Genomic DNA, 115343 nt, shown 5'->3' on the forward strand with positions numbered 1-115343 from the left:
GTGGTGCAAGTAAGACTCCTGGAAGACCACCAGGTTGATAGGTTAGAGGTGTAAGCATGGTAACATGTTCAGCTGACTAATACTAATAAGTCGAGGGCTTGACCAAGATAAAAGAAGTAACAATTAATATTAATATTGCGATAATAATTCGTTCGTAAGAACGAAAAGAGGCTTCGAGCATAGCGAGAAGACTAAAACACTGTGCAATTTTCAGAGAATATTTATATTCTCATCTGGTGATTATGGCCTGAAGGTAACACCCGTTCCCATACCGAACACGAAGGTTAAGCTTCAATGCGCCGATGGTACTGCAGGGGTGACCTTGTGGAAGAGTAGGTTGTCGCCAGGTTATAAAAGAACACTAAGTAAAACTTAGTGTTCTTTTTTGCGTTAATATTAAAAGTAATATTAAACCATGTATGTATTTTCCAACTGTGATAAACCTTATTATAAGGCATAATATTTTTTATGACATTAGAATTTAGTTATGTAAAAATAGAAACAATTTATTTACTTTATTCTCAGCAAACTCTCAGTAAATTCTCAAGTTATTCTAAGTTTAGCTTTGTATAATAGATAGTGTAGAAAAAATATTATAAAAACTAATATTATTTAGAATAGGAGATACGTTATGAGAAAGAAAATATCAGAGATACAAATATTTAGGCATATTATACAGATTGTTTTTTTTATTTTACTTCCAGGTTTGTTTGCGTTAGCATTTGGTCAAGTAAAGTTGATTTATACTATGATTCTTAAAGGAGATTTTAATTTTATTCAAGCTTTCCCACGATTAATTGCTACTGTTGCAATTATACCTATTACGATATTCTTTGGAAGGTTTTTTTGCGGTTGGTTTTGTGCTTTTGGATCATTTAATGATTTTGTATATATGATTTCTAGCAAGGTATTCAAAACAAAATTTAAAGTCGATAGAGAATTGGATTCAATTTTAAAATTATTGAAGTATTTTATTTTAGTGTTTATAGTGTTTGTTATTTGGACAAAAGGTAATACTTTATTTGATAACAGTAGCCCTTGGGATGCTTTTGCTCTAATAACCAATTTCCCCAAAGCTATAACAAGTTATTTTATTGGATTTGTACTTTTAGCATTCATAACAGTAGGAGCAATATATATAGAAAGATTTTTTTGTAGATATTTATGCCCTCTTGGAGCAATGTTTGTAATAATATCAAAATTTAGAAAAATCAAAATAGATAAACCTACTGAAAAATGTGGAAAATGTAGAGTATGTACAAATAATTGTGCCATGGGAATAAATCTTTATAAAATGGAGCAAGTAAGCAGTGGTGAATGTATAAATTGTTTGAAATGTGTAGATGTGTGTCCAAGAAGTAACCCAAAAATAAGTTATATGGGTGAAAATCTTAATCCAGCATTCGCTAGTTCGATTGCAATTGTAGCCTTTGCGACATTATATGGTGGGAGCACTGTACTTGGTAGTATAATAAGTGCTAATACTAAGGTATCAACTTCAGTTGCAAGTAATGACATTACTAAGCAAGGTGATAATATAAATTCTAATAGTGATAAAACAAGTCAAAATAACGATGATACTCAAACTAAAACAACTCAAAATAGTGATGATGCTGGAGCAAATTCTAATAGTAATAGCACTAAAACAGCACCCAAAACTAAAGCACCATCGAGTACAACTAATTCAAAATATAAAGATGGAACATATGCAGGTACTGGATATGGGTATATGTCTGATATAAATGTGTCGGTTATTATAAAGAATGATAAGATTACAAATGTGAAAGTTGATTCCATAAATGATAGTTATAAGGAACCAGTTAATGTTATTCCACAAGAAATTGTACAAACACAATCATCGAATGTTGATGTTGTATCAGGTGCTACACATACCAGCAATGGCATCATGAGTGCTACTTCGGATGCATTAAGTAAGGCGAAAAATTAGTAAAAAACATTGTTATTTTTAAATCTTTACTAATACAGCATACTTTTGATATACTTATATTAAAATAACTAAATAATATAACACAAAAGGAGAATTGTTAGAATGAAGACAATACGTTGGGGAATCATTGGATGTGGAGATGTTACTGAGGTTAAAAGTGGCCCAGGATTTCAACTGGCAAAAAATTCTTTATTAGTAGCTGTTATGAGGCGTAATGGGGAACTTGCCAAAGATTATGCTGTTCGTCATAATGTACCAAAGTGGTATGATAATGCAGAAGAATTAATAAATGATCCTGATGTTGATGCAGTTTATATAGCGACTCCTCCTGCATTTCATAAAGAATACACATTACAATGTGCAAGGGCTGGAAAGCCAGTTTATGTTGAAAAACCTATGGCTCGTAATTTTGAAGAATGCACTGCTATGGTACAGGCGTGTGAGAATGCTGGAGTCCCATTATTTGTTGCATACTACAGAAGGGCTTTAGATCGTTTTAATAAGGTTAAAGAATTAATTGAAGCAGGTGAAATTGGAGAAATACGTTTTGTTACAGTTGTATTATACAAAAAAGCAGTAAAAATAGATTTAAAGTCTGGTGAATTTCCGTGGAGAGTTATTCCAGAGATTTCAGGAGGAGGAGAATTTATGGACCTTGCTTCTCATACATTAGATGTTTTAGATTATATCTTGGGACCAATTGAGGAAGCCTGCGGTTATGCTGATAATCAAGCTAAATTATATGAGGCGGAAGATGTTGTGACAGCTTCACTAGCATTTGAGTCTGGTGTCAAGGGAACAGGGACTTGGTGTTTCTCAAGTTTTTCTAATTATGATATGAATGAGATTGTTGGAAGTTTAGGGAAGATATCTTTTTCAACTTTTAAAGAGGAACCAGTTTTATTGACAACAATTAAGGGTATCACTCCATTTAATATTAAAAAACCCATACATATTCAGACGCAATTAATTCAAAGCATCGTAAACGAACTTAATGGTCTGGATGTATGTCAAAGTTCAGGGATTAGTGGCGCACGAACAAACAAAATTATGGATATGATTTTAAAAAATTATAGATTAAGTAAAAAGTAGAATATTAACAATATGTATTTGTTATACTAGAGGATGTTTACATAAGGGAGTTAATATTATGAACATACAGGCAAAAGAAGAAATAAATATTTTAATAGTAGATGATGAGGAAAGTATAGTTGAATTTATAAAAATGGGGCTTGAGGCTGAAGGATACATTATTCACACTGCATATGACGGTATTGAAGCAATTAGAAAAGCAAAAGAGATAAAACCACAAATTATAATACTTGATATAATGTTGCCAGGAATTAATGGTCTTGACGTTTGCTTAGAGATAAAAAAACATTTAAAAGCATCTATAATTATGCTTACAGCAAAGGATGATATTGATGATCGTGTACTAGGACTTGACATAGGGGCAGATGACTATATGGTTAAACCTTTTAGCTTTAAAGAATTATTAGCTCGGATTAATGCACGACTTAGAAATATGTTTCCGGAATTAGCAGACATTGTGCGAGTGGGTGATTTCTCTATAAATGATGGGGCACATGAGATTATTTATGGAGATAGGATTTTGATTTTATCTCCAACTGAATATAATTTGCTTAAGTACCTATTAGTTAATAATGGTTTAGTTTTAAGTAAAAGGATAATTTTAGAAAAAGTTTGGGGTTATGATTTCATTGGTCAAGAAAATATTGTCGAAGTATATGTAGGATACTTGAGAGATAAACTTCAAGATAAGGAACATAACGTTATTTGTACGGTTCGTGGAGTTGGATATAAGGTTTCGATATTATGAGAAAAATTAGAGTGAAATTTAAAACAAAAAGTTTAAAATGGCAATTATTATTTAGATGGTCTTTAATATTAACGCTTTTATTAATTATTATGGGGATATCTCAATATTTTATAACAAGAAGTTATTTGCTTTCAGGAAAAAATCAGGTTCTTGAGGCTAGATTACATGACTTGGATAAGGATGATTTGCAAGATTCGAAATCTTTAAATAACCCAAAATCAAAAGCAGAGTTTCTTGTTAAATTAATTTCTGATCGTAATACCAGCGTAGTTATAATTGATAAAAAAGGTGAAATTATATCTGAAAGTAAAGGAATAAATGATGATACAGCCCCACCTCATCTATCAAAAGAAGAATATAGAAAGCTAATTTTCGAAAGTGCCAAAGGAGAAAACTATAAAATAGTTAGGAATCTAAGTGACGATACTGATATGATTAAATTCAAAAAAATTAATTTATTATCGCAAACACTTGGTTTGGTTCAGATAAGTACTACATTAGATCCAATAAATACAATGTTACTTAATCAAATATATTTTTATATTGTAGCGTCAATTATAATAATAATTTTAGGTATATTAATAGGAAAATCAGTCCTAAAATATACTTTGAAGCCTTTGTATAATTTGACAAATTCTTTGGAGAGAGTAACAGTAGGGGAATTAAACATGCGGTTACCTGTTGATAACGGTCAGATTGAGATAGATGGATTGTCTTGCGCTTTTAACGGAATGTTTAACAGGATAGAAACCTCTTTTGAAAATGAACAATATATAAAGGAAAAAATGCAAAGATTTATTTCTGATGCTTCTCATGAAATTAGGACCCCACTTACATCAATACATGGATTTGTTGAAGTCTTGCTTCGCGGGGCAGCTAAAAATGAAAAACAGCTGGATTTAGCTTTGAATAGCATTTTGACAGAGAGTGAACGTCTTACTAAGTTAGTGAATGAGCTTTTAATGTTGACTAAGCTGGATCAACAGATAAAATATGATATGAAAAATGAAAATATTAAAGATATTATAGAAGAGATACATCCTCAACTGAAGATTTTAGCAGGTGAGCGAAGGATTGATTTGGAATTAAAAGATAACTTGTTAGTTAAATCAAATAGAAATCAGATTAAGCAGATAATTTATAACTTAGTACAAAATGCAATTCAACAAACAGATGAAAAGGATGGAATTATTAGTATTAGTTTAAACTCAATAGATAAGCCTTCAGGGTCTTTTATTGTTCTTAAGATTAAAGATAATGGATCAGGTATACCAGAAAAAGATCTAAATGAGATATTTGACAGATTTTTTAGGAGTGATAACCATAGGTCAAGAAAGAGTGGGGGGTATGGGTTAGGATTATCTATAGTTAAATCTATTGTTGATGCCCATCAGGGAGAAATTAGTGTATATAGTAAATTAAATAAAGGAACTAGCTTCTCTATATTTATTAAAAAAGTAGAATAATATATATTTTTATTGAACTTTTCTTTTTCATACAAAATGTGATAAAATAAATCAAGCCATGTAATCGTTATATTTGGAGTTTATTGTGAAAGGATGATGTTAATGAAAAAATTTAGCTGTAGAACGCAAGTATTTTTTGGAGAAGGTTCATTAAAAAGATTAAGCCAACTCGATTGTCGTAAGGCATTTATAGTAACTGACCCTTTTATGGTAAAGTCAGGGGTTATAAATAAAATTACTGATGAGATTTCAAAGGGTAATGTTGAGTATATTGTTTTTTCAGATATAATACCCGATCCATCAATTGAAATTGTGGCAAAAGGTATTGAAGTTATGATGAAATTTAATCCGGATGTAGTTATAGCTTTAGGTGGAGGGTCTGCAATAGATGCAGCAAAGGCGATATGCGATTTTAATTCAAAGCTGAAAGCTAATAGGAATTCAAATATGGAAAGTAATAAAAAAATTAAGCTTATAGCGATACCTACAACAAGTGGTACCGGCTCTGAGGTTACAAGCATTTCTGTAATTACAGATAAAAATAAGAATATAAAATATCCATTAATATCAGAGGAATTACAACCTGACGAAGCTATATTAGTTGCAGAGCTTGTTTGCACAGTACCAGATTTTATAACAGCAGATACAGGAATGGATGTACTAACTCATGATATAGAAGCATTTGTGTCAACAAGGGCAACAGATTATACAGATGCATTAGCTGAAAAATCTATAAAATTAGTTTTTCAGAACTTAATAAATGCATATAAGGACGGTAACAATTTAGAAGCAAGAACGAAAATGCACAATGCTTCTTGCATTGCCGGGATAGCATTTAACAATGCATCTTTAGGATTAAATCATGGAATGGCACATATCATTGGTGCAAAATTCCATGTGTCGCATGGAAGAGCTAATGCTATATTACTTCCATATGTAATAGAATTTAATTCAGACATAAAAGATTTTAATTCAAGTGAATATACATATGCTGCCAAAAGATATTCAGAAATAGCTAAAATATTAGGATTGCCATCATCAAATGTTTACCAAGGAGTAAAAAGTTTAATAATAGCTATAAATATGATTCTAAAGGAATTAAATATTACTACCTCATTAAAAGAAACAGGAATAAGGGAAGAGGATTTTAAAAGGGAAGTAAGCGAAATGGCGAGTATTGCCATAGAGGATAGATGTACGCAAACTAATCCTAGGGTGCCAAGGCTAGAAGAAATAATAACTCTATTTAATAAAGTTTATCATAATAATTAATAAGGAGTTGCTAAAATATTATGGAAGATAAGCAAAGGGTAATACAGGAATATGTACCGGGAAAGCAAGTTACATTAGCACATTTAATTGCAAATCCGAACAAAGATTTATACAAAAAGCTAGGACTTATATCAGAGAATATGGGCGCCCTTGGGATACTTACAATAACACCTGGAGAGGCTGCTATTATAGCCGCAGATGTTGCGACAAAGGCAGCTGATGTAACAATTGGTTTTGTAGATAGGTTTAGTGGTACAGTGGTTATAATTGGAGATGTAGGTAGTGTAGAGTCAGCACTTACACAGGTTTTAAAACTTCTTACGAGTGTTCTTAAGTTTGCTGAGTGTAGCATAACTAAATCTTAGGAGGGGTATATGAAAAAGTTAATGTTAATTGGAAAAACAAGTTGTGGCAAGACTACACTTACTCAAGCAGTGAACAAAAAAAATCTTTTTTATAAAAAGACCCAGACAGTTGAAATTATTGATAGCATTATAGATACTCCTGGTGAGTATATTGAAAGTAGATTTTTTTATAATGCACTTATAATTACATCTGTAGACAGCGATGTAATTGCTATGGTTCAGGATTGTACGGAGGAAAACAGTGTTTTTCCACCCAGTTTTGCTAGTAGATTTGCAAAACCGGTTATTGGAATTATTACTAAAATTGATTTATGTCGTGATGAGAATAATATAAAAATAGCAGAAGAATTTTTATTAAATGCAGGTGTAGAAAGAATTTTCAAAGTGAGTGCATTTGACAGACAAGGTATAGAGAACTTAAAAGAGTACCTTATAAAAACATAATAAAGGGAGTTTGAGTGTAATACTCAAGCTCCCTTTATTATGTTAGCTTTTTCTATTAATAGCACTAAATAAAGCATTTAGTGAAGCCGTATCAATATTTGCAGAAACACCAACTCCAAAATACCTTTTGTCATTGTATTCTATTTGTATATAAGTGGCAGCTTTTGAGTTTGAGCCACTACCTAGAGCATGTTCATCATAAGATATAAAGTTATAACCATTAATATTTGATTTGTGTAGCGCATTAAAGAATGCATCTACTGGCCCATTACCTACACCGGAAATATTCATTTCTTTCCCGTTTACTGAAATTAGAGCATTGATATTTACTATATTTTCATCTGTTTCAACATTTTGTACTGATTGAATGGTATAGTTCTTCAATAAATTTGGAGATTTTAAGTTTAAGTATTCCTTTTCAAATAAATCATAAATTTGATTTCCCAATAATTCTGTGCCAAGTAGGTCAGTCTTATTTTTTACTATATTGCCAAAGTCAGCCTGCATAGCCTTAGGTAATATAAAACCAAATTCATTTTCCATTATAAATGCAGCACCACCTTTACCGGATTGACTGTTAATACGAATAACTTCCTCGTAATCTCGTCCGACATCATGTGGGTCAATTGGAAGATATGGAACATCCCAATAATTATTATTCTCATCTTTAAGGGCTTTAAGTCCTTTTTTGATTGCGTCTTGGTGCGATCCAGAAAATGCTGTGTATACAAGTTTACCAGCATATGGATGACGCTCATGTACCTTCATCCTTGTGCATAATTCATATATATCTACAATCTCATAAAGATTTGAAAAATCTAATTTGGAATCTATTCCTTGAACATGCATATTTAAAGCCATAGTCATAAGATCAAGATTTCCAGTTCGTTCACCATTTCCAAATAGTGTACCCTCAATCCTGTCAGCCCCAGCAAGAATTCCAAGCTCGGAAGCCGCAGTACAAGTACCCCTATCGTTATGAGTATGAAGACTTATAATTATGTTTTCTCTACTTTTAACATTCCTGCAGAACCATTCAATTTGATCTGCATAAATATTAGGAGTGGCCATTTCTACTGTTGATGGTAAGTTTAAAATAACTTTTTTTGATGGCGTTGGCTTCCAGACATCCAATATAGCTTCACAAATTTGAAGCGAGTATTCAAGCTCCGTTCCAGTAAAGCTTTCAGGAGAATATTCAAAAGAAAAATCTGTTTCTGGGTATTTATCTTTGTATTTCATTAGAAGTTTTGCACCAGTTACTCCAATATCAATAATTTCTTGTTTGCTTTTATGAAAAACGACTCTTCGTTGTAAAACTGAAGTTGAATTATAAAGATGCACAATTGCTTTTTTTGCTCCTTTGAGAGCTTCAAAGGTCTTCTTGATTAAATGTTCTCTTGATTGAGTTAAAACCTGAATAGTTACATCTTCCGGAATAAGATCATCTTCTATAAGTGTTCTTAAAAATTGATATTCAGTATTTGAGGCGGAAGGGAAACCTACTTCTATTTCTTTAAAACCAATATCCACAAGAAGTTTAAATAATTTAACTTTTTCATCAACGTTCATTGGAACAGGAAGAGATTGATTGCCATCTCTTAAATCAACGCTACACCAAATGGGTGATTTTTCAATTAAATTATTAGGCCACTGACGGTCCTTAATATTTATACCACCATAAGGTTTATATTTTTTATATGACAATTTAAACATCTCCCTTTAGAATATTAAAATAAATATATCTATTTTATTTCATTTGCAATAAGTTCAGACATTTCTATAGTTCCAACACATTTCATGCCTGCGCCCATAATGTCAACTGTTCTATATTTAGCATCTAAAACTTTAGATACTGCATCTTCAATATCTTTTGCAGCACTTTCCATATTAAAACTATATCTAAGCATCATTGCAGCACTCATTATAGTTGCAATTGGATTAGCGATATCTTTACCTGCAATATCTGGTGCTGAGCCATGTATTGGTTCATATATACCAAGAGTGCCATTACCTAAACTTGCAGAAGGTAACATTCCAAGCGATCCAGTAAGCATTGAAGCTTCATCACTTAGGATATCACCGAACATGTTTTCAGTTAGAATAGTATCAAATTGTCCCGGATTTTTTATAAGTTGCATTGCACAACTATCAACTAATTGTACTTCAAGAGTTACGTCTGGGTAATCAGCAGACATTTTTAGAACAATTTCTCTCCACAATCTTGAGGTCTCAAGCACATTTGCTTTATCAACTAATGTAAGCTTTTTAGTCCTTTTTCTTGCAGTTTCAAAGCCAACACGGGCTATTCTTTCTATTTCATAAGTTGAGTAAGCCATTGTATCCCATGCCTTTTGGCCACCTGAGGGTAGGTCTATTCTAGATTTTTCACCAAAATATATACCACCTGTTAATTCACGTATAACCATAATATCAATGTTACCTTTAAGAACTTCTGGTTTAAGAGCTGAGGCTTCCTTTAATTGCGGAAAAAGAATAGCAGGTCTTAGGTTTGCAAAAACCTCAAGGGCTTTTCTAATTCCAAGCAGTCCGGCCTCAGGCCTTTTATCACCAGGAAGTTTATCCCACTTAGGGCCACCAACAGAGCCAAGTAAAACTGCATCACTCCGTTTACATGTATCTAAGGTTTCCTTTGGAAGAGGAACTCCGGTCTCGTCTATAGCTGCCCCACCCATTAAAAGATTTGTATAAACAAAGGTCGTATTATATTTTTTAGATATTACATCTAATACCTTAATTGCACCATTAACAATCTCTGGTCCAATTCCATCTCCACGAATTACTGCTATTTTTTTCATTAATCCTCAGTCCTCTCTTTAAGATAATTAATAAGTCCCTGTGAAGCTATGATATCTTGCATAAATGCTGGAAATGGTATTGCCATATAAGTTTTTCCTTTTGTGGTATTTGTGATAACTCCAGAAATAACATCAACGGATATTTCATTTCCTTCTTCAATATCTTGAGCAGCCTCGGTGCATTCGAGTATTGGTAAACCTATATTAATTGAATTTCTGTAGAATATTCTTGCAAAGTTTTCAGCAATTATACAACTAATTCCTGAAGTTTTTATAGCAAGAGGGGCATGCTCCCTTGAAGATCCACAACCGAAGTTTTTACCAGCAACCATTATGTCACCATATTTAACTTTGCTAGTAAAATTTTTATCTATATCCTCCATGCAATGAGATGCAAGTTCATTTGCATCCGAGGTATTAAGATATCTTGCAGGAATTATAACATCAGTATCTACATTATTACCATATTTTATAGCTTTTCCTTTAAACATTACATTACCTCCTCTGGAGACGAAATTTTTCCGGTTATTGCTGATGCTGCGGCTATTGCTGGACTGCAAAGATATACTTCACTTCCGGGATGGCCCATTCTGCCAACAAAGTTTCTGTTTGTAGTAGACAGAGCCCGCTCACCATTTGCAAGTACCCCCATGTATCCACCAAGGCAAGGTCCACAAGTTGGAGTACTTACTGCGACTCCAGCTTCTATAAATATTTCAATTAAACCTTCCCTAAGGGCCTGAAGGTAAATTTTTTGAGTAGCAGGAAAGATTAGTGTTCTTATTTTAGGAGCGACTTTTTTACCTTTGAAGATACTTGCTGCCATTCTAAGGTCTTCTATTCTTCCGTTAGTACAAGAACCAATAACTACTTGATCAATTTTAACTTCGCCAACCTCATCAATAGTTCTGGTGTTATCTGGAAGGTGGGGGAAGGCTATTGTTGGTCTTATAGTACTTAAATCAATCTTTATTATCCTTGAATATGTTGCATCAGCGTCAGCCTTAAATGTTACAGGGACTTTCGTTGAATGTTCTTTTACATATTCTAAAGTTTTATCATCAACTTCAAATATTCCATTTTTGGCACCTGCTTCAATGGCCATATTAGATATTGTAAATCTGTCATCCATAGAAAGGCTTGCAACTCCAGGTCCTGTATATTCCATTGATTGATACAGTGCCCCATCCACTCCAATCATTCCGATAATATGGAGAATTACATCCTTACCACAAACCCATTTTTGCATTTTGCCAGTTAAAATAAATTGTATTGCTTCCGGAATCTTAAACCAACATTTTCCACTAGCCATTCCAGCTGCCATATCAGTTGAGCCAACTCCAGTTGAAAAAGCGCCTAAAGCACCATAAGTACAAGTGTGAGAATCAGCACCTATTACAACATCTCCAGATACTACAAGTCCTTTTTCTGGTAATAATGCATGCTCTATCCCCATTTGTCCTACCTCAAAGTAATTTTCAATCCCTTTTTCATATACAAATTCACGGGTACACTTACATTGCTCAGCAGATTTTATGTCTTTATTTGGAGCAAAATGATCTGGAACTATAGCAATTTTCTTTTTATCGAAAACTTCATTAACACCCATTTTGTTAAATTCATTTATTGCAACAGGTGTTGTTATATCATTACCTAAAACTAAATCAAGATTTGCCATAACTAATTGGCCGGCCTTTACCTCTTGCATTGCAGCGTGTGATGCTAGTATTTTTTGCGTCATCGTCATTCCCATATAATTGAACCTCCTTTATAAAATTTAAAAGCTTTTTCTAAGTTGTTATTTATCTTGAAGAATATTCTAAAATAAAATTAACAGAATGTTTTGATAAATTTGGACTAAAAAAAGGGTACAAAAAAACAGACATCTTCACTGGGGCGAAGAGTCCGTCGCGGTACCACCCATATTTATAACTTATTTTAAGATAACGGATTACACCGGTAAAACCTACTAATAAGTACACTTTTAAGTGTAACTTAGTTTAAGTTCACAACTCGAGGGTAAGTTTCAACATCTGATTATTTAGGGTTCACAGCTTTATCCCTTCTCTGTAAAACATCCTGATGCCTATTTGTCCCTGTCAAAGTTTTTATTATATTAGCGATAATTTTATCAAACAAATGACTGCTTGTCAATATATTCAGCTCTTATAAAACATATAAATGACTATTTATATATTAATAAGATTTAAAAAAACAGTATCTTTCTAAAAATACGCTTGAAACATAATATACTACGAATAATAAAATATGTCAACAAGTCAATAAAAAAAGTATTCTGAATTTGGTTGACAATTCAAATTATAGATGTTACGATACATAAAATGTTTGGTGCGTTTTACAAGTCAACTTGGAATTATTTACTTGTGGAAAGGGAGGCGATATTTTGATTTCACATGTATTGTCAATTTTAGTTGACAACAACCCAGGAGTATTAACAAGAGTATGTTCATTATTTAATAGACGAGGTTTTAATCTTGATACTGTTTCCTCTGGTCACACAGAAGATGAAAAATTAGCCAGAATAACTTTATTAACTAAAGTTCGGGATGATGAAGGCATTGACCAAATAATTAAACAAATAAGGAAATTAGAGGATGTTCATAAAGTTGAGCAATTAGATAATGAAAACTCTATTTGTAAGCAAATGTTGTTTGTAAAAGTTAAAGCTGAAGGCAATAATAGGCAAGAAATTATTAATATAGGAAAAATATTTGGAGTTTCTGTTATAGATGTAACTCCGACAACATTAATTATTCAAATCTTAGGTGATAACGGCAAGTTATGTGCTTTTGAAAATTTAATTAAACCGTTTGGTATTTTAGAAATAGTCGGTAGTGGATTTATTGCAATGCAAAGAGGTTCAGATGCAGTAATCTAATAATATAGATAAAAATTAGGGGGAATTAATAATGGCTAAGATGTATTATGAAAGTGATTGTAATTTAGATAATTTAAAAGGAAAAAAGGTTGCAGTAATAGGATATGGTAGTCAAGGACATGCACATGCACTAAATTTAAAAGAAAATGGTGTAGATGTTGTAGTTGGTCTTTATGTAGGAAGTAAATCTTGGGAAAAGGCAGAAAAAGCAGGATTAACTGTTTTGACTGCAGCAGAAGCAGCTAAAGCTGCAGATATTATAATGATCCTAGTTAATGATGAAAAGCAGGGACAAGTGTATAAAGAAAGTATCGCGCCAAATCTTACAAAAAATAAGGCTTTAGTATTTGCTCATGGTTTTGCAATTCATTTTGGTCAAATAGTTCCACCAGCAGATATTGATGTATTCCTTATAGCTCCAAAGGGACCAGGACATACAGTTAGAAGTCAATTTTTAGAGGGCAAGGGAGTACCATGTCTTATAGCTATACATCAAGATGCTTCAGGACATGCAAAAGAAGTAGCTTTAGGTTACGCTTTAGGAATAGGCGGCGCAAGAGCTGGTGTTATGGAGACTTCTTTCAAGGAAGAAACTGAAACAGATTTGTTTGGAGAACAAGCAGTTCTCTGTGGTGGTGTTACAGCACTTATAAAAGCAGGTTTTGAAACTCTTGTAGAAGCTGGATACCAACCAGAAATGGCGTACTTTGAATGTTGTCATGAAATGAAACTTATCGTAGATTTAATAAATCAAGGTGGTTTAAATATGATGAGATATTCAATAAGTGATACTGCAGAATATGGTGACTACATTACAGGAAACAAAATAATAACTGCGGATACAAAGAAAGCTATGAAAGGCGTATTAACTGATATTCAAAAGGGAGTTTTTGCTAGAGATTGGCTTTTAGAGAACCAAATTGGAAAACCATTCTTTAATGCAACAAAGAGAATAGAAAGCGAACATCAAATAGAAAAAGTTGGTGCTGAGCTTAGAAAAATGATGTCTTGGAATAAAAAATAAGATAGATTTAATATTTAAAATGGAACAATGAAAATAAAATTTACTAATATTATATTTGAGAACCAAGTTCTGAAAATTCAATATGAACTTGGTTCTCTTTATTATATAAATTAAGGGGGAATTAATATGAAGTGCAGCGGTGCAAAAATTTTGCTAGAGTGTCTTAAAGAGCAAGGTACTGATACTATATTTGGGTATCCAGGTGGAGCAGTACTAAATATATATGATGAAATTTATTCTTTTGAGGAGATAACTCACATATTGGTTTCTCATGAACAAGGGGCAGCGCATGCTGCTGATGGATACGCTAGAGCAACTGGGAAAGTAGGCGTATGCCTTGCAACATCAGGCCCAGGGGCCACAAATCTTGTTACAGGTATTGCAACTGCTTACATGGATTCTGTACCTATGATTGCAATTACTGGGCAGGTAGCAACGACATTAATAGGTAAAGACTCTTTTCAGGAAGTTGACATTGTTGGTATAACAATGCCTATTACAAAACATAATTTTTTAGTGAAAGATATTAAGGAATTAGCACCTACAATAAGAAAAGCTTTTAGAATTGCAACTAGTGGAAGGCCAGGACCTGTGCTTATAGATATACCTAAGGATATAACTGGTATGGAGTGCGAATACTTTCCTGAAATTCCAAAGATAATTGAGCATAAAGTCGTAAAAGAAAGCCAACTTAAGGATGCTATTTATGCTATTCAAAGCTCGAAAAAACCAATAATTGTAGTTGGTGGTGGGTGTAATATATCAGTGGTTGAGGAGCTATTATTATCATTTCAAGATAAATTAAAGTGCCCAGTCTGTAGTACTATGATGGGGTTAGGTGCATTTAGTGGATTACACCCTATGTACACGGGGATGCTAGGCATGCATGGAACTTTTGCTTCTAATAGGTGCATAACCTCAAGTGATTTAATAATTGCAATCGGGGCAAGATTTAGTGACAGAGTTATTAGTGATCCGGTTACTTTTGCAGCAAACACTAAAGTAATACATATTGATATAGATGAAGCAGAAGTTTCAAAAAATATTAAAGCAGATTGCTTTGTAATTGGAAATGTAGCTGATGTATTAATAAAATTACTACAAAATCTAAAAAGTCGGGAATTAAATGAATGGACAACCGCTGCAAAGGAACTAATTCAAAAGGACAAGGAAAAAGTCATAAAAATAAACGAATTTGAAAGTGTAAATCCTCTTTATGTAATTAAAAAACTTTATGAAATTACAAAAGGTAATGCTATAATAACTACAGAGGTAGGTCAAAATCAAATTTGGGCAACTCAAGCATTCACCTATACGAAACCAAGAACTTTTATAAGCTCTGGAGGACTAGGTACTATGGGATATGGTTTTGGAGCTGCAATAGGAGCAAGTATAGGAAAGAAAGAAATGGTTTTTGATATTGCAGGGGATGGTAGCTTTAGAATGAATCTTAATGAGCTAGGAACTGCTGCAAGATATAACATACCTGTTAAAATAATATTATTAAATAATGGTGTTTTAGGTATGGTAAGGCAATGGCAGAATGTGTTTTACTCAAAAAGATTTTCTAGTACAACACTTGAGAGAGATACTGATTTTGTAAAAATAGCAGAGGGCTTTGGAGTTAAAGGTATAAGAGTTGATCATAATGGGCAGGTCGTAGATGCATTAAAAGAAGCAATAGCATGGGATGGTCCTGTTGTGATTGATTTTAGGGTTGCACCAGATGAAATGGCATCTCCAATGGTTCCGCCAGGTGCAAGTATTGAAATGATGTTTGAGGTATAGTGTTTATCGCTATACCTTGTTTTAATTTAATTAATGAAAAATATGTTTATAGGAGGAATACATGAAAATAGTAGTATTAGATGGGTTCACTTTAAATCCAGGAGATTTATCTTGGGAAGAGTTTGAAAAATTAGGTGAGTTAAAAGTTTATGATAGAACAAGTTTAGATGAAATTGTAGATAGAGCTTATGATTGCGAAATAATTCTTACAAATAAAACACCATTAAGTATGGATATTTTAAAAAAGTTACCTAAAATAAAATACATTGGGGTTCTTGCAACAGGATATAATGTGGTTGATGTAAAAGCTGCAAAGGAGATGGGTATTATAGTTACCAATACTCCAGCTTATGGTACTAATTCAGTTGCGCAATTTGTTTTTGCTCTGTTACTCGAAATATGTCATCATGTAGGGGAACATAATGAAGTCGTTCGAAAAGGTGCTTGGACAAATAGTAAGGATTTTTGTTTTTGGAATTATCCTATGATGGAACTTGCGGGCAAAACAATGGGTATTATAGGTATGGGGCGAATTGGTATTGTTACGTCAACAATTGCTTTAGCTTTTGGTATGAATGTCTTAGCATATAATCCATCTAAGAATGAGTCATTAATATCAGATACATTTAAATATGTTGAACTAGACCAGTTATATGAAGGGGCTGATGTTATAAGTTTACACTGTCCTTTGTTTGAGGAAACTAAGGGAATAATAAATAAGGAATCTATTAAGAAAATGAAAGATGGCGTTATTATAATAAATACTTCTAGAGGCCCTTTAATTGTTGAAGAGGACCTAGCGCACGCTCTTAATTGTGGTAAGGTAGCTGGGGCAGGATTAGATGTTATGTCAGTGGAGCCGGTTCAAATGGATAATCCACTTATAAGTGCTAAAAATTGTTTGATTACACCCCATATAGCATGGGCACCAAAAGAATCTAGGGAGCGTCTTATGAATATAGCAGTAGATAATTTGGCCCAATTTATAAAAGGTAGACCTATAAATATAGTGAAATAACTATTACTTTTTTTTTGGTATATTCACGTAAAAAATGTGCAAAATAGTAAAAGGTTATTTCAACTAATTAGGAGGCGTACATATGCAAGGAAAAATGTTTTGTTTTCAATGTGAGCAAACTTTCGGTGGAAAAGGTTGTACAAAAGTAGGGGTATGTGGTAAAACACCAGAGATTGCGGCAATGCAAGATCTGCTAATATATCAGTTAAAAGGAATAAGCTGTTACGCTAGCAAACTTTTAGCTAAAGGTGAAAAAATTGATAAATCATTGGTCTCATTTGTTGAGAATTCATTATTCATGACATTAACGAATGTAAATTTTGACCCTGAGTCTCATATGGATATGCTCAGAAGATCACAAAAAAATAAAGAAGAGATTAGAAAAAAAACATTAGGAGAAGAGGTAAAGAGCGAAGAGGCTCTATATAATTTAAGTGATACAAAAGAACAAATTCTTGAGGATGCCAAAAAAGCGGGAGTTATGTATGATGAGAATTTAGATGCTGATATTCGCTCCGTTCGTGAAACTATAAAATACGGATTAAAAGGGATCGCGGCATATGCACATCAAGCTAGATTTATTAAATATCAAAGTGATGAGGTGGATAATTTTTATTTTATAGCTTTAGCGGTACTTACTGATGATAGTTTAAATTTAAAAGATCTTATTGCTTACTTAGTTAAAACTGGCGAGATGAGTGTTAAGGTTATGGAGGTATTAGATAAGGCTAATAATGAGAAATACAATTCTCCAACACCTACAAGAGTAAATGTAAATATAAAGAAAGGACCATTTATAATAGTTTCTGGCCATGACTTAAGAGACCTTGAAATGTTACTTGAACAAACAGAAGGCAAGGGGATAAATGTTTATACTCATGGTGAAATGTTACCTTCTCATGGATATCCAAAGCTTAATAAATTTAAACATTTAGTAGGTAACTTTGGAGGAGCATGGCAAAATCAACAAAAGGAGTTTGATGGTATACCAGGTTGTATTTTAATGACAACAAACTGCTTAATGAAACCAAGAGATTCTTATAAAGATAGAATTTATTCTACAAGTGTTGTAGGATGGGAAGGATTAAAACATATATCTAATGATGAGAAGGGATATAAGGATTTTTCAGAAATAATAAATAAAGCTTTGGAACTTGGTGGTTTTGAAAAAGATGAGGAAGTTAAGGAAATTACAGTAGGATTTGGACATAAAGCAACTTTGAGTCATGCAGGAGAGATTGTAAGTGCAGTTAAAGAAGGGAAGATTAGACGCTTCTTCTTAATCGGTGGATGTGATGGTGCAAGACCAGGAAGAAATTATTATACTGAATTTGCAAAGCAAGTCCCAAAAGACTGTATCATTCTTACTTTAGCCTGTGGAAAATATCGTTTTAATAAATTAGAGTTCGGTGAAGTAGCAGGACTTCCAAGATTGCTTGATGTTGGTCAATGTAACGATGCATATTCTGCAGTTATAATAGCTAACGCGCTAGCCGATGCATTTGAGTGCACCATTAATGATTTACCACTTTCATTCATTATAACTTGGTATGAACAGAAAGCTGTAGCTGATTTACTAGCATTATTGTCGCTTGGAGTAAAAGGAATATACCTTGGACCAACACTTCCAGCGTTCTTAAGCCCAAATGTATTACAATTTTTAATTGATACATTTGACCTTAGAGCAATAAGTACGCCAGAGGACGATTTAGCAAAAATACTTGGATAAAATCCTAAGATATAAAAAATTAATAATAAATTTAGAAAGTATGTGATATTAGTCACATACTTTCATTTTTTATAATGATATAGTATGGCTATATTTTATTAAGGAGATGATTTATTATGTTTAGTGAAGAAATTAACAAAGTATCAGCATCGGCGATAAAAAAGTCTGAATTATTAAAGAGGAGCAAAATGAGGTACCTCACTTCTTCGGTCTTGGCTGGTATATATGTGGGATTTGGAATTTTATTAATATTTACTATTGGTGGATTATTATCACAAGCAACGTCTCCAGCAACAAAAATTATGATGGGAGCTTCATTTGGGATTGCATTAAGTCTTGTAATAATGGCTGGCTCTGAACTTTTTACAGGAAATAATATGACTATGACAATAGGATCTTTAGAAAAGAAAGTTTCGTGGTTTGACTCAACAAATGTTTGGATATACAGTTTTATAGGAAACTTTGCGGGGTCAGTAGCACTAGCGGCAATGTTTGTAGGTGCGGGACTTGCAAAAGGAAGTACAGCAGCATTTATTCTAAAAACATCACAAATGAAAATGGCAGCACCAAGTATAGAATTATTTTTAAAAGGATTACTTTGTAATATGCTAGTCTGTTTAGCAGTTTGGTGTTCTATTAAATTAAAGGAAGAAACAGCTAAACTTATAATGATTTTTTGGTGCTTATTTGCATTTATAACTACAGGGTTTGAACATAGTATTGCAAATATGACATTACTTACAACGGCCCTAATGATTCCTCACACTGCGGCAATTTCAATAGGGGGACTAGCACACAACTTAATTTGGGTTACGTTAGGTAATTTTGTAGGTGGAGCAGTGTTTATTGGAGCAGCCTATTGGTTTATATCAAAAGAGAAATAATATATTACAAAATTCAAGGCATCCTAATAGGGTGCTTTTATTTTGTTTATATCCAATTTGCAGTAATCATAGTATAATGGAGAGCGATTAGTAAAATGATATATATATATTTATAAATATACTGAGATCATAAGGAGAAATTAAAATGCCACAAGTAACTATTAGGCAATTAAGAGACCTTCCTTTGCTAGAATGTATTGAGGATAAAACTTTAGATTTAATAAGAGAAAAAGTTGTACTAAAAAATTTTAAGAAATCACAAATGTTGTTTGGAGAAAGAGAACGTTTAAATAACATATATATAGTGCTAGAAGGAAAGGTATCAATGTACAGATTATCAGAAAAAGGCCAAAAGAGGGTTATTTATATCCTGAATAAAGGTGAGATTGTAAATGAAGTGAATTTTGATAATTATACAAGTTCGATTAGCTGTGAAGCGTTTGAAGACAGTGAGATTATAAGCATATCAAAAGGAGATCTATTAAATATTATGCAGCAAGATTTTAAGCTTACAGAGGTTATATTATACTCTATGAGCAAGAAAATAAGAAGATTGTATAGGCAGATTAAAAACACTGTTCCTACCAAAATGGATAAAAGGGTAGCTGCAAAGCTTTGGAAATTGTCTAAAGATTATGGCTTAGAAACTCCCAAAGGTGTTTTAATAGATATTAAAATAAGTATAACCTACTTGGCAGATATGTTAGGGAGCTCCAGGGAAACTATTTCAAGGGCCGTAAAAGAGCTAGAAAACATGGGAATGGTTAAGATAGAACATAGAAAATTCATAGTTGATAGAGAAAAGTTAAGTGGTTACTTTAAAAGTGTGTGATGAAAATCACATACTTTTTTTAATGTTTAAAATATAATGAGTGTAGAAGTTATGAATTTTATTTTATAGTGAGCTAATTAGCAAAGTTAATTAATTAACAATAATTAATAAAAAATAAAATTTATTATAATGGAGGGATTACATTTATGGGTTTTAAGTTAAATATAAAGAAATTTGATGAGCAGCTTGAAACATTGAGGCAGGAATATAAAGTATATGCACCGGTAAAACTTACGGGAAAAGGAACTTTTGCAGATACAGATACTATTAGGTATGAAGAAATAAAGAGCATAAGGGAAATAGAGTTCGATGCAAAATCTAGTTTTTCTCCTAAGGAAATAGTAATTCCTATTACTCAAACATTATTTTATTTTACGGAAGATAATTGCATAGAGCCAAAATGTGATGAAAAGAAAATATTAATCTTCTTAAGAAGTTGTGATATTCATGCCATGAAGCGGCTCGATGAAGTTTTTTTAAGAAATGGAAATGAGGACTATTATTATAAAAATTTAAAGGACAAAGTTAAATTTGTTCTTATGGGTTGTAGTGAAAGTTTTGAAAACTGTTTTTGTGTTAGCATGGGATCAAATAGCACAGAAGAGTATGATATGTATACTAAAATTAACGATGATGAAGTCTTTATAGATTGTAAATCTGAAGAATTAATGAATTATTTTAAAATAGATGAACTTGAATCTGTAGAGGTAGAACCTGAATTTGTTTTGTTTAATGAAATAAAGGTTACTATACCTAAAAATTTAGATCAAAGGATTTTCAAATCAAAAATGTGGGATGAGTACTCAAATAGATGTATTGCATGTGGAAGGTGTAATTTTGTCTGTGGTACTTGTACGTGTTTTACTATGCAAGATGTTTTTTCAAAAGACAATAAGAATGTAGGAGAAAGAAGGCGAATATGGTCATCTTGTCATGTAGACGGATTTAGTGATATGGCAGGTGGGCATGGTTTCAGAAAAGATAAAAAAGATAGGATGAGATTTAAAGTTATGCATAAGGTATATGATTTTAAAAAGAGAGCCGGATATCATATGTGTATAGGCTGTGGAAGATGTGATGATATATGTCCTGAGTATATATCTTTCGCGTGTTGCGTTAATAAACTAAATGAAGCTATGAATGAGGTGGAGTAAATGGAAAACATATATATGCCTTTTAAATCTAAGATACTTAACATAAAGAAGCATACAGAAACAGATTATACTTTTAGAATGGAGTTCCAAGGCGACGTAAAACCAGGTCAATTCTTCGAAGTGTCCATACCAAAGTTTGGTGAGTCACCTATATCTGTTAGTGAAATCGGTGATGGTTATGTAGACCTTACAATAAGACGTGTAGGTGTGGTTACAGATGTAATTCATAGTTTTTTTGTAGGTGGAACATTGTATCTTAGAGGCCCGTACGGGAATGGTTTTGATGTGGATATATATAAAGGTAAAGAAATTATTGTAGCTGCAGGTGGAACTGGACTGGCACCTGTAAAAGGAATAGTGGATTATTTTGCAAAACATCCAAAAGAGTGTAAGGACTTTAATGTAATGGCAGGATTTAAGTCTCCAGATGACATTTTATTTAAAGATAATTTTAAAAAGTGGGAGGAGACTATTAGTGTAACTTTAACTGTGGACAGTGCAGAGGATGATTACACTGGAGATGTGGGACTTATAACTAAGTATATAAAAGATATCCCAGTTGACAATATGAATGAAGTACAAGTCATTGTAGTAGGACCCCCAATGATGCTTAAATTTACGGTTGCTGGATTTATAAAGAAAGGGGTAAAAGAAAAAAATATATGGGTATCTTATGAACGCAAGATGTGTTGTGGAGTTGGAAAATGTGGTCATTGCAAAATTGATGATACGTATATATGTTTAGAGGGGCCTGTTTTTAATTATTTGGATGCAGTACATCTAGTAGATTAGGGGAGGAAAAATAATGGATATAAATACTAAATTACTTAAAAAGAATGCATTTAGAATAACTAAAACAAGAGGTAAAACTGCTATAAGAATTAGGGTTCCAGGAGGGCAGATTGAAGCAAAACATTTAGAAATTTTGCAAAAGGTAGCGCAGATTTACGGAGATGGAACTCTTCATATAACTACAAGGCAAGGTTTTGAATTGCCAGGTATTGATATGGATAAGCTATCAGAGGTTAACAAAATGGTTCAACCTGTAATTGAAGGTCTTGAAATAAATCAGATATCACCTAATACTGGATACCAAGCTTCAGGTACTAGAAATGTTTCAGCATGCGTTGGAGCAAATGTCTGTCCTTTTGCAAATTATAATACTACGGAATTTGCGAAAAGGATTGAAAAAGAAATATTTCCTAATGATTATCATGTAAAGGTAGCATTAACAGGATGTCCTAATGATTGTATAAAGGCAAGAATGCAAGATTTTGGAATTATAGGAATGACGGAGCCTCAGTATGAATTTTATAGGTGCATAAGCTGCAAATCTTGCGTTAATAACTGCAAAAGAAGAGTTACTGGAGCACTTAAAATGGAGAATTTTAAAGTAGTTCGTGATCATGATAAATGTATTGGATGTGGGGAATGTATAGGAAAATGTCCAACATCAGCATGGAGTAGAAGTATAAAAAAATATTACAAACTTGTTATAATGGGTAGAACAGGAAAGAAAAAACCTAGACTTGCTCAGGATTTTATAACTTGGGTAGACGCGGAAAGTATTATTAAAATTATAAAAAATACTTATTCATATATTGAAAAATATATGGATATAGATGCCCCTGGAGGAAAAGAGCATATAGGGTACATTGTTGATAGAACAGGATATCCAGTGTTTAAGGAATGGGTTTTAAAAGGTGTTAATCTGGAAGAAAAAGCTAAGGTTGAAGAGTTTATCAATTGGTAATAAAAAGAGTATGCAGAAAAGCTTTCTGCATACTCTTTATTCTATTTAACATAAAGTTATAAAAATTTATGAATCGTCTCTTAATATATTAAGATCTTTACCTTGCATTATCTTATTCATAGTTCTTGCAGAACACATTTTACCACACATTGTGCAACTGTCAGCATTCTCTGGCATTGATTCTTTTCTATATCTTATGGCTTTTTCTGGATCTATTGCAAGTTCAAACATTCTCGTCCAATTAAGAGCTTGCCTAGCTGTACTCATTTCATTGTCCCAGTCGCGGCTACCTGGAATTTTTTTGCCTATATCACCAGCATGAGCCGCAATTTTACATGCAATAATTCCTTCACGTACATCATCGACATTCGGAAGTCTTAGATGCTCTGCTGGAGTTACATAACAAAGGAAATCAGCTCCACAGCTTGCAGCTAAAGCACCTCCTATGGCACTTGTAATATGGTCATATCCTGGTGCAATATCTGTAACTAGGGGTCCTAAAATATAAAAAGGTGCACCATGACATAATTTTTTAGCAAGTAATACATTTGCCTCGATTTCATTTATTGCCATATGACCTGGTCCTTCTATTATAACTTGTACATTTTTTTCCCAAGCTCTCAGGGTTAATTCGCCAAGTACCATTAATTCATGAATCTGACAAGCATCAGTTGCATCATTAATGCAGCCGGGTCTACATGCATCACCAAGGCTTAAAGTTAAATCATATTTTTGACATATTTCTAATATTTCATCAAAATGTTCATAAAAAGGATTTTCTTTATGGTTTAATTCCATCCAAGCATATAGGAGTGATCCTCCACGAGACACAATATGAGTTATTCTCTTGTTTCTTTTAAATACATTTGCAGTAGCTGTGTTTAAACCAGCGTGTATTGTTACAAAGTCAACTCCATCTTTTGCATGTTTTTCTACAACATCTATTAATTCTTTTGAAGTAATATCCTGTAATTCTTTATCGTAAAAACCTAAGGCATCATAAATTGGAACAGTCCCTATCATAGCAGTTGAATCTGAAATAAGTCTTTTTCTAAATTCTTCAGTTTTACCAAAGGAGCTTAAATCCATAACAGCTTCAGCTTTCATATCTATTGATAACTGTACCTTTTTCATTTCTTCATCAATATCACAGCAATCTTTTGAGATACCTAGGTTTACATTGATTTTTGTTTTTAAACCTTCCCCAACTCCCTCAGGGCTTAGTATTTTATGATTTCTATTAGAGGGAATTGCGACTACGCCTCTTGATATTTTTTCTCTTAAAACCTCTTCTGGCATATTTTCTTTTCTTGCAACTATCTTCATCTCTTTAGTTATAATACCTTTTTTTGCAGCATCCATTTGAGTTGTATACATCATTTTATAGTCTCCCTTACAGTTGTATTATTTTTGAAATAAAAAAAAGCAAGCTCATAAAGAGCTTGCAACAAAAAACATTGTAATAAACTCCCTACGTTGGAATTACCCAAATCAGGTTATGAGGGTCAGCGATAATATCTCTTTCTCAGCTCTTGGTGCGAGCTCCCCTTGTTTAATTTATTTAGTTATTATTTGCCTTAAGTATATTAGTAAAAGAACCATTTGTAAAGTCCTTTTTATTTTTCATTCAACTTAAAAATTGTATGGATACACTATTCAAACCATGTAAACATATGATATACTCGCCCTAATAAATAATTTACGTGGAGGTTTATTATGGAAAGATATGAAATAAATAAGAACTTGGCTCAGATGTTAAAGGGCGGAGTAATCATGGATGTAGTGAATGTTGAGCAGGCAATAATAGCAGAGAATGCAGGGGCCTGCGCGGTAATGGCATTAGAAAGAGTGCCTTCAGATATTAGAAAAGAAGGTGGAGTAGCTAGAATGTCTGACCCTAAAATGATTAAAGAAATAAAGGCTGCGGTAACCATTCCAGTAATGGCTAAGGGCAGAATAGGCCATTTTGTTGAAGCGCAAATTCTTCAAGAAATAGGGGTGGATTTTATAGATGAGAGCGAAGTTTTGACTCCAGCAGATGAGCAGTATCATATAAATAAGTGGGATTTCAAGGTTCCTTATGTTTGTGGAGCAAGGAATTTAGGTGAGGCACTAAGAAGAATTGGAGAAGGTGCCGCAATGATAAGGACAAAAGGTGAAGCCGGCACAGGAAATGTGGTAGAAGCTGTTAGACACATGAGATGTATAATGGATGAAATTCGCAAAGTTAAAAATGCACCCAAAGAAGAACTAATGACAATTGCTAAAGAGTTTGGGGCACCTATTAATTTAATAGAATATGTATGGAAAAATGGTAAACTTCCAGTAGTAAATTTTGCAGCAGGCGGAATAGCAACCCCAGCTGATGCAGCACTCATGATGCAACTTGGAGCAGAAGGTGTTTTTGTAGGTTCAGGAATTTTTAAAGCAGAAAATCCGGAAGCTAGGGCAAAAGCAATAGTACTTGCAACTACATATTATAATGATCCAAAAGTTGTTGCAAAAGTTTCAGAAAATCTTGGGGAAGCAATGAGTGGCCTAGAGATAAGTGAAATTAAAGAGAAGTTTGCACGAAGAGGTTGGTAAAGTTGAAAATAGGTGTTTTATCACTTCAAGGAGGTGTTATCGAGCATATAAATCATATTACGAAACTTGGTCACGTTGGGGTGGAGATTAAGAAACTTGAAGATATGGAAGGGATAAATGGAATAATACTTCCTGGTGGTGAGAGTACAACAATTGGAAAACTTTTAAGAGAGACAAAAATGTTTATACCTCTAAGGAATAAAATACTTTCAGGATTACCGGTATGGGGAACTTGTGCTGGTATGATTTTACTTGCTAAAGTTATTGAGGGTGAAATAGATGGACATCTTAAAGTTATGGATATAAAAGTAAAAAGAAATGCCTATGGAAGCCAAGTTAATAGTTTTAAAAGGGATGTGATAGTAAGTGAGATTTCAAGTGGGCCTTTGCCACTAGTTTTTATTCGTGGACCAGTAATTACAGAGGTGACAAGTAACGTTAAAATAGTATGCACAGTTGATGATAAAATTGTAGCAGCGAAACAAAATAATATGTTTGTTACAGCTTTCCATCCGGAACTTACAAATAATTTAGAGGTTCATAAATATTTCATAAATATGTGTAGATAAAATTATATATTAAGGTTTTGGATAAATAATATTCTTAAAAGTTGCAGTCGATTTCAAGTATGTTAAAATAGGTGCATTTAAATGTGACATTAATCCCATACATCTTTATTTTCAAACTTGTTTGAAAATGGTTATGTATGGGATGGTTATTTTTTGTTATTGATTATAAAGAAGGAAGTTTATGTTTTGTATAGAATATATTATAATAAGAGGAATTTAAGCAGTATGCAAAATCAGGAGGATTTTATTTATATGAAAACGAAATCATTTTACTCGAGTTTGGACAAAAAGAATCGATATATTTTAAATTGCTGTTTTTTTGTTTTTGCAGTTAACGGTCTATATAGTATGATATTAGGCTCGTTCTTACCAATAATCAGTACGGAATATGGACTAAATAATACAATGAGTGGGGTATTACTCTCTGCGCATCAAGTAGGTAACTTGATATCTGGGTTTATTGCAGGTATATTGCCACTTTATTTAGGCAGAAAAAAATCAATAATGTTTTTGTGTTGTTTTGTTATTATGGGATTTCTAATTATGATTTTAACTGGTAACCCAGTTTTATTGGTGTTAGGTTTTTTATTTACAGGGTTAAGTCGTGGGAGTATTTCTAATTTTAATAACACTGTTGTAAATGAAGTGTCAAACAGTAGTTCAGCAGCTCTAAATTTTTTACATAGTGTATTTGCTGTTGGGGCGCTAATTGCTCCATTCTTGGTTATAGTATGTACAAATATGGCTGGTGACATTGGCTGGAAAATAGCTGCGATAGTTATTATTGTTCTCGCAATTATTTCTATCTTACTTTTTTCAAGGATGGAAATAGATGATGCTGCAAAGAAAAAAGAAAAAGTAATAATATCATATGAATTTTTGAAAAGTAAGTTTTTTTGGATTAGTGCTGGAATTTTATTTTTTTATTTGTGTGCAGAAGCGACTATTAATGGTTGGTTAGTTAAATATTTTATTGATTCAAGTATAATGACTATAAAATATGCACAAATGCTTGCTTCGTTATTATGGGTAGTTATTCTTGCAGGTAGACTAACTTGTGCATATATAGGAGATAAGGTTTCTAAGAAAAAATTGCTTTTAACAACAAGTATCGGAACAGTTGCTTTTTATTTGTTATTGCTGTCTTCCCGAGACTTAACTATTATTACCATAGCGATAATGGGACTCGGGTTTTCTATGGCAGGAATATATCCAACAACAGTTTCGAGTATTGGTAACACCATTAAAGCTTATCCCATGTCAATGGGGGTGCTTCTTATGATTGGTGGTATTGGAGCTATTATAATGCCAATTATAACTGGTGCGTTATCTGATTCCTTTGGAATTTTTGCAGGAATGAGCGCCATAGTATTTGCTATTGTTTTAATGATAATTTGTGTGGTTTTAAGTGTGGTAAATAAAAATGATATTGTATAAAGTAATATAATATGTGAATAATTATGGCCTCTAAGTTGCATCATAGCAGCCTAGAGGTCATAATATTTTAAACTATTTAAATTTAAATCCTTTAACGAGAGTAGATAAATAAATTTACACTGGCAAAATTTAGTAGTATATTATATGTAAGAAACCTTATAAAATTACTGGAGTGTGAAGGTTATGTATAAACTTTTAATTGCTGATGATGAACCAAGGATTCGGAAGGGGTTAAGAAATGCCTTAAATTGGAATGAATTTAATATTGAAGTGGTTGGTGAGGCTGAAGATGGTGAAATAGCATTAATTCAAACAGAAAGATTAAAACCTGATATAATCTTTTTAGACATATGTATGCCATTTTTAAATGGTTTGGAACTTATTAGAAAATTGAATGAAAAGGACCAAAATTGTATTATTATAATAATAACAGGATATGATGAATTTGAGTATATGCATGAGGCACTGAAGCTTAAAACATTTGATTATCTTTTAAAACCAGTTCCAAAAGAAGTGCTTATAGATACAGTAAATAAAGCAATACAAGAAATAAGAAAGAATGAAGAGAAAAAAGTATATTTAGATTGGGCGGACAGAAGATTAGACGAAAATTTTGATATGTTAAAAGAAGCTTTTTTAAATAATTGGTTAAATGGAAGTTATGAATATGTGGAAATATTAAATGAGTTAAAATTTTTCAAATATAATTTCGATGTTGACATAGAAGTTGTAGTAATTAAAGTAATAGAGAGGTTAAACCATGAGGTATATTCAAAAAACTGGGATAGAGAACTATTAAATTTTGCGTTAACTAATGTTACAATTGAGTTAATGAGGAAAGTTAATCCAGAAATAACATATACTGATGAAGATAATAACATTGTTATAATTAGTAATGTTATGAATACTTACGAGTGGTTAAACATAGCAAATGAAATTGAAAACAAAATATATTATTATTTGCACTTTACTGTAATTATAGAACAAAAAAGGAGTCAAAGTGGTATCTCTGGGGTGAAAAATACGTATAATGAGATTATTGCTAGTATAAGTAAAATAGCTGCTTATAAACCTATAGTACTTTTAGCTACTAGATATATAGATACTAATTACAATGTAAACGATCTAAGCTTAGGCGATGTAGCAGAGAAATTTAATTTAAGTTCTTCTTATTTAAGCAAATTATTAAAAAAAGAAGCGGGACTTTCTTTTATTGATTATCTTACAAAGTATAGAATTAATAAATCTATTTGTATGATGGATGATCCTAAATATAAGATTTATGAAATTGCTGAAGCTGTAGGATATAGTAACCAACATTACTTTTGCAAGGCATTTAAGAAGGTTATGGGGTTTGCCCCAACAGAATACAGGGGGAGGAGTATGTGATTGATTAAACAAATTAAAGAAAAAAGTATATATTTATTTGTGTTAGTCCTTATTATTGTTAGTTCGGTAATTATTGTCAAATCAATTTGCATAAAAAAATCTGGAGGCGTGGAGTTTGTTATTGGGATGTCTCAAGCAAATTTGACAGAGCCTTGGAGAATTTCTATGAATGAGGAAATAATAGAGGCAGCAAAAAAATATAAAAATATAAAAATTGTGTATAAAGATGCTGGAGGAGATACAGATAAACAAAAAAAAGATATAAATGAACTTGTAGATGATGGTGTGGATTTATTAATTGTATCTATAAATGATTCAAATAAGTTAACACCATTAGTGAGACAAGTATATAAATCAATTCCAGTAATAGTTCTTGATAGAGCTGTTGAAGGCTATGATTATTCATTATATATTGGACCAGATAATGAAAAAATAGGTACCCAAGCAGGGGATTTTGTTATAAATTTAATTGGACAAGGTAAAGGTAAAGTTATCGAGGTTCAGGGTGTATTAGATTCTTCACCTGTTATATCGAGGAGTAATGGCTTTAGATCGGTTCTCAAAGATCATAAAAATATTGAAATATCTAACACCATAGTTTGTAATTGGCAAAGAGATGAAGCGGAAGATAAAGTTACGCAGGCTTTACAAGCAGATAAAGACGTAAATGTTATTTTTGCACATAATGACTATATGGCATTAGGGGCTTATAAAGCTGTTTACAAATTAGGGCTTAAAAACATAAAAATTATTGGGGTAGATGGTCTTACTGGGGAAAATAGTGGATTAGATTTGGTTTCTAAAGGAATTCTAAGTGGTACTTTTACTTGTAAAACTGGTGGAAGCGAAGCTGTAAATTACGCAATGGATATTTTAAATAAAAGGAGTGATATACCAAAAAAAATAATATTAAGGAGTGATAAAATTACTGTTGGAAACGTAAATCAATATTTAAATAATAAATCAAAAAATCTAGTGGATAATAAAAACATAGTGCTTGGGTATGCTCAATTGATGTCAGAGAGTAGATGGAGAGATGCAAATGCAAAATCAATTAAAAATGCAGCAAATGATGCCAGTATTAATTTAGATTTTAGAGAAGAAGGTTATACCCAAAAGGATCAGAAACAATTAATTAGAGAACTAATAAAAAAGAGAGTGGATATAATTGCATTTTCACCTTTTGTGAAGACTGGGTGGGATGATGTTTTATTTGAGGCAAAAAATGCAGGTATTCCGGTGATTTTATGTGATAGAAGTGTTGACTCAGATGATTCGCTCTGGACTTGTAATATTGGTTCAGATTTTCAGGAGGAGGGACGACGTGCTGCAAGACTATTAATAGAACACTTTAAGGATAAAGAAGCAAATATCTTCGAACTTAAAGGAAATATAGGTTCAGCTCCTGAAATTGAAAGAGAATTGGGGTTTAATGAAGTAATTAAAGACCACCATAATTATAAAATAGTAGCAGAAGGTACTGGAAACTTTAATTTTGATGAGGGAAAGGAAGTAATGAAAAAATTCCTTAACTCAAATAATCAAAAAATAAATATGGTATTCGCTCTTAATGATGATATGGCGCTTGGTGCTATTGAGGCTATAAAAGATGCTGGACTTGTTCCAGGAAAAGACATTATTGTTATTGGAATAGATGCTACTAAGCAAGCATTACTTTCTATAAAAAAAGGAGAAATGTACAGTACTGTAGAGTGCAACCCACTACTCGGCCCTCAATTAATGAAAACTGCTCAGAAAATAATGAGCGGCGAGGAAGTTCCATTGAAAATAGTAAATGCTGAGGATGTCTTTACAAAAATAAATTCAGCAAAAGAATTTAAGAATAGAAAATATTAAAATAGCTCTGCAAATGCAGAGTTATATTTTTTTTGTTCCAAATAGTGTAAAAAATAGCTGATTAGTACAAATACAGTAATATAAGATAGATATATAATGATTGTAAACGATACAATGTATTATTAGAGGGGGGTTTATTAATGAAAAACAAAAAAATTATTGCATTTTTATCTGCAGCTATTCTAGTGACTACAATGTTTGCTGGATGTGGTACGAAGGCTAAAACTGATGGGGCGAAAGCGACGCCAACTGCAACTGATACCTCGAAGAAAAAAGTTATTGGATTTGCTCAGGTTGGTGCGGAAAGTGGCTGGAGAACAGCAGAAACTGCTTCAATAAAAACGATTCCAACTTTAGATCCAACATTTGAATTAAAATTCTCAGATGGGCAACAAAAACAAGAAAATCAAATAAAAGCTATTAGATCTTTTATAGCACAAAAAGTTGATATTATTGCTTTAGATCCAGTTGTTGAAAATGGTTGGGACACAGTATTAAAAGAAGCAAAAGATGCAAAGATACCAGTAATTATAGTAGATAGAGGTGTAAAGGTTTCAGATCAATCTCTATATGCTGGATTCTTAGGATCAGACATGGAAGCAGAAGGAAAAAAAGTGGCAAAAATATTAGTAGACAAGTTTGGGAAAGCAGCAAAATTAAATATAGCTGAAATCCAAGGAACTGTTGGATCAAGTGCTATGGTTGGACGTCAAAAAGGGTTTAAGGAAGGTATTGCAGATTGCCCGAATTATAAGATCGTAAAATCACAAACTGGTGATTTCACACGTGCAAAGGGTAAAGAAGTCATGGAAGCTTTCATGAAATCAGATGGAAATAATATCAATGTTTTATTTTCACATAATGATGATATGGCTATAGGAGCAATTCAGGCCATTGAAGAAGCTGGAAAGAAACCTGGAAAAGATATATTTGTAGTAGCAGTAGATGGTATTAAAGAATACTTTCAATTTATGGTAGATGGAAAAGCAAATGCAACTGTTGAGTGTAATCCGCTACTTGGACCACAATTGTTAGATACTGCAAAATTAATTTTAGCAGGTAAACCAATAGATAGATGGGTTAAATCAAAAGAAGGTGTATTCACCGCAGCTCAAGCTACCGCAGAGTTACCAAACAGAAAATATTAATTTGTAAATTTTAATATAAGAGCAGGAATGTTATACAGTATCCTGCTCTTATATTATAAATAGATCTTTCTATATCCATTTTAAAAGGAGGGAAAAAAAGGATGGAAGATAACAATGTAGTTTTGAAAATGGAAAATATATGTAAGACATTTCCTGGTGTAAACGCTTTATCATCTGTAAATTTTCAACTTGCAAAAGGTGAAATCCATACTCTTATGGGAGAAAATGGAGCAGGAAAGTCAACACTAATAAAAGTACTTACTGGTGTGTATAAAATAGATAAAGGGAAAATAACATTAAATGGAGAAGAAATTTTTATTTCTTCTACTAGGGATGCACAAGAACATGGCATAAGTACAGTGTATCAAGAAGTTAATTTGTGTTTCAATCTTACTGTAGCTGAAAATATTTATATTGGCCGTGAACCTATGAAGAATAAGAGTATTAATTGGAATGAGATGAATAAAAATGCTACAAAACTATTAGAGGAAAGATTGAATTTAAAAATTGATGTCAAAAAAACATTATCTACTTATTCTGTTGCTATACAACAAATGGTTGCAATTGCACGTGCGGTGGATATTTCAAGGGGTATATTGATATTAGATGAACCAACATCAAGTTTAGATGCAAATGAAGCAAAACAATTGTTTGTTGTAATGAAAAAATTGAAATCAGAAGGAATGTCAATCTTATTTGTAACTCATTTCCTAGATCAAGTTTATGAAATCTCAGATAGAATTACAGTACTTCGAAATGGAGAATTTGTTGGAACTTATGAGGCTAAAAATCTTACTCGTATTGATTTGATTTCTAAGATGATTGGAAAAGATATTGGTGAAGTAGAAAAGTTAAATAGCACTTTTAAAAACACTACTAGAAAACTTAGTGGAGAGAAATTAATCGAAACACATCAATTTGGGAAAAAGGGTACAATTGAACCCTTTGATATAGATATTAGAAAAGGAGAAGTGCTTGGACTAGCTGGCCTTCTAGGATCAGGGAGAAGCGAAATTGCAAGGCTGATTTTTGGTATAGATAAATCAGATCATGGTACCATTGAGATTAAAAAAAAGAAATACTCTTATATTTATCCTAAAAAAGCAATTTTAGATGGTTTTGGTTTCTGCCCTGAAGATAGAAAGGTAGAAGGTATTGTTGGACAATTAACTATTAGGGAAAACATAATACTAGCTATTCAGTCTAGACGTGGGATAATTAAATATTTGTCAATTAAAAAGCAGCAGGAAATAGCTAAAAAGTATATAGATTTATTATCTATTAAAACACCTAGTATGGAACAAAGAATTGATAATTTAAGTGGTGGAAATCAGCAAAAAGTAATATTAGCAAGGTGGCTTGCTACAGATCCCCAGCTTTTGATTTTGGATGAACCTACAAGAGGCATAGATGTAGGTGCAAAATATGAAATTGAAAAACTTATTGCGAGACTTGCGAGTGAGGGGGTAACTATTTTATTTATTTCCTCAGAACTTCAGGAAATAGTAAGAAGTTGTGATAGAGTGCTTGTGCTCAGAGATAGAAAAATCATTAAAGAATTAATTGGAGAAGATATACAAGAAGAGAATATTATGCAAGCAATTGCAGGGAGAGGGTAAAAACAATGCACAAAATTAAAGATATATTTAAAAAGTTTTATGCAATGCAGATCTTTTGGCCAGTAGCATCTTTAATTGTATTAATATTTTTAAATTTTGTAATTAGACCTGGCTTCGTAAGCATTAATATTAGGGATGGTCATTTATATGGAAATCTAATTGACATAATTAACCATGCAGCTCCACTTATTCTTATATCCATTGGAATGACCATTGTTATTGCCACGCAAGGGATAGATATTTCTGTGGGATCTATCATCGCTATTAGTGCTTCTATTTCAGCATCTGTTATTGTTATGAGTGGTAATGTACCTCTTGCTATACTTGCGGGTATATTTGTTGGACTTATTTGCGGTATGTGGAATGGAATGCTAGTAGCGTACATAGGAGTACAACCCATGGTCGCTACTTTGATTTTGTATATAGTTGGTAGAGGTATCGCACAGTTAGTAACAGGTGGACAAATATTAACATTTACAAATAAAACTTTTATTTTTATAGGTACTGGTTATTGGGTTATACCTTTTGCAGTATATATAACAGTTTTAGTTGTAGGGATTGTATTTTATTTAATGCGAAAGACTGCTCTTGGATTATTTGTTGAATCTATAGGAGTGAATAACAGTGCCAGCAAATTTGCAGGTATTAATTCTAAAAGAGTCATCTTTTCTCTATATGTAATTTGCGGTATTTTGTCTGGAATTGCTGGAATTATTATATGTTCAAATATAAAATGTGCAGATGCAAACAATGCAGGGTTGTGGCTTGAATTGGATGCTATTCTTGCAACAGTTATTGGAGGAACCTCGATGGCAGGGGGAAGGTTTTATATAGGTGGAACTGTTATAGGTGCATTATTTATCCAAACATTAACAACTACAATTTATAGTATGGGAGTACCACCAGAAGTTACCTTAGTTGTAAAGGCTGTTGTCGTAATTGTGGTGTGCTTAATTCAAACTACAGAGTTTAGGAAAATGTTTAACGGAAGATTGTTTCATAGTAAAAATAATCTGAAAGCAAAGAAGGTGGAAAGAATATGAAACAAGTTAAGATTAGAAAAGAAAACTTTAAGTTAAACCCTGCGTATATTTCTATTTATGCTACTATAACTCTATTCATAATTATGTTTTTAACTGGTTCTGTGTTATATGATGGTTTTTTCTCAGCACAGGTATTATCAAATCTATTTATTGATAATGCGTATTTAATTGTTATATCCATTGGAGAAACATTCGCAATACTCACAGGTGGAATTGATCTTTCTGTGGGTGCTATGATCGCTTTCACAAGTATGATCTGTGCAGACCTACTAAGAAAAGGTGTGAATCCATTTATTGTTATGATTTTTGTTCTGGTAATAGGTGCTGTTTTTGGTACAGTTCAAGGATATTTAATTCAAAAATTCAAACTTCATCCTTGGATTGTAACACTAGCAGGTATGTTTTTTGCTAGAGGTTCAAGCTACCTTATTAGTATAGATACGATAACTATAACTAATCCAGTTTTTACTAAGATTGCTGCTTTTAGAATACCTGTTTTACCAGGAGCGTTTATCTCTATTAATGTAATAATAGGTTTACTTACAGTAGCAGTAGCAGCATATATACTTAAATATACAAAATTTGGTAGGACTGTTTATGCAATTGGTGGAAGTGAAAATTCTGCAATGCTTATGGGACTTCCAGTTGCAAAAACTAAAATTTTGGTATACACCCTATCTGGATTTTGCTCTTCATTAGGAGGATTGTTATTCACAATATATACGCTTTCAGGTTATGGGCTACATTGTAATGGGACTGAAATGGATGCCATAGCAGCTTGTGTAATAGGGGGCATACTATTAACAGGAGGATCTGGATACCCAATAGGGCCAATGTTTGGTGTGCTAACTACTGGAATTATTCAAAGTTTAATCATGTTCGATGGAACCTTGAACTCATGGTGGACAAAAATTGTAGTTGGATTACTGTTATTTATCTTTATTGTTCTTCAAAGGGTAATTGTAATAAGTAACGAAAAGAAAAAGACAGTAGCAATAGCATTAAAAGTTTAGATGTGATTAATACCAAAAGAAGTATTTAAAATTTATTTTTAGATACTTCTTTTTCATGTCGCGTCTTAAGAGTAAGGTAGGGTTAACACAGAATGATTTTAATTCAAAAATTGCTATCTATGTAATTATTGTATAAACTGTAATTTTTGGTTATGATGGTAATGAAACTAATAGGAGGAGAGAAAATGAATAAATTTATGAAAAATTTCCTTGATAGAAGTATAAAATATAAATTGTCTTTTTATTTCTCCCTAGTAATTTTAATACCGATAGTTACGATTTCGATTTTGGGGAATTTGTTATATAAAAATTCAATTACTAATCAACAAAATGAAAATATAAGGCAAATGGTAAGTCAAATAAGTAATAATATTGATTTTTATATAAAAGATACAGAAAATATAATTAATTATTTATCTGAGGATCCAAGAATTCTAAGCTTTCTGGGCAACAATACTAACAGTAGTATAATCAAAAAAGATATTGAGAGTATTCGGGTGGAGGAAACATCTAAGGCTATAAATAGTTTCACTACATTTCATTCAGAGATAGCAGGGATAATGATAGTTAAACAAGATGATACATTTGTAAGTGATGTTATGGGCAGGATTTCAAGAGATGCACTTACAAAAGAAAAATGGTACGTGGATGCATCGAAAAACCCCATTACTATGCATCTTTTTAGTAAACCTGTAGGTAGAAATATTAATAATGTTTTTCAATACAGTGCTGATGATGTGGTATCGATGTCAAAGGCCGTAGTTGATAAGAAAACAGGTAAATGTATTGGAGTAATTCTCATAGACATGAAACTAGATATTATAAAAAGTGTAATAGAACATGCTAAACCTGCAAAAAATGGATTTGTATACATTGTAGATAATAATGGTGAAATAGTATATTCACCAGTTAATAAAATAGTATATAGAATAAAAAGTGAGTGGACTGATAACTCAAGCGGTGAAATCTTAATTAAGAGAATTAAGGAAAATGATTATAAAATAATTCATGGGAACTCAACCTATACAGGGTGGAAAACTGTTGAAGTATTTCCTCTAAATGAAAGTCTAAGGGTCATAGATTCTTTAGTATATTACTCTATAATAATTGCTATAATTACTTTGATCATTGCGGAAATATTGGCAACATTTTTTACAAAGTCTATAGTAAGGCCTATTTCAAAACTTAAGAGGCTTATGAAAAAGACTGAAGAAGGAAATTTCAATGTGTTTTTTAATAGTAAATACGATGATGAGATCGGTGAACTTGGAAATGCATTTAATAATATGGTTAGAGAAATCAAAAATTTAATTATGTTAGTAGAAACGGAAGGTAAAAAGAAGAGAAAAGCTGAAATAAGTATATTACATGCTCAAATAAAACCACACTTTATATATAACACGTTAGATACAATTCAATGGATGGCGCAAGAACATGATGCACAAGATATAGTTGATATAACTTATAATTTAACTAATCTTTTAAGAATTGGATTAAGTGCTGGGGAGGAGAACATTAAAATATCTCAAGAAATTAAACATGTGGAAAGTTATTTATTAATTCAAAAAATTAGGTATGAGGATAAGCTTAATTACGAAATTAACATGCAGAAGGAAATATTAAATTTAAGTGTAATAAAATTAATATTACAGCCAATTGTAGAAAATGCAATTTATCATGGTATTAAGGAAAAAAGAGGTAGCGGTCATATTAAAATAAGTGGCATGATTAAAAATGAAAAAATTTGTTTTATAATTCAGGATAATGGTATAGGCATAGCGGATGAAAAATTAATGAAGATAAATGAAATGTTAAAAGGTAAAACAACCTCAAACGATGTAATTGGATATGGTATTTTCAATGTAAATGAAAAAATAAAATTGACATATGGTGAAGAGTTTGGATTGGAATATCATAGTACTTATGGAGAAAGTACTACAGTTGTATTGTGGCATCCAATTATAAAGAATTAATTGATATATGACAATACAATTTTTATATTTGAGTCTATATTCCATTTTTATTTTCTGAAATCTTTTTAAAACCACTTGAAAAAGTTTAGTAAAACGATTACAATAGAGATATAAAATAGAGATATAAATTAAACTCTTGGGGGGATAAATATGTATTTTTTAGGGATTGACTTAGGTACTTCTTCAGTAAAAATTATAATTATGGATGAGAGTGGCAAGGTAGTGAATACTACTACTAAAAATTTTGAAATAAGTTACCCACATATAGGGTGGGCAGAGCAAAATCCAGATGATTGGTGGGAAGGTACAAAAGAAGGTATTAAGGAGATTATTAAGCTAAGTGGTTTAAAATCAGATGAAATAAAAGGAATAGGATTTAGCGGACAAATGCATGGTTTAGTGCTTTTAGATAAAGAGAATAAGGTATTAATGCCTGCAATTTTATGGTGTGATCAAAGAACACAAGAAGAATGTGATTATTTAAATAATGTTATAGGTCAGGATAAACTTTCTAAATATACAGCTAATATGGCATTAACCGGTTTTACTGCACCTAAGGTATTATGGGTTAAAAAACATAAACCAGATATATATAATAAAATATATAAGATGATGTTGCCAAAAGACTACATAAGATTTAAACTTACAGGGTTGTTTGCAACAGATGTGTCTGATGCATCAGGAACTTTAATGTTTGATGTTAAGAATAGAAAATGGTCTAAGGAAATGTTGAATATTTTAGAAATAGATGAAGAAGTTTTACCTAAAGTATTTGAATCCTATAAGGTTACTGGAAGAGTATGTATTGAGGCTGCAAATGTTACTGGCCTTTCTACGGAAACACTAGTGGTTGCAGGTGCTGGAGATCAAGCAGCAGGTGCTGTTGGAACAGGGACCGTTGATAGTGGTGTAGTTTCTGTAGCTCTTGGTACTTCTGGTGTGGTATTTGCTTGTGACAAAAAGTTTTCAGTAGATAGTAAGAATAGATTGCATTCATTTTGTCATGCAAATGGTAGATATCATCAAATGGGAGTTATGCTTTCAGCAGCATCATGTTTGCAGTGGTGGAATGATAATATAAATTTAGATACAATGGAGAATTCTTTTGAAGTCTTACTTGCAGAAGCTGAAAATTCAGTTGCAGGTTCTAAAGGCTTAATTTATCTACCATATCTTATGGGAGAGAGGACGCCTTATAGTGATCCTGATGCAAAAGGGGCATTCATAGGTTTAAATATAACTCATACCAGAGGTGATATGACACGTTCTATTCTTGAAGGAGTATGTTTTGGTCTTCGGGATTCTTTAGAAATTTTAAAGAGTATGGGCGTAGAAGTAAAAGAAGTAAGAGTAAGCGGTGGTGGTTCAAAAAGTACGCTTTGGAAGCAAATATTAGCAAGTGTATTTAATTTAAAAGTTAGTTCAATAAATTCTAAGGAAGGGCCTGCATATGGAGCAGCAATTTTGGCTGCAGTAGGTTGTGGACTTTATGATAACGTTGATGATGCTTGTAATTCATTAATCAAGATAACAGATACTATAATGCCAATAGAAAAAGATGTTGATAAATATGATAAGACATATAAGGTTTATGCTTCACTTTATGGCTGCTTAAAAGATAAATTTAAAGAACTAAGCGAGTTAGATTCTAAGGAAGACTAGTTAGGATGGGTGATTTTTTGAAAAAGTTTAAGATTTTAGATCAAGAAACTATTAAACAAATAAACAAGAAAAATATAATACATCTTTTATATAAAAAAAGTCAGATTACAAAACAAGAAATAGCAAAAGAACTTCATATAAGCATCCCAACAGTAATTAGTAATGTAAATGAACTTATAGAAGAAGGATACTTGGATGAGGCAGGAGTAGCTGAATCTACAGGGGGAAGAAAGCCGATTATTGTAAGATTTTTACCGAATGCTAGATACTCATTTGGAGTTTGTATAACTCCTAGTAAAATAAGAATCGCATTAATTAACCTTAATCTCCAGATAATTAAAGAAGAAGAATTTAAATTATCAGAAGACATTGAAAGTATAGATATAATAATGGATAAAATTAAAGAATGTGTGGATGAATTAGTTAATAGTTTTAATATACCGAAGGATAAGATAATTGGTGTAGGTTTTTCGCTTCCGGGTACTGTGAATGAAGAGGAACTACTTTTGGTAAATGCACCAAATCTAAAATTAAATAATATAGATTTTAAAAAATATGAAAAACTATATGATTATAAATTTTTTATAGAGAATGAAGCAAATGCAGCAGCTTATGCTGAAACATTTTTGAATCCTGATAAAGTTATAAAAAATTTAGTTTTTGTATCTATAACAGAGGGAATAGGTGCAGGAGTAATGATAAATGATAATCTTTACAAGGGAAATAATAAGCGTGCTGGTGAGTTTGGTCATATGACTATAGTAAAAGATGGAAAACAATGTAATTGTGGCAAAAAAGGATGCTTTGAACTATATGCTTCTGAAAAAGTATTAATAAACAAGTATAACGAGGAATTTAATGTAGAGGATAAAAATTTAAAAGAATTTTTTAGACTCACTAAAACGGATGAAAAAGCAAAAGAAATTCTTTATAGTTATATCGATTATCTTGCAGAGGGAATTAAAAATATCATTTTAATAACGGACCCTGAGGAAATTATAATAGGAGGGAAAATTGCCTACTATGAAGAGTATTTTAAAGAACTTTTAATGGAAAAGGTTTTTGAAGAAAACAGTTTTTACACTAAAGGAGAATGCCGATTATCATTTTCAAAATTAAAAGAAAACGCATCTATATTGGGTGCTTCGTTAATGACTATGCAAGAAATATTTTTTACGAGTAAAAAAATAATATAAATACTACACTTATGTAACTTTATATTCTGTATAACAATTATATGGTATATAATAAAATAAATTGTTTTATACAAACAAATATGAAAAGTTATTTGATGGACATATAATATCTAAGAAGGGAAGAGTGGGTTATGAGTATAAAAAGAAATTTTGGAATAATAGATGGAAAGGAAGTATATCTTTTCACTATAAAAAACTCCAAGGGTATGGTTGCGCAGGTTAGTAATTATGGAGGAACATTGGTATCATTAAATGTTAAAGGAAGTAATGGCAAGTTTGATGATGTAGTTTTAGGCTACGATACATTAGAAGAGTATAGAAAGTACAACTATTTCTTTGGAGCAACAATTGGGAGAGTTGCTAATAGAATAGGAACTGCAAGTTTTGAAATCAATGGAACTAAGTATAATGTAGCTAAAAATGAAGGCGAAAATCATATACATGGTGGAATAGTTGGCTTTGATAAAAAAGTGTGGGAAGAAAAACTCGGATCAAAAGATACGAGTGATAGTATAGAATTATCTTACCTTAGCGTTGACGGCGAGGAAGGATATCCAGGAAATCTTAATGTATCTGTTAAGTTTACGGTTTCTGAAGATAATGAATTAAAAATAGAGTATAATGCTATCTCTGATAAAGATACGATAGTAAATCTTACTAATCATTCTTATTTTAATCTATCAGGTCAGGGCTCAGGCGATATTTTAAAACATAAGGTTATGATTAATGCTGATAAATTTACAAAAAATAATAAAAATGCTATACCTACGGGCGAAATAGCCGATGTAAAGGATACTCCAATGGATTTTAGAGAGTTAACATATGTGGGGGAGAATATATCAAGCAGTTATGAACAAATTGTGTTTGGTAATGGTTATGATCATAACTATATAATTAATACTACTGGTAAAAAACTTGAAAAGGCAGCCGAAGTTTATGATGAAAAAAGTGGGCGTGTTATGGAAGTTTATACAACTAAACCAGGAGTACAGTTTTATACAGCAAACTTTCTTACAGGAGTAGAGCTAGGAAAAGGTGGCGCAACATATAATAAAAGAGATGCTTTATGCCTTGAAACACAATATTTTCCTAATGCTATTAATACTAAGAATTTTGATTCACCAATACTTAAAGCAAAACAAAATTATAATCATAAAACAATATACAAATTTTCAGTAAGGTAAGAGTATTTTTTATTGAAAGTGAATTTCACCCTATATGAAAGGGTGAAATTCACTTTTTACTTTTTTGTATAAATTCCAATGTAATGTAGCATTTCTATAATTTGTATGATATGCTTTACATGTAAAATTCAAGATAAATTAAATAAATATCTATTATAAATGAAAGCTTTAACATGATATATACGGAATATAGAAAGGAAGTGAGTATTTAGTGTGTTTGTATACTTATAATACAATGCTCACTAAATCTAAAAAATGGATAATGAATTTCCAAATGCTGAGAAGATATTGGGCTGTTTATTAGAAAATTTGGAGGAAGGAATTCATGTAATAGATTGTGAAGGCAGAACTATATATTACAATAGTGTTATGGGAAAAGTAGAAGGTGTAGAACCTATAGAGGTAATAGGTAAAAAGGTTAATGAGTATCTAGAGGATGTAAAAGAGGATGAGTCTACACTTATGAACGTATTAAAGTCTGGTGAAAAAATAGTAGATTTAATACAACATTATGGTAATGGATATAAGAAAAAAGTGACTACCATAAATACTACTATTCCAGTAACTTTAGAAAATAAGGTTATAGCAGTGATTGAAATAGCTAAAGATATGACTCAGTTAAAAGAGTTAACGGAAAACATTTGTAAATTACAAAATTTAGATAAAAATATGGATAGACATTATACTTTTAGTGATATTTATAGTGATAATTCTGTTATGAAAAGTATTATAGAAAAGGCTAAAAAGGCTAGTATGTCAAGTTCATCTGTACTATTATATGCTGAAACTGGTTCAGGAAAAGAAGTTTTTTCTCAAAGTATTCATTATTGTGGTTTAAGGAAAGATAAGCCGTTTATTCCTATAAATTGTGCAGCTATTCCTGCCCTATTGTTAGAAGGAATGCTTTTTGGTACGGAAAAGGGAAGTTTTACAGGAGCTGAGAATAAAAAAGGATTGTTTGAAGAAGCAAATCATGGAACCATTTTGTTAGATGAAGTTAATTCGCTAGAACCGTATCTTCAATCTAAACTTCTAAGAGTACTTCAAGACGGTTATATAAGGCCTATTGGAAGCACTAAAAGTATATACATTGATGTAAGAATAATAGCCACGTTAAATGAAGAACCACAAAAACTTATAGAAAGTGGTAAATTAAGAAAGGATTTTTATTATAGGTTAAGTGTGCTGAGAATAGATATTCCTCCGTTAAGAGAAAGAAAAGATGATATTATTTTATTTGTAGAAAAATTAATTGAAAAATATAATAAAATCTTAGGTAAAAATATAAAAGGTATAGATGATAATATGCTGAGAAAACTTAAAGAATATAGTTGGCCAGGAAATATTCGTGAATTAACAAATGTTATTGAAGCTGCAATGAATATGGCAGACAATAATTCGATTTTAACAGAAAATTATTTTGATTCTAGAGTTGTATATGAAAGTAACCAAAATCCTTGCGATGTTTTATCAAATTTAGATGGAAAATTTAATTTAGAATGTTATATGAGTAACATTGAAAAAGAAATAATAGAAAAAATATTAAAAAGGAATAATTATAATGTTAGTAAAGCAGCTAGAGAACTTAGTATTTCAAGACAAAATCTTCAATATAAAATAAAGATACATAAAATAATATAAGCTTATTAAAATAAGCAAGATTATTTGCTATACATGCAAAACATTTTGCATGTATAGTTAACTTTAGAAGACACTGAATCTACTGGGAATTATTAGTTGAAACTTTTTATTATAATAAAACATGCAGAATATTTTGCAAATAAAAAACACACGTATTTAAGCAATGGCTTAAATACGTGTGTTTCTATTTGGCATGATAATTGCTACTATTAAAATAAGTATATTAATAAAATACTTTAATAATAATTTTGATTTTGGGAGGTAAAATTATGATTAAGAAAGGCACCTGGGTTGAAGTAGAAGAGATCGTTTTAACACCAAAAGATAGAGCTAATAACATTCCAGATGAGACAAAGAAAACTCCTCTTAAATGCTGGATACGGGGAAAGTGTCTCAGTGATTGTGAATTAGGAAATGAGGTAGATGTTGAAAGTAATGTAGGTAGAATCGCTAGAGGAATAGTCGTTCAAATAGAACCAGGATATTACCACACATATGGTAAGTATGTTGAAGAAATAAGTAATATAGGAAAACAAGCCAGAGCGATGATATCTCAGTAAAATAATGAATTTAAATCTATTTTAATAGGAGGTTATACATTGTGAATAAATATGAAAAGCTTATGTCTAGAAAGAATGATATAATTCTAAAATCTATAGGGATAGATTATAGTAAATATGAAACTGGCAAGATTTCATTTGATTATGAAGCTTTGATGAGTGATGTTGAATATTCGTTTGAAGAAGTTAAAAGAATTCAAAACGAGGTGGGAGTAGGAAATACTCCACTTCTAGAATTAAGAAATATAACAAAACTTGCAAGAAAGGTATCAACGACTGGACATGCGGCTAGAATATTTGTAAAAGATGAAAGTGCTAACCCATCCGGAAGTTTTAAAGATAGAAGAGCGTGTGTATCTGTATTTGATGCAATGAAGAGAGGATACACTGGCGTTGGAGCAGCTACTTCAGGTAATTATGGAGCTGCAGTTGCATCACAAGCAAATATAAGAGGTCTTAAATGCATAATAGCAAACGAATGTTATGATTCAAGAAAAGTAGGGCAACCGGAGATATTAGAAAAAGGAAGAAAATGTGAAGGATTTGGAGCAGAAGTTGTTAGACTTTCTGTAGGTCCTGAATTATTTTATACTTACCTAAAAATACTTGAAGATACAGGTTATTATAATGCTTCATTATATTCATCTTATGGAGTAGCCGGAATTGAAACATTAGGATATGAGATAGCTGAGCAGTGCAGAGAAAAATTAGGGAAAGAGCCGGATGCTGTTATTATAACTCATGCAGGTGGTGGCAATGTTACTGGTACGGCAAGAGGGCTTATTAGAGCTGGTTCTACAAAGACAAAGATAATAGGAGCATCAGTTGATCTTTCAGGTCTTCATATGGCATCTGATATAGACTTCAACAAGAAATCGTTTACTACAGGGCATACAGGATTTGGGATTCCATTTATGACGAATCCTGATAGGTCAGATGTACCTAGAAGTGCGGCTAGACCTTTAAGATATTTAGATAGATATGTAACAACTACTCAAGGCGATGTATTTTGGATGACTGAAATATTAGCACAGCTAGAAGGACTCGAGCGAGGACCAGCAGGAAATGTATCTTTAGTAGCGGCATTTGCAATTGCTCAGGAATATGATGATGATGCTATCATAGTTGTTCAAGAAACTGAATATACGGGAGCTGGGAAACATTTATTACCTCAACTTAATTTTGCTAAAGAAAATGGAATTAAAGTTTATGTTGGTGATCCAAAGGAGCAAATACCAGGTGAGAATATAGTAATTCCGTCTCATCCATCAAAGGTGAAAGTCACCGATATCGATATGGAAGGGTTAAAAAATTCATATATGAAAAATGTAATTAAGAAATTAGGTGAGAATAAAGCACAGCAGGTTGATATTGAATATTTATCATTGGAAACAAAGTTGCCCAAAGAAAAAATTGTAGAAATATTAAAACAATATAACGTTGAAATATGTTAGGAAGGGGGTATTTAATTTATGAAAAGAGAAGATGATTTTGAAATAAGAAGAGAACATTTAAAAAATTTAACAAATGATCAATTGTATGACAGATTTTGGAGGCTTACGAATCAAGTAGTAAAACCTATGGTTGATTTAGCATATACTCATACGTCGCCAGCTATTGAACGTTCTGTAGTACTTAGAATGGGTTTTTCTAGTTTACAAGCTCAGCCCATAATATCTTATGGAATTAAATGGAATTTACTTGGTAAGGGTATAGGTAACGTGATTTTAACCTATGCAAAGCTTAAAAATATAGATTATATTAAAGCAGGAGTGGAACTTTCTAAAGGAATAGGCTGGGACGTCGTATCTGAAAAAATGAAAGGAAGTGACAACTAATGCAAGAAAAGCTAGAGGAAAATACAAAACTTAATGTTGAAGAAATATTAAAGGATCTAGATAAGTATGAGCCCAAATGGAGAGGATGGCATTGGAGAGAAAAAAATGAAACTGGAAAAGTTGGTGAATTCACATATCATGAAATATCAGCACCTTTAAAGAAGAGTCAACCTCTTCCAGCAGCAAGGAGTTTTGGAAATATAGATCCACAACCAAGAGCAACTATTACCACAGAAATTGCTTCAGGTAGATTTGAAGATGATATAAGAAGAATGAGAATGGCTGCATGGCACGGTGCGGATCATTTAATGGTTATTAGGACGATGGGACAAAGTCATTTTGATGGGTTACTCGAAGGAAGCCCTGAAGGATTTGGTGGGGTACCGATAACTAGAAAAGAAATTAGGGCAACAAGAAAAGCTATAGATTTAATAGAAGAAGAAGTGGGTAGAAAGATTAATTTTCATTCCTATGTATCTGGCGTTGCAGGTCCAGATGTAGCAGTTATGTTTGCAGAAGAAGGCGTTAATGGAGCTCATCAAGATCCACAATACAATGTTCTTTATAGAAATATTAATATGGTTAGATCTTTTGTTGATGCTGCAGTTGCAAAAGGCATCATGGCACATGCTGGAATGCTTCAAATAGATGGTGCGCATAATGCAAATGCAACAGCTATGAAGGGTTATAAGGTAATGCCAGAACTTATGGTACAACATGCAATAAATTCTTGTTTTTCGCAGCTTGTTGGAATGAAACCAGAAAATATTTCTTTATCAACAGTACCTCCAACATCAGCACCAGCACCTTGTATGAGATATGATTTACCATATGCAGTTGCACTAAGGGAGTTTTTCAAAAAATATAAAATGAGAGCTCAAATGAATACTAAATATATAGAATCTTGTGAAAGAGAAGCTACAGTAGGACATACTTTGAATCTTTTAATATCTGAGTTAACATCAGCAGATATTCAAAGTACAATAACTCCTGATGAAGGACGTAATGTTCCTTGGCATTATAATAATATTCATGCTATTAACACAGCTAAACAAGCATTTATAGGTATGGATGGATTAATGGACATGATAGAGCTTAAGAAAACAGGATATTTACCAGAAAAGGCAAGAGAAATTCAAGAAAGAGCTGTTTTATTCTTTGAGGAAATATTAGAGGTTGGTGGATACTTTAAAGCTGTAGATTCTGGATTTTTTATTGACTCAGGTCAATACCCAGAAAGAAATGATGATGGTATTGCAAGAAAGATTTTAGGTGGAGATGCAGTTGGGACAATAGTTAAGAGAGAATCAGATTATTTTGCACCAGTTTGTGGTCATTTTGGATACAATAATGTTCCAAAAGAGTATAAAAAACCTTGTGATGCTATTGATGAATGTACATTGTGTAATCATTCCAAAATTATATATATTGATGAACTAGATGATAATGATAATGTATTTAAGAGAATGGAAAAAGTTAAAGAAGATGGTACTATAATTCCTGAAGTTCAATGGGCAAAAGATGGGTATGTAAAGATCACTTTATGTATACCGGAAAATGAACAGATTAGTGAGGCGGCAGCCCTTGAAATGGGCAAGAGAATGAACTTGAAAAATGTAGAAATTGTTCATAAACAAGTATTACAAAAGGCTGAAGGAACTCTAGTTGAAATAAAAGGAGTATGTGATTTTACACCTATAAAACGTGATGAGTTAGTTCTTCCAAAGAGAAGAAAATCACTATCAGATCAACAAATGAAAGATTATGTAAAGCAGCATCCAATAAAGGTTGTTGCAGCAACTGTTGGGGAAGATGAACATTCAGTTGGAGTTCGTGAAGTTATTGATATTAAACATGGTGGAGTTGAAAAATTTGGTATAGAAGCAATTTTCCTTGGAACTTCATGCCCAATAGAAAAACTTGTAGATGCAGCTATAGAGTCAAAAGCTCAGGCAATACTCTGTAGTACAATAATTAGTCATAATGATGTTCATACAAAGAACATGAAAAAACTTAGTGATCTTTGTATAGAAAAGGGAGTAAGAGATAAGATTATACTTGTTTCAGGTGGCACACAAGTAACAGATGAAATAGCTAAAGCAAACGGAATGGATGTTGGTTTTGGACGTGGATCAAACGGCACCTCTGTTGCATCATTCATAATTAAAAGGTTAATGGGTCTTCCTGATAATGAAGAAGAGGAAGAATAAAAGGAGTGTGATTGCTTGTGAAGGTAGATTATCTTGTTGCTGAAATAGGTAGTACCACGACTTTGGTTACAGCATTTAACGTATGTTATGATGAGGCAGGACAGGTTTTTGTAGATATACCTTTTCAAGGTAACAGCTGTACTACAGTAACAGACGGTGATGTAACTATAGGATTAAAGAATGCAGTTAAAGATATTGAAAATCAAATACATGAACCAATCACGTGGGAAAAGATGCTAGCAACATCTAGTGCGGCAGGTGGGCTTAGGATAACTGTTCATGGTCTTATGGAGCACATGACTGTTAAGGCTGCAAGGGAAGCAGCTCTTGGCGCTGGTGGCATAATAAAAATGGTTACTGCTGGGAAAATGAGAAGGAGTGATTTAAAGAGGATACATGATATAAATCCTAATATGATAATGATTGCTGGAGGCACGGATTATGGTGAGAGGGAAACAGCTCTTTATAATGCAGAACTTATAAGTGCCGAAAAATTTAGTATTCCTATTGTTTACTGTGGAAACAGCGAAAATAGAGAAGAAATAAAAGAAATATTTGAAGGACAAGAAATTTATCTAATAGATAATGTTTACCCAAGTGTAGATATTTTAAATGTGGAGCCTGCAAGAAAAATAATACAAGAAGCCTTTGAAAAAAACATTGTAAAAGCACCTGGAATGAGTAAAATAAAAGAAATGGTAAATGGAAGCATAATGCCAACACCAGGAGCAGTTATGGAAAGTTCAAAACTTTTGTATGACATAATAGGAGACTTAGTAGTTCTTGATGTAGGGGGTGCTACTACCGATGTGCATTCTGTTACAGAGGGAAGTAGCGTAGTTTTAGATATGTTAATAAATCCTGAACCAAAGGCTAAAAGAACTGTAGAAGGAGATCTTGGAGTTTTTATTAACAGTAAAAATGTAATCGATTTACTTGATGATAGGGACTTAGGTGAATTTAGCACTGAATATATAAAAGAGCATATAAAACCTATACCAAAAGATAAGGAGGATGTATTTGCAAGTAGATTGCTAACAAAGAAAGCTATAGCTGTTGCAATAGATAGGCATGTAGGATTTATAAAAAGAAAATATGATGGTGACAGTGGGTTTGTAGCCTATGGTAAGGATTTATCTGAGGTTAAATATATAATAGGTACCGGTGGTGCACTTACAAGGCTTCCAAAGGGAGAAGATTTGCTTTTGAAAATAAGGTACTTAAAGGATGAAGTTACAATGTTACCTAAAAAAGGTGCTGAAGTACTAATTGACAAAAACTATATTATGGCCTGCGCAGGAGTTTTAAGTAGAGAAAACAAAGAAGTAGCGAAAGCCCTATTAATTCAAAGTCTAGGGATAACAAAGGATATGGAAATTAATGAAGAGAGATTTGAGTCAAATTTAAACAAATAATATATCTTTGGATTGTTAGTTATTATTATTTGTAAAAGTTTAAAATAAGGAGAGTATCTATATGGGAAAAAAATATCCTTGTATGGAAGTGGATCTTAAAAAATTGACTCACAATGTAAAAACAATACTAGCGATGTGTAATAAAAAGCATATAGAGGTTGCCGCGGTTACTAAGGTATATTGTGCTAAAAAGCCTATTGTAGAAGCTATACTTGAAGCTGGAGTAGCTATGGTTGGAGATTCTAGAATATTAAATTTAAAAAAATTAAAGGATTTGAATTGTAAAAAAATGCTACTTAGAATTCCAATGATAAGCGAAGTTTATGATGTTGTGAGGTATAGTGATTGTAGCTTGAATTCGGAAATAGACACAATAGAGCAGTTAGCAAAAGCTGCAAAGAAATTAAATAAGATCCATAATATTATATTAATGGTGGATTTGGGAGACTTAAGAGAAGGGGTATTAATTAACGATGTAGTTTCCAGTGTCAGTAAAATAGTAAAATTAGATAATATTAAGCTAATAGGCATTGGAACCAATGTTACTTGTTACGGTGGAGTAATTCCGGATAGTGAAAACTTAGGCAAGCTTACAAAGTTAAAAATTGAGATAGAAAAAACATTTGATTTAAAATTACCTGTAATCTCAGGAGGAAATTCTAGTAGTTTATATATGGTGATTAATGATACAATGCCAAAAGAAATTAATCAGCTTCGAATTGGAGAAGCAATAGTTCTTGGTCGAGAAACTTCTTTTGGAAAACCAGTGCCTAATTGCTATGATGATGCTTTTATACTCAGCGGTGAAATAGTTGAAATAAAGAGCAAACCAACGTTGCCAACAGGTACTATAGGAATGGATGCGTTTGGACATATTCCTTCTTTTGAAGATAAAGGAATAAGAAAAAGAGCCATTATAGCATTAGGAAGACAAGATATAAGGGTAGAGGGGATAACTCCTTTGGACAATGACATAAGTATTTTTGGTGCAAGTAGTGATCATCTGATTTTAGATGTTACTGATAGTAAAAAACAATTAATAGTGGGAAGTATAGTGGAGTTTAAAATAGATTATGGATGTTTACTTAAGGCAATGACATCCCCTTATGTCGAAAAGTATTATAATAATTAAAAATTAGTTTGCATTATATGAAATTAAATATTAAAATTTTAAGGAGGAACATATTATGAAAAATAAAATAAGAGTTGTTGTTTGGGGATTAGGTTCAATGGGAAGCGGTATTGCTAAAATGGTACTCAGCAAAAAAGGATTTACTATCGTTGGAGCTATTGATATGGATCCCAATAAGGTTGGCAAAAAACTTTATGAAGTGTTAGGTGTAAAAGCAAATGAAGATAATTCTTGCACTGTTACTAGAAATTCTATGGATGTTATAAAGAAGAGTTTTGCAGATGTTTGTCTTATTGCAACAGCTTCCTTTACAAAAGTTGTATTTCCATTAATAAAAATGGCAGCAGAAGCTGGCATGGATATCGTAACAACAGCTGAAGAGATGTCATACCCAAGAGCAATGGATCCAAAATTATCAGATGATATGGATAGAATAGCTAAAGAAAATAAGATCTCAATATTAGGAACTGGAGTAAATCCTGGATTTATAATGGATTTAGTTGCTATAATGCTTACAGGAGTTTCTGATACGGTTGATAGCATAAAGGCTACTAGAGTAAATGATTTAGCTTGTTTTGGTAAAGCAGTTATGGTTGAGCAAGGTATAGGATTAAAACCAGAAGAATTTATACAAGGAGTTAAAGACAATACAGTAGATGGACACGTTGGATTCTTGCAATCTTTTGGAATGTTTGAAGAAGCGTTTAATATCAAGTTCAATAATATTAGACAAGAAAAATCACCAATTGTTACAACTGTACCACGCAGCACGGATATTGTTTCGGTGGAAGCTGGAGAAGTTGCTGGATGTAGCCAATTGGGATATGCAAGTTTAGGAGATAAAGTATTTGCTACAATGGAGCATCCTCAACAGATAAGACCAGAACTTGAGAACGTTGATACTGGAGATTATATTACAATTAAGGGAGTTCCAAACTTGAATCTCCAAATAAAACCAGAGATACCAGGAGGCATTGCTACAATTGCTATATGTGTTAATATGATTCCACTTGTAATGAATTCAGAGCCAGGACTAAAAACAATGCTTGATTTACCAGTTCCAAGAGCTATAATAGGTGATGTAAGAGATTTAGTAAAATAAAGTAGAATAAACGAACATTAAGGGGGAGTTTTTTATAATGGAAGAAGATAATAAAAAATTAGGTCTTGGGCTACTTGTAGCTTTAGGCATTGGTACTATGATTGCATCAGGTATTTTCAATAGCCCAACGGACCTAATATCAACAACAAATCCAATGGCAGTCCTTATTTCATGGGGTATTGGAGTTTTCGGCGTAGTTATGCTAGGGTTGGTATTTTACTTGCTTTCAAATAAAAAACCGGAATTAAAGGGAGGAATTTATTCATATGCAAAAGAAGGATATGGTGACTTTGTAGGGTTTAATTCAGCTTGGGGTTACTTTACAAGTTCTTTCCTTGGGAATATTGCATTTGTTATTTTAATTTTTAAGACTATCAATAGTTTAATAGGAGAAGGATATTCAATGCCTCCTATTTTATCATTCATATTTGCATCTATCCTTTTGTGGTCATACTATTTTGTAATAAGGAGGGGTATAAGGCAAGCTGGTATCCTGAATTTAGTAGTTACAATTGGAAAAGTAATACCACTAATCTTAGTAATTATATTTGGTTTTTCAGCTTTTAAGCTAGGTATATTTAATGTTGATAATTGGCAGACTGTTTTAGCATCAAGTGGAGACAGTGTTAATTTAGGAAAACAGATAAGTGGAGCAATGGGGACAATTTTATGGTGTTTTGTGGGTGTTGAAGGTCTAGTAGTCTTATCACAAAGAGCAGAATCACAAATACTAGTTGGTAAAGGAACAATAATTTCACTTGCTATAACGGCAACACTTTATGTATCAATATCTATATTATCAATGGGTATTCTGCCAGCTAAAGCTTTAGTTGCAGCACAAACGCCATTAGCAGCTGTTTTAGCACAAACAGCTTTAGGAAGCGCGGGGGCTATGATAGTTAAAGTTGGAATTTTAATTTCACTTATAGGAGCACTCCTTTGCTGGCTTTTGTTAACCACAGAAATATTGTATGTTCCAGCGAAGCAAGATGGGCTAATGCCTAAATGGTTTAAAAAGAATAATAGTAAAAATGTACCTACAAATGCTCTTTTATTTTCAATGCTTGCAACACAAATAGGTCTTTTAGCTATGTTATCACCAGCACTACAAAAGGCTTACTATGTAGCAACTCATATGTGTACAACTAATATATTAATACCATACTTATTATCATCTATGTTTGCATATAAAGTATATAATAAAGAAGGCGGACATATTAAAGAAAAAATTATATCAATAATTGCAGGTATTTATTCAGTTTATGTTATATATGCAGTGGGAATTGGATATTTAGGTTTAGCTGTTGTAATTTATGCAGTAGGTATAGGTTTTTATTTAAAAGCTAAAAAAGAAAAAAATGAAGTTATTACGTCTAAAGAAAAGTTGGCTATGGTCGCTATTATTATAGTGGCGGTTATTATGATAATAGCAGCAGCTATGGGTAAAATTTCTGTGTAGTAACATTTCAGAAGGAAAGTACCCATTTTTATAAGTATAAATAATATGTTATAACAAAAATAAATTCAGAGGGACTCTAAATCTCCTTCTGAATTTATTATTATAGAGTTGTATATGCGGAAATTATATAGGTTATATAATAGATTTTAAATATAGAAGTTTAAGGAGAAAAATGTTGTTTGAGCAAATGTCTAATAAAATGAAGAGAATAAAACCTGTTTTTATTATTGCCATAGGGGTTGCCCTAGCATCCCAAATTAATATTAATTTTTTTCTGCCAGGTTTTATCGTAACTTTATCTATTGTTATATTGCCTGTTTTTCTTTATTTTTATAAACAATTTAATCCTATAGAAATTCTCTTTGCAACTGGTATTATCTCTCCAATTTATAGAGGAATGTTTTTATACTTTGGTACTAATAATTTGCATATAACCATTGGTATTATAGGTGCAGATGTTTTATTTTATTTTTCATATGGCATATTATTTTATTTATTGTATTGGAAAAAAGAAAAAAAAGGTCTTACAGACTTATTTTTTTCAGCATTTTTATGTGACTTTTTTTCAAACATTATAGAAATAAGTATTATGCTTCGTTTTAGAGGATATAGTTATATAATGTTTCAAGATTTAGCAATTATAGCAATTGTAAGGGCTATAATTACAGTATGTATAATATTGTTACTAAAATATTATAAGTCTTTATTAATAAAGGAAGAACATGAAGAAAGATATAGAAAATTAATTTTAATGACTTCAAGCATGAAAAGCGAAATATATTTTATGAACAAAAACAATTCAGATATTGAAGGTGTTATGAAAAAAGCATATCTACTTTACAAAACCATATCGGAACAAAAGTATCCTACTGAACTAAAAAATCTTTCTCTTGATATAGCAAAAGACGTACATGAAATAAAAAAAGATTATATAAGTGTTATAAAAGGGTTAGAAGAAATGGTTGGTAAGAAAACAGATACGACAGAAGCGGATACGGTTAAAATGAATATTAAAGATATTGTAAACATTATTAAAATTGATGTATTGGAATATATAAAAATAAATAAATTCAACGTGTACTTAGAGTTTAAGCTAGAGGATAATTTTAATGTAGTAGAGCATTTTTATATAGTTTGTATATTGCGAAACCTTATTTATAATAGCATTGAAGCGATGGAAGATATAAAAAATGGGCATGTCAAAATTTTAATTAAGAAAAGTGAATATGACTGTATTTTTGTTGTAACAGATAATGGAAAAGGTATAAAAGAAGAAGATATTGAATTTATATTTAATCCAGGATTTTCAACTAAATTTAATACACAGACAGGTGATATTTGTAGGGGTATAGGGCTTGCCCATGTAAAAGGTATTATTAATGATGTTTTTGTGGGTACCATAGAGGTGCAGTCTACATTAGGAAAAGGAACTGAATTTACTATAAAAATAAAAGAAGATAATATGGAAGGGGTATCTGTATGAGATACTATATTGTTGATGATGATATAAGTATAGTGAGAATACTTACAAATATAATAGAAGAGAATAATTTGTTTGAAGTTATAGGTAGCTCAAATGATGGAGAAACAGGGTTTAATCAAATACTTTTATTAAACCCTGACATTGTTCTCGTAGATCTTCTTATGCCAAAAATGGATGGAAATACTCTTGTACGTGAGCTTAAAATTTTAAGAACGGACATTTGTTTTATTATGATATCTCAGGTTTTAGATAGGACACTTGTTGCAGATTCATATAAATCAGGAATAGAATTTTTTATAAAGAAACCTATAAATAAAATTGAAGTACAAAAGGTAACCTCAAAAGTTGCAGAAAAAATAGATATGCAAAGAATGTTATCTAACATTAAAAAGATGCTAAAAGGCTCTTCAAGGCAAGGTAAAGATATAAATGGTAACTTAAAGGAAATAAAACACATTTTAAGTATGATGGGTATGCTTGGTGAAAAAGGAACAACAGACATAATTAAAATATGTACATATCTTATTGAAAATAATAAATCTTTTTTCGAATGTGATTTAGAAAAACTTTTTGCTTGTTTTGGTGATAATCCAGAGGTTGTAAAACAAAGAATTAGAAGAGCTATTAAAGATGGACTGGAGAATATCGCAAACTTAGGAATTGAGGATACAATGAGTGAAACATTTTGTACTTATTCAAATGTCCTGTTTAATTTTTCAAGTGTTAAAGCCGAAATGGATCATATAAAAGGTATAAATAGTATAAGAGGAAAAATATCTATAAATAAATTTTTTGAAGGACTTTTACTTAAATGTGAAATAGACTAGAAAATATAAGAAATAACAATGTTTATTTAACTAGTATATCTGGAGGTGTTATTCGTGATGAGTGTCCTAATGGAAGATTATGAAAAAAAAATAAAAGACACTTTAGAAGAATTAATTTCAATACAAAGTGATACAGGAACGTCCCTTGAGAAAGATATTGAAAAATATCTATATAATTGGTTACAAAAGTTAGATTATTTTAAAAGTAATACAAATAGCTTGGGAAGTTATCCACTTAAGAATGATTCATTAGAACGAGCCGTCGTATGGGGGTTGGTTAAAGGAGTTGGGAGAAAAACAGTTATTCTTCTCAATCATCATGATGTTGTAGATGCTTATGATTATCAAACTCTAAAAACTTATGCTTATCAACCTGCGTTACTTAGAGAAATGCTCAAAAATGTTGAATTAGCAAAAGATGTTGAAGAGGATTTAATAAGCGGAGAATGGATCTTTGCAAGAGGAGCTGCAGACATGAAAGCAGGCATTGCAATTCAGTTGTCAATTATTGAAGCTTTTTCAAAGCAGCAAAATTTTAATGGTAATATTCTCTTTATATCGGTCGCTGATGAGGAATCATTATCGCTGGGAATGAGAAGTAGTGCAGAGCTATTGGAAAAAATCAAGAATAAATTTGATTTGGAATATACTATTTTAATCGATTCAGAGCCACACCAGAAGACGGAAAACAATGAAGGTGTATTTCATACAGGTTCGGTTGGAAAATTAATGCCTGTTGTGTATGTAAGAGGTAAAAAAACTCATATTGGTGACATTTTTCAAGGATTTAATCCGCTCCTTTTATTATCGCAAATTGCAAGTGAAACGGAACTTAATTCGGATTTCTCAGATGTTGTAGAGAATGAAGTATCACCGCCACCTTCCTGGAACTATTTTAGAGATGGGAAAAAATGTTACGATGCGTCTATACCAGATTCTGCAGGTGGATATTTTAGTGTCTTAACCCTTAAGCGAACGCCAAAGATAATACTTGAGCAATTACTTGAAATTTCTAAACAAACATTTGAAAATGTTATATGCAAAATGAATAAAAACTACAGTAATTATCTAAATAAGAAAAATGAAGTCGAACGTAAACTTCCTTGGAAGACAAATGTTAAAACCTTTTCACAAATATATAATGATGCCATTGAACAATCTGGAGAAAAATTTCTCTTAGATTATCATTTAACTATTGATAAATTAAAAATAGATATAAAAAATGACATCATTAGTATGCCTGAGAGTAATATGGCTCTAATCTGCAAAACGTTAGAATATATTACAGATAAAACACCAATGGTGGTTATAGCATTTTCTCCACCTTATTATCCTCATATATCAATTAATGATTTTAAAGAATTAGATAATAATGTATCAGATATTGGCAATGAGGTAGTTCGTATTGCGAGGGAAGTGTGTTATGAAACTTATAGTAAGAGAAATTATTTCATGGGTATTTCTGATATGAGTTATGCAGCCTTGAATGAAAGTGAGAACGTAATACCACATATAGAATTTAATATGCCACTTTGGAAAAACATGTATGATATTCCCTTCGAAACTATAAAACAATTAAATATTCCAAGCATAAATATAGGTCCTTATGGAAAGGATCTGCATAAGTTTACAGAAAGAGTTTTTACGCTTGATGTAATAAGACAAACACCAAGATTAATTGCTGGTGTTATTGAATATGTTTTAAAAAACAATTAAGAAAATATTTAAGATTATAAATAAAAAATATTTATAATCTTAAATATTTTTTTGATGTAAATTGAATGTTTTTGAAAGGATGATTTTATAATAAAAGAATAAGAAAGGGATGAAGGGAGATAAATCAATTTATATTTTTAAACAAAAAAAGAAAACGATTACTTAATCTATTTAGAAACAAGGGCTAGATTTTAAATTTACATGCTTACCAAAGTATTAAATGAAGGGGGAATGTAGAATGGAATCAAATAACAATGAAATAAAAGAGGTACTTAATAAATCTAAAGGACTTGAACGTAGTTTATCAAGTAGACACATTCAAATGTACACACTTGGTTCAACTATAGGTACGGGAATATTTTTAGCCTCAGGTTATGTTATACACAATGCGGGACCTGGGGGCGCGGTGGTTGCATATTTGATTGGCGCATTAATTATGTATCTAATGATGTCATGTCTTGGAGAACTAACAGTGGCAATGCCAGTTTCAGGTAATGTGCAAGCTTATGCAACAGAATTTATTAGCCCAGCAATAGGATTTACGTCTGGTTGGATGAAGTGGATAAGTTGTGCGGTAACAGTTACAGCTCAATTGGTTGCTTCAGCAATTATAATGAAAAACATATTTCCTACTGTAAGTTCACTAGTTTGGATTGTTGCTTTTACTATCTTATTAATTTTACTTAATGTACTTCCAGCTCGTAACTATGGTGAAACAGAATTTTGGTTTGCAAGTGTTAAGATTATCGCTGTAGCTCTCTTTGTTATTGTAGGAATTGGAATTATGACAGGTGTTATTGGAGGGAAATCTATTGGGTTCACGAATTTTGTAAATGATGGAGGAGCATTTCCTAATGGGTTTAAAGCTATTGTTGTATGTATGTTATCTGCTATCTTTGCATTTGGTGGGTCAGACCTTATTGCAACTGCAGCAGGTGAGAGTAAAAACCCTGGAGTTGAAATGCCAAAAGCCATAAAAGGATATGTAATTTCTATAACCCTAATTTATGTGGTATGTGTTATTTTAATTGGGTGTGTTCTTCCTTGGAGAGAAGCAAACCTTGCAGGTAGTCCTTTTGCTTATATGTTTAAAAGCGCTGGGATAAGTTCAGCTGCGCTTTTAGTGAATATAATTGTTGTCACATCAGCACTTTCGTCAGCAAATGGCTTTTTATATGCAAGTACAAGGACATTGTGGTCTCTTGCAAAGCATAAACAAGCACCAAAAATATTAGCAAAACTAAATAAAAATAAAGTTCCAATATACTCACTTGCTATTTCTATTGCGTTTGCATCATTTGCGATTGTTTCCAGTTTTATAGCAGCGGATACAGTTTATCTTTTCTTAATCTCTCTTCTCGCTAGCATTGATATATTCATTTATTCAATAGATTGTATATGTCAAATGAGATTTCGAAAACGTTATATATCAGAAGGGAATAAGGTTGAGGATTTAAAATATAGAACTCCATTTTATCCAGTAACTCCAATTTTAGCGCTTATATTATATGGCATAATCGTAATTGCTATGATATTTGATCCAACAGAAAAAATAGCTGTTATTACAGGGGTTCCAACAATTATAATATTATATGTTTCGTTTAAGTACTTCTCTAAAAAGATAAAAAATACTAATGTTTTTTAATTGGTGAAAAACAAGTTATTACGAAGCAAAAAAATAATTTCTGTATAATACAGAAATTATTTTTTTATTTTAAATTTATTCTCTGATTTTAGGGTTGAATATTATGAATAAACTGTTAACAATACTAAATTTGGCAACGATTTCAATGATTATTATTGGGAAAAATAAGCAAAAGTGCATAAATATAAGCACTAAGATTAATAGTATATAAGGCATATAACTTTAACTTTAGCATTATTATGCAATTATGCGTATAAAAAACCAAAAAAAACTTTTATGTATGTTTATGCTATAATTTTTGTGTTATACATTATAAATTAGAACATTGTGAATATATATACAATCAATCCGTTGTTTGAAATTTGCAAGTAGTAATATATATATAATTATAACGTAAAATGGAGATTAAGACATAAAGGGGATTATAAATAAGAGCTAAACCTAATAGACACTATATATGTAGAAAAATGGTATAATAAGGGGTTTTCTTTATGAAATGAAAGACTTTATAATGAAGACATCAAAAGAAATGATAGGGAGATGAAATATCATGGATTCATTTATAAATGTAACTTCGGAAATAGGAAAACTTAATAAAGTAATGTTACATAGACCAGGTAGAGAAATAGAAAATTTAACACCAGAACTTCTTGAAAGATTGCTTTTTGATGATATTCCTTATTTAGAGGTAGCGAGAAAAGAGCACGATATATTTGCAAAGCTTTTAAAAGAAAACGATGTAGAGGTTCTTTATTTAGAAGAACTTGTTACAGAGGCTTTGGAAGATGATAAAGTAAAAAAAATATTTTTACAGCAGTTTTTACAAGAAAGTCACATTAGTAATAAAGAAATATATAAATCTCTTTATGCTTATTTAATGTCAAAGTCCACAAGAGAAATGATTGATATACTTATGGCTGGAGTTAGAAAAAATGATGTTGATGTTAAAGAAATGCATTCACTAAGAGGATTAATAGGAAACAATTATCCATTCTATTTAGATCCTATGCCTAATCTTTACTTTACTCGCGACCCGGGTGCTTCAATTGGAAATGGTATTACTATAAATACTATGCAAACTGAAGCAAGAAGGCGTGAGACGTTGTTTCTAGAATTTATTCATAAATATCATAAATCTTTTAAAGCACAGGAAGTACCACTTTGGTATGATAGGACGCTTCCTAATAATATAGAAGGTGGGGACGAACTTGTATTATCTGCTACAACTCTTGCAATAGGATGTAGTCAAAGAACTTCACCTGAAGCTATAGAAGTGGTAGCAAGAAATTTGTTTGCAAAACATACTTCTTTTGAAAAAGTATTAGTATTAGAAATTCCATCTAGCAGAGCATTTATGCATCTTGATACTGTATTTACTATGGTTGATTATGATAAATTTACAATACACCCAGAGATAGAAGGACCACTTAATGTTTTTGAAATTACAAAAGGTCTTAATGGGGAAATAAATATTAAACAAGAAAAAGATATATTGCAAAATGTATTAAAATCAGCATTAAAGGTACCTTCAGTTGAATTAATAAGATGCGGTGGTGGTGACTCTATTGTAGCGGCAAGAGAACAATGGAATGATGGATCAAACACTCTAGCTATTGCACCAGGAAAGGTTATAACTTATGAACGAAATTATATTACAAATGAAATTTTAGCAAAACGTGGTATAACAGTTATAACAATGCCAAGTGCTGAATTATCAAGAGGAAGAGGCGGCCCAAGGTGTATGAGTATGCCACTAAATAGAGATAACTTATAATAACAATGATAATATGATAATATACAAATAAAAATTTTAGGAGGAATTATTATGTTTAACTTAAGAAACAGAAACTTTTTAACTTTGATGGACTTTACTCCAAAGGAAATAAACTACTTTTTAGATTTAGCTGCGGATTTAAAAAAAGCTAAGTATGCAGGTACAGAAAAGCAAAACTTAAAAGGTAAAAATATCGCTCTAATATTTGAAAAGAGTTCTACAAGAACAAGATGTGCTTTTGAAGTAGGAGCACTTGACCAAGGAGCACATGTAACTTACCTTGGACCTACAGGGACTCAAATTGGTAAGAAAGAATCTGTAGCAGATACAGCAAGAGTTCTTGGAAGAATGTATGATGGAATAGAATATAGAGGATATGGTCAAGAAGTTGTTGAGGATTTAGCTAAATACGCAGGAGTACCTGTATGGAACGGTTTAACAACTGAGGATCATCCAACACAAATTCTTGCAGATTTTTTAACTATAAAAGAACACTTTGACAAACCATTAAGCGACATTTCATTTGTATACGCAGGTGACGGAAGAAACAATATGGCAAATGCATTGATGATAGGTGCTGCTAAAATGGGTATGGACTTTAGAATCGTGTCACCTAAGAGCTTATTCCCAGAAACAGCATTAGTTCAAAAATGTAATGAAATTGCGAAAGAAACAGGAGCAAAAATCACTATTACAGACAATGTGGATGCGGGAGTTAAAAATGCAGATGTAATATACACAGATGTATGGGTTTCTATGGGTGAAGCAGATGAAGTTTGGGCATCAAGAATAAAACTATTAAGACCATACCAAGTTAATATGGAAATGCTTAATAAGACAGGCAATAAGAATGTTAAGTTTATGCATTGTCTACCAGCATTCCATGACTTAAAGACTATAGTAGGAAAAGAAATATTTGAAAAATATGGTCTTGAAGGTTTAGAAGTTACGGATGAAGTATTTGAAAGTAAACATTCTATTGTATTTGATGAAGCAGAAAATAGGATGCATACAATAAAAGCTGTTATGGTTGCTACACTTGGAAACTAGCCTAAAATAATTTACAATTATAAACTTTGGGGAGGGTAATATTATTACTCTCGCCAAATTCCAATATTGCAAGTACGGTTAGAAGGAGATTATAAAATGGCTGATAAATCTAAAAAACTAGGCGTATTTTCACTAACAGCACTAGTTATTACTTCCTCAATAGGTGCTGGTATATTTAATATATCGGGTGATTTAGCATCAGGTGCTGCTGCAGGACCTGCAATTATTGCATGGATAATTGTTGGTTTTGGTATTTTAATGTTATCGTTATCTTTTAATAATTTATTATTAAAAAAACCTGAATTAAATGGTATATTTAGCTATGCAGAAGATGGTTTCGGAAAATTTGGAGGGTTCATTAGTGGATGGGGGTATTGGTTATCCGCATGGCTTGGTAATGTAGCATTTGCTACAATGCTTATGAGTACACTTTCATATTTCTTTCCTATATTTGGGAATGGGCAAAATGTTGCCTCGATTATTGGTGCAAGTATTATTATGTGGGTACTTACCTACATAGTTAATAGAGGTGTTGAGGAAGCTGCACTCATAAATACAGTAGTTACCATATTTAAATTAATACCTATCTTTTTATTCATAGTAATAGGTATTGTGGCTTTTAAGGTAGATTTATTCACAAATCATTTTTGGGGTAACATATCTACTAATTTTAAGCTATCAGATATATTCTCACAAGTTAAAAGTTGTATGATGGTAATGATGTGGGTTTTTGTTGGTATAGAAGGAGCTTCTATGTTATCTTCTCGTGCTAATAAAAAATCTGAAGCTGGAAGAGCAACTATTCTTGGGTTAATAGGATTATTAACTATTTATATTCTTGCTTCAATGATTCCTTATGGTGTTATGAGTAAAGATCAGTTAGCGAAATTAGCTACTCCTTCAATGGCTTATATCTTAAAAGATATTGTTGGACCTTGGGGAGCTGCATTTATAAACGTAGGTTTAATAATCTCGATTTCAGGTGCATGGTTATCTTGGACGATGCTACCATCTGAAACAACTCTTTTAATGGCTCGTTCAAAGTTATTACCAAAAGTATTTGGTAAAGTAAATAAGGCTGGTGCTCCAACTTTTTCTTTAATTATCACAGCGGCATTAACTCAATTGTTTATTTTTACTTTCTTATTTACCGATAAGGCATACCAATTTGCTTATTCTCTTTGTACCGCTGCAATACTCGTATGTTACTTATTTGTTGGATTGTACCAATTTAAAATATCTTATCTAAACAGACATGAAAAAGGACAAATAAAACAAATAATAGTAGGTTTAATTACCGTGATTTTTGAAATATGGGCAATAGTAGTTTCAGGACTAAACTATACTTTGCTATGCCTTATAGCTTATATTCCTGGAATTGTGTTTTTTGCCATGGCTAGAAAAGAAAATGGTGAAAAGAGTTGGTTAACAAAGAGACAAGCTATATTGACTGCTTTAATTGTTATAGGATCAATATATATCATTTACCAATTAGCTATAGGAAAAGTTGCTATTTAAATTATTGAAAAGAGGTTTTTAATATGAATATTGCAAGTTTTGGCGTTGAAGAATGGTTAAATGTTTGGGAAAATGATGCTATTTATGATATAGCAGGAAGTTCGATTGCATCATTTTCATTAGAAGAAATAATATCTATAGATGGTACAACTCCAAAGGAATTTTTTGATGGATTATTAAAAACAAAAATGAACTATGGATGGATAGAGGGTTCTCCAGACTTTAAAAAAGAAGTTAGTAAACTCTATAAAAATGTTCCACCTGAAAATATTCTACAAACAAATGGAGCAACTGGTGCAAATCTTTTAGCATTATACTCATTAATCGAGCCCGGTGATCATGTGATTTCGATGCACCCTAGTTATCAGCAATTATATGATATTCCAAAGTCTTTTGGTGCCGAAGTAGATTTTTGGGAAATTTATGAAGAAAATGATTGGTTACCAAAGCTTAATGAACTAAAAAAATTAATACGTCCAAATACAAAATTAATTTGTTTGAATAATGCAAACAATCCTACTGGAACTATATTTGATGATGACTTTCTTAAAGAAATAGTAAAAATTGCGAGTAATGTTGGTGCTTATATTTTAGTTGATGAAGTATATAAACCTTTGGATTCCTCAATTGTTGTTTCTTCAATAGTAGACTTATACGATAAAGGAATTTCGACTAACAGTTTATCAAAAACATATTCAGTTCCAGGAATACGTGTTGGTTGGATTGCTAGCAATACAGAACTCGCAGATTCATTTAGAAAATATCGTGATTATACTATGATTTGTGCAGGCGTTTTTGATGATTATCTAGCTGTTCATATATTAAAAAATAAAGAATTAGTCTACGATAGAAATAAAAAAATTGTTCATACGAATTTAGAGATTGTTAAAGAATGGGTTAAAAATGAGCCACGTGTTACATTAGTATTCCCGAAATATGTTTCTACATCATTTATTAAATTAGACATACCTATTGATGTTGAGCAATTTTGTATAGATATTTTAAAAGAAAAAGGGGTTCTTTTAGTACCTGGCAATCGTTTTGATGTTCCGGGACATGCTAGATTAGGTTACTGTACACATACAGAAATATTAAAAAATGGATTAAAAGAGTTATCTGCTTATTTAAGAAAGTTTGATAAATAATCTAATTTAGATTAGGTATGAAAGGAGAAATTAATATGTCAAGAATAGTAATTGCACTTGGGGGGAATGCCCTTCAAGCAAATCCGAAAGATACTACAGCAGAAGCACAGTTAATAACAGCTGGGCAAACTTCAGAGACTATTGTAGATTTAATTGAAGAAGGCCATGAGGTTATTATTGCTCATGGTAATGGACCTCAAGTAGGTCAACTTGTAGCTACTTATGAAGCCGCAGCTTCTATAAATGCAAATAGTCCAGTAATGCCATTCCCTGAATGCGGTGCTATGAGTCAAGGATATATAGGATATCATTTACAACAAAGTATAAGGGCAGAGATGAGAAAAAGAGGAATAACTAAAGAAGTTGCTACCGTAATTACACAAGTAATAGTAGATGCAAACGACCCGGGATTTAAGAACCCAACTAAGCCAGTAGGTTCTTTCTTTACACAGGAGCAGGCTAATAAATTAATGACTGAAAAAGGATATACAATGAAGGAAGATTCTAATAGAGGTTGGAGACGAGTTGTGGCATCCCCATTACCAATTGATATAGTTGAAAAACCTATTATTAAAACATTAGTTGATGCTGGACATATTGTTATAACTGTTGGTGGGGGCGGTATACCTGTAATTGACACAGGTAACGGTAACCTTAAGGGAGTACCAGCTGTAATAGACAAAGATTTTGCTTCTTGTAAAATAGCGGAATTAATAAATGCTGATCTTCTTGTTGTGCTTACAGCAGTCGAGCAAGTTGCTATTAACTTTGGCAAACCAAATCAAAAGAACCTTTCAAAAATAACAGCAGAAGAAGCTAAAACTTATATGAAAGAAGGACAATTTGCTCCTGGTTCCATGCTTCCAAAAATAAAAGCTGCTCTTATATTTGTCGAAGCAAAAGAGGGTAGAAAAGCAATTATAACATCCCTTGAAAAAGCTAAGGATGCAATAAGAGAAGTAGCGGGTACAATAATAACAAAATAGATTAGAATTAAATTATAAGATTATATTTATATATAACTTCATCCTATTGAATGGAATCAACTAAAAAATAGTTGAATATCCGTTTAATGGGATGATTTTTTTGAATGAAATATAATAAAAAATAATTATTTTACTAAAACTATTGAAATTTTACTAAAACAATGATAACCTATACATATAGAGAAACACGAAAACTATTTATTATAGGGAGGAATTCAATTATGATTAATAAATTAAAAGATATGTTTAAGAGGGTTTATAAATGCGAGGCTGAAAAGGTTTTTTTCGCTCCAGGTAGAGTAAATTTAATAGGAGAGCATACAGACTATAACGGTGGTAATGTTTTTCCATGTGCAATAACTTTTGGTACTTATGCACTAATTAAAAAGCGAACTGATAAAAAGATAAGATTTTATTCAGAGAATTTTGAAGAATTAGGAATAATGGAAATAGATATAGATGACATGAAATACAACAAAGAGCACGATTGGGCAAATTATCCTAAGGGAGTAATTTGGGTTTTTGAAAATAACGGCATGAAAATAGATAGTGGATTTGATATATTATTTTACGGGAATATACCAAATGGTGCAGGATTATCTTCTTCAGCATCTATTGAGGTAGTTACAGGTGTTGTTTTAAAGGATTTATATAATTTTGACCTTAGTATGATAGATATCGTTAAGTATAGTCAAAAGGCAGAAAATGAATATGTAGGTGTAAATTGTGGTATTATGGATCAATTTGCTATAGGTATGGGTAAAAAAGACAAAGCAATATTATTAGATACAAATACATTAAAATATCAATATTCAAGCATAAAACTTGATGGAGCATCTATAGTAATATCAAACACGAATAAAAGAAGAGGTCTTGCTGATTCTAAATATAATGAAAGAAGATCAGAATGCGAAACTGCTCTTAAAGATTTACAAAGTGAACTTAAAATCAATGCTCTTTGTGAAATAAATGAAGATGTATTTGAAAAAAACAGACATCTTATAAAAAATGAAGTTTGTGCAAGACGTGCAAAACATGCCATTTATGAGAATCAAAGAACTTTAAAAGCTGTAAAAGCACTTGAAAACAAAGATATAAAATTATTTGGTGAGTTAATGAATAAGTCACATATATCACTAAGAGATGATTATGAAGTTACAGGAATAGAACTAGATACTTTAGTTGAAATTGCATGGAAAATGCCAGGCGTAATTGGGTCAAGAATGACAGGAGCTGGTTTTGGTGGATGCACAGTAAGTATAGTTAAAGATGAATTTGTAGATGAGTTCATTAAAAATGTTGGGGAAGAATATAAGAAGAAAATAGGACATGAAGCAATCTTTTATGTAGCTCAAATAGGTGATGGTGCAAGAAAACTATAACAGCTTCGAAAAAGATGAACAGCACCGAAGGTGATGACTTGCAGCTTCGAAGAAGATGAACAGCACCGTAGGTGATGATAACTACTAGGAGATGATAACATGGCAGTAAATATTTCAAGTGAGGTCCAAAAGTTGCTTTATTATGCAATAAATAAGCAATTAATAACTCAAGAGGATTTAATATATACCAAAAACAGACTTCTAGAAACTTTATCTTTAGATGAGATTAAGGAAGAAAATATTGAAGATAAAGAATATGAAGTGCAACAAGTTTTGGATAATATAAATTTGTGGGCATGCGACAATAAAGTAATAAACGATGACGGCATAATTGCTAGGGATTTATTTGACACAAAAATAATGGCTTGTTTAATAGGCAGGCCATCAGAAATAATAAAAGAATTTAAAAGGCTTTATAAGGAAAGTCCGAAAAAAGCAACGGATTATTTTTATAAATTAAGTATAAGTTCAAATTATATAAGATGGGAAAGAGTGCAAAAGGATTTAAAATGGAAAGTAGCAACAGGTTATGGAGATATAGATATTACTATTAATTTATCTAAACCTGAAAAGGATCCAAAAGAAATTGCTAGAGCTAAAAATTTAAAATCAAGTGCTTACCCTACCTGTTTACTTTGCAAAGAAAATGAGGGTTATGCAGGTAGAATAAATCATCCAGCTAGAGGAAATCATAGGCTTATACCTGTTATGTTAGATAAAGACAAATGGTTTTTACAATATTCTCCTTATGTTTATTACAATGAACATTGCATAGTGTTAAATGGTGAACATGTGCCAATGAAAATATGCAAGGAAACATTTAAAAGGTTACTAGATTTTGTGGAGCAATATCCACACTATTTCGTAGGATCTAATGCAGATCTTCCTATAGTTGGAGGCTCAATATTAAGTCATGATCATTTTCAAGGTGGAAACTATGAATTTGCTATGGCAAAGGCACCTATAGAGGAAGAATTCAATGTTAAAGGATACGAAGGAGTAACAATTGGTAGGGTTAAGTGGCCTATGAGTGTTGTTAGAATAAATGGTAAAGATAAGGAAATACTCGTAAAACTCGCAGATCACATTTTGAAAGTTTGGAAGAATTATTCTGATGAGAGCGTGACCATAAGTGCATTTACAGGTGATACTCCACATAACGCAATAACACCTATAGCTAGGAGACGAGGAGAATCATACGAGATAGATTTAGTTCTAAGAAATAATAGAACATCAGCTCAGTACCCAGACGGAATTTTCCATCCTCATAAGGAGTTACATAACATAAAGAAAGAAAATATTGGACTCATCGAGGTTATGGGACTTGCAGTTTTACCAGCAAGATTAAAAACAGAGATAAAAGAGCTAAGTTATTATTTAGTAAATAATAAAGATAAAGATATCTTTAGGGAACTAGATAATAAAGAGGACCTTATAAAACATAAAGAATGGGCAATAAAGCTCACTCAAAAATATTCGGATATTAATGAAGAAAATGTTGATGAAATATTAAAAAAAGAAATAGGTATTGTATTTTCAAAGGTTCTAGAACAGGCTGGAGTATTTAAAACAGATGTTAAAGGGAAACAAGCTTTTAATAAATTTATTAATAGTTTATAGAGAAATGGTTTTAAAACATTTCAAAAGGTGATTAAAGAGTGGATTATACAATAATTCACTCTTTAATCATAAATTAGAGAAATAAGATTTTAGTATTGTCAAAACAACAAAAATACAAGTGAGTGTGAAATTAATGGTAACAATAAAAGATATAGCAAACAGCGCTGGAGTATCAATTGCTACTGTATCCAGGGTATTAAACTTTGATGAAAAATTAAATGTAACCGACATTACAAAACAAAGGATATTTCAAGTTGCTGAGGAATTAAATTATGTTAAAAAAAATGATAAAAATATTAAGAAAAGTACATTTAAGGTAGCTATAGCAAATTGGTACACTGAAAAAGAGGAAGTACTAGATCCATATTATTTATCTATAAGACTAGCTGTAGAGAAAAAATGCGCTAGTGAAAATATAGAAGTGGTAAAATTATCACCGTTTTTTAATATAGGTTTAAAAGAAGTAGATGGAATTATAGCTATTGGCAAATTTGGGATTAGGGAACTGGAAAAGCTTAAAACAGTATCAGAGAATATAGTATTTGTTGACTCATCACCACAAAGTGATGTTTATGATTCTGTAGTATGTGATCTAAAGTATGCAACTATTAATATATTAAATTATTTAGAGAAGCTCGGACATAAAAAAATTGGCTTTATTAGTGGAATAGAATACATTAATGATGGTAAAGATATTTTTGTGGATAGGCGTGAGAGAACATATAAAGAAGAAATGCGGCTTAGAGGAATAGATTACAAAACTAATTTGTATATAGGTAAATTTACACCACAAAGTGGTTATGAGCTAATGAAAAAGGCATTACAAGATAAAAATGATATAACGGCGTATATAGTAGCTAATGATTCTATGGCAATAGGAGCTTATAGAGCTATAAGTGAAGCTAGCCTAAGAATACCAGAAGATATAAGTGTAATATCATATAATGATAATATAACATCACAGTTTATAGTACCTCCCTTAACTACAGTAAAAATATATATGGAGTTTATGGGAGAAACTGCTGTAGAGTTAATAATTGAGCAGTTAAAAGAGGAAAGAGAAATACCTAAAAAAGTAGTTATACCAACAAAAATTATAAAAAGAGGTAGTTGCTCGCAAATTAAAACAAATTCATAGAGAATAGTTTACTTTTTAAATAAGCCGTACCCTCCAAATAAATTAGGGTACGGCTTATTGTATATATAGTTTGATTATTCTTCTTTTAATGTTTTTATAATTTCATTAAGTGTGTCTTCTTCACCCACACCAGTTAGCAGGGATATAGCGGGTATTATATGAACATTTATTTCTGATACATCAAATGTACCTGTAGTTACTAATAAATCATAATCTGGGACTATTGACTGAACATCTGTAAGTTTACAGGGAGTTATAATTACATCTATACCTTCCTTTTCACAAATTTCTTTGATTTTAACTGCAACTACCGTTGAAGTTGCTATTCCAGTTCCACAAGCTACCAATATTTTTTTCATTTTGAATTCCTCCTAGGTTATGATAATTTTTTATTATTAATTAAATATGGTTTTAATGTATTTAAAACTTCCTCGATTGAGGAAGCATTAACAATTGATTTTAATGCTTCGGGATTTTTAATAAGTTTAACTATTTTCTGTAACATTTCAATATGACCGTGAGGTTCTTTTAGAGCTAGCATTATAATAATTTGTACATTTAGTTTAATATTGCTATCCCCCATAGATCTAAATTCTACTGGACTTTTAAGGATACCTATAGATAAGGCTGCCTTATTTACTAAAGTATGAGTTGCATGAGGTATAGCTATTTTAATATCTACTGAAGGTAGAGCAGTAGGATACTTTTGTTCCCTTTCTATAATAGCTATTTGATATTCTTTTTTTATATAACCTTTTTCATATAGTTTTGAGGATAAAAAATTTAAAGCTTCTATACTATTTGAAAATTCTAGATTTCTAAATACTAAAACGTTTTCATGATATAATTCTAGGTTCACATCGTATCCTCCTAACATAGGTTCACTGTAAATGTATACATGATTAAATTAATCCACAAATCAATTATATAGTAAAAATAAATCTATAACAACCAATTTTATTAAAATAATTAGTGCAAATATAACCTAATAATTACATAAAATGCATATTTTTAAATCTATGATGTAATTTATAGCTAATTTATAGACTTTTATGTAAAATAACTAGGATAAATTTTTTATTTAAGAGTTATTAGAAGAGTCAAAGGATTTATTTAACGCTTAAGCATATAAAAAAAGAAATTAAAGGGAATTGTATAAAAATGTAGAATATTAAAATACATGTAAAAATTATGGAAATGTTAATGAAAGGACTGATAAAGCTGAGGTATTTTGATACATATAAAGGATTGCCTAAAAGTATTTATATTTTATTTTTAGCACAAGTCACAAATCGTTTTGGGGATTTTGTTTTACCATTTCTAACTTTATTTTTAGTTAAGAAAATGGGATTTGACTATAAGAGTGCAGGATTCGCAGTAATGCTTATTACATTATCATCAATCCCTGGATCAATCGCTGGAGGAAAAATTGCAGATCATATTGGACGTAGAAAATCATATGCTATATTTCAATTTAGTGCAGGATTTTTTTTGCTTTTATGCGTGTTTACTAAAAGCCCTAAAATTGTTATAACGCTTGTTTGTATATCTTCATTTTTCAATGGTGGTGTTAGACCAATTATGTCAGCAATTATAGCGGATGTATTGCCTGCCGAAAAAAGGCAGATTGGCTTCTCAATATCATATCTAGGAATTAATTTAGGAGCGGCTCTTGGACCACTAGTAGCTGGATTTTTATTTAGTCATTATATACCGCTTATATTTATAGGTGATGCAGTTACTTCATTTGTAGCTGTAATTCTAGTAGTATTAAATATAAAAGAGACATTGCCAGATTGCAATAACGACGAACATATTAGAAATGAAGAAAAATGTGAGGCTGGTAATGTTTTTACAGCTTTAATAAAACGTCCTAAAATTATAATTTTTCTAATTATTAATATATTTTTAAGTTTTACTTATACTCAGAACGTTTTTTCACTACCGATTATGTTAGATAATGTCTTTGGAGGTAGTGGAGCGAGAAATTATGGCATCCTTATAAGCTGTAATGCTATAACGGTTCTTGTTATGACTATCTTTATAACAAATAAAATAAGAAATTGGAATCCATTAAGTGCAATTGCAATGTCTGGAATTCTGTATGCAATTGGATTTGGAATGATTACATTTATCCATTCAATGCCATTATATATTATATCAACGCTTATATGGACAATTGGAGAAATTATGAATGTGACGAATTTTGGAGTATATGTATCCAATAATACTCCGCAAAATTTTAGAGCAAGATTTAATGCAATTACATCATTAAGTTTTGCAATAGGAGGGGCTCTTGGCACATCACTTATGGGTAAATATATGGATGGGTTAGGGGTTAACGCAGTGTGGCCATTGGTTTTCTTTTTATCACTATTTGGAGCTTTAGGAATGTACGTTCTAAAAATAAAGTCCGAAACAAATATAGAGGAAAGAGTGGAATGTGTAGAGGCTTACGAGGATGTTTAGTAGATTAATTAAAAAATGAGCAATAATCAAAGAAATCATTATTGCTCATTTATATTATCTTATCTAGATTATTGTAGTAGAGCAAGGCTCTAAAACAACAAGTTTGTTTCCTAATTTCTGATTTTTCCAATTAAATACAACACAGGAATCTAATTTAGGATCATACATATTAACAGCTTCATCCTTTAGAAACATTTTAAGATTAAAGGCTGTATATATGAAAGCTGCTTTTTTCTTATTAACGCTTGTGTATTTTCTCATATTAATTAATCCTGAAGCTGTACCAGCTAGATGAAATGATGGATCATAAAGACTATTACGACTATCAGATACAATTAATTTTACGTTTTGTCTAAGCTTTGACATAAGCTGCCTTACTAAACTCATACCACGTCCTTGTGGAAGGTCTATATCTGTTATTCCAAAACTTAAACTCTCACAAACTTTACTCCATAATTCCCTATCGCATTCTTTATCTATTTCTAAACAATCACCAAGAGTTATAGACTCAAGATACCGCAGATCATGGAAAACATTACAATCTTCTATAAGATCACAAAAATCAATTATAACAGGTTTATCCTCAGTTATAATAATATTGTCTCCTTGAAAATCTCCATGTGCATATCCTGTAAGGCAAGTTACAGTCAAATCTTTCCAAACATTTTCATTATTAAAAAAATAATATGGGTTAGGAAGTAATACATCTGTTCCATCTAGAGATATCCATTTTATGTTTTTATCTACCCCAATTGCTTTAAAAGCTTGTACATATTTATCGTCCATGTATCTATATGAAAGTTCATTTTTAATTATTTCCATTGGGGAAATGAATTTCTTTACATGTTCTTTATTCCAAGTAAATAAAAATTTAGTTATTGACGATATTATACTGTCTTTAAGTTCATCTTCATTTAGAATTTTGTCCAAAAATGTCTCACTATTGTATATATCATCTCCTGCTAAGTCATATAAGTTAACATATAATATAGCTTTATTCTTGTCTTGAATTTTATAACTAGCTATAAGTTTGGCAATATACTTTTGCATATTGTTAGTTGATGCTAATTCATAGGCTTTTTGAAATACCTCTCCTTCATTACGTTTAGTTACCTTTAAAATACCTACACGATTTGCGGGTCCATATTCAACCATAAATACTCCAGCCTCAGAACGACCACTTTTGAATGTTTTTAATACTTGAAAAGGAGCAGTTTTATCTTTTGTTTCTTCACCTATTTTATTAATTTGATTTATTACATCTACAATCTTCATATATTATCTTTAGTTTGCAAGGTACTTTAGTACTAAAAGTACTATACTCACTAAATTAATCACTTCCTTTTTATATATTGTTTTCTCTTATATTCTTTTCTTAATAACATTAATTAAATATATTATATTATAAGCACAAGGATTACACAATTGATTAAGCAAAATTAAATACACTAATATTTTCAAAAATAACAAATGATACTAGTTGTTATTTTTAGCTGGTTATCTTACAGAACTGTAAGATTAATTTTTTATTTGTAAGTGAAGTGACATGGAGTGCAAGGAAGACCAGTTGTATAATATGGTTATAGTGATTTTAAAAAAATAAATACGTGTAGTGATGCTACGCGAGATGTAATGAGGAGAGATATAAATGGAGATTTTAAAGGTCGAAAATTTAAATAAAACATATGGCACCGGTGAGAATAAGGTGGAGGCACTTAAAAATATAAATTTAATAATTAATAAGGGTGAGTTTGTAGCAATTGTTGGGGCATCAGGTTCTGGTAAAAGTACACTTCTTCATTTACTCGGCGGACTCGATAGACCAACCGCTGGTAATGTGGTTATTGATGGAGAAAGTATTTATGATTACAAGGAAGAAAAACTTGCAGTGTTTAGACGTAGAAAAATAGGTTTTGTGTTTCAGTTTTATAATCTACTTCCTATTTTAGATGTAGAAGAAAATATAGCTCTTCCAGCGTTACTCGATAATGATAAAGTTGATAAAGTTTATTTAGAGGAGCTAATCAAGGTGCTTGGTCTAAGCGAGAGAAAAAATCACCTTCCGTCGGAATTATCAGGTGGACAACAACAAAGGGTATCAATTGGTAGAGCTGTATTTAACAAGCCATCAATAATACTTGCAGATGAACCAACAGGAAATCTTGATACTAAAAATTCAAAAGACGTTATGGAATTATTAAAGTTTACTGCTAAAAAATATAATCAAACACTAATACTTATTACACATGACCTTAATATAGCAAATATGGCGGATCGGGTCATTACTATTGAAGATGGTAAAATAACTACGGATAAAAACTTAAAAATAAATTAGGGGGGAGGGAAAACATGATAACTAGTTATAAACAGCTTACAGGGAAATATTTGAAGAAAAATAAGAAAAGAACGGTGCTTACGATTGTTGGAATAATGCTGTCAGTTGCACTTATATCAACAATAGGACTCTTTTTTAAAGGAATTCAGGATGCAGAAATACAGGATGCAATTAATAGTGGGGGTTCTTATCATATAGCATTTCAAAAAACAAATGATAAGTTAATTTCTAAAATAGTTAATAATCCTAAAGTCTCAAGGTTTGGATTTTATACTATGAGTAAAGAAATAAACATAGGTAATAAATTAAATATTAATATAATAACCGCAACAGATAAGGCATTAGAACTTTTCCCTTTTAATGCAAAGGTAGGTAGATTACCAGAAAAACAAAATGAAGTGGCAATGGAAAAGTGGGTATCATCATATATTGATAAAAATGCTAAAGTGGGGAAAAAAATTAATGTTAATAATAAAGAATATACTCTTGTAGGAATACTCGAGGATAATGTACAAAATCAGATAGAGGGTAATGGAATAATCTTATCAAAGAATAATAATATTAGCAAAGCGAATGCAGGGTTACTCGTAGAAATAAGTTCTAAAACAAATTTAAAAACTGCGGTAAATGAATTAAAGCAGTTAGGCGATAAAAATTCTGTTAAGGAAAATACCTATTTGCTGCAAATGCTAGGGGCAGGAGATGAAAGTTCAGGTTTCAGAGGTTTATATATTGCACTTGCAATAATAATTGGAATAGTTTTAATAGCAACTATAGCAGTAATATATAACTCATTTCAAATAAGTATTGTGGAAAGAATTAAGCAGTTTGGACTTTTGAGAGCAATTGGTACTACTCCAAGGCAAATTAGAAAGATTGTGCTAAGAGAGGCAACAATACTAGCATCAATAGCTATTCCACTAGGGTTAATATGTAGTCTTATTGCAATAAATGGAATAATTTTAGCATTTAAATTAATAGGTGCAGATTCAGTTATTCCTATAAAAATTTCAATATCACCTATGGTTTTAAGCATAAGTGCAGCAGTGGGACTTTTTGCAATATATCTATCAGCACTGGTGCCAGCATATTTTGCAGGTAGGATTTCACCACTTAATGCGATAAGTGGTAGAACTTCTATAACAAAGGAGAAAATAAAAAGAAGAAAAAATAGAGTAGTTCAAAAAATATTTGGATTTGAAGGAGCACTTGCTGCTAAAAATATAAAGAGAAATAAAAAAAGATACAGAATAACTGTTTTTTCTATAGTGATAAGTGTGGTGTTATTTGTTACATTTAAATCTTTCATGGATATGTCACTTAATATATCAAGTGATCTTAATGAATCGAAAAATATTCACTTTTCAGTTGTAAAAAGTAATGGAGGTAACACAGAAAATACAACCATAGATAATCAAATTGAAAATAATATTAAAGCACTGAAGCCAGTGGATAAGGTATACAAAGTATACGATCCATATCTCTTTCAGATGGCAATAAACATAAACAGTGAAGTTAAGGAAATTAAGGACATGAAAAATATATATAAAAAAACAACTTTAGATGGAGAGAAGAAAACCCTTATGGAAAGTGCCGTTGTAATTTATGATAAGGAATCTTTAGAAGTTTCCAAAAAATATTTAAAGTCAGGAAGGATTGATATAGAAAAACTAAACAATGGAGATGGAGTAATCTTAATTAATAAAAATAAAATATATGACGAAGTTACGAAGAAAGAATATTTTGGACCAATGGCAGATATAAAAGTAGGGGATGAAATTGATCTTCAATTTACTGGTGAATACCGTGGAGGGAATGGAGTAAAAACAGAATTTGGGAAAGGCAAGATTCAAAAGGTTAAGGTTATGGCAATTCTTGAAAATTCTCCTTTCAACAATACTCAATATAACAATGCACTAAATATCATTACAACGGAAGAATTGGGAAAGAAATTAACCGGTGGAAAGGACATCAAACCAGTAGATTTAAACATAGTTCTTAAAAATGTAAAAGATGAAGAGACAGGAAAAATAGGAATAGAAACGGCCATAAAATCAAATTCTTCTTTAAAGGTAATAAATAATATAGACAACAATAGAAAAAGTAAATCTACAATATTAATGGTTAAAATATTATTGTATGGATTTGTATTGGTAGTTTCCTTAATAGGAAGTGTTAATATTGTAAACACATTAACAACTAATATTATCCTTAGAAAAAGAGAGTTTGCTACATTAAAATCAATTGGTTTAACTCAAAAGGGGTTAAAGAAAATGATAGTGCTTGAAGGGCTTCTATATGGAGTGGTTGGTGCAGTTTATGGGTCTATTGTTGGAACTGGAATATCATACCTATTATTTGAATCAATGGGCAATTTTAGAGAATTTGGGTGGATGGTTCCTTGGCAGGCAATTGGTATTGCAACAGCAGCATCTCTAATTATTGGATATATATCTGTATTATCACCATTATCAAGAATTAAACAATCAAATTTAATAGAATCAGTCAGAGAAGATTTTTAGAAAATTTATGACTTGTTTTATTTAGTTACATTTTAAAGATGTATCACTTAATATATTAAACAATTAAGTAACAATATCCCATTATTTTATGTTAATATGATATTGTCAGAGAATATTCATAAACATAAGGGGGACTTATAAAAATGAAGGCGAAAAGACATATATTTATATTGTCATTGATTATGCTAATATGTACATCATCAATGACAGCTCTAGCTACAAACAATACATTGACAGGACCATTGACAACAAAATCTGTATATGGCTTACTTCTAGAAAATTTAAGGACTAAAACCAGCGAATTAGTATTAAAGCAAGGTAATAGAAGTAAGGCTAAAAGCTTTTCAACAAGCGATTATGTAGATACGAAATTAGTTGCAGAGGAAAAAGCTTTCCATATGACTACTGATTATGATAGTTTAAGTGTACAATATGCATTAATAGATAATGGAAAGATTGTATTATCTGGTAATTCAGGTGTATATTCAAAAGAAAATACTAAAGCATTAACAGCTGATAGTATGTATGGTATTGGATCAGTTAGTAAGATGTTTGTAACAACTGCCGTAATGAAATTAGTAGACAATGGTAAAATTAAATTGGATACTCCAATTACGGAATATATTAAAGAGTTTAAAATGGCAGATGACAGATACAAGAAGATTACAGTGAGAATGTTGTTAAATCATTCATCCGGCTTAATGGGATCTAGTTTCTCCAATACACTTCTTTTTGGAGATAATGATACATACTCACATGATACTTTTTTAGAGCAATTAAAGTCTCAACGCCTTAAAGCAGATCCAGGAGCTTACTCGGTATATTGTAATGATGGTTTTACACTTGCTCAAATCCTAGTGGAACATGTGACAGGAATTGATTATACAACTTATATAACAAATACTTTTGTGAGTCCTCTTAAAATGGAGGATACTAAAACACCAGTTAGTGAATTTGATAGAGAGAGATTAGCTAAGACATATTTTAATGGTGTTTCTAATTATTTACCAGCAGATAACTTAAATGCTATTGGTGCTGGCGGGGTTTACTCAAGTGCAGAAGATTTATGTACTTTTGCAACAACATTTACTAAAAATTCAAATGGAATACTTTCACAAGAAGCCTTAAAGGCAATGGAGAATAAAGAATATTTAAATGGTATTTGGACAGACGATATCGATAATACATTGGGTTATGGACTAGGATGGGATAGTGTGAATCTTTATCCATTTAATTTGTATAATATCAAGGCTTTAACTAAAGGCGGAGATAGTATTCTTTATCACAGTAATTTAACTGTTTTACCAGAACAAAATATGGCGGTGGCTGTTGTAACTTCTGGTGGAAGTAGTAGCTATGATCAAGTACTTGCTCAAGAAATACTTCTTGCTGCATTAAAAGAAAAAGGTGTAATTAATGCAATCAAGCAAGATAAGAAATTTACTGCGCCAGAAAAAACAACTGCTCCAACAGAGGTGGTGAAAAAATATGAGGGATTATATGTATCACCTTCCGCATTTATTGATATCAAAATTGATAAAACTGGTACATTAAGTTTATCGAATCCTCAGGCACCAGAATATGGGACACAAACTTTTGTTCATACAAAGGATGGAACTTTTGTATCAAGCGAAGGGTCGGCAAGCTTAAAATTCGTAGAAGAGAAAAATGGGAAAATATATATTAAAGCAACTGGTTATCAAAGTTTACATTTACTAGGTCAAACAGCATCAAATTATTATGTAGCACAAAAGGAGAATGTAAATAAATTAACAGAAAGTGTTTCAGAGGCTTGGGCAAAAAGGGAGGGTAAGAAATATTTCTTAATAAACGAGAAATACTCCTCAGAATTTATGTTAGCATGTCCCAGTGTACAAGTTAGTTTTACAAAAGGGCTTGAAGGATATTTTAGATTCGATAAAATTGTAGATAATAATTCAGCTGTTGCTATTTTAGATGGACCAGGTATATTGTCTCGTGATCTAGTGGATTATACATTTTATAAAAAAAATAATCTTGAATACCTAAGTGGAGGTGGTTTTACTTATGTTGAAGAAGCTGCACTTGAAACTTTTCCAACAATAAATGAATCTACATGCACAATTAGTAGTGATGGGTATGCTAGATGGTATAAAATAGGTGATGAATCAGCTGGCAAGGTAATTACCATAAAAATACCAGAAAAGGCAGCAGTTGCAGTTTATGATAGTAAGGGAGTTTTAGTGAATAATTCTCTAATTACAGGGGCCAAAGAAGTTACATTACCTAAGGGTGGAACAATAGTATTTTTAGGTGACGTGCAGGCTGAGTTTAATATTGAATATAAGGAATAAAATTGATCCAGGTAGGTAGAGAAGATTATTAATAATCTTCTCTGTTTTTTGGAAAAATTTACACCCCAGGGGTGAGAGGTGGAGAGGTGAATTTGAGTAGATTATTATTAGTTGAAGACGATGAATCATTGGCACTTGGCATAGAATTTTCTCTAAAAGATGGGGGATATGAAGTTTTTAGAACATCAACAGTAGAAGGCGGAAAAGACTTATTTCATAGAGAACCATTTGATTTAATTTTATTAGACGTTAACTTGCCAGATGGAAATGGATATGAATTATGTAAGTACATAAGAGAAAGTAGTGAGGTTCCTATTATATTTTTAACAGCTCTCGATGATGAGGTTAATATAGTTCAAGGCCTTGAAATAGGTGGCGATGATTATATAACAAAACCTTTTCGTGTAAGAGAGCTTTTATCAAGAATAAAGGTTGCTATAAGGCGTAACACTAAAAATATGTCCGTAGAAAGCTTTATGAAAAGTGGAAGTATATTTGTTGATAATATAAAAGGAACAGTAAGAAAAAATGGGGAAGTCATAAATCTAACGGCTCAAGAATACAAGCTTTTATTAATATTTATGAATAAACCTAATGTTTTGATGAAAAGAGATGAGATATTGAGTGAATTATTAGAAGGGGATGATCCTTTTTTTGATGAAAATACTCTATCGGTTTATATTAAAAGAATAAGAGATAAAATAGAAGACATTCCAAGGCAGCCAGAGTATATAGTAAATAAGCGTGGACTAGGGTATAAATGGAATAAAGATGTGGGGTAGATGTATGAAAAAATATTTTATTAATTCAGAACTTAAAATAAGTACGGTTACTTTGTTATTTATAATGACTTTATTTTTAATTATTACATCTTTAACCTTAAAATCACATCATGATAACTTAAAGAGTGATTACATAAAAAGTTTGGGGGCAATTGCGCAAAGGGTAGTAGCGAAAGAACCTAAAATGGAGAAGGAAATTATACCTCTTATTACAAAAGAGGTTTCAGAGGAAGAAGCAACACGGGGAAAAACTTTTTTAAAGGAGTATGGCTTAACGGAGGATTTAGAGGATCAACTTTTTCCATATGTTAGCACAACTATTATAAAAAATAATTACTCAACTATATTAATCTTTGTTTTTATGGCAGCTATATTATTTGTGCTCAATTATTTTCAATATAGTTTTTTCTATAAAAGGATAAGACAATTAACACTTGCGGCTAAAAGCGTAGTTGAAGGAGATTATGACATAGCTATTAATGAAAACCTAGAAGGGGATTTTTCAAAACTAGCAATTTCATTTAACTCTATGAGAGGGATTATTAAAAATAATTTAAGTGAGCTAGGACTAGAAAAACAATTTTTAGTAGATCTATTGTCTGATATATCACATCAGTTAAAAACTCCATTATCATCAGTAATTTTATATAACGATATTATGGTTACAAAGGAGCTGACCCCTGAGCAAAATGAACTATTTTTATTAAACAACCAAAACCAGCTTGAGAAGATGAATTGTTTGATCAAAAATTTGCTTAAGCTTGCAAAGCTCGAGGCTAAAGCCATAGAAATTGTAAAAGAAGAAGAAAGTTTAAATGGAACGTTGCATGATTCAATAGAGGCATTAGAAAGTAGGGCAATTGAATGCCAGGTTAAGATTATATTTAATGAAAAAGAAGAAATAGAGTTTAATCATGATGTTTTATGGCTTCAAGAGGCATTTATTAACATTATTAAGAATGGTATAGAACATACACCTCCAGGGGGAAGCATAAAACTTACGCTTATGGAAAACCCATTATATACAAGGGTTACAATAGAGGATACAGGGGAAGGGATGACGGAGGTTGATTTGCCAAATATATTTAAACGATTTTACAAAGCAAAGACCGCAAGGAAAAGTGACTCTATTGGAATAGGACTGTCTCTTTCTAAATCAATAATTGAAGCACATAACGGCATAATTGAAGTACGAAGCAAAGTAAACATTGGAACTATGTTTACAATTACGTTTATTAAATGCTAAATGTAAAGCCTTTTATATTTATGTAGAAGGCTTTACAATTTATTATAGGTTAAAATTAGGTTTAGTCTTATTAAAGGATTCTGTGAATACTTATAGTTCCAACAGGTCCGAGTAGACCTACTAATACTACGCTGATAGGACCAGTTGAATTATTAACAAAGCCAAAAGTATCTCCAGCTGTTGCGGCATAAACTATATTAGAACCATTTAACAGTGGATTTGTTGCGGTTATAGATATACCACCAACAAAAATTAGACTAGGGAATTTTATCATATCAATTTGTATAGAAACGGTACCGGCATTTGGAGTAACAGATATCTTCCAGTCCAATACATAAACACCTGTTGTATTAAATGTAAATAAACCTGTTAGTGAATTATAACTGTAATCAGGACCTACAATATTTACATTATCATAAATAATAATGTCACCAGTCGCAATTGATCTTTTTTCAGTAGTTATAACACCATTTAAATATGAATTAAAACCAGGGCCAGTAGGACCAGTAGGCCCAGTGGGACCAGTACAGCCAGTTGCCCCCTTTTTACATCTATGTTGGCAACAGGAAGGAGTTTCATCACAACAGTGCCAGCTTAAATGAGTACTACGAGTATATTCATCTTTTTTAGAATAACGATTATTTGTAAAAGGATTATTGTGATACCAGTGGCCTAAATAAAAGACTTCTTTATTACAATTATTATTTGAGTTATTCATAAAATACACCATTCCTAAATATAAGATTTTCTTTTTATGATATGTTAATATAACACTTTGTGTTAAAAGAATATAAAAAATATGTAAAAAGCCTTCTACTTTTACGTAAAAGGCTTAATAATTAATTATTGTTTTAAATTTATTTTAACTTTAAAGAAGTCTGAAGGAAGTTATAGTTCCAATCGGTCCACTTAAACCCACTAATATTATACTAATAGAACCAGTTGAAGTGTTAATAAATTCTAACTCTTCCCCTGCTGTTGCACTGTAAACTACACAAGAGCCATTTAAAGTTGGGTTTGTTGCTGTAATAGAAACACCACCAATAAATGTTCCACTAGGATGTTTTTTTAAATCGATTTGTAAAGAAACGGTTCCAGGATCTGGAGTAATACTCATTTTCCAGTCGAATACATAAATTCCTGTCGTGTTAATTGTAAAGATTCCTGTTCCTAAATCATATGAGTAATCAGATCCTTGAACAATTACATTATCAAATTTGATAGTATCTCCAATTTGAATTTCTGTAGTAGTTGTAGTTATAAAACCATTTAAAAACGAATTAAGACCAGGGCCAGTAGCACCAGTTGCTCCAGTATCTCCGGTAGCACCAGTCATTCCAGTATAGCCGGTTGCTCCAGTATCCCCGGTAGCACCAGTTATTCCTGTGTAGCCTGTTGATCCAGAAGCACCAGTCACTCCGGTATAGCCGGTTGCTCCAGTGTCACCAGAAGCACCAGTCACTCCGGTATAGCCGGTTGCTCCAGTGTTGCCAGTAGCGCCAGTCACTCCGGTATAGCCAGTTGCACCAGTATCCCCGGTAGCACCGGTTATTCCTGTGTAGCCTGGTGATCCAGTAGCTCCGGTATAGCCGGTTGCTCCAGTGTCACCAGAAGCACCAGTTACACCGGTATAGCCAGTTGCACCAGTGTTACCAGTAGCGCCAGTCATTCCGGTATCACCAAGTGCTCCAGTAGTCCCGGTAGCCCCAGTTACACCGGTATAGCCAGTTGCACCAGTGTCACCAGTAGCACCAGTTACTCCGGTATAGCCGGTTGCTCCAGTGTCACCAGAAGCACCAGTTACTCCGGTATAGCCAGTTGATCCAGTGTTACCAGTAGCCCCGGTTACACCTGTATGTCCAGTTACTCCGGTATAGCCAGTTGCACCAGTTCTACCGGCAGTCCCAGTAGTTCCGGTTGGACCAATTGGACCAGTGTCACCAGTAGCCCCGGTTACACCTGTATGTCCAGTTATTCCAGTATAGCCGGTTGCTCCAGTGTTACCGGTAGTGCCAGTCCTTCCGGTATAGCCGGTTGCACCAGTGTTACCAGTAGCGCCGGTTACACCTGTATGTCCAGTTACTCCGGTATAGCCAGTAGCACCAGTGATACCAGTAGCACCAGTCACTCCGGTAGCGCCAGTTCTACCGGCAGTACCAGTAGTACCAGTAGTACCAGTAGTTCCGGTTGGACCAGTTGGACCAGTTTTGCCGGTATCATCATCATTAATGTCAGCCCCAGTAACTCCAGTAGCTCCAGTAGCTCCGGTAGAACCAGTTGCGCCAGTATCACCGTTATCATCATTAGTGTCAGCCTCATTAACTATAGATTCATTTGTAATAGATAAATTACTTTTTGATTCACTCATAGATACACCGCCCTTAAATTCGTAAGTATCTTAAATCTAAAACTATCATCACATAATATGTCACTATGTCGTTTTTTGTTAAAGAAATATATTTTAAATTTATCATTGACATTACTAACGTTCTAGTGTACTATTAATATAGTTCACTAGAACGTTAACAACATGGCGAAAGGAGATAAAAAATGGTTGCAGGATTTAATGACAAGTCGCCTATATACCTACAAATTATGGACATTATAAAAATGGATATAGTTATAGGAAAACTAAAATCAAATGACAAATTACCGTCAGTAAGAGAAATGGCAACGAACATGAATGTAAATCCCAATACTCTTCAGAGATCTTACCAAGAACTTGAAAGACTTGGAATTGTTTATACCCAAAGAGGCACAGGGACATTTGTGGTGGAGAGTGAAAATATGGTAGATGATTTGAAAAGAGAAATGGCAAAGGAAGTTATAGATTCTTTTATACTTAGAATGAGAAACCTAGGCTTTAATGACAATGAAATAATCAGAGCTGTTTCCAAAGAAACTATGGAGGTAAAACAAAATGGATAATATATTAGAAGCAAAAGAAATTCGCAAATCATATTTAAATAAAAAGGCGTTACAAGGTGTAAACTTAAATATACCACTTGGGAAAATTGTAGGACTTCTTGGACCCAATGGTAGTGGTAAAACTACTTTCTTAAAAATTGCAGCGGGAATATTGCATCAATCTAAAGGTGAAATACTAATAGATGGGCATGTACCTGGTGTCCATACAAAGTCGATAGTTTCCTATTTGCCTGATAATGAGTATCTTTTAAAGTGGATGAAAGTAAAGGATGCAGTGAAATATTTCAAGGACTTTTATTCTGATTTTGATGAGATAAAAGCAGAGGAATTATTGGTCTTTATGAATCTTGATAAAAGTGACGCTGTAAAGAGTTTATCAAAGGGAATGAAGGAAAAGTTAAAGCTTTCATTAGTATTGTCAAGAAAAGCTAAGCTTTATATACTTGATGAACCACTGGGTGGTGTAGATCCCACGGCTAGAGAAAAGATACTTAATGCTATAGTTAATAACTTTAGTAAAGATAGTTCCATGATAATTACTACTCATCTTGTAAATGATATAGAACGCATTTTTGATGACGTAGCATTTATATCTGAGGGAGAGATAGTGCTAGAGGGAAATGCAGAGGAATTGCGAATGAGCAGGAAGATGTCAATCGATGAATTATATAGGGAGGTATTTCAGTAATGTTTAAACTTGTAAAATATGAATTAAGAGCAAATTTTTTAACCATAATGGGAAGCTGTATAGTTGTGATAATTGCTAACTTGCTTCTTATGGCAAAGAAAAGTTCATGGGGTGATGTAGTTATTGGGTTATCTGGTTGCTTAATTGTTGCTACAATAATAGTCATATTTATATCTTCATTAAAAATAATGAGCAAATATTTGCATAATGACTCAGGTTACTTGTTATTTACGCTACCACAGTCTGGAAAATCGATAATAACATCAAGGCTTATAACTGCACTAATTCAAATAACAATTATTGTTGTTGTATCTTTTCTGATGTCTTATTTAACGCTAACAGACAAGATAGACTTTAGTTTTTTGTCGAATATTAAGCCTGGTCTAATATTATATAGCATAATTAATTATGTATGGGGTATTATTTACTTTTTAACTATTATATACTTTTGCATGGTTATCGGAAAAATAGCCTTAAAGGGTAAAAAATTAGGCAAAATAGGTTCTTTTGTAATTTTTATAATTTTATCTATAGTGATAAGTTGGTTATCTACTAAAATTACAACTTTATTACCTCAAAACTTGAATTTGAGTGATTTTTCGATAAATACTGCTAATGCATTGAATTTTGGTACTACAGCATCAGAGGCAGCTTTTAATATTAATATAGCTAGTGCTATATTTGATATTATTGTTTTTATTGGATTATTTATGAGCACCTCTTATCTAATAGACAAGAAATTAGACCTTTCATAAAGGTGACTGTCACTTGCCGAAAGTTGCGTATAAGTGACCCAAGGGCGAATATATTAAAAAATAGTAACACTGCTTAAATTTAAGCAGTGTTACTATTTTTTTAAATACTATGATTTACCTTATATTTGTGCTGTGGCCTTCCAATTTTACCATATTCAATTAACATATCAATTTTTCCTTCTTTATTCATATATTCTAAATACTTTCTGCATGTGACCCTTGCAATTCCGAGTATTTCACCTAGCTCTTCTGGCGAGGTGTAATTATCTCCTATTTGCTGAACTTGTTGCCAGATTGTATCATAAGTATATCTATTTAGACCCTTAGTTAAATCAGAATTATTATTTTCTTCAACAGCTAAAGCTCTATTACTTATAATATATTTATCCAATTCACTTTGTTCAATTATATTTTCCTTTTGAAGATGATAATATCTATCTTTAAATTTAAGGAGTGATTCTTTAAATCTCTCTAAAGTGAAGGGTTTAATTAAATAATCTCGAGCGCCATATCGAAAAGATTCCTGAATTCGTTCTGTTGTTTTATCAGCAGTAATTAAAATAACCTCAACTTCAATTTCTTCAGTTCGAAGCCACTTTAGAAAATCTATTCCATTTTCATTAGGAAGATAAATATCAAGTAAAACTAAATCTAGTTTATGTTTTTTTATAAAACTTTGTGCATCCGTAAGATTACTAGCAGCTTTAATTAATTGAAAGCCTTCAACTCGGTTTAAAAATTTAGTATTAATATCTCGTACCATAGGGTCATCTTCTATAATCATAACTTTAATCATTGGCTTATGCTCCTTTCCATAGGAATACTTATATTCCACCATGTTCCATTGTTTACACTAAATTCGATTGTGCCGAAAGCCTCATCAATAATTTTTTTAACAATATACATACCTACTCCACGCTGACCCGTTTTAGTAGTAGTTCCAATTTCATATATCTTATCTTTTATTTCAGTATTTATACCTGGTCCATTGTCATTAACTTGAATTTTCAACTCGTTTTCTAATTTGAAAATTTTAAAGTGAACAAAGCCATTCCCATTTGTACTTACTGCGTCAAGAGAATTTTCTATTAAATTTCCAATAACAGATCCTAATTCGTCTTCTCTCAAATATTGAGGTAGTTCATCTAAATTGCAATTTGAATCAATTTCAAATATTATTCTAGATTCCTCTGCTTTATTATATTTTGAGAGTAACAATGCCGCAATATATACATTCTTAATTTGACTTTGCAGAATTCCACTAATATCTTTTCGAGTTTTAGAAACAGTTGATATGAATTTTACAGCATCTGTGTATTCACCTAATTGTATCATGCCAGATATAGCATGGAGTTTATTCATAAATTCATGATTTTGTGCTCTAAGGGAGCAAGTCATTTTTTTTATTCCAGTGAGCTCTTCTGCCATTTTTTTAACTTCTGTTAAATCTCTAAAATTCATTACAAGTCCGATTACTTCACCTTTATCATTTTTAAGTGGATTATATTTGCAAAAAATCGTTAAACCTGGTCTCACTTTCATTTCTATATTTTCAAAATACTTTCCAAGTTTCAGTACTTCAGAAACTTTATGTTCATAAGAAAGATTTGTTATGGGGCGTCCTATGTCTTCAGACGTTAGCCCAAGGATTTCTCCCGCTGCTCTATTAAATAAGGTGACTCTCCCTTTTTTATCTACAGCTATAATTCCTTCCGTAACACTTTCAATAACAGCTTCCTTTTCTTTAAGTATCAATGCTATTTCTTCTGGTTCTAAACCGAAAATGGCTTTTTTAATATTGGAAGATAAGAGAGTTGCAGCAATAACCCCTAAAATTAATCCGAGTATTATAAAAGGTATAAAGCTATCTATCTTTAAATAAATCTCATTATAAACCTCAGAAATTGGGCTACCTATAGCCACTGCTCCAATTTGTCTCCCATCTTTTATTATAGGTGTAAATACTCTAAGAGAGGGTCCAAGGCTTCCATTTGCCTCAGATACATATTCTTCTCCAGTTGTGAGAACACGTTTTTCATCTCCACCCTCAAAATTCTTACCTATTTTAGATTTAGTAGGGTGTGAATATCTTATTCCTTTCATATCCATTACTACAATAAATTCAACCTTAGTTTTAATTCTTATAGCCTCTATCTGATTATTTAAGTTTTCATCATTAATTTGATTTTTTTCTGTTAAATAATTTTTAACAAGATAACTCATTGAGACGGAATTTGCAATATTTAAAAGGTTACGTCCAAATTGGTCTTTAAGCACTATTTTCATCTGATTAAAAGAAAGTATAGATATACTTCCAATAGTCAGGAGTAAAATTCCTATTACAGTAGTAGTGATCTTTGTTTTTAATTTCATATTTAGCTCCTCTTATATCTTTTTTATAGGATACGTTTACAGAAATTATAACATATCTAGTTTTGAATAATATATTGTTAAAAATAATGCAAAGATTTTTTAATGACCACAAAGAATTTTAAACTTTCTAAATATTTAATTATATTGAATTTGTTGTTATGATGATACCAACAAATAAAACATAAATATTAATCATGAAAACGTATAAATAATATAACGAAGAGGAGAGATATTAAATGAATTATTTTGAAGAAAGTTTAAAAATGCATGAAAAATACACAGGTAAACTTGAAATAAAATCAAAGGTAAAAATAGAAACAAAAGAGGATTTAGGACTTGCATATACACCTGGAGTTGCTGAACCTTGTAGAAGGATTCATGAGAATGAAGAAAACGTATACAAATATACAGCTAAAGGAAATATGGTTGCAGTTATTACAGATGGCACCGCAATTTTAGGGCTTGGGGACATAGGACCAAAAGCAGGACTTCCAGTTATGGAAGGTAAGGCAATACTATTTAAAGAATTTGCAAATGTAGATGCTTTTCCAATTTGCTTAGATACAAAGGACGTAGATGAAATTGTTCGTACTATTCAACTTATTTCCCCAGGATTTGGTGGGATAAACTTAGAAGATATTAGTGCTCCAAGATGTTTTGAGGTGGAAGACAAACTTAAAAAAATATTGGATATACCAGTATTTCACGATGATCAACATGGAACAGCTATTGTAGTTCTTGCAGGACTCATTAATGCGACTAAAGTAGTAGGAAAGAAACTTTGCGATTTAAAAGTTGTTATAAATGGTGCAGGGTCTGCAGGAACAGCAATATCAAAACTTTTACTAAGGTCCGGAGTTAAAAATCTAATTGCTTGTGATAAAGTAGGAATACTTTATAGAGGAATGGAGAAAATTGATGATGCAAAAACGGCTCTTACAGAAATAACTAATCCAGAAAACATAAAAGGAAATCTAAGTGATGCTTTAGTAGGTGCAGATGTATTTATAGGAGTTTCAGCTCCAGGAATTGTTACAGCTGATATGGTTAAGTCTATGAATAAAGATTCTATAGTTTTTGGAATGGCAAACCCAACACCTGAGATAATGCCAGATGAAGCTAAAAAAGCAGGCGCAAGGGTGGCAGGTTCAGGACGTTCTGATTACCCAAATCAAGTAAATAATGTACTCGTTTTCCCTGGATTATTCAGAGGTGCTTTAGATGTGAGAGCAAAAGAAATAAACGAAGAAATGAAGCTTGCAGCAGCGTATGCTATTGCAAATTATATAAAAGATGAAGATTTAAACGAAAATAACGTAATACCAAGTGCATTAGACAAAGGAGTAGCGACAAAAGTAGCAGAAGCAATTGCGAAAGCTGCAAGAGATACAGGAGTAGCAAGAATATAAAATAATAGAATAAATTTAAAAAAATGGGAGTCCGCCTGAAAAGAAATGGATGTCCCCAACTACAATTATTGAAAAATAGGAGGTCGAAAAAATGCAAATTCCAATTAAGAGAACTCTCGATAAAATTCCGGGCGGTATGATGGTTGTTCCACTTTTTTTAGGGGTATTAGTTAATACATTTTTCCCACAAGTCTTAAAAATTGGTGGTTTTACAACGGGATTGTTCGGTAAAGCGGCATCAACACCAATTTTAGCTTGTTTTATGTTTTTAATTGGCTCACAAATTAATTTCAATTTAGCACCAAAGGCGTTAAAAAAAGGTGCACTACTAATAACGGGAAAATTTATAGTAGGTGCTGGTATTGGTATATTTGTAGGAAAAGTTTTTGGACCTGCGGGAGTATTAGGTTTATCACCACTCGCAATCCTTTCAGGATTAACAAATTGTAATGGTGGATTATATGCATCTCTTGCTTCACAGTATGGTGATGAAACTGATGTAGGTGCTTATGCATTACTTTCTTTAAAAGATGGTCCGTTTTTTACATTAGTTGCGTTAGGTGCATCAGGACTTGCTCAAGTTCCTTTTATGGCACTTGTAGCAGTATTAGTTCCGATATTAATAGGAATGATTTTAGGAAATATTGATATTGATATGAGAAAATTCCTTGGAAGTAGTGGATTGTTATTAATCCCATTTTTCTCTTTCCCATTAGGTGCAGGAATGAATCTTGAAACTATTGTAAAAGCTGGAGGTCCTGGTATACTACTTGGAATAATAGCTTCATTTACTGGAATAGGAGCTTATGTACTCTTAAAATTATTTAAAGAAGAGCCTATAATAGGACTTGCAACAGGGTCAACTGCAGGAAACGCTGTTGCGACGCCAGCTATTATTGCAGGAGCAGATCCATCATTAGTGGCGATTGCAACAATAGCCACAGCACAAGTTGCAGCATCATGTGTAATATCTGCTATCCTCTGTCCATTTATTGTTTCTTACGCATTTAAAGTGATGACTAAAAATAAAATGAAAAAATTAGCGAATGGACCTGCTGCATGATAAAATATGACTATTAAAATTTTATAATATTAAGATGTTAAAATAAACATGGAAAAAATGAATTAGGGTTTGCTTAGCAGTCAATTTATAGTTTTATATAAATTGACTGCTATAATTTTTTGTATTGAAATTATTAGAACAAATAGTAAAAAATAATGTCTAGTATCATTGGGTAAACAAATTTATATTGCATATAATGATATTAATCAGTTTGAATAATATTTTAACTTAAATTAAATTTTTTGTAAGTTTAAAATTGCTAATCACAAATAATTTGTATTAAAATAGATTATTATGTAGATAGTTATAAAAACTTTTGTAACCACTTTATAAAGTACTGTAAACTAGACTATTGCTAGCTTTGGAAAAAATATAAAATTTTTAAAAGCACATTGCATAGCATTAATAAACATTGTATAATGTAGAAAAATGTATGTAATATATAATTAAGTAATAGTTATAAATATCCTTAAAAATGTGGAATATTGGTTTTAAAACAAACAAAAACCAAGAAATATTTCAGATGCAGTTATGCATATATGTATAGGTGAAAACATTATATATTTTAGTTAATAAAGGGGTATAGCCAATGAAGAATATGGCAAAAAAAAGATTGGGAGATTTATTAATTGAATCTGGAAAGATAACTTCAGAGGAACTTAATAAAGTACTCAGAAGACAGCAAGGTAATGGAAAAAGGTTAGGAGAACTTCTTATTGAAGATGAGGTTTTAACCGAAGAAGATATTTTAGAAGTTCTAGAACAACAATTAAGCATAAAAAGAGTACGCTTAGATATGGAAGAGATAGATCAAAAAGTTGTTCAATTAATTCCAGAGGTTATTTCAAAAAAGTATAACTTAGTTGCTTTTGGTATAGAAGACAATAAAATAAAGGTTGCCATGTCTGATCCTTTAAATATATTTGCGATAGATGATGTTAAGATATCTTCAGGTTTTAATGTTGAAATATTTATTGCACTAACAAAAGATATTAAAAATGCAATTGATGTATATTACGCTAGTCAAAGCGCGAAGAAAGCCGCTGATGATTTATCGAAAGCTCAGGGAACAAAGGTTGATACGGAAGATAATAAAGCACAATTAGATGATATAAAAAGCGCTCCGGCGGTTAGACTTGTTGATTCTATAATAAGCGATGCAATAAAACTGAAAGCTAGTGATATCCATATAGAACCTTTTGAAAGTTATATAAAAATAAGATACAGAATAGACGGTACTTTAAAAGAAATATCTAAATACAATAAAGATATATTTAGTGCGTTTATAACTCGTATAAAAATACTAGCAGAATTAAATATTGCAGAAAAGAGGATACCACAAGATGGTAGAATTTTAACAATTGTAGATAATAAGAAGGTAGATTTGCGGGTATCAACATTGCCGACAATTCATGGTGAGAAGGTTGTTATCCGGGTACTAGATAGAGAAAATTTCTTGGTTGGTAAAGAAAAACTTGGTATGAATGAAGATGACTTAGAAAAAGTAGCAAGAATACTTAAAAATCCATATGGAATAATTCTCGTCACAGGCCCTACAGGCAGTGGAAAATCAACTACACTATACACCCTATTAAGTGAATTAAATGATAATAGTAAAAATATTATAACGGTAGAGGACCCTGTAGAGTATATAGTTGATGGAATAAATCAAGTAAATGTAAATCCCAAAGCAGGACTAACCTTTGCATCTGGTTTAAGGTCGATTTTAAGACAAGATCCTGATGTTGTTATGATAGGTGAAATAAGGGATAATGAAACAGCAGAAATTGCTACAAGAGCATCTATAACTGGGCATATAGTGTTAAGTACAATACACACTAATGATGCGCCTTCAGCAATTGTAAGACTTATAGATATGGATATACAACCTTACCTTGTAGCTAGTGCCATAGCAGGAATTATATCTCAAAGACTTGTAAAAAAAATATGTCCAATGTGCTCCGAAGTTTACGTTGCCTCTGATTTTGAAAAAGAAATCCTAAACATTCACTCAGCGGAGGAGTTGCTTATTCACAAAGGTAAGGGATGTGGACACTGTAACAATACTGGATACTCAGGAAGAATAGGTGTATATGAAATAATGGAAGTAACCCGCACACACAGAGAATACATAATGCGTAACGCTAGTGTAGATGAGATAAGAGATATAAGTATAGAAAAAGGGATGAAAACGCTAAAAACATCATGTACTGATTTAGTACTAAAAGGAATGACAACGGTCGAGGAACTGGTTAAGATAGCGTTTTTGAAAGAATAGGGGTGGAGTAAGTGCCTACTTATAAGTATAAAGTTATGGACCATAAAGGTCAAAAAATAGAGGCAATATTTAAAGCTAATAGTAAAAATGAAGTGTTAGCCATGATAGAAGACAATAATTATTATCCAATAGAAATTAAAGAAGTGTTAGAACGTGAGCAGAAGGATTTATTTGAATCCTTTGAGAAGGTTAAAACAAAGGATTTATACATTTTCTGCAGACAATTTTACACAATGATAAACGCAGGTGCTAATATTGCTAATGCGTTGGATGTTTTAAAAAAGCAAACTGAAAATAAAAAACTTAAAAAAAGCTTATACGAAGTTCATGATGATTTGCAAAAGGGGGTTGCTCTTTCAGATTCACTTTCAAAACATAAAGATGTGTTTCCAGATTTACTTATAAATATGATAAATACAGGAGAAGTCAGTGGTAACCTTGATACAATAATGAATAGAATGGCATCCCATTTTGAAAAAGAAAACAAAATAAATAATCAACTTAAAAGTGCTATGGTTTATCCAATGGTACTCGGAGGTTTATCAGTTGTAATAGTAATTTTCCTTCTAACATTTATAATGCCTACATTTACAGGGATGTTTACAAGTTCGGGGGTAGCGTTACCAGCACCTACGAGAATAATTATGGAAATAAGTCAATTTATACAAACTAAATGGTACATTTTAATTGCGATTATTGGTGGAGCAATTTATGGTATGAAGAGTTATGTCAAAACTCCACAAGGTAGATTATCAATAGATGGATTAAAGTTGAAATTGCCAATAATTAAAGATATTACAGAGAAGGCAATAGTATCTAGATTTACTAGAACTTTATCTACTGTAATTGCTAGTGGTGTACCTTTGGTACAAGCATTAGAAGTAGTTCAAAAGGTAGTTGGAAATAAAGTAGCAGAAAATGCTTTAGAAAAAATCAAAGAAAAAGTAGTAAGAGGAGTATCTTTAGCGGAAGCATTAGGAGTAGAAGCAATATTCCCAGCAATGTTACATTCCATGATAAAAATAGGAGAAGAGTCTGGTTCACTAGATGATATATTGGACAAGACAGCAAATTTTTATGATGAGGAATTAGAAACATCACTAAAAAAAATGACTACAATGATAGAACCACTTATGATAATAGTAATGGGAGTTGTTATAGGATTTATAGTAATAGCAATGATGATGCCAATTATGGATATGTCTAGTACGGTTCATTAATAGTTTGATTAATATGATAAAACTACAAAACAAAGGCATGAAAATTATAAATATTAGTAGCATCAAGGTTTTGTAGTTTTAGCATTATTATATATTTAAAATTTATTTATTAGGGGGAATTATTAATGGAAATGAGCTTAAGGAAAATGGATGTAATTAAGAAAAAAAAGAGGAAAGGTTTTACATTGATTGAACTTATTGTTGTTATTGCGATTATTGGTATTTTAGCAGCGATAATGATACCAAAGTTTTCCGGATTTCAGGATAAAGCAACAAGAACTCAGGTTGTTACTGATGGTAAACAAATTGCAACAGCTCTTCAATCATTAATGGCGGAAGGAACTGTTACAGCTGTCACAACATCTACGAACGTTGCTACTGATCCAGTAATAAAGTTGTCGGGTGTTCCAACTAGTAGGATTACTGGCTTAATTTATGCTGCTGATGGTACTTTTACACTTACTTCAACTGTTAAGAATAAAGATGGTACAGCTTTTGTAGCATCAAGAACGACAAGTGGTTCAGACTTGCTTTCTGTAACGGTTGCCCCATAAGTTTTTAGAACAGGTTCAACCGTTTGGGTTGGACAAATCCATCCGGTTGATTGAGTGAAAACTAATTTATATGCAACTTTTAAATATACATCTTGCATATAATAGTTACATTATTATTAAATAACGATTTAAACCAAAATTTTATCGATATTAATATGGAGACTAAGAGATTTTTGCTGAAAAATGAAATTTAATTGTTAAAACTTGGACGTATTTTTAGTTTCTACTCAGCTTGCTGATTGGTCATTAAAAAACAGTTATATTAATTTAAGCGTCAGCAATGATCTCTACTGGTAGAACAACTTACAAAGGTCAATAATTTAAGGTATCAAATGTAAACTTTCAGTTCTTGTTAATACCTCAAGGTAATTAACACAAGAACTGAAAGTATATACTAATTGTCCAACTAACTAAACAAAAAAAGAGGTGACTACTCATGTTCAACTCAAAAGTCTTATCCTTAGACATAGGTTCACAAAATACAAAAATAGTTTTAGGAACACAGCATAGAAAAAATATTGTTATAGAAAAAGCCATTACGATGATTACACCAGAAGGATGTTATAATGATGGTAATATTTTAGATGTAACCAAATTAAAAGATGAAATTTTAGACGTTTTGCAAGCTGAAAATATAAGATGTAAAAATATTATTATCACTACCAAAAGTACAACAGTTATAACTAGAGACATCGATATCCCTGTAGCAAAAAAAGAGGATATGGATTCTATAATAAAGTTTCAAATGGAAAGATATTTACCAATTAAATTTGATGATTACATAATGCAATATAAAATATTAGAAGAGTTTGAAGATGAAAACATAAAACAGGCAAAATTTGCAGTAGTAGTATATCCTAAAATCATGGTAGATGGATATTATAAATTAGTGAAAGAATTAAATGGCAATGCTGTAGCGTTAGATATAAGCTCAAATAGCATTAATAAGTTATTTATTAATAATATACAAGTTAACGATGAAAATTTCAGTTCAGAAGATACTGTTGCAGTTATAGATTTAGGACATGATTTTACAAATGTAAATATTATTTCGGATGGTAATGTGTTGTTTACTAGAATTATTAATTATGGTGGTTCCCATATAGATGTAGATATTGCTAAGCAATTATCTATTTCAGAAGAGGAAGCAGAGGATCAAAAATTTAAAAATTGTAATTTAGAAAGGGAATCTTTAAGTGGTATGCAGAGTTCAATGGTAAACGATATTGCGAAAGCACAAGTAAGAAATTGGATTCGTGAAATAGAGAAATTACTCAATTATTATAAAAATAAAAAACAAGGAAATAAAATAGATAAAATATATATTTACGGAGGAAGTTCAAATCTTAAAGGTATAGAAATATTTATGAAAGACGTTGTAAACTTACCTGTTACTCAAATTCATAGCTTAAGTAATGTAAATTGCTCTAAAATAAATGCAGCTAATGTAGATTCAGCTAGAATAGATGAGGAATTAAGCAAATATTTGAATGCTATAGGAGCGATAATAAGACTGAGGTAGGTGAGATTTATGAACGATTTTAACTTTTTTGACGCTTATACAGGAATTAAAAAAGATTTTAAAAAAGAATATTTTTATGCTGCTATAGTATCTGCGAGTTTAGTCTTATTAATTATTTTTACATATGCATCTAATTATTTTAACATAAGTAAGTTAAATTCTGAAATTACGAATATACAGCAAAATTTAAATTCGAAAGAAAATATTGCTAAGTTAAATGAGATAGGAAATGAAGAAAAAAAGTTAGCTATAATGAACAAGTACTATAGCGTAGTATCCAATATCAGTGAGGGTATAAATAATAAAGATTTTGTAGGTAGTAAAGTAATAGATAAAATAAATTCTTGCGTTCCGGAAGGTGTAGATTTTAAAGTTATGACCTTGGATGCTAATGGAGTGCAAATTCAAGCTGAAGCAAAAGATAGAGAAGCAATAGCGGTGTTTGAGCGCACTTTAAGAAATTTAGATTTTGTAAAAGAAGTACAAATTGATAGTATAAATTCATCATCTACAGATAATGAGAAATTTACTTTTAATGTAAAGTGTACTTTGAAGGACGTTGATAATTATGAAGGTAACTAAAAGGGAACAAGTATTAATAGGAGTTTTATTAATAGTGGTATTATGTTATGGGTTTTATAACTTTGTCTTTTTGAAACAAAATCAAAAGATAACTGAATTAAAAGCCAGTAAAGATTCATATTCGCAAAAATGGGAGTTAGCTAAGGCAAAGATAATGTCAGAAAATGAAAGAAAAGAACAGTATAAAAATTTAAATTCTAAAATATTTAATGCAACAGGTATGCTATTTCCATCACTAGAGCAGGAAAAAATCATAGTGATATTAGATAAAATGATTAAAAATAGTAATTTTCAAGCAGATGTATTAGCGTTTTCAGAAGTAAGTAGTGGAAACAATGTTGTAGATACGACAAAAACTGTAAATAATGAAGATAAAAGCAAAAATACTACAAATGAATTAGACAAATTAGTAAACGACTTTAATGGAACAGCTAAAAACGAAACTAATATTACTAGTAAGAAGACTAATGACTCGAAGATTATTGGCGCATATAAAATGGAAGTTACACTTAAATTTAAGGGTGTGTACGATGAATTTATAAGTTTTATAGGGCAAGTAGAAAATTACGATAAAAAGATAATTATAAAAAGCATAACACTAACTGGGGCAGAGGGCAGTGAAGTATCAGGAACTATTATATTAGACTTTTATGGTGTTCCTAAACTCAATAATAATGATGACTTTAAGTGGAATTATAAAAAACCAGGTGGTAGTGAAAATCCTTTTTTTCAAAGTCCGACTACATCACTAATTAATAATGAGATAACACCAAATGATGAAAATAACACAGTGACAAAAAATGGAGGAACGGCAACGAAGGATGATAACAAAAGTGATTTTGTTTTATATGCAAAACCTAAAACACCTGATTTGAATACTGTAACAATTGAAAGGGGAAAAGATGAGTCAAAGTTATCATATATTTATGTTGATAATGCTGGGGTAGAGCCAGTAGAGTTTTATTTTACTCAAATTGGTACTAAATATTTTTATAAATATAAAACAAGTAAAGAAACATATCCTAAAGATTTTAGTAAGCCTATTGAATTTGTACCTATTGGAAAAAATATAATTCTAGACATTTTTTCACAAAAAAGAGGCCAAGGCTCAGATTTATCAGCAGCAAATATTAAAATTACAAATGATACTGATAAAAAAGTTGATGTCGATATTTTAGATGATGATAAAAACAAACCACGAGTGAATATAATAAAAGAAAAAGGCGATATTTCTGTTGTTAGAAATTATATTCAATATGTTAATAAGTGAATAGAAATATTTAGAAGTTTGAGGTGATTTTGTTGCTAATCCATTTTGAAACTAAACATAAATTATAATATCAAAAAATGTTAGGAGAGATTATTGATATAAATGTGTAATTAGTATGGAGAAAGTAAGAGGGTGAAACCAATTATTATTACGAGTAATTACTATATTTAAGTAACTATTAGTAATAAGTTATGTTATAGAATCAAGTATGTTAAAGCTTGAAATAATAGTCTGTATAATGTTAAATAACCAATACTAATATTAAAAAATTGTTAGGAGAGGTTTTAATGCAAAAAAAAAGGAAAGGTGCATCTCTTTTAGTGGTAATTGCTATAACAGGAATTGTTACAATTATATGTGCGACGTTAGGTACTGCTATGATTTTTGAAAACAAACATTCAATAAGACAAGAAAAGAAGACTCAGGCTTATTTTATTGCTAAAGCTGGGGCAGCTGCTACTGTAAAAGCATTAAGTACAATGAATACATCTGATATAGAATCAGCGATAGTATCTTCTCCAACACACTCGATAGTATCTGATGATACTAAATTTGGAGTGGGTAAGTTTAAAACAACTATAACTAAAGTAGATGATAGCTTGAGTGTTACTTCTGTTGGAGAGGTGTTATATGGAGCTAATGATAATGTTACAGATAGCGTCACTTCAGTATTAACAAAGGTTACAAGTGCTGGAGTAACCACGAACTCCGCCATATTTGGTGTTAACAGTATTAATGTTAATCAAGGATGTTCTCCGGGGAATATTATTGGGGATATAGGGACTAGTTCGACGAATAATGGAGCTATTTATTATTTTGCTGATAACCTCATTAATGGTTCTATATGCATTCCTATAAGTGGAGATGGTAGTAAAATTGTAACAAAATCAAGTTGGACAGGCGACAAGACAATAAAAAAAGCTAATAACAGTTATATAGATGCACCTTTCCCAGAGACTTTAACTAGTATGGGAACATTTACTACTGGCAATGGTAATAACAAAAGTATTAATGCTGGTACTTGCTATAATGAAATTAAAATAGAGAACAACTCGATACTTACGATTAATATTGGATCTGGTGATAATAAACTTAGAATAAAAAAACTGTCGCTTGCAGGTAACATTATAATAAATGGTACAGGAAGGTTATTACTATATGTAGATGACTATATTTTAACTGGTTGGGGAAGTAAAATTAATTATGTTAATGGCGAAGAAGATTGCAGTAAATTAGTTTTATACAATAATGCGCTTAAACTTGATCTAAATAATGGCGTTAAGATTAACGGAGAAATATATGCACCAAATACAATAATAAATTTAGATGGTGGAGTAGAAATTAAAGGGTCAATTGTAGGCAAGGATATTAATGTAACGGGGGGGGCTAAAGTTACATTTATATCATGTTCAATTCCGATACCAACCGGAGATACAGGAGGAACAGGTGGATCTGGTTATCAACAAAGATATTGGAAGTAGAAATGAATCTTAGGGAGTGAAATTATGATAGATTGCACAAAAAAAAGAGGATTTTCCATAGTTGAGGAAATGGTGGCAATAGCAATAATTATGTTAATTATAGTTATTTTTATGAATTCGTTATCATTTAACACTAAAATTGTTTTTCAAAGTGGAAATAGAACTAAAGATATTTCAGAAGCTCAAAATAAACTTGGTAGTGCAATTCAAAGTGGAGGTTCAAGTATGGTGGATGTAACAGTGGGCACGAGTAGTTATTCTAAAAATATTACATTAAATTTAGGCTCATTGGGGTCAAATATTCATATACCAGGTATTACTTATACCTATACTGATGCTACTGGTAAAAATAAGACAGAGTTATCAACTTTTTTACCTGATAATAAATAAACTTAACTTAAAAATAAGGAGATCAATATGAATAAGTATTCTAATAAAAAAGGCATTACTTTAATAGAACTTATAATTGTTATTCCTATCTCGATAATTGTACTTATCTTATCATTTTCACTTTATAGTTTTACCAATAAAGTTTATAGCCGATCTATAAGTGAAAGTTATAATCAGCAAGACGTAAGATTTGTCGCTGATTATATCATGAAAGAATTAAGAAATGCCAAGGTGATTAGTAAAGACCCTATAGTTGTAAATCCTCAAGTTAATTATTTCTCTCTAAGTTTAGTGGGTCAACAGTTAGTTAAAATGAGTTATGTTGGGGAAGGTACAACGATTAGTAAAATAGGAGCTAAAATCACTAGTTTATCGTTTTTACCGTGTGATGATTATGGCATGTTAAGGTTTAATGTTTCTGATACAACTAATGGTATAAATTATAATTCTAATTTTGAGTTTATGCTGGAGAATTCTATCGGCACTGTAAAAATAATACCATTAAGCGAATCTTCTCATACGATTATATATTATACAAAGTATTGATATTAATAAGGTTTGAACAAATTATAGTAATTATTATCCTTCTTAATTAATAGAAGATAATTGGTAGCATGGATGTAGGTATTATCATAAGTGATTCTTTAATTGAAAATTATATAGCAAGTGGGAAGCAAGCTCCCCAAAATGGTGACTGTCACTTGTCGAAAGTTGCGTACCAAACGAGCACAGTCTCCGCTGAGCTCCAACTGTTTTCGTAAGTACCACTAGGGTGAAAATTTTACCAATAGCAAGAAATAAGTTTAACAACCCAAAGACATGTCAATACTTCTAACAGAGGTGATGGACATGTCTTTTAAAATTACGTGGAAAACGCATGTAATGTGTATAATAATAGCTTTTGTAACTGTGAAACTCCTGGGAAGCAGCACAGACAATATACTTGATAATTTCTTTCTTAAACCATATATATTTTACCCAACTAAATACTTAATAATTAATTTTTGTTTATATGTGCTACTTTTAATGATTCCTATATCAATTGTTCATGAGAGTATTCATGGACTCGCATATAGGATTTTTGGTGGCAAAGTTAAGTATGGATTTAAGGGGATTTATGCATATACGCAAGAAATATCTGGGATACCTATAGATCGTACTAAATTTTTAATTATTCTTTTATCACCATTAACAGTAATGTCTATTGTTACGTTGTTGTTACCTAGTTGGATAGGAGGCATAATATTCCTTCTTAATTTATTAGGTGCTTCAGGGGACTTGTATATGTCTTTTAAACTTATAAGATATGATTCTAATAGTAAGATAGTTGATAGAATATATGGATTTGATGTAGTTTAGAAAAACCAAATGCAATGGTGACTGTCACTTGTCGAAAGCTGCGTAAATTTTTGGCTTTTCTTATATCAAGTCTTGTAATTATACCTTAATTATGTTCACAAGTTCTATCTTATAATTTCCATCAGGTGAATCCACTTCAACTATATCTCCTATTAACTTTCCAAATAACACTTTTCCTATTGGAGACTCAATACTAAATTTACCGTTTATTATATCTACTTGAAGTGTTGTTACAAGTTCTATTTGTTCTATATCATCACTGCCATCAAATTTTATCAGTAATTTATCGCCTATGTTTGCACCAGCAGTTTTGCCGATAACGTCATCTATGATTTCAGCACTTCTAATCATTTTTATTAAATAACCCATTCTTCGAAAGTTATCGTACATATTTGATTTTGCAGCTTTATATTCAGCGTTTTCACTTCTATCACCATGAGCCGCAGCTAACATTTTTTCATGGGCAATTTCCATTGTTAGTGGTCCCTTACGATAATCAAATTCCTTTTGGAGCTGCTCAACATCTTTTTTAGTAAGTTTATTATTCATTTTTTCATCTTCTTTTATTTCATATTATTATATGTTCTTATATGTTAAATAATACAATTATAGCACAGATTAATAAATATAATTTTTATTAGAAATGTAATAGTTTAGTAACGTAAGTTATAATTTATTATGATATAATCATAATGATTTTATAAGCAATGTATTATTGCTTTATCATCTAAAGTAGGGGGAGATTATATGAAAACAAGTAAAAAAATAAGTCAAATATTATTGTCTTTAATTATAGTTTTAGCTGTATCGATTTCAAGTATAGGTTCCTTAGTGTATGCAAATCAAATAAACGGTAAAACCAAAATAGGTTCTGTTTCTTTAATTGGAAGTAATAGACTAAAACAAAGTAATTATATTCAAAATTTTAGTAAGGGTTACACAACGAAAACAATGAATAAATCTGAAGCCGTTGTTACCTATAATGTGACTACCATTGATGAATTTAAAGCAAAAGTAAACTATGCTATATCTAATAGAGTTTCTGAGGTAAATATTAATTATACAGGTTCTAAAAGTGTTGGCAATAGCATTAACTTTATGCAAGATACAGTTTTGACAGCAGTTAAGACAGCTGGAAATGACTATGAAAAGAATTTATTAAAATCATATGCTTATAGCATTACAGATTTTGGTGATAACGAATTAAATGTAGTATACACATTTGAGTATCTAGAAACCAAGGTGCAGGAAAATCAGGTAAAGGCAAAGGTAAAAGAGGTGCTCGGACAAATAATAACATCTGATATGACTGAAGGTCAAAGGGTAAAGGCTATAAATTCTTATATTTGTAAAAAGCTATCTTATGACACAACACATACTAACTTTTCTGCTTATGCGGGGATACTTGGAAGTGGTGAAACAGTTTGTCAGGGTTATGCATTATTAGCATATAGAATGCTAACAGATGCAGGACTTCAGGCTAGAATAATAACAGGAGCTGCGTATAATGGTAATGATAGTGAAAGTCATGCTTGGAATATGGTAATGGTAGGGGGAAGTTGGTACCACCTGGATACGACTTGGAATGATCCTTTACCTGATGTAAATGGAAGAGTAATAGAAACATATTCTTTATGTAGTGATGCAGAAATGAGGTTAGATCACAGTTGGGACAAAGCTTTATTTCCGGTAGCTTCTAAAAAATATAGTATATATACAGATACTGCCGTACCTAAAATTTTGGCAGCAATGCAGAAAAGTGTAACATTAAATTCTTCTTATGTGTCAGTTGCAAAGGGTAAAGTATGTGTGAAGGGATTATTAGCAGGGGACATAGTAAATGTTTACGCTGTAAATCCTGCCTTAACAAAAGGTGCGAAAGCAATATCTAAGGCAACTGTAAGTAAAGGATATTCATATTTATTTGCTGCATTTAAGACTACTGCAAGCAAGCTTTATGTGACTAGAACCTCTGCAAATAAACTAGAATCAGTTGCAATAGTGATAAAAAGTAAATAAGAATTCTATAAAACATAGATTTATAGCTTAAACAACTATATGTTCTCCTTTCTTATAACAGATTATAAAAAAATTTATTGTAAGAAAGGGGATATTTTTATAACTAAAAATATTTAGAGCAATTAATCATTGAATTGAATACTAATGATAGTATAGTAAATAAAACAAAAAAATAGAATTTGAAAATTTGAAACAAGGAGGTACCAATAATGGGTAAAATAATTGAATGGAAAAAAGAAGAAGAAGCTAACAATAGGGTTATAGAAGATATTGAAGAGGATTCTTTGTTAGTTATTCATCAATTTGTTAAAGCTTATTATGAGGACGAGAAACAAGGAGAGATCCATCCTTATGAAATAAATGGTTTTGAAGTAGGGCTGATTTCATATCTTAATCTTTTAGAGAAGGGACTATTACCAAATATAATTAAAAACATTAATGTTCTAGCTGTTAATAAATTTGATAGACTTGCAAAATTATTTCCAGAAGTTGATATTCCACAAGAGTTTTATATTGGTTTTCTTAAAGGGTTCTGTAGCATTTATGACAAATATATGTAGTAATTAATGGGGGTCAAAATAAAAACAAGTCTTACATTGTTAATGTAGACTTGCTTTTTTATTTTGCTTTTTTTTCTATGGAATCAGCAAGACATTCATCAATAACATCTTTACTAATAACAAATTCATTTTTCTTGTTCATATAGTTTTCACTCCCTTTCTCATATATAAATAATACCATAACTATGTTAAAAGGATATTAAGAAAATATTAAGGTTAAGAAAACTTTATGTATATTTGAAATTTTAAAATATATATATTAGATCAATCATTATGTTATAATATTGCATATAAAACAAGCTGCAAAATATTATAAATATCGATTAGATTTTATTAAGGGAGGAATTATAATGTTATATAGAAAGTTTGGAAAGACAAATGAAATGGTTTCAGCTTTGGGGTTTGGGTGTATGAGGCTTCCAATTCTTCCAGGAGGAGATCAATCCAAAATAGATGAGGAAAAATCAATGAAACTTGTCCGCTTCGCAATTGATGAAGGTGTTAACTACATAGATACTGCTTATCCGTACCATGGGACAGGTATGGGTAGTGGCGGAGCAAGTGAACCATTTGTAGCAAAAGTGTTAAAAGATGGATATAGAGAGAAAGTTAAACTAGCTACAAAACTTCCTAGTTGGCTTATAAAAACAAGAGAAGATATGGACAAATATTTAAATGAGCAATTAGAGAGACTTGAGACAGACAGTATTGATTTTTATTTAGTACATGCTCTTAATGTTGATACCTGGGCTGTGCTTAAAGATCTTGGGATTTCTGAGTTTTTAGATTCTGCTATAAAAGATGGAAGAATAAAATATGCAGGATTTTCATTCCATGATAAACTTCCTCTTTTTAAAGAAATAGTAGATTATTATGATTGGTCATTTTGTCAAATTCAATATAACTACTTAGATGAGAATTTTCAGGCTGGAACAGAAGGCTTAGAGTATGCATGTCAAAAGGGTCTAGGAATTACAATTATGGAACCGCTTAGAGGAGGAAAACTCGCAGCTAATCTTCCCAAAGAGGCTATTAATGTTTTTGATAAAGCGGATGTAAAAAGAACACCAGTTGATTGGGCTTTAAGTTGGGTATGGAACCATCCAGAAGTGTCAGTTATATTAAGCGGAATGAATGAAATGAAGCAAATTGTAGAAAATATAAAAACGGCAAGTGAGGTCAAAGTTAATTCATTAACAGATGAAGAATTAAAGATAGTTAGCAGAGTCAAGACTGTCATTGAGGAAAAAGTAAAAGTTAGTTGTACAGCCTGTGAGTATTGTATGCCATGTCCAGCGGGTGTAAATATTCCTAAAAATTTCACTTTCTATAATAATCATTTTATGTTTGACAAAGAGGAGAATTATTCTTTAGCAGTTCCCAATAAGGAAAAAGCATCAAACTGCGTAGAGTGTGGTAAATGTGAAACTCATTGTCCTCAAGGTATTTCAATTCGCACAGAATTAAAGAATGTTAAAGCATTATTTGAATAGAATATAAGAAATTAACACTGGCATATCATAACTACATTATGATATGCCAGTGTTTTTAGTTGCCATAAATATAAAATTTTACAAATATTAGGTTCTAATTTCCAGAAAAAGGAGTAATAATTAAAGTAGATGAATTTAATAAAATAAAGGAGACTTTATGAAAAAAAAATCTTATCTATTTAGAAATAAGAATTTTTCTGAGTTTAAGTTCGGAAAAGTAATTATTGTTTTTTTTGTAATAGTTAGTGTAATTATATTTTTTCCACATTTCTTTAGAAATACTTATGTAGTAACAATTGAGAGTAAACGAATAATAAAACATGATAATAAGGATACGTATTTAATTTATACGGAAATGCAAAATGGTGATATAAGAGTATTTAGAAATGATAATAGTATATTAGAATTTAAAATACTATCAGAAGATATATATTGGGGACTTATAATTAATAAAAAATATGAAATTAAAGCATATGGATTGAGTATACCAATATTTTCATCTTATCAAAATATTGTAACAGCTAAAGGGGTAAAATAGCATTCTATCTTACCCTCTTTTATAAACTGGCTACTTTGCTTCCTATAACATAACCTACAATACCTAAAATTAATGTACATAGAATGTATATAAAAGCATTTAGTTTTTCTCTTTCCTTAAATAGGTTAAAACCTTCATACATAAAAGTTGAAAAAGTTGTGTATGCGCCCAGGAAGCCATCCCCTAGGAGCAGTGTTACATTACCGCTTACTCCAATTGTGCTTACAAAACCAAGCAAAAGCGCACCTGTAATATTGATTATAAAAGTTCCTATTGGAAAAGAGTGTTTTGATTTTTCACTTATAAATTTACCAAGGCTATACCTAACCAAACTTCCCGCGGCTCCACCGACTGCTACTAACACGTATGTCATTAATTAGACCTCCTACAGCTCATCCTAGTCTACATCACTAGGGCTTCTTCTAGTTATAAAAATCGGAACTACCTCTCTTGCAACTACAACTCCAAAGTAAGCGGCGGAAAGTCCAAACATTGCAGAGAAACCAATATAAGATATGGAAGAATAATAGTTTCCTTGGTTTATAAGATTTACAGTTTCTTTGCAAAGTGTAGAAAAAGTTGTGAAGGCACCCAAGAATCCGGTAGCAATGCCTAGTCTTATATCAGAATCCATCTCATAAATCTCAAAGGCAATAGTTAGTATAAGGGATAATAGAAAAGTACCAGAAATATTAATTAGCAAAGTATTTATTGGTATAACCTCTTTATAATGATAAATGTGTATGCTTTTTATAACATATCTTAATACAGCCCCCAGCATACCACCGATGGCTATAAATGTGTACTTTTTCATATTTTTGATTACTCCTTTAACAAAATCTATTTTATTGAAGTTTCAATTTCAGCTATTTTAGTGTCTATCTCCTCTTTTGATATAGCGCTCAAAAATGTAAAATTGCACTTTAAGGCTTCTTTTAAATTTTCGAGTGCTTCTTGAGGTTTATTTAAATTTAGCAGAGTAGATGCATAGTAATAATAGGCTGATGGAAAAGAGGGTTTCTCTAACATTAGTTCTTCATATAGTTTTAAAGATTTATCATATTCACCTAACATATAATAGGTAGTTGCTAAATTATCTATTATGCCTGCGTTTGATGAATTGAATTTATATGCTTCAAGATTTATCTCTAAAGCTTTAGTACAATTATTTTGTAAAAGCAAAAAGTAACCTAGATTTTGATATATAATAGAAGATTTATATTTATTATATAAATTCATAAGGATATTAACTGCTTCATCTATATTATTTCTTTTCCACAAGACAATTGATATATTGAGCTTTATATTGATTTCATCATCAGCAGTTACTTTTTTCTTTGAAAGTTGGTTCAATAAATTTTCTGACTTATTTAAGTCACCTCTTAAAAGCAAATAGTATATGTAGTATAATTTTATTTTCATAGGTGAGAAATTTACATTATAGGCTTTTTCGAAGTATTTATAAGCTTCATCAATTTTATTCCTTTTATATTTATTGCTTCCAATATAATAAATAATTGTTGCAAGATTCATACGTACTAAATATAAAATAATAAAAAGAAAAGCTAATAATTTATTTATCGCTATGAAGATAAATAATGCTAAAACAAAAGCTATAATATTCATATATTTTTTTAAACTCATTTTATAACACCTTCTTATTGTATATTTATTATAACTCAAAAACCTAATATATTGCAATAAACTGTTTGTAATCACAAAATATTTTAAAGGTCCTTAATCTAACCAAAACAGTTGTAAAATTTATTTTATAACTGGAGCTTTTGTTGAATGATATCCTTTACAAAATATAAAAAAGGTATAATATATAATATAAGGTTAATAATGGAGTAAATAATTAAATTTTTAAATATACCCCATCAGATTTTGATTTCTTTGAATATATAGATAATTAATTTATAATATAGAGAGGAAGGTAAATCAATGAAAGAAGAAAAGAACACGCTAAAAATAGAGATAAAAGATGAATCTAATATAACAATAAGCGAAATGTCTGGGATGAAAGAAATTTCGCTTATACACACCAAAAAATATAAAAAAGGGGATAAAATTTGTTTTACTAATTTATCTGGTAATAAATATTTAGTTATTAATATAGATAATGAATTATCAGAAGCGTTAATATATGTTCCGGGAAATATACTAGAATTTTCTATACCATTTGGGGATGATTCCATACCATATTCATTATGTTCATTTAAGGGTAGCAATCATACTATTGATATGCGTATTGCGACAAATGAAGAAATTTATTGTTATAGAAACCTTGCGAAAAATGTAATGGATAAGAGGTGCGACACAACATATTATCCTCATGTTACGGCAAATGTTGAGACTAGGAATGAGGCGGTTTTTGCTGCTAGAAATACAATTGATGGGAAAACAAATAATCAGGGGTATGGAGTATGGCCATATGAATCTTGGGGGACAGGGCAAAGAGAAGATGCAGAGTTACTTCTAAATTTTGGTAGAGAAGTAGAGGTGGATAAAATTGCTTTATACCTAAGAGCAGATTTTCCACATGATACTTATTGGAATAATATAACAATAGTATTTTCTGATGGAACCCAAAAGAATGTACGACCTATAAAAACCAGTGATGCTCAATATATTGAGTTTGACAAAAAAAGAATTAGTTGGGTTAAATTAATGGATTTTAAGATGGCTGATGAACCATCAGAAATTGCGGCGCTAACAGAAATTGAAGTTTATGGCACTGATATTAACGGAGATAAGAAAAATAGTGATATATTTAACTAATTAAAAAATGGAAACAAGAGATAATGCAAATTCAACAAGAAATATGTCAAATTCTTACTTTACAAGTTTGCGATTTTTGTGTATTATAGTATCTATGTTCAAATATTATAAATATTTGTTGATAATATGTTGAAGCATAAAATTATTTGTAGGAGATGGAGAATTGAACAAAAAAATTATTTCAGCAATGATGGCACTTGCTTTAACAATGAGCATTGGATATACTAGCGTATACGCAGATACTGCTTCTGATAAGGCAAAAATAAAGCAGGTTCAAACTCAAAGAAGTAGTCTTGAAACCAAAGTAGAGATGATGGATAGTCAAATTGAAAAAATTATGTCTAAAATCGATAGCAATGAAAAAAATATAAATAATACACAAAATAATATTAAACAATCTAAAATAAATATTGCAAAAGCACAAGATGATATTAAAGCAGAACAAGTACTCTATGATAAAAGAATGAGAGTAATGTATATGAATGGTACATCAAGCTATGTAGATATTTTATTAGACTCAAAAGGTCTAGATAATTTTATATCTAGATTAGAAGATGTAAAAACCATAATAAACTTTGACCAAAAGATTATTGATGATTTGCAAACAAAAAAGGAAGCAATTAGTTTAAAGAAGGTAGCGTTAGATAAAGAAAATACAAAATTATTATCTTTAAGAGTTGACAATAAAAATACATTAAGCGGTTTAACTAAGCAAAAAGCAGCACAAGATGTATTGGTAGCGCAATTAAATACTCAAGAAGCTAAGTATACGGCGCAACTAGCAGCAGACCAAGCGGCGGCAGCAAAACAAGTAGCGATTGCAAGGCAAGCAGTTACAGATGCAAAAAATGCGACTGAGGCAAGACAAGCTGCGGCAGAAAATCAAGCTGCATCAGCAAATCAATATGCACTAAACCAATCATCAGGTCAGACTCCTAGTATAAGTCCTTCTAGAGGTGGATCAGGAGCTTCAGCTAATGCGCTTATATCATATGCTTCACAATTTCTTGGCATTCCTTATGTTTGGGGTGGGACAAGCCCTTCAGGCTTTGATTGCTCTGGATTTACACAGTATGTGTTCGCACATTTCGGAGTAGACATACCAAGAGTTTCAGAAGATCAACAAAATGTAGGTACACTTGTATCTAGAGAAAATCTTCAACCAGGAGATTTGGTGTTTTTTGGATCGCCAGCTCATCATGTAGGAATATATGTTGGAAATGGTAATATGATAAATGCACCTCATACAGGCGCTGTACTTAGAATTCAATCACTAAATAGTGACTTTACATATGGACGTAGAGTTAGATAAAAGATTTATATGTTTTTTCAGTCAATAATTCATATAAAAAAAGCATCTATATTAATTTATAGATGCTTTTTTAGTGCTTAATAAAAGAATTTATCAAGAAAATCTACTTGCAATTGTGAACTTTTTGTTTAGTTATCCGTTATATTAATGTAGAAACATCTAAATTAATATATAAAAGGGAGATAGACTAATGTTAGAAATTAAAAATTTTTCAAAGGTATATAAGGGTGGAAAAAAAGCCGTGGATCATTTTAATCTTACAGTGGAAGCTGGAGATATTTATGGGTTTATAGGTCACAATGGAGCTGGAAAGAGCACAATGATAAAAGCCATTGCAGGAGTACTTGATTTTGAAGAAGGGGAGATTTTTGTTGACGGACATTCAGTACAAAAGTTTCCGTTAGAGTGTAAAAAAGTAATTGCCTATATACCAGATAATCCAGATTTATACGAGCATTTAACGGGAATTCAATATTTGAACTTTATCTCGGACATTTTTAAAGTTGGAAAAGAAGAGAGGGAAGAGCGTATTCGTAAATACAGTGTATTATTTGAAATTACTAGTGTACTCGGAGATTTGATTTCTTCTTATTCACATGGGATGAAACAGAAACTTGCTTTAATTTCTGCCCTAATTCATAAACCTAAATTACTATTGCTCGACGAACCATTTGTTGGATTAGATCCAAAAGCATCCATGATATTGAAAAATACAATGCATGAAATATGTAAACAAGGAAGCGCTATTTTCTTCTCTACCCATGTGCTTGATGTTGCGGAGAAGCTTTGCAGTAAAATTGCGATTATTAAAGATGGAAAGCTTATTGAAGCAGGAGTTACAGAAAACTTAATTAAAAATCAATCATTAGAATCACTCTATATGAAGGTGGCAGAAAATGAAAAATAGCACTTGGATTCTTTTAAAAGCGCAGTTTCTTAATCAGTCTGGAGTGAATACCTTTCGATATGAGAAGGATAAAAAGAAGAAAAATAGAGTTATTATATTTGCTGTTGCAATGACTATAGTCGTGATTATGATGGCAGTATATTGCTTTATGACTGCGTATGGTTTGGGTAGCATTGGGCTAACGGGGATTATTCCGGGATATGCATTTACCATTACAAGTGTGATTGTAATGCTCTTTACTATATTTAAAGCAAGTGGTACATTATTTGCATTTAAGGACTATGATATGCTTATGGCATTACCGGTTCAAACAACTACAGTAATAACAAGCAGATTTTTATTGATGTATGGAGCAAATGTGATTATTTCAATTCTTGTTATGCTTCCTATGGGGACTGCCTATTGCTTATTCGCACATCCACAGATACTATTTTATGTGATTTGGTTTGTTTCTATGTTTGTAACACCACTTGTGCCAATGACAATAGCTGCAGTACTTGGAGCAATTATTAGTGCAATTTCATCCAGATTTAAACATACTAATATGGTCAATATCGTACTATCATTTATTTTAACTATTGGTTTTATGGGTGTAAGCATGAGCGCAGGAATGATGAGTGGCGGCCAAATAAATATTAAACAAATAGCGTCTCTTGGTACGATGTTATCCCATAAAATGAATCAAATATATCCATTAGTAAGTATATTTGAAAAAGCAGTTTGTAAGTATAATATAATTGCATTTATCACGTTCCTTTTAATATCAGTTATTTGGTACTATGTTTTTGTGAAAATTGTTTCTATTAAATATATAGCCATTAATACTGGACTCACAACATACCAAACCAAATCCAATTATAAATTGCAAAGTTTAAAAGTGACGTCTACTTTTATGGCATTACATCGAAAAGAAATGAAAAGATTTTTTTCATCCTATCTTTATGTGCTTAATTTTGGAATGGGAGCAGTGCTTTTACTTATAATGTCCATAACATGTTTCATTTTTGGTGTAGATAAGCTGCAGCAACTAGTTGGAATGCCAAATATAAAACCTATAATGATTAACTTTGTGCCTTTTGTGATTTCTGGAATGTTATCAATGACGTGTACCACTGCAGTATCACTTTCACTAGAAGGTAAAAACTTATGGATATTGAAATCTGCACCTATAGAAGCAGCAACTATATATAGAAGTAAAATGTCAGTAAATGCAACAATTTTATTACCTATATCATTATTAAGTTCTTTATTTATGAGTCTTTGTTTAAAGCCGACAATTATGACTGTTGTATGGATGTTTGTGACACCTCTTGTATATGTTGCACTTACTTGTGTTTGGGGGATATTCATTAATCTTAAAATGCCTAATTTTGAATGGGAATCTGAAGTAACTGTAATAAAGCAAAGTATGGCATCTGTATTTGGAATTCTGGGTGGAATGTTATTTGGTTTTATACCTATGGTGATTTTACTAATGTTACCAGGTATAGACAAAAATTTACTTACGGGAGTGATTACCCTTGCAGTGATAGGTTTTACATCGTTTCTTTATATAAAAGTGTGTGGAACTAAGTTACCTTAAGTTTCATTATATATATGAATATCGTATACCATATATACAAAACATATATTATTAATATGGCGGTCACTATGATATAATCATATTCGCATGGAACAAAACATGCAATACTTTTTATATTGGAGTGATGATTTTTGTTTAAACTTTTTAAATTTTTAAAACCATATAGGAAACAATGTATCTTAGGACCCACTTTTAAGCTTATTGAAGCATTATTAGAACTGTTGCTTCCAACACTTATGGCACTTATTATAAATAATGGTGTAAGCTCGCATGATACAAGCTATGTGCTAAAAATGGGCGGAATTATGTGTTCTATGGCCGTATTAGGATTTTGTAGCTCTATGACATGTCAGTATTTTGCTGCACTTACATCTCAAGGATTTGGTACAACTTTGCGTAATAAATTATTTGAACATATATCTACGTTTTCTTATGTGGAAATAGATAAGTTTGGTGCCGCGTCACTAACAAATCGTATTACTAGCGATGTAAATCAACTCCAACTAGCAGTTGCTATGCTTATTCGTATGGCATTTCGTGCACCCTTTATATGTATCGGTGCAATTATTATGTCAATGTTATTAGATATTAGATTAGCTCTAGTACTTATAATAGCTACGCCTATTTTTGGAATTATTATATATCTTATCATAAGTAGGACATCTCCACTTTATCGTAAATATCAAAACAAATTAGATAGACTCGGTATAGTAGTTCGTGAAAATCTTTCTGGAGCACGGGTAATTCGTGCATTTGCAAAAACAAAGAACGAAGAAAAAAGATTTAAAGCTACAAACGATGATCTAACTTCAACAGCAGTTTTAGTTGGCAAAACCTCAGCTCTCTTAAACCCTCTCACAACTCTTGTTATGAATGTAGCAATAATTGCTATATTATGGGCTAGTAGTTATCATATTAATGCTGGTACCCTTTCTCAGGGGACAATTATTGCATTTGTAAATTATGCTACGCAAATATTATTAGCACTTGTTGCATTATCAAATCTTGTTATCATATTTACAAAAGCATTTGCTTCGGCTAGCCGTGTCAATGAAATACTTGATACTGCAACATCAATAAAGGACAATGGTAATAAGGTAGAAACATCTTCTCGTGGAGACGATGTTTTAATCGAGTTTAAACAGGTTTCTTTTGCATATGACAGTGCCAGCGATTGCGAGCTAACTGATATTAACATAACAATTAACAGGGGGGAAACAGTAGGCATTATAGGAGCTACCGGTTCAGGTAAATCAACTTTCATAAATTTAATTCCAAGATTTTATGATGTTACTAAAGGTGAAATAATAATAAAAGGAATAAATGTTAAAGATTATTCTCTAAGAAAACTTAGGGATAAAATTAGTATGGTACCACAAAAATCTGTGCTTTTTACTGGTACTATTTCAGACAATATTCGTTGGGGAAAGAAAATAGCCACTAGCGAAGAAATCATAGATGCTGCAAAAACAGCTCAAGCAAACGGATTTATAAAAGATCTACCAAATGGTTATAATACACAAGTAACTCGTGGTGGTCTTAATTTTTCTGGCGGACAAAAACAAAGACTAACAATTGCTAGAGCAATAATTGCAAAACCTGAAATTTTAATACTTGATGATTCATCTAGTGCACTTGATTTTTCAACTGATGCAGCACTTAGAACTGGACTTAAAAGTCTCAGTGATACCATGACTGTAATTACTGTTTCTCAGCGTGCAAGTTCTATAAAACATGTTGATAAAATTATTGTATTTGATGATGGGAAAATAGTAGGCGTGGGTTCACATGAGTATCTTATGAAAAATTGTGAAACATACAAAGATATATGTTTTTCACAGCTTTCAGAAAAGGAGGTAAACAAATAATGAATAAAACTATATTTAAAAGAATTATAAAATATATGTCAAATTCTAAAATATATGTTGTATTTTCGCTTATAAGCGCAATCATAACAGTAATTTTAAGTCTTATTGCTCCACTATTAATAGGTAAAACTATAGATAAGATGATAGGAAAAGGTCTTGTTGACTTTAGTTATGTATTCAAAATTATTATTGCAATAGCAATAGTTTATGTAGCTGGAAACATATTTAATTGGCTTTTGATCTATTTAACTAACTTAATCGCATTTTCATCCGTTAACCATATGAGGCAGGATCTTTTTAAAAAAACAAATAAACTACCATTAAATTTTTTTGACACCAATCCTCATGGCGATACCATAAGCAGGTTCGTTAACGATATAGAAACAATTTCAGACGGTATGATTCAATGTTTATCCACACTTATCACCGGTATTGTTACAATAATAGGTGCTATAGGCTTTATGGTCTACTTAAATCCTATTATGACATTAGTAGTTTTGATTTTATCTCCAGCTTCATATTTTATGGCGAGATTTATAACAAATCGTTCTCAAAAAATGTTTAAAAAGCAGGCTAAATTTTTGGGTAATTTAAACGCTTATGCTGAAGAAATTATAGATGGTCAAAAAGTTGTAAAAGCGTTTAATTATGAAGATGAAACCATTAATAAATTTAAAGAGATAAATAATGATTTATATAGTGCAGGTGTAAAATCTCAATTTTATGGTTCGTTATCAGGTCCAACTACAAGAGTTGTAAATAACATAATTTATTCACTTATTGGTATTATTGGAAGTTTTGCTGTGATCTTTGGTAAACTCACAATAGGTGATATATCAAGTTTTCTTATTTATGCTACATTATTCTCAAAACCTTTAAATGATATAACCGCAATATTTACACAAATTCAAGCAGCTGCAGCTTCTGCTGAGCGTATCTTTTATGTGATTGATATGGAACCGGAAATAGCTGACAAAAAAAGAACAATAAATCTTCATAATAATGAAGGGGTGATTTCTTTTAGAAATGTAAATTTCGGATATACATCTAATCATCCTCTTATTAAAAATTTTAATTTAACTGTAAAACGTGGTAGCCGTGTTGCCATAGTTGGTACAACTGGCGCAGGTAAAACGACTCTAGTAAATTTATTGATGAGATTTTATGAGATT

Annotated in this window: 99 protein-coding genes, 2 rRNA genes, 1 riboswitch and 1 other annotated feature (1 of these 103 running past the window's edge); of the genes, 84 read left to right on the forward strand and 17 right to left on the reverse strand. The window is 31.5% G+C overall.

Going from position 1 to position 115343, the window contains the following annotated elements:
- The 9 genes from KPL44_RS02645 to KPL44_RS02685 all read left to right on the forward strand — a co-directional run.
- Nucleotides 1-106, forward strand: a 23S ribosomal RNA gene (locus tag KPL44_RS02645); the annotation flags it as partial.
- Between the two features lie 126 nt (nt 107-232).
- Nucleotides 233-349, forward strand: a 5S ribosomal RNA gene (gene rrf, locus KPL44_RS02650).
- A 282-nt stretch (nt 350-631) separates the two neighbouring features.
- Nucleotides 632-1948, forward strand: coding sequence for a 4Fe-4S binding protein (locus KPL44_RS02655; RefSeq protein WP_216247137.1), 1317 nt, complete (start codon nt 632-634; stop codon nt 1946-1948).
- A gap of 102 nt (nt 1949-2050) precedes the next feature.
- Entirely contained in the window at nt 2051-3040 is a 990-nt protein-coding gene (locus KPL44_RS02660) for a Gfo/Idh/MocA family protein (RefSeq protein ID WP_216247138.1), read from the forward strand.
- A 58-nt stretch (nt 3041-3098) separates the two neighbouring features.
- A complete protein-coding gene (locus KPL44_RS02665) occupies nt 3099-3788 on the forward strand; it encodes a response regulator transcription factor (protein WP_216247140.1) in 690 nt (229 codons plus the stop codon).
- A complete protein-coding gene (locus KPL44_RS02670; RefSeq protein WP_216247142.1) occupies nt 3785-5254 on the forward strand; it encodes a HAMP domain-containing sensor histidine kinase in 1470 nt (489 codons plus the stop codon). Before KPL44_RS02665 ends, KPL44_RS02670 begins: the two co-directional genes overlap by 4 nt.
- Before the next feature lie 102 nt (nt 5255-5356).
- On the forward strand, nt 5357-6526 hold the full coding sequence (locus KPL44_RS02675; RefSeq protein WP_216247144.1) for a 1-propanol dehydrogenase PduQ: 1170 nt from the start codon (nt 5357-5359) through the stop codon (nt 6524-6526).
- A gap of 20 nt (nt 6527-6546) precedes the next feature.
- Nucleotides 6547-6891 (forward strand): ethanolamine utilization microcompartment protein EutS, encoded by a 345-nt coding sequence (gene eutS, locus KPL44_RS02680; protein WP_216119482.1) that lies wholly within the window; start codon nt 6547-6549, stop codon nt 6889-6891.
- Between the two features lie 9 nt (nt 6892-6900).
- Nucleotides 6901-7335 (forward strand): EutP/PduV family microcompartment system protein, encoded by a 435-nt coding sequence (locus KPL44_RS02685; protein ID WP_216247146.1) that lies wholly within the window; start codon nt 6901-6903, stop codon nt 7333-7335.
- A gap of 42 nt (nt 7336-7377) precedes the next feature.
- Here KPL44_RS02685 and leuA read toward each other — a convergent pair whose 3' ends face one another.
- Genes leuA through leuC form a run of 4 tightly spaced genes read right to left on the reverse strand, consistent with a single transcriptional unit; the run spans nt 7378 to nt 11907 of the window.
- On the reverse strand, nt 7378-9042 hold the full coding sequence (gene leuA, locus KPL44_RS02690) for a 2-isopropylmalate synthase (protein ID WP_407934985.1): 1665 nt from the start codon (nt 9040-9042) through the stop codon (nt 7378-7380).
- Between the two features lie 38 nt (nt 9043-9080).
- Nucleotides 9081-10154 (reverse strand): 3-isopropylmalate dehydrogenase, encoded by a 1074-nt coding sequence (leuB, locus tag KPL44_RS02695; protein WP_216247150.1) that lies wholly within the window; start codon nt 10152-10154, stop codon nt 9081-9083.
- Nucleotides 10154-10645 (reverse strand): 3-isopropylmalate dehydratase small subunit, encoded by a 492-nt coding sequence (gene leuD, locus KPL44_RS02700; protein ID WP_216247153.1) that lies wholly within the window; start codon nt 10643-10645, stop codon nt 10154-10156. Before leuD ends, leuB begins: the two co-directional genes overlap by 1 nt.
- Entirely contained in the window at nt 10645-11907 is a 1263-nt protein-coding gene (gene leuC, locus KPL44_RS02705; protein WP_216247155.1) for a 3-isopropylmalate dehydratase large subunit, read from the reverse strand. The genes leuD and leuC overlap by 1 nt, the downstream gene beginning before the upstream one ends.
- Before the next feature lie 136 nt (nt 11908-12043).
- Nucleotides 12044-12266: a binding site (T-box leader), on the reverse strand.
- Between the two features lie 292 nt (nt 12267-12558).
- On the opposite strand from leuC, the gene ilvN reads away from it, so the two are divergent.
- The 10 genes from ilvN (at nt 12559) to asrC (ending at nt 23235) form a co-directional block, all read left to right on the forward strand.
- Entirely contained in the window at nt 12559-13053 is a 495-nt protein-coding gene (gene ilvN / locus KPL44_RS02710) for an acetolactate synthase small subunit (protein WP_216107691.1), read from the forward strand.
- Between the two features lie 31 nt (nt 13054-13084).
- Nucleotides 13085-14077, forward strand: coding sequence for a ketol-acid reductoisomerase (gene ilvC / locus KPL44_RS02715; protein ID WP_071613894.1), 993 nt, complete (start codon nt 13085-13087; stop codon nt 14075-14077).
- A gap of 126 nt (nt 14078-14203) precedes the next feature.
- Complete coding sequence (gene ilvB, locus KPL44_RS02720; RefSeq protein WP_216247158.1) at nt 14204-15865, forward strand: biosynthetic-type acetolactate synthase large subunit; 1662 nt, start codon at nt 14204-14206, stop codon at nt 15863-15865.
- Between the two features lie 61 nt (nt 15866-15926).
- Nucleotides 15927-16883, forward strand: a complete 957-nt coding sequence (locus KPL44_RS02725; protein WP_216247160.1) for a D-2-hydroxyacid dehydrogenase — start codon at nt 15927-15929, stop codon at nt 16881-16883.
- Nucleotides 16884-16965: 82 nt separating this feature from the next.
- Nucleotides 16966-18612, forward strand: coding sequence for a hydroxylamine reductase (gene hcp / locus KPL44_RS02730; protein ID WP_216247162.1), 1647 nt, complete (start codon nt 16966-16968; stop codon nt 18610-18612).
- A gap of 116 nt (nt 18613-18728) precedes the next feature.
- Nucleotides 18729-19496: a formate/nitrite transporter family protein gene (locus KPL44_RS02735; RefSeq protein ID WP_216247164.1), complete on the forward strand. Its 768-nt coding sequence runs from the start codon at nt 18729-18731 to the stop codon at nt 19494-19496.
- A gap of 145 nt (nt 19497-19641) precedes the next feature.
- Nucleotides 19642-20328: a Crp/Fnr family transcriptional regulator gene (locus KPL44_RS02740; protein WP_216247166.1), complete on the forward strand. Its 687-nt coding sequence runs from the start codon at nt 19642-19644 to the stop codon at nt 20326-20328.
- A 146-nt stretch (nt 20329-20474) separates the two neighbouring features.
- The gene (gene asrA, locus KPL44_RS02745; protein ID WP_216247168.1) at nt 20475-21482 is read left to right on the forward strand and encodes an anaerobic sulfite reductase subunit AsrA; all 1008 of its coding nucleotides are present in this window, start codon (nt 20475-20477) and stop codon (nt 21480-21482) included.
- Nucleotides 21483-22274 carry an anaerobic sulfite reductase subunit AsrB gene (gene asrB, locus KPL44_RS02750; RefSeq protein ID WP_216247170.1) on the forward strand — a complete coding sequence of 264 codons (792 nt, stop codon included), beginning with the start codon at nt 21483-21485 and terminating at the stop codon, nt 22272-22274.
- 13 nt (nt 22275-22287) lie between these two features.
- Nucleotides 22288-23235 (forward strand): sulfite reductase subunit C, encoded by a 948-nt coding sequence (gene asrC / locus KPL44_RS02755; protein ID WP_216247171.1) that lies wholly within the window; start codon nt 22288-22290, stop codon nt 23233-23235.
- Nucleotides 23236-23301: 66 nt separating this feature from the next.
- Here the strand turns inward: asrC and thiC are convergent, their stop codons facing one another.
- Nucleotides 23302-24615: a phosphomethylpyrimidine synthase ThiC gene (gene thiC, locus KPL44_RS02760; protein ID WP_216247174.1), complete on the reverse strand. Its 1314-nt coding sequence runs from the start codon at nt 24613-24615 to the stop codon at nt 23302-23304.
- Between the two features lie 72 nt (nt 24616-24687).
- Nucleotides 24688-24794: riboswitch (TPP riboswitch) on the reverse strand.
- A gap of 157 nt (nt 24795-24951) precedes the next feature.
- Here thiC and pdxS point away from each other — a divergent pair.
- The 34 genes from pdxS to KPL44_RS02930 all read left to right on the forward strand — a co-directional run bounded on the left by pdxS (nt 24952) and on the right by KPL44_RS02930 (nt 69552).
- Nucleotides 24952-25821: a pyridoxal 5'-phosphate synthase lyase subunit PdxS gene (gene pdxS / locus KPL44_RS02765; RefSeq protein ID WP_216247175.1), complete on the forward strand. Its 870-nt coding sequence runs from the start codon at nt 24952-24954 to the stop codon at nt 25819-25821.
- Nucleotides 25822-25823: 2 nt separating this feature from the next.
- On the forward strand, nt 25824-26390 hold the full coding sequence (gene pdxT, locus KPL44_RS02770; protein ID WP_216247177.1) for a pyridoxal 5'-phosphate synthase glutaminase subunit PdxT: 567 nt from the start codon (nt 25824-25826) through the stop codon (nt 26388-26390).
- Nucleotides 26391-26642: 252 nt separating this feature from the next.
- Entirely contained in the window at nt 26643-27827 is a 1185-nt protein-coding gene (locus KPL44_RS02775) for an MFS transporter (RefSeq protein WP_216247179.1), read from the forward strand.
- Nucleotides 27828-28010: 183 nt separating this feature from the next.
- Complete coding sequence (locus KPL44_RS02780) at nt 28011-29216, forward strand: response regulator transcription factor (protein ID WP_216247181.1); 1206 nt, start codon at nt 28011-28013, stop codon at nt 29214-29216.
- Nucleotides 29217-31073, forward strand: coding sequence for a substrate-binding domain-containing protein (locus KPL44_RS02785; RefSeq protein WP_253201597.1), 1857 nt, complete (start codon nt 29217-29219; stop codon nt 31071-31073).
- Nucleotides 31074-31213: 140 nt separating this feature from the next.
- Nucleotides 31214-32221 carry an ABC transporter substrate-binding protein gene (locus KPL44_RS02790; protein WP_216247183.1) on the forward strand — a complete coding sequence of 336 codons (1008 nt, stop codon included), beginning with the start codon at nt 31214-31216 and terminating at the stop codon, nt 32219-32221.
- A gap of 101 nt (nt 32222-32322) precedes the next feature.
- Nucleotides 32323-33840 (forward strand): sugar ABC transporter ATP-binding protein, encoded by a 1518-nt coding sequence (locus KPL44_RS02795; RefSeq protein ID WP_216247184.1) that lies wholly within the window; start codon nt 32323-32325, stop codon nt 33838-33840.
- A gap of 5 nt (nt 33841-33845) precedes the next feature.
- Nucleotides 33846-34883, forward strand: coding sequence for an ABC transporter permease (locus KPL44_RS02800; protein WP_216247186.1), 1038 nt, complete (start codon nt 33846-33848; stop codon nt 34881-34883).
- Entirely contained in the window at nt 34880-35896 is a 1017-nt protein-coding gene (gene yjfF, locus KPL44_RS02805; protein WP_216247188.1) for a galactofuranose ABC transporter, permease protein YjfF, read from the forward strand. Before KPL44_RS02800 ends, yjfF begins: the two co-directional genes overlap by 4 nt.
- 185 nt (nt 35897-36081) lie before the next feature.
- A complete protein-coding gene (locus KPL44_RS02810) occupies nt 36082-37869 on the forward strand; it encodes a cache domain-containing sensor histidine kinase (RefSeq protein WP_216247191.1) in 1788 nt (595 codons plus the stop codon).
- A gap of 150 nt (nt 37870-38019) precedes the next feature.
- Entirely contained in the window at nt 38020-39531 is a 1512-nt protein-coding gene (gene xylB / locus KPL44_RS02815) for a xylulokinase (RefSeq protein WP_216247192.1), read from the forward strand.
- A 17-nt stretch (nt 39532-39548) separates the two neighbouring features.
- The gene (locus tag KPL44_RS02820) at nt 39549-40727 is read left to right on the forward strand and encodes an ROK family transcriptional regulator (RefSeq protein ID WP_216247194.1); all 1179 of its coding nucleotides are present in this window, start codon (nt 39549-39551) and stop codon (nt 40725-40727) included.
- A gap of 131 nt (nt 40728-40858) precedes the next feature.
- The gene (locus KPL44_RS02825; RefSeq protein ID WP_216247196.1) at nt 40859-41911 is read left to right on the forward strand and encodes an aldose epimerase family protein; all 1053 of its coding nucleotides are present in this window, start codon (nt 40859-40861) and stop codon (nt 41909-41911) included.
- A gap of 255 nt (nt 41912-42166) precedes the next feature.
- The gene (locus tag KPL44_RS02830) at nt 42167-43552 is read left to right on the forward strand and encodes a sigma-54 interaction domain-containing protein (RefSeq protein ID WP_216247199.1); all 1386 of its coding nucleotides are present in this window, start codon (nt 42167-42169) and stop codon (nt 43550-43552) included.
- A 269-nt stretch (nt 43553-43821) separates the two neighbouring features.
- Nucleotides 43822-44112, forward strand: coding sequence for a 2-amino-4-oxopentanoate thiolase subunit OrtA (gene ortA / locus KPL44_RS02835; protein ID WP_216247201.1), 291 nt, complete (start codon nt 43822-43824; stop codon nt 44110-44112).
- A gap of 41 nt (nt 44113-44153) precedes the next feature.
- The gene (gene ortB, locus KPL44_RS02840) at nt 44154-45566 is read left to right on the forward strand and encodes a 2-amino-4-oxopentanoate thiolase subunit OrtB (RefSeq protein WP_216247203.1); all 1413 of its coding nucleotides are present in this window, start codon (nt 44154-44156) and stop codon (nt 45564-45566) included.
- Nucleotides 45567-45584: 18 nt separating this feature from the next.
- Nucleotides 45585-45950 (forward strand): ornithine aminomutase subunit alpha, encoded by a 366-nt coding sequence (locus KPL44_RS02845; protein ID WP_216247205.1) that lies wholly within the window; start codon nt 45585-45587, stop codon nt 45948-45950.
- On the forward strand, nt 45950-48160 hold the full coding sequence (oraE, locus tag KPL44_RS02850; protein ID WP_216247209.1) for a D-ornithine 4,5-aminomutase subunit OraE: 2211 nt from the start codon (nt 45950-45952) through the stop codon (nt 48158-48160). The genes KPL44_RS02845 and oraE overlap by 1 nt, the downstream gene beginning before the upstream one ends.
- 17 nt (nt 48161-48177) lie before the next feature.
- The gene (locus KPL44_RS02855; protein ID WP_216247211.1) at nt 48178-49575 is read left to right on the forward strand and encodes a GlmL-related ornithine degradation protein; all 1398 of its coding nucleotides are present in this window, start codon (nt 48178-48180) and stop codon (nt 49573-49575) included.
- Between the two features lie 61 nt (nt 49576-49636).
- The gene (gene orr / locus KPL44_RS02860) at nt 49637-50707 is read left to right on the forward strand and encodes an ornithine racemase Orr (RefSeq protein ID WP_216247214.1); all 1071 of its coding nucleotides are present in this window, start codon (nt 49637-49639) and stop codon (nt 50705-50707) included.
- A 55-nt stretch (nt 50708-50762) separates the two neighbouring features.
- Nucleotides 50763-51809, forward strand: a complete 1047-nt coding sequence (gene ord, locus KPL44_RS02865) for a 2,4-diaminopentanoate dehydrogenase (RefSeq protein ID WP_216247216.1) — start codon at nt 50763-50765, stop codon at nt 51807-51809.
- A gap of 37 nt (nt 51810-51846) precedes the next feature.
- Nucleotides 51847-53268, forward strand: coding sequence for an amino acid permease (locus KPL44_RS02870; RefSeq protein ID WP_216247218.1), 1422 nt, complete (start codon nt 51847-51849; stop codon nt 53266-53268).
- 199 nt (nt 53269-53467) lie between these two features.
- Nucleotides 53468-54751 (forward strand): ATP-binding protein, encoded by a 1284-nt coding sequence (locus tag KPL44_RS02875; RefSeq protein WP_216247220.1) that lies wholly within the window; start codon nt 53468-53470, stop codon nt 54749-54751.
- Nucleotides 54748-55578, forward strand: a complete 831-nt coding sequence (locus KPL44_RS02880) for a DNA-binding domain-containing protein (protein ID WP_216247222.1) — start codon at nt 54748-54750, stop codon at nt 55576-55578. Before KPL44_RS02875 ends, KPL44_RS02880 begins: the two co-directional genes overlap by 4 nt.
- A 57-nt stretch (nt 55579-55635) precedes the next feature.
- Nucleotides 55636-57294 (forward strand): M20/M25/M40 family metallo-hydrolase, encoded by a 1659-nt coding sequence (locus KPL44_RS02885; protein WP_253201621.1) that lies wholly within the window; start codon nt 55636-55638, stop codon nt 57292-57294.
- A 238-nt stretch (nt 57295-57532) separates the two neighbouring features.
- Entirely contained in the window at nt 57533-58939 is a 1407-nt protein-coding gene (locus KPL44_RS02890; protein ID WP_216247230.1) for an amino acid permease, read from the forward strand.
- A 550-nt stretch (nt 58940-59489) separates the two neighbouring features.
- Nucleotides 59490-60713 carry an arginine deiminase gene (gene arcA, locus KPL44_RS02895; protein ID WP_216247231.1) on the forward strand — a complete coding sequence of 408 codons (1224 nt, stop codon included), beginning with the start codon at nt 59490-59492 and terminating at the stop codon, nt 60711-60713.
- 51 nt (nt 60714-60764) lie between these two features.
- On the forward strand, nt 60765-61763 hold the full coding sequence (argF, locus tag KPL44_RS02900) for an ornithine carbamoyltransferase (protein WP_253201599.1): 999 nt from the start codon (nt 60765-60767) through the stop codon (nt 61761-61763).
- Between the two features lie 96 nt (nt 61764-61859).
- Complete coding sequence (gene arcD / locus KPL44_RS02905; protein WP_216247232.1) at nt 61860-63281, forward strand: arginine-ornithine antiporter; 1422 nt, start codon at nt 61860-61862, stop codon at nt 63279-63281.
- A 23-nt stretch (nt 63282-63304) separates the two neighbouring features.
- Nucleotides 63305-64426, forward strand: coding sequence for an aminotransferase (locus KPL44_RS02910; protein WP_216247233.1), 1122 nt, complete (start codon nt 63305-63307; stop codon nt 64424-64426).
- 35 nt (nt 64427-64461) lie between these two features.
- Nucleotides 64462-65412 (forward strand): carbamate kinase, encoded by a 951-nt coding sequence (arcC, locus tag KPL44_RS02915; protein WP_216247237.1) that lies wholly within the window; start codon nt 64462-64464, stop codon nt 65410-65412.
- A 221-nt stretch (nt 65413-65633) separates the two neighbouring features.
- A complete protein-coding gene (locus tag KPL44_RS02920; protein WP_216247239.1) occupies nt 65634-66794 on the forward strand; it encodes a galactokinase in 1161 nt (386 codons plus the stop codon).
- Nucleotides 66795-66893: 99 nt separating this feature from the next.
- A complete protein-coding gene (gene galT / locus KPL44_RS02925) occupies nt 66894-68414 on the forward strand; it encodes a UDP-glucose--hexose-1-phosphate uridylyltransferase (RefSeq protein WP_216247241.1) in 1521 nt (506 codons plus the stop codon).
- Nucleotides 68415-68547: 133 nt separating this feature from the next.
- Nucleotides 68548-69552: a LacI family DNA-binding transcriptional regulator gene (locus KPL44_RS02930; RefSeq protein ID WP_216247242.1), complete on the forward strand. Its 1005-nt coding sequence runs from the start codon at nt 68548-68550 to the stop codon at nt 69550-69552.
- 74 nt (nt 69553-69626) lie between these two features.
- Here the strand turns inward: KPL44_RS02930 and KPL44_RS02935 are convergent, their stop codons facing one another.
- Both KPL44_RS02935 and KPL44_RS02940 read right to left on the reverse strand, forming a co-directional pair.
- Nucleotides 69627-69911: a PTS sugar transporter subunit IIB gene (locus tag KPL44_RS02935; RefSeq protein WP_216247244.1), complete on the reverse strand. Its 285-nt coding sequence runs from the start codon at nt 69909-69911 to the stop codon at nt 69627-69629.
- 17 nt (nt 69912-69928) lie between these two features.
- Nucleotides 69929-70411 (reverse strand): PTS sugar transporter subunit IIA, encoded by a 483-nt coding sequence (locus KPL44_RS02940; protein ID WP_216247245.1) that lies wholly within the window; start codon nt 70409-70411, stop codon nt 69929-69931.
- Between the two features lie 332 nt (nt 70412-70743).
- Here KPL44_RS02940 and KPL44_RS02945 point away from each other — a divergent pair, with 332 nt between their 5' ends.
- Nucleotides 70744-72021 (forward strand): MDR family MFS transporter, encoded by a 1278-nt coding sequence (locus KPL44_RS02945; protein ID WP_253201601.1) that lies wholly within the window; start codon nt 70744-70746, stop codon nt 72019-72021.
- A 63-nt stretch (nt 72022-72084) separates the two neighbouring features.
- Here the strand turns inward: KPL44_RS02945 and KPL44_RS02950 are convergent, their stop codons facing one another.
- Complete coding sequence (locus KPL44_RS02950) at nt 72085-73296, reverse strand: hypothetical protein (RefSeq protein ID WP_216247246.1); 1212 nt, start codon at nt 73294-73296, stop codon at nt 72085-72087.
- A gap of 373 nt (nt 73297-73669) precedes the next feature.
- Here KPL44_RS02950 and KPL44_RS02955 point away from each other — a divergent pair, with 373 nt between their 5' ends.
- The 5 genes from KPL44_RS02955 to KPL44_RS02975 all read left to right on the forward strand — a co-directional run bounded on the left by KPL44_RS02955 (nt 73670) and on the right by KPL44_RS02975 (nt 81239).
- A complete protein-coding gene (locus KPL44_RS02955; RefSeq protein ID WP_216247247.1) occupies nt 73670-74356 on the forward strand; it encodes an ABC transporter ATP-binding protein in 687 nt (228 codons plus the stop codon).
- 14 nt (nt 74357-74370) lie between these two features.
- A complete protein-coding gene (locus KPL44_RS02960) occupies nt 74371-76878 on the forward strand; it encodes an ABC transporter permease (protein ID WP_216247248.1) in 2508 nt (835 codons plus the stop codon).
- 143 nt (nt 76879-77021) lie between these two features.
- Complete coding sequence (locus tag KPL44_RS02965; protein WP_216247249.1) at nt 77022-79211, forward strand: serine hydrolase domain-containing protein; 2190 nt, start codon at nt 77022-77024, stop codon at nt 79209-79211.
- Nucleotides 79212-79303: 92 nt separating this feature from the next.
- Nucleotides 79304-79993: a response regulator transcription factor gene (locus KPL44_RS02970; RefSeq protein ID WP_216247250.1), complete on the forward strand. Its 690-nt coding sequence runs from the start codon at nt 79304-79306 to the stop codon at nt 79991-79993.
- Nucleotides 79994-79997: 4 nt separating this feature from the next.
- Nucleotides 79998-81239 (forward strand): HAMP domain-containing sensor histidine kinase, encoded by a 1242-nt coding sequence (locus KPL44_RS02975; RefSeq protein ID WP_216247252.1) that lies wholly within the window; start codon nt 79998-80000, stop codon nt 81237-81239.
- A gap of 70 nt (nt 81240-81309) precedes the next feature.
- Here KPL44_RS02975 and KPL44_RS02980 read toward each other — a convergent pair whose 3' ends face one another.
- Nucleotides 81310-81957 (reverse strand): hypothetical protein, encoded by a 648-nt coding sequence (locus KPL44_RS02980; RefSeq protein ID WP_216247254.1) that lies wholly within the window; start codon nt 81955-81957, stop codon nt 81310-81312.
- 150 nt (nt 81958-82107) lie between these two features.
- A complete protein-coding gene (locus tag KPL44_RS02985; RefSeq protein ID WP_216247256.1) occupies nt 82108-83607 on the reverse strand; it encodes a complement C1q domain-containing protein in 1500 nt (499 codons plus the stop codon).
- A 182-nt stretch (nt 83608-83789) separates the two neighbouring features.
- Between KPL44_RS02985 and KPL44_RS02990 the strand changes: the two genes are divergently transcribed.
- From KPL44_RS02990 to KPL44_RS03000, 3 genes are read left to right on the forward strand one after another with little or no spacing between them, the layout of a single operon-like run.
- The gene (locus tag KPL44_RS02990; RefSeq protein WP_216247258.1) at nt 83790-84167 is read left to right on the forward strand and encodes a GntR family transcriptional regulator; all 378 of its coding nucleotides are present in this window, start codon (nt 83790-83792) and stop codon (nt 84165-84167) included.
- Nucleotides 84160-84855 carry an ABC transporter ATP-binding protein gene (locus tag KPL44_RS02995; protein WP_216247259.1) on the forward strand — a complete coding sequence of 232 codons (696 nt, stop codon included), beginning with the start codon at nt 84160-84162 and terminating at the stop codon, nt 84853-84855. The genes KPL44_RS02990 and KPL44_RS02995 overlap by 8 nt, the downstream gene beginning before the upstream one ends.
- On the forward strand, nt 84855-85610 hold the full coding sequence (locus KPL44_RS03000) for a hypothetical protein (RefSeq protein ID WP_216247261.1): 756 nt from the start codon (nt 84855-84857) through the stop codon (nt 85608-85610). The genes KPL44_RS02995 and KPL44_RS03000 overlap by 1 nt, the downstream gene beginning before the upstream one ends.
- Before the next feature lie 100 nt (nt 85611-85710).
- Here the strand turns inward: KPL44_RS03000 and KPL44_RS03005 are convergent, their stop codons facing one another.
- Nucleotides 85711-86406 (reverse strand): response regulator, encoded by a 696-nt coding sequence (locus KPL44_RS03005; RefSeq protein WP_216247262.1) that lies wholly within the window; start codon nt 86404-86406, stop codon nt 85711-85713.
- Complete coding sequence (locus KPL44_RS03010; protein WP_216247265.1) at nt 86403-87983, reverse strand: ATP-binding protein; 1581 nt, start codon at nt 87981-87983, stop codon at nt 86403-86405. Before KPL44_RS03010 ends, KPL44_RS03005 begins: the two co-directional genes overlap by 4 nt.
- 236 nt (nt 87984-88219) lie before the next feature.
- Here KPL44_RS03010 and KPL44_RS03015 point away from each other — a divergent pair, with 236 nt between their 5' ends.
- From KPL44_RS03015 to KPL44_RS03070, 12 genes are all read left to right on the forward strand, one after another.
- Nucleotides 88220-89392, forward strand: coding sequence for an NAD(P)-dependent malic enzyme (locus KPL44_RS03015; protein ID WP_216247267.1), 1173 nt, complete (start codon nt 88220-88222; stop codon nt 89390-89392).
- Between the two features lie 91 nt (nt 89393-89483).
- Complete coding sequence (locus tag KPL44_RS03020) at nt 89484-90455, forward strand: 2-keto-3-deoxygluconate permease (protein WP_216247269.1); 972 nt, start codon at nt 89484-89486, stop codon at nt 90453-90455.
- Between the two features lie 589 nt (nt 90456-91044).
- On the forward strand, nt 91045-92733 hold the full coding sequence (locus KPL44_RS03025; protein ID WP_407934986.1) for a GspE/PulE family protein: 1689 nt from the start codon (nt 91045-91047) through the stop codon (nt 92731-92733).
- 11 nt (nt 92734-92744) lie between these two features.
- On the forward strand, nt 92745-93953 hold the full coding sequence (locus tag KPL44_RS03030; protein WP_216247271.1) for a type II secretion system F family protein: 1209 nt from the start codon (nt 92745-92747) through the stop codon (nt 93951-93953).
- Nucleotides 93954-94078: 125 nt separating this feature from the next.
- Entirely contained in the window at nt 94079-94507 is a 429-nt protein-coding gene (locus KPL44_RS25675; protein ID WP_301182920.1) for a type IV pilin protein, read from the forward strand.
- Between the two features lie 436 nt (nt 94508-94943).
- On the forward strand, nt 94944-96029 hold the full coding sequence (pilM, locus tag KPL44_RS03040) for a pilus assembly protein PilM (protein WP_216247273.1): 1086 nt from the start codon (nt 94944-94946) through the stop codon (nt 96027-96029).
- Between the two features lie 9 nt (nt 96030-96038).
- Nucleotides 96039-96611, forward strand: coding sequence for a PilN domain-containing protein (locus KPL44_RS03045; protein WP_216247281.1), 573 nt, complete (start codon nt 96039-96041; stop codon nt 96609-96611).
- The gene (locus KPL44_RS03050; protein WP_216247284.1) at nt 96598-97881 is read left to right on the forward strand and encodes a hypothetical protein; all 1284 of its coding nucleotides are present in this window, start codon (nt 96598-96600) and stop codon (nt 97879-97881) included. The genes KPL44_RS03045 and KPL44_RS03050 overlap by 14 nt, the downstream gene beginning before the upstream one ends.
- A gap of 287 nt (nt 97882-98168) precedes the next feature.
- The gene (locus KPL44_RS03055) at nt 98169-99362 is read left to right on the forward strand and encodes a DUF7305 domain-containing protein (RefSeq protein WP_216247286.1); all 1194 of its coding nucleotides are present in this window, start codon (nt 98169-98171) and stop codon (nt 99360-99362) included.
- Nucleotides 99363-99386: 24 nt separating this feature from the next.
- Nucleotides 99387-99752, forward strand: a complete 366-nt coding sequence (locus tag KPL44_RS03060; RefSeq protein WP_216247288.1) for a hypothetical protein — start codon at nt 99387-99389, stop codon at nt 99750-99752.
- A gap of 27 nt (nt 99753-99779) precedes the next feature.
- The gene (locus KPL44_RS03065) at nt 99780-100298 is read left to right on the forward strand and encodes a hypothetical protein (RefSeq protein WP_216247290.1); all 519 of its coding nucleotides are present in this window, start codon (nt 99780-99782) and stop codon (nt 100296-100298) included.
- Nucleotides 100299-100571: 273 nt separating this feature from the next.
- Nucleotides 100572-101111, forward strand: a complete 540-nt coding sequence (locus KPL44_RS03070; RefSeq protein ID WP_216247292.1) for a DUF3267 domain-containing protein — start codon at nt 100572-100574, stop codon at nt 101109-101111.
- 78 nt (nt 101112-101189) lie between these two features.
- On the opposite strand, the gene KPL44_RS03075 is transcribed toward KPL44_RS03070, so the two are convergent.
- Complete coding sequence (locus KPL44_RS03075; protein ID WP_216247293.1) at nt 101190-101660, reverse strand: GreA/GreB family elongation factor; 471 nt, start codon at nt 101658-101660, stop codon at nt 101190-101192.
- Nucleotides 101661-101858: 198 nt separating this feature from the next.
- On the opposite strand from KPL44_RS03075, the gene KPL44_RS03080 reads away from it, so the two are divergent.
- Both KPL44_RS03080 and KPL44_RS03085 read left to right on the forward strand, forming a co-directional pair.
- A complete protein-coding gene (locus tag KPL44_RS03080; RefSeq protein WP_216247295.1) occupies nt 101859-103130 on the forward strand; it encodes a transglutaminase domain-containing protein in 1272 nt (423 codons plus the stop codon).
- Nucleotides 103131-103339: 209 nt separating this feature from the next.
- Nucleotides 103340-103690: a hypothetical protein gene (locus KPL44_RS03085; protein WP_216247297.1), complete on the forward strand. Its 351-nt coding sequence runs from the start codon at nt 103340-103342 to the stop codon at nt 103688-103690.
- Nucleotides 103691-103748: 58 nt separating this feature from the next.
- Here KPL44_RS03085 and KPL44_RS25680 read toward each other — a convergent pair whose 3' ends face one another.
- Nucleotides 103749-103871, reverse strand: a complete 123-nt coding sequence (locus KPL44_RS25680; protein ID WP_301182921.1) for a hypothetical protein — start codon at nt 103869-103871, stop codon at nt 103749-103751.
- A 169-nt stretch (nt 103872-104040) separates the two neighbouring features.
- Here KPL44_RS25680 and KPL44_RS03090 point away from each other — a divergent pair, with 169 nt between their 5' ends.
- On the forward strand, nt 104041-105183 hold the full coding sequence (locus KPL44_RS03090; protein WP_216247299.1) for an aldo/keto reductase: 1143 nt from the start codon (nt 104041-104043) through the stop codon (nt 105181-105183).
- Between the two features lie 157 nt (nt 105184-105340).
- Nucleotides 105341-105721 carry a DUF1523 family protein gene (locus KPL44_RS03095; RefSeq protein ID WP_216247301.1) on the forward strand — a complete coding sequence of 127 codons (381 nt, stop codon included), beginning with the start codon at nt 105341-105343 and terminating at the stop codon, nt 105719-105721.
- 19 nt (nt 105722-105740) lie between these two features.
- Here the strand turns inward: KPL44_RS03095 and crcB (KPL44_RS03100) are convergent, their stop codons facing one another.
- From crcB (KPL44_RS03100) to KPL44_RS03110, 3 genes are read right to left on the reverse strand one after another with little or no spacing between them, the layout of a single operon-like run.
- The gene (crcB, locus tag KPL44_RS03100; RefSeq protein WP_216247303.1) at nt 105741-106094 is read right to left on the reverse strand and encodes a fluoride efflux transporter CrcB; all 354 of its coding nucleotides are present in this window, start codon (nt 106092-106094) and stop codon (nt 105741-105743) included.
- Between the two features lie 24 nt (nt 106095-106118).
- Nucleotides 106119-106535: a fluoride efflux transporter CrcB gene (gene crcB / locus KPL44_RS03105; protein ID WP_216247304.1), complete on the reverse strand. Its 417-nt coding sequence runs from the start codon at nt 106533-106535 to the stop codon at nt 106119-106121.
- Between the two features lie 26 nt (nt 106536-106561).
- A complete protein-coding gene (locus tag KPL44_RS03110; RefSeq protein WP_216247306.1) occupies nt 106562-107365 on the reverse strand; it encodes a tetratricopeptide repeat protein in 804 nt (267 codons plus the stop codon).
- Nucleotides 107366-107665: 300 nt separating this feature from the next.
- Here KPL44_RS03110 and KPL44_RS03115 point away from each other — a divergent pair, with 300 nt between their 5' ends.
- From KPL44_RS03115 to KPL44_RS03140, 6 genes are all read left to right on the forward strand, one after another.
- A complete protein-coding gene (locus KPL44_RS03115) occupies nt 107666-108502 on the forward strand; it encodes a DUF7402 domain-containing protein (protein WP_216247307.1) in 837 nt (278 codons plus the stop codon).
- A 163-nt stretch (nt 108503-108665) separates the two neighbouring features.
- Nucleotides 108666-109814: a C40 family peptidase gene (locus tag KPL44_RS03120; RefSeq protein ID WP_216247309.1), complete on the forward strand. Its 1149-nt coding sequence runs from the start codon at nt 108666-108668 to the stop codon at nt 109812-109814.
- 190 nt (nt 109815-110004) lie between these two features.
- Nucleotides 110005-110721 carry an ABC transporter ATP-binding protein gene (locus KPL44_RS03125; RefSeq protein WP_216247312.1) on the forward strand — a complete coding sequence of 239 codons (717 nt, stop codon included), beginning with the start codon at nt 110005-110007 and terminating at the stop codon, nt 110719-110721.
- Nucleotides 110711-112303: a hypothetical protein gene (locus tag KPL44_RS03130; protein WP_216247314.1), complete on the forward strand. Its 1593-nt coding sequence runs from the start codon at nt 110711-110713 to the stop codon at nt 112301-112303. The genes KPL44_RS03125 and KPL44_RS03130 overlap by 11 nt, the downstream gene beginning before the upstream one ends.
- A 131-nt stretch (nt 112304-112434) precedes the next feature.
- Nucleotides 112435-114171, forward strand: a complete 1737-nt coding sequence (locus KPL44_RS03135) for an ABC transporter ATP-binding protein (RefSeq protein ID WP_216247317.1) — start codon at nt 112435-112437, stop codon at nt 114169-114171.
- On the forward strand, nt 114171-115343 hold the 5' portion of the coding sequence (locus tag KPL44_RS03140) for an ABC transporter ATP-binding protein (protein WP_216247319.1). The gene runs 564 nt beyond the window's last position; only the first 1173 of its 1737 coding nucleotides appear in the window; its start codon is at nt 114171-114173; the stop codon falls past the right edge of the window. Before KPL44_RS03135 ends, KPL44_RS03140 begins: the two co-directional genes overlap by 1 nt.

Origin of the sequence: Clostridium sp. DSM 17811, assembly GCF_018861905.1 — a bacterium.
Lineage (GTDB): Bacteria > Bacillota > Clostridia > Clostridiales > Clostridiaceae > Clostridium_AD > Clostridium_AD frigoriphilum.

Coding starts and splice junctions, on each gene's coding strand:
- KPL44_RS02655 (WP_216247137.1), top strand. CDS start 632: ATGAGAAAGAAAATATCAGAGATACAAATATTTAGGCATATTATACAG.
- KPL44_RS02660 (WP_216247138.1), top strand. CDS start 2,051: ATGAAGACAATACGTTGGGGAATCATTGGATGTGGAGATGTTACTGAG.
- KPL44_RS02665 (WP_216247140.1), top strand. CDS start 3,099: ATGAACATACAGGCAAAAGAAGAAATAAATATTTTAATAGTAGATGAT.
- KPL44_RS02670 (WP_216247142.1), top strand. CDS start 3,785: ATGAGAAAAATTAGAGTGAAATTTAAAACAAAAAGTTTAAAATGGCAA.
- KPL44_RS02675 (WP_216247144.1), top strand. CDS start 5,357: ATGAAAAAATTTAGCTGTAGAACGCAAGTATTTTTTGGAGAAGGTTCA.
- eutS (WP_216119482.1), top strand. CDS start 6,547: ATGGAAGATAAGCAAAGGGTAATACAGGAATATGTACCGGGAAAGCAA.
- KPL44_RS02685 (WP_216247146.1), top strand. CDS start 6,901: ATGAAAAAGTTAATGTTAATTGGAAAAACAAGTTGTGGCAAGACTACA.
- leuB (WP_216247150.1), bottom strand. CDS start 10,154: ATGAAAAAAATAGCAGTAATTCGTGGAGATGGAATTGGACCAGAGATT.
- leuD (WP_216247153.1), bottom strand. CDS start 10,645: ATGTTTAAAGGAAAAGCTATAAAATATGGTAATAATGTAGATACTGAT.
- leuC (WP_216247155.1), bottom strand. CDS start 11,907: ATGGGAATGACGATGACGCAAAAAATACTAGCATCACACGCTGCAATG.
- ilvC (WP_071613894.1), top strand. CDS start 13,085: ATGGCTAAGATGTATTATGAAAGTGATTGTAATTTAGATAATTTAAAA.
- ilvB (WP_216247158.1), top strand. CDS start 14,204: ATGAAGTGCAGCGGTGCAAAAATTTTGCTAGAGTGTCTTAAAGAGCAA.
- KPL44_RS02725 (WP_216247160.1), top strand. CDS start 15,927: ATGAAAATAGTAGTATTAGATGGGTTCACTTTAAATCCAGGAGATTTA.
- hcp (WP_216247162.1), top strand. CDS start 16,966: ATGCAAGGAAAAATGTTTTGTTTTCAATGTGAGCAAACTTTCGGTGGA.
- KPL44_RS02735 (WP_216247164.1), top strand. CDS start 18,729: ATGTTTAGTGAAGAAATTAACAAAGTATCAGCATCGGCGATAAAAAAG.
- KPL44_RS02740 (WP_216247166.1), top strand. CDS start 19,642: ATGCCACAAGTAACTATTAGGCAATTAAGAGACCTTCCTTTGCTAGAA.
- asrA (WP_216247168.1), top strand. CDS start 20,475: ATGGGTTTTAAGTTAAATATAAAGAAATTTGATGAGCAGCTTGAAACA.
- asrB (WP_216247170.1), top strand. CDS start 21,483: ATGGAAAACATATATATGCCTTTTAAATCTAAGATACTTAACATAAAG.
- asrC (WP_216247171.1), top strand. CDS start 22,288: ATGGATATAAATACTAAATTACTTAAAAAGAATGCATTTAGAATAACT.
- thiC (WP_216247174.1), bottom strand. CDS start 24,615: ATGATGTATACAACTCAAATGGATGCTGCAAAAAAAGGTATTATAACT.
- pdxS (WP_216247175.1), top strand. CDS start 24,952: ATGGAAAGATATGAAATAAATAAGAACTTGGCTCAGATGTTAAAGGGC.
- KPL44_RS02775 (WP_216247179.1), top strand. CDS start 26,643: ATGAAAACGAAATCATTTTACTCGAGTTTGGACAAAAAGAATCGATAT.
- KPL44_RS02780 (WP_216247181.1), top strand. CDS start 28,011: ATGTATAAACTTTTAATTGCTGATGATGAACCAAGGATTCGGAAGGGG.
- KPL44_RS02790 (WP_216247183.1), top strand. CDS start 31,214: ATGAAAAACAAAAAAATTATTGCATTTTTATCTGCAGCTATTCTAGTG.
- KPL44_RS02795 (WP_216247184.1), top strand. CDS start 32,323: ATGGAAGATAACAATGTAGTTTTGAAAATGGAAAATATATGTAAGACA.
- KPL44_RS02800 (WP_216247186.1), top strand. CDS start 33,846: ATGCACAAAATTAAAGATATATTTAAAAAGTTTTATGCAATGCAGATC.
- yjfF (WP_216247188.1), top strand. CDS start 34,880: ATGAAACAAGTTAAGATTAGAAAAGAAAACTTTAAGTTAAACCCTGCG.
- KPL44_RS02810 (WP_216247191.1), top strand. CDS start 36,082: ATGAATAAATTTATGAAAAATTTCCTTGATAGAAGTATAAAATATAAA.
- xylB (WP_216247192.1), top strand. CDS start 38,020: ATGTATTTTTTAGGGATTGACTTAGGTACTTCTTCAGTAAAAATTATA.
- KPL44_RS02825 (WP_216247196.1), top strand. CDS start 40,859: ATGAGTATAAAAAGAAATTTTGGAATAATAGATGGAAAGGAAGTATAT.
- KPL44_RS02830 (WP_216247199.1), top strand. CDS start 42,167: ATGGATAATGAATTTCCAAATGCTGAGAAGATATTGGGCTGTTTATTA.
- ortA (WP_216247201.1), top strand. CDS start 43,822: ATGATTAAGAAAGGCACCTGGGTTGAAGTAGAAGAGATCGTTTTAACA.
- KPL44_RS02845 (WP_216247205.1), top strand. CDS start 45,585: ATGAAAAGAGAAGATGATTTTGAAATAAGAAGAGAACATTTAAAAAAT.
- oraE (WP_216247209.1), top strand. CDS start 45,950: ATGCAAGAAAAGCTAGAGGAAAATACAAAACTTAATGTTGAAGAAATA.
- orr (WP_216247214.1), top strand. CDS start 49,637: ATGGGAAAAAAATATCCTTGTATGGAAGTGGATCTTAAAAAATTGACT.
- ord (WP_216247216.1), top strand. CDS start 50,763: ATGAAAAATAAAATAAGAGTTGTTGTTTGGGGATTAGGTTCAATGGGA.
- KPL44_RS02870 (WP_216247218.1), top strand. CDS start 51,847: ATGGAAGAAGATAATAAAAAATTAGGTCTTGGGCTACTTGTAGCTTTA.
- KPL44_RS02875 (WP_216247220.1), top strand. CDS start 53,468: ATGAAGAGAATAAAACCTGTTTTTATTATTGCCATAGGGGTTGCCCTA.
- KPL44_RS02880 (WP_216247222.1), top strand. CDS start 54,748: ATGAGATACTATATTGTTGATGATGATATAAGTATAGTGAGAATACTT.
- KPL44_RS02885 (WP_253201621.1), top strand. CDS start 55,636: ATGAGTGTCCTAATGGAAGATTATGAAAAAAAAATAAAAGACACTTTA.
- KPL44_RS02890 (WP_216247230.1), top strand. CDS start 57,533: ATGGAATCAAATAACAATGAAATAAAAGAGGTACTTAATAAATCTAAA.
- arcA (WP_216247231.1), top strand. CDS start 59,490: ATGGATTCATTTATAAATGTAACTTCGGAAATAGGAAAACTTAATAAA.
- argF (WP_253201599.1), top strand. CDS start 60,765: ATGTTTAACTTAAGAAACAGAAACTTTTTAACTTTGATGGACTTTACT.
- arcD (WP_216247232.1), top strand. CDS start 61,860: ATGGCTGATAAATCTAAAAAACTAGGCGTATTTTCACTAACAGCACTA.
- KPL44_RS02910 (WP_216247233.1), top strand. CDS start 63,305: ATGAATATTGCAAGTTTTGGCGTTGAAGAATGGTTAAATGTTTGGGAA.
- arcC (WP_216247237.1), top strand. CDS start 64,462: ATGTCAAGAATAGTAATTGCACTTGGGGGGAATGCCCTTCAAGCAAAT.
- KPL44_RS02920 (WP_216247239.1), top strand. CDS start 65,634: ATGATTAATAAATTAAAAGATATGTTTAAGAGGGTTTATAAATGCGAG.
- galT (WP_216247241.1), top strand. CDS start 66,894: ATGGCAGTAAATATTTCAAGTGAGGTCCAAAAGTTGCTTTATTATGCA.
- KPL44_RS02930 (WP_216247242.1), top strand. CDS start 68,548: ATGGTAACAATAAAAGATATAGCAAACAGCGCTGGAGTATCAATTGCT.
- KPL44_RS02935 (WP_216247244.1), bottom strand. CDS start 69,911: ATGAAAAAAATATTGGTAGCTTGTGGAACTGGAATAGCAACTTCAACG.
- KPL44_RS02945 (WP_253201601.1), top strand. CDS start 70,744: ATGGAAATGTTAATGAAAGGACTGATAAAGCTGAGGTATTTTGATACA.
- KPL44_RS02950 (WP_216247246.1), bottom strand. CDS start 73,296: ATGAAGATTGTAGATGTAATAAATCAAATTAATAAAATAGGTGAAGAA.
- KPL44_RS02955 (WP_216247247.1), top strand. CDS start 73,670: ATGGAGATTTTAAAGGTCGAAAATTTAAATAAAACATATGGCACCGGT.
- KPL44_RS02960 (WP_216247248.1), top strand. CDS start 74,371: ATGATAACTAGTTATAAACAGCTTACAGGGAAATATTTGAAGAAAAAT.
- KPL44_RS02965 (WP_216247249.1), top strand. CDS start 77,022: ATGAAGGCGAAAAGACATATATTTATATTGTCATTGATTATGCTAATA.
- KPL44_RS02975 (WP_216247252.1), top strand. CDS start 79,998: ATGAAAAAATATTTTATTAATTCAGAACTTAAAATAAGTACGGTTACT.
- KPL44_RS02980 (WP_216247254.1), bottom strand. CDS start 81,957: ATGAATAACTCAAATAATAATTGTAATAAAGAAGTCTTTTATTTAGGC.
- KPL44_RS02985 (WP_216247256.1), bottom strand. CDS start 83,607: ATGAGTGAATCAAAAAGTAATTTATCTATTACAAATGAATCTATAGTT.
- KPL44_RS02990 (WP_216247258.1), top strand. CDS start 83,790: ATGGTTGCAGGATTTAATGACAAGTCGCCTATATACCTACAAATTATG.
- KPL44_RS02995 (WP_216247259.1), top strand. CDS start 84,160: ATGGATAATATATTAGAAGCAAAAGAAATTCGCAAATCATATTTAAAT.
- KPL44_RS03000 (WP_216247261.1), top strand. CDS start 84,855: ATGTTTAAACTTGTAAAATATGAATTAAGAGCAAATTTTTTAACCATA.
- KPL44_RS03005 (WP_216247262.1), bottom strand. CDS start 86,406: ATGATTAAAGTTATGATTATAGAAGATGACCCTATGGTACGAGATATT.
- KPL44_RS03010 (WP_216247265.1), bottom strand. CDS start 87,983: ATGAAATTAAAAACAAAGATCACTACTACTGTAATAGGAATTTTACTC.
- KPL44_RS03015 (WP_216247267.1), top strand. CDS start 88,220: ATGAATTATTTTGAAGAAAGTTTAAAAATGCATGAAAAATACACAGGT.
- KPL44_RS03020 (WP_216247269.1), top strand. CDS start 89,484: ATGCAAATTCCAATTAAGAGAACTCTCGATAAAATTCCGGGCGGTATG.
- KPL44_RS03025 (WP_407934986.1), top strand. CDS start 91,045: ATGAAGAATATGGCAAAAAAAAGATTGGGAGATTTATTAATTGAATCT.
- KPL44_RS25675 (WP_301182920.1), top strand. CDS start 94,079: ATGGAAATGAGCTTAAGGAAAATGGATGTAATTAAGAAAAAAAAGAGG.
- pilM (WP_216247273.1), top strand. CDS start 94,944: ATGTTCAACTCAAAAGTCTTATCCTTAGACATAGGTTCACAAAATACA.
- KPL44_RS03045 (WP_216247281.1), top strand. CDS start 96,039: ATGAACGATTTTAACTTTTTTGACGCTTATACAGGAATTAAAAAAGAT.
- KPL44_RS03050 (WP_216247284.1), top strand. CDS start 96,598: ATGAAGGTAACTAAAAGGGAACAAGTATTAATAGGAGTTTTATTAATA.
- KPL44_RS03055 (WP_216247286.1), top strand. CDS start 98,169: ATGCAAAAAAAAAGGAAAGGTGCATCTCTTTTAGTGGTAATTGCTATA.
- KPL44_RS03060 (WP_216247288.1), top strand. CDS start 99,387: ATGATAGATTGCACAAAAAAAAGAGGATTTTCCATAGTTGAGGAAATG.
- KPL44_RS03065 (WP_216247290.1), top strand. CDS start 99,780: ATGAATAAGTATTCTAATAAAAAAGGCATTACTTTAATAGAACTTATA.
- KPL44_RS03070 (WP_216247292.1), top strand. CDS start 100,572: ATGTCAATACTTCTAACAGAGGTGATGGACATGTCTTTTAAAATTACG.
- KPL44_RS03075 (WP_216247293.1), bottom strand. CDS start 101,660: ATGAATAATAAACTTACTAAAAAAGATGTTGAGCAGCTCCAAAAGGAA.
- KPL44_RS03080 (WP_216247295.1), top strand. CDS start 101,859: ATGAAAACAAGTAAAAAAATAAGTCAAATATTATTGTCTTTAATTATA.
- KPL44_RS03085 (WP_216247297.1), top strand. CDS start 103,340: ATGGGTAAAATAATTGAATGGAAAAAAGAAGAAGAAGCTAACAATAGG.
- KPL44_RS25680 (WP_301182921.1), bottom strand. CDS start 103,871: ATGGTATTATTTATATATGAGAAAGGGAGTGAAAACTATATGAACAAG.
- KPL44_RS03090 (WP_216247299.1), top strand. CDS start 104,041: ATGTTATATAGAAAGTTTGGAAAGACAAATGAAATGGTTTCAGCTTTG.
- KPL44_RS03095 (WP_216247301.1), top strand. CDS start 105,341: ATGAAAAAAAAATCTTATCTATTTAGAAATAAGAATTTTTCTGAGTTT.
- crcB (WP_216247303.1), bottom strand. CDS start 106,094: ATGACATACGTGTTAGTAGCAGTCGGTGGAGCCGCGGGAAGTTTGGTT.
- crcB (WP_216247304.1), bottom strand. CDS start 106,535: ATGAAAAAGTACACATTTATAGCCATCGGTGGTATGCTGGGGGCTGTA.
- KPL44_RS03110 (WP_216247306.1), bottom strand. CDS start 107,365: ATGAGTTTAAAAAAATATATGAATATTATAGCTTTTGTTTTAGCATTA.
- KPL44_RS03115 (WP_216247307.1), top strand. CDS start 107,666: ATGAAAGAAGAAAAGAACACGCTAAAAATAGAGATAAAAGATGAATCT.
- KPL44_RS03125 (WP_216247312.1), top strand. CDS start 110,005: ATGTTAGAAATTAAAAATTTTTCAAAGGTATATAAGGGTGGAAAAAAA.
- KPL44_RS03130 (WP_216247314.1), top strand. CDS start 110,711: ATGAAAAATAGCACTTGGATTCTTTTAAAAGCGCAGTTTCTTAATCAG.